The organism is Actinoplanes hulinensis (assembly GCF_019429605.1).
In the GTDB taxonomy this organism is placed as follows: domain Bacteria; phylum Actinomycetota; class Actinomycetes; order Mycobacteriales; family Micromonosporaceae; genus Actinoplanes; species Actinoplanes campanulatus.
The window spans coordinates 114,216-204,061 of record NZ_JAHXZI010000015.1; the positions used below are offsets into that span (position 1 = coordinate 114,216).

An 89,846-nucleotide genomic window follows, 5' to 3' on the forward strand; every position below is an offset into this window, starting at 1 on the left:
TCCTCGGTGTCGTCCAGCATCGTCGCGCCGAGCCGCTTCAGCTGGGCGTTCGTGCTCGGCGACTGTGGCAGCAGGTTCGCCTCGTCGTCCTGCAGCATCGGGAACAGCAGGTCGAACGGTTGGGTGCTGACCGGTGGCGCCAGCGCGAACGCCAATGGCGACCTGGCGGCGAACTCGGCGAGTTCGGTCTTGGCCTGGTCGATGTCCCCGTCGGTGATAGGTTGCCCGTGTCCGAGACGCGGCATGGTGGGTCCTCTTTTCCGCGGTGGCGAAGATGGCCGCGCGATGACGTGGACCGGCGCGGCCTCGACCGGTCTCTATCGGCCGGTGTCTCTCAGCGGCCACGATAGGCAGCGGCACCCGGCAGTGAAGACAAGTTGGTGACACAGTGCGACGCTGTTGTTGGCAAATAGTGTCAAGCGCGGCTTCCCGCGCCGTGTCAGCGGTGCCGCAGACCGTCGAACGCCAGATCGGCGACAGTGTCGGCAATGGACTCGGGAGCGCCCCGGTCCGGTCTGTACCACTCGATCAGCGAGTTCACCATGCCGAACAGCAGACGGGCCGCGGTCGCCGCGTCCACATCGGCCCGCACCCCACCCTCGGCCTGCGCCTGTTTCACCAGGTCGGTGACGATCCGGTCCAACTCCCGGCGGCGCGACAGGGCGTGCTGCTCGGCCGCCGTGTTACCCCGGACCCGCAACAACAGGGTGACGAACTCCAGGCGGTCGGCCAGGACCAGCACGCTGCGCCGGATCAGATCCTTCAGACGTACGGTGGCCGCGCTCTCCTCCCGCAGAGCCGCCTCGGCCGCCTCGAACAGCCCGTCCAGCGCCCGGTCGACGGCCATCGTGAGCAACTGCTCCTTGCCGCTGACATGGTGGTAGAGCGTCGATTTGGTGATGCCCAGCGACTCGGCGACGTCGAACATGCTGGTGGCGTCGTAACCACGGGTGTTGAACAGCCGCACGGCGGCGGCCAGCACCGCGTCCTGATCATGCCCCGGACGGCCGCGGCGCCGGCTCTTCTCCACGGGATGAATCTAGCCCCTTGATTTACCGACCGATCGGGCGGTTAATGGAGGCATGACGAGTCCCGCCGAGCTCTACACCACCCACCGCGAGCTGCTGGACCGCGCGGTCACCGCGACCGTGGCCCGTGACTACTGGTCGGCCTATCCCGAGTCGCCCAGTAAGTCGGTCTACGGCGAGGAGGCCGCGCCCACCGGCGACCGGGCCTTCACCAGCCTGCTCGGCCAGCCCTTCGCCCTCGACGTGCCGGGCGCCGTGGGCAGCGTGTCCACCGAGCGCTCTCCCTACGGCATCGAGCTGGGGATCAGCTATCCGAAAGCCGACCCGCTCGCCCTGATCGCCGCCGCCCGGGCCGCCACCCCCGGCTGGCGCGCCGCCGGACCCACCGGCCGGGCCGGCGTCGCCGCCGAGATCCTCAGCCGCCTGCACGCCCGCGTCTTCGAGCTGGCCCACGCCGTGCAGCACACCACCGGCCAGGCGTTCGTGATGGCCTTCCAGGCCGGCGGCACCCACGCCCTCGACCGCGGGCTGGAGGCCGTGGCGTGCGCGCTCGCCGCCACCACCCGGCTGCCGTCCGAGTCCCGCTGGACCAAGGGGCCACTCGAGCTGACCAAGACCGCCACCGTCACCGGTCGCGGCGTCGGCCTGGTCATCGGCTGCACCACCTTCCCGACGTGGAACGGTTTCCCCGGCCTCTTCGCCAGCCTCGTCACCGGCAACCCGGTGATCGTCAAGCCACACCCGGGCGCGGTGCTGCCGCTCGCCATCACCGTCCAGGTCTGCCGCGAGGTCCTCGCCGAGGCCGGGCTCAACCCCGACGTGGTGACACTCGCCGCCGAGGAGCCGGGTGACGGCGTCGCCGCGACCCTGGCCACCCACCCCGATGTGCGGGTCGTCGACTTCACCGGCTCCAGCGAGTTCGGCGACTGGCTGGAGGCCAACGCCCGGCAGGCCGTCGTCTACACCGAGAAGGCCGGGCTCAACACCGTCGTCCTCGACTCCACCGCCGACTACCAGGGCCTGCTGCGCAACCTGGCGTTCTCCCTCTCGCTGTACAGCGGCCAGATGTGCACCACCCCGCAGAACCTGCTGATCCCCCGCGACGGCATCGACACCGACGCCGGCCACCGCGACGTCGAGCAGTTCGCCGCCGACCTGGGCGCGGCCATCGACAAGCTGCTCGGCGACCCGCGCCGGGCCGCCGGCACGCTCGGGGCCATCGTCAACGACGGCGTGTTCGCGCGCCTCACCGAGGCGGGCACCGCCCCGGGCGTCGTGCACCCGTCCACCACGATCGCCGACGAGCAGTTCCCCGGCGCGACCATCCGGACGCCACTGGTGTCCCGCATCGACGCGGCCGACGAGAAGACCTACACCCGGGAGTGGTTCGGGCCGGTCTCGTTCCTGATCACCACCGACTCGACCGACCACAGCCTGCGGATCTTCACCGAGACCGTCCGGGCCCACGGCGCCCTCAGCGCGCTCGTGCACTCCACCTCGCCCGCCGTGCTGGAGTCGGCCCGGGAGGCCGCGCTCGACGCCGGGGTGCACCTGTCGGAAAACTTGACCGGCGGCGTGTTCGTCAACCAGACGGCCGCGTTCAGCGACCTGCACGGCACGGGAGCGAACCCGGCGGCCACCGCGTCCCTGACCGACGACTGGTTCGTGGCCGGCCGGTTCTTCACCCTCCAGTCGCGGCGGCCGGTGTGACCTCCTTCGACTCGGCTGCCGCGCGTTCTGATACGGGCGCCGCCCGCATCGACTCGGTCGGCACGCGCTCCGATGCGGGTGTTGCCCGCTTCGACGAGGCCATCGCGCGTGATCAGCGGATCGAGCCGGCCGACGACATGCCGGAGGGCTACCGGCGCACGATGGTGCGGCAGATCGCCCAGCACGCGCATTCCGAGATCATCGGGATGCAGCCCGAAGGCGATTGGATCACCCGTGCGCCCACGCTGCGGCGTAAGGCGATCCTGCTGGCCAAGGTGCAGGACGAGGCGGGCCACGGGCTCTACCTCTACTCGGCGGCGGAGACCCTCGGCGCCGACCGTGGCGACCTGACCCGGCGGCTCATCGAGGGCCGCCAGAAATACTCGTCGATCTTCAACTATCCGACCCGGTCGTTCGCCGACGTCGGGGTGATCGGCTGGCTCGTCGACGGGGCGGCCATCTGCAACCAGGTGCCGCTCTGCCGCAGCTCCTACGGTCCCTACGCCCGCGCCATGATCCGCATCTGCAAGGAGGAGTCGTTCCATCAGCGGCAGGGATACGAGCTGCTCATGACGATGATGCGGGGCATCCCGGCCCAGCGGGAGATGGTGCAGGACGCCGTCGACCGCTGGTGGTGGCCGTCGCTGATGATGTTCGGCCCGCCGGACGCCGACTCACCCAACACGGCCCAGTCGATGGCCTGGAAGATCAAGCGGCACACCAACGACGAGCTGCGGCAACGGTTCGTCGACATGACCGTGCCACAGGCTGAGGCGCTCGGGGTCACGCTGCCCGACCCCGACCTGCGGTGGAACGCGGAGCGCGGCCACCACGACTTCGGCCAGCCGGACTGGGACGAGTTGCGGCGCGTCATCTCCGGTGACGGGCCCATGAACGCGCAACGGCTGCGGCGGCGGCGCGAGGCCGACGAGGACGGCGCGTGGGTGCGTGAGGCGGCGGCCGCACACGCGGCTGCCTCCTCGCCTGCCGTTTCTTCCACGAGCGGTTCCTCGCCGGCGGCTGCTTCCACGGCTTCGATCTTGGAGGGGGAGCGATGACCAGGCACGAGTGGCCGCTGTTCGAGGTGTTCGTGCGGGCCAAGCGCGGGCTCAACCACGTGCACGTGGGTTCGCTGCGGGCGGCCGATCACGAGATGGCACTGCACCACGCCCGCGATCTCTACACCCGGCGCAACGAGGGCGTCAGCATCTGGGTCGTGCGGTCGGACGCGGTCGTCGCCAGCGACCCGGCCGACAAGGAGGCGTTCTTCACGCCGAGCTCCGACAAGGTGTACAGGCATCCCACCCACTACGCCATCCCCGACAACGTTCCGCACATCTGAGAGCCCGGACATGGCCTTCGACGACGCTTACCACGCGCTCACCGACCACGACGACGATGCCCGATGGGCGTACGGGACCGGTTTCACCGACCCGCTCGCCGGGGTGCCCGGCGACCTACCGGACGGGGTGGACCGGGCCGAGCTCGCCACGTACTGCCTGATGCTCGGCGACGACGCGCTCATCCTGTCGCACCGCCTCCAGCAATGGGTGACCCGCGCCCCCGAACTGGAGGACGAACTGGCGCTCGCCAACATCGGCCTCGACCTGCTCGGCCAGGCCCGGCTGCTGCTCACCCGGGCCGGTGCGGCCGAGGGCTGGGGCCGCGACGAGGACGACCTGGCGATGCGGCGCGACCCCTCCGGCTTCCGCAACCTCTGCCTCGCCGAACGCGCCGACGCCGACTTCGCCCACCTGGTGGCCCGGCTGCTCGCCCTGTCCACGTGGCGGCTCGCGATGCTCGACCGGCTGACCGCCTCCCGCGACCCGATGCTCGCGGCGATCGCCGCCAAGGGGGTCAAGGAGGTCACCTACCACCGCGACTACGCGGCCCAGTGGGTGGTCCGGCTGGGCGACGGCACCCCTCTCTCCCACGACCGGATGCTCGCCGCGGTCGAAACCCTGACCCCGCAACTGGCCGAGTTGTTCCACCCACACCCCACCGAAATCGGCCTCGCTTCGGTGGGGGTCGCCGTGGACCCGGCCACTCTGGAGGCCGAGTTCACCCAGGTCTGGACCCGTGTCCTCCAGGCCGCGACCCTCCTTCCACCCGAGGCCTCCGCTCCTTCCCACGCCGCCGCGTCTGCCGGCGCGGGTTCGGGTGCCGAGCGGGGCGACGCACGGCCGTGGGGCCGGGCCGGGGAGCACACACCCGCGCTCGCCGAGATCCTGGACGAGATGCAAGGGGTGGCGCGATCGGTGCCCGGAGGTGTGTGGTGACCGGCACCGCGGCCGAGGTGGTCGGGGCCGTCACCGATCCGGAACTGCCGATGATCACGCTCGCCGAGCTCGGAGTGATCCGTGAGGTGCGGCAGGACGAGAGCGGCGTCCAGGTGACGATCACGCCCACCTATTCGGGATGCCCGGCCATGGAGAGCATCCGGGCGGACATCCGAACCGCTCTGCGGCGGGCCGGATTCGGGCGGGCGGAGGTGCGTACCGTGATCGCTCCTCCATGGACCACCGACTGGATCAGCGAATCCGGGCGGCGCAAGCTCGCCGAGGCGGGCATCGCCCCGCCCGGAGCGGCGCCCGTCCGAGCGATCGGACCGATTCCGATCAGCCTGAGCCCGCGGCCGACCGCGGTCGCCTGCCCACGCTGCGGGCACACCGACACCGAGACGCTCGCCGCGTTCGGCGCCACCGCCTGCCGTGAGCTGCGGCGATGCCCGGCTTGCCGGGAACCCTTCGAGCACATGCGGGAGATCTGAGATGGGCGCCCTCGGATTTCACCCGTTGCGGGTCGCGGCCGTCGACCGGCTCTGCGACGATGCGGTCGCCGTCACCTTCGACGTGCCCGGCGGGCTGGGGGAGCGGTTCCGGTTCCGGCCGGGGCAGTCCCTCACCGTTCATCACGGGGGTGAGCGGCGGACGTACTCGATCTGTGCGCCCGCGGGCGCCGCACCGCGCATCGGGGTGCGTGAGGTGCCCGGCGGCTGCGTCTCGGCGTGGATCGTCCACCAGTTGCGGCCCGGTGACCTGGTCGAGGTCGCGCCACCGTCCGGCACCTTCACCCCGGACCTGGAGGCCGGTGGGCGGCACGTGCTGATCGGCGCCGGATCCGGCATCACCCCGCTGCTGTCGATCGCGGCGTCGCTGCTGCGGCGGCCGGACACCGAGGTCACGCTGTTCTACGGCAATCGGCGTGCGGACACGGTGATGTTCGCCGAAGAGCTCGCCGACCTGAAAGACCTTCACCCCGACCGCCTGGAGCTCGTGCACGTCCTCTCCCGGGAGCCACGGGAGACCGAGCTGTTCAGCGGCCGCCTCGACGCCGACCGGCTCCGGGCGCTGCTGCCCGAGCTGATCGACGTGCCGGCGGTCGGGCACTGGTGGCTGTGCGGGCCGTTCGGCATGGTCACCGACGCGACCGAGGTGCTCAGCGAGTCCGGGGTGCCCGCCTCCCGGATCCACCGGGAACTGTTCTGGGTCGATGAGGCGCCACCCGCGCCGGTCCGCTCCGAGGACGCCGCCCGAGGGCCGAGCCGCGAGGTCACCGTGATTCTGGACGGGCGGTCCACGACGGTCGCCGTGCCCGAGGGCGTCACGCTGCTCGAAGGGGCGCAGGCGACCCGCCCGGACCTGCCGTTCGCCTGCAAGGGCGGGGTGTGCGGCACCTGCCGGGCCCGGGTCACCGACGGCGAGGTGACGATGCGGCGCAACTTCGCGCTGGAGGAGGCGGAGGTCGCGGCCGGGTTCGTGCTCACCTGCCAGAGCCTCGCCGAGTCACCGAAAGTGGTGATCGACTTCGATCAGTGAAATCGATTTCGGCAGGTGCACCGGGCCGTGCAGAATCACCGGATGCGAATCAGGGCGGCCCGGACCGGCGATCTCACCCGGTTGCAGGACATCGAGCGGGCGGCCGGGGAACCGTTCCGCGCCATCGGCATGACGGAGATCGCCGACGACGAACCGCCGTCGCTCGACCTGCTCACGGAGTTTGTCGAGGCCGGCCGCGCCTGGGTGGCCACCGGTGCCGGTGCCGATGACGTGCCGGTCGCCTACCTGATCGCCGACCTGATCGACGGCAACCTGCACATCGAGCAGGTGTCGGTGGATCCCGCCCACGCCCGGCAGGGCATCGGGCGGCGGCTGATCGAGCACGCCGCCGACTACGCGCGGGATGCCGGCATGCCGGCGCTGACGCTGACCACGTTCGTGGATGTTCCATGGAACGCGCCCTACTACCGCCGTTGCGGCTTCGTCGACCTGGACGGCGGCATGCTCACCGAAGGCCTCCGCGCGGTCCGCGACCACGAGACGGCCATCGGCCTGGACCGCTGGCCCCGAGTCTGCATGCGCCGCGACCTCACCCACTGAACGCGGCGCTGCGGCTCGCCGTGCCCGCGCGCTCCTGCGGTGACGGCTCAAACGCGGGACGCTGGCAGCAGCGTCCCGCGACCTTGGAACCGGAATCAGGCCGGCAACTGGGCGAGCACGAAGATCTGGCTCTCCGCCGGACCGCCGGGCGGGACGAACTCGACCGTCTCGATGCTGACCACGGTGAAACCGTGCGCCTCGACGACCGCGGCCAGGTCGTCCTGCAGGTAGCCGGAGACGGTGACCGGCACGCCCAGGAACTCGAACGGAAGACTGTCACCGTCGAAGTTGACCATGCCGATGGCCAGGTAACCGCCCGGTTTCAGCCAGCCCGCGATGCGGTCGAGGGTCTTCTCGATCCGCTCCTTGGAGAGCATGAGCAGCGAGAAGAACGCGGTCACCGCCTCGAACCGGCCGAAGTCGGCGGGCAGTTCGGCGAAGTCGGCGTGCACGAACTCGGCGGCCGGCACCTGCTCACGGGCCAGCCGCAGCATGCCCTCGGAGATGTCCACCCCGACCACCCTGTGATCGGATTCGGTCAGCAATTTGGCGGTGGGCACACCCGTGCCGCAGCCCAGATCGAGCACCGCGGCACCGGCCGGCAGCAGACCGCCGAGCCGCTGGACGAGCGCGTTCTGGACGGGATTATGGCTGTGCTCGCCCTGGTACTTCTCAGCGAGTTGATCGAAAACCTCCATGCGCGGACCGTACGGCAGCCGCATCCAATGTGGAAGCCGATCATCACAGGAAACGGGTGATTCCTTCGGACGTGATCCGGTCATCCCATCGGGACCGGTCCATGTTGCTGCACAGCACGATCGACGCCCCGGCGGTCAACGGCGCCATCAGCCAGATCAGCGGCTCCTCGCAGGCCGCCGTGTCGACAAGGACCCGATCCCCGGCCGCGATCCCGCGCGCTCCGGCAACGGCGGCCGCGGCTGCCCCGTACTCCCCGAAGGTCGTGCCGTCGACCGTCGCCGCCTCACCCACCGCGACCCCGTCCGACGGTGGCGGCGTGCCCAGATGGGCCCGGGCCGCGGGCGGGAAGTCGCGATAACCGTGCGGGACATCCGGGCTCGGCGCGCCGCCGGGCGCCAGGCCCAGCACGAACTGGTACGGCGCGGGCGGCACGTCCTCCAGCCAACTGCCGACCCGGCGCCGCTCCACGAACGTCACGTCCAGAGCCGGGCCGGTGTCCGGATCCAGCCCGGCCGCTCCCCACCCGCGGAACGACACCTCGATCCCGGCGGCCCACGCCCCGAGCAGCACGGCCGCGGTCTGCCAGTGCGGCGGCAGCAGCACTCCGGCCCGGCTGCCGCGGCGCAGCCCGCACTCCCCGCTGAGCAGCGCGGCCGTCGCCGCGACCCAGACGCCCAGCTCGGCGGCGGTCAGCCCGGTACGCTCGCCGGTCGCGTCGTCGTAGTAGGTGATCAACTGGTCGTTCATCGCGCCCACCCTAGCCACGCCAGAACCGCACCGGCATCACCCGATAGCGGCCTACAGCCGGGTCAGGCGGCGCGGATCCTGGAGAGTTCGCGCGCCTCCGCGGCGTACCGGCTGAGGAGATGAACCGTCCGCGGGCCCGCCTCGCCGTCGGCCGGAAGGCCGGTCCGGATCTGGAAGTATCGGACCGCCTCGGCCAACTGGGCGTCGTCCGGCGTGATCCGGACGCCCAGGTCGGCGAAGAGGGCGCGCAGCACCTCCGGATCGGCCGGCGGGACCGGCTCGTTCCAGCCGATCAGCCCGCCGACCGCGCTGCCGACCACGCTGAGCATTCCTCGTGCTGACATCGTGACCTCCCGATGCGTCGTGATGAACCCAGCATCTCGGCGGGACCTGTGCCGAACATCTGCCCGCCGTCTCCAGAAGCTGTGCGCGGCTACGACTTTCGGCCGATCCACCCGTGAGAGGTAACGCGTCGTGCGCTGATCGGAAGCGGGGCCCGGATCCGGCGATCCTAAGGCTGGCAGAGCTTCTTTCGGGCCAGCGTCACGAGACGGCGGGCGTCCGCTGTTTCCAGACCGAATTCGGTCAGCTCGGCGGCCACCTCAGCGCGAGGATTGCCGGCCGCCAGGGAGGAACACGCCTGCCCGCCCAATTCGGTGATCTCCTCGGCGCGCCGGTCCATCGCCACCGCGGGCAGTTCGCCGCGCACCGCGTCGAGAAACTCGCCGCCGGTCGCCGCCTGGACCCCGCCGTCCGACTGCGGCGCCAGACCGGTCACGACGCCCGGGCTGCCCGGCGCGGCCACCGCGCCGGTCGGGCCGACTCCGGTCCCCGCGCTGCCCACCGCGGCCACCGGGCCGGTCACGCTGGGCGCCGCGCCGATCGGTTGCGGATCTTTCCATTCCGGTACGGGTGACGCGCCCACACAACCCGAAAGCAACGGCACGACCGCCAGCACCACGAGCCCGGCCCTGCCCAGCGTGCCCCGCCCCGCTCCGCCCCGTCTCCGCGACGGGCCGGTCGGCTTGTTCGTGAGTTCGCTCGGTGCGCCGTGTTCCGTCGCGCCTCGGTGTCGTGATGGGCTGATCGGCTCGTTCGTGAGGTTGCTCATCGGGCCTCCTGGGGGCCGGCCGGCCGGGGACCGCGCAGTGCCGCCACGGGCTCGCTGATGGTCGGCCCGAAGGGCCGTCGCTCCACCGTCGGGTGCGGGCGCCCGATCCGGCCGCCTGTGAATTCCTTGAGAGAAAGCTCGGAACTGTGCGAAACCGCAACGCCGTCGCCCGACGATTCCGGCCGGTCCGCCGGGGTGTCGCTGAGCTGCGCCACCGAGGCCGGCCAGACGCCCACGGCGACGGCGACGGGCGGTGTGGCCATCGGTTCCGAGGTCGATCCGCCCGGCCGGACCGCGACGGCCGAGCTCTCCGGGACCACCGTTGGGGGAGCGGGTGGGGCGCTCGGGGGAAGGTTGGGGAGCAGCATCCGGCCGACCCTAGACATCCGCGGCGCACATGCGAGCCGCCGCGCCGGGGCTACCCGGAAGGGCTACCGGGCGTACAGCGAAGTCACAGACGGCTCACCGGCTCGAAACAAGATCGGAGCGCAACCTCGAGGGCATGACCGACCTGCTGAGCCGCCCCGCCCTGGACGACCGGACCCGCGACGCCGGCGAGCGTGTCGCCGGCGTCCTTCCGCCGACGGGTTTCCCGCCGGTGATGTGGGACGCGCCCAAGGACCCCCGCTGGAAGCGCCGGATCGCGGGCGGCGCGGCGATTTTGGTCCTGATCGCCGGTGGGGGCGGCGGTGGCGCGTTCCTCGCCGAGCACTACCTGATCGGTGACTCCACGCCGGCTTCCGCCGCGGCGACCACGATCGCCGAGACCGGGGATCTGGCGCCGATCGTGGCGAAGGTGCAGCCGAGCGTCGTGACCGTGCTCGTCGACGGCCGCTCGTCGTCGCTGGGCTCGGGCGTGATACTCAGCGCGGACGGTCTGGTCCTGACCAACAACCACGTGGTCGCGGCGGACGGCACGGTCAGCGTGCGCCTGTCCACCGGGCAGACCGCTCCGGCGCGGGTGATCGCCACCGACGCCACCCACGACCTGGCCCTGGTCCAGGCGACCGGCCTGTCCGGTCTCACCCCGGTCACCTTCGCCACCGACGGCAGCGTGGCGGTCGGCGACACGGTGCTGGCCTTCGGCGCCCCGCTCGGCCTGGAGGGAACCGTCACCTCGGGCATCGTCTCCGCCCTCGACCGCAGCGTCGACACCGGCGGCGAGAAGCTCACCGGCCTGCTGCAGACCGACGCCGCGATCAACCAGGGCAACTCCGGCGGCGCGCTGGTCGACACCTCCGGCCGGGTGGTCGGCATCAACGTCGCGATCGCCACCGCCGGCGACAGCACCGGCAGCGTGGGTCTCGGCTTCGCCATCCCTGCCGACACCGTCACCGCCGTGGTGGCCCAGCTCCAGGCCCGGGCCCGCTGACCCCTCCCGAACCGATCACCCGCCCGGGGCCGCGCTTCGGTCCATGCCCGCCCCGGGTGATCCATCCGCCGTTGTCGATCTTTCCCGGCTGGTCGTGAGCGCTGTCTCAGAGCGTCCGGGACAGCCAGGGTGGTGGGGGTGGGCTGGTCAGAAGTCGCGCCACTTGTCGAACCAGTCGTCCGCGGTCGGGGTGGGGACGCCCGCCCGGGTGGCCAGGGTGACGAAAGCGTCTCCGGCCTCCTCGCGGCGCAGCGTGTCGACGATCCCCCACTTCTCGTCGATCTGGTTGATCGCCTCCACCAGGGTGCGCAGGATCGGCTCGGCGTCGGCGGGAGTCCGGGTGGCGGGCAGGCGGTCGACGGCCCGCAACGCGGCGGCGAACGCCTTGCAGGCGGCCGCGCCGGCCTTCGGGTCGTCGTCGGCCCAGTCGCGGAACGGGTTGTCCATGTTGGCGGCCAGCCAGCGGTCCGATTTGGCGCCGGCCAGCGACAACCCCACCTCCGTACGCCGGAGGCGCGCCCGCAGCTCCTTGGCCACCGACCCGCGCAGGCCGTGGATGTCGAGGTGCCGCAGACCCGGCAGGTGGGCCGGCAGGTCGGCGTCCATCCCGTACGCGTCGACCATCTCCAGCAGCCGTACGCCGGGCAGGCCGGCTAGCGCCGCGGGGTCGTCGAGGCGGCCCGGTGGCCCGGTCCATTGCAGCCGCAACGTGTGCATCTCGTGCAGACCGGCCACGGTGGCGGCGGACAGCACGCCCGCGCCGGTCAGCGACACCTGCCGCACCCCGTCGAGCCCGGACGGCGCCAGCGTCGACGGGGTGACCAGGAAGAGCGCCAGTCGCAGCCAGCGGCCCCTGTCCGCGGCCCGGACCGTGCACCGTGACCCGGTCGGCCCCAGGTTCAGGTGGTGTGCGCCGTCGGGCAGCCGGATCTCCCGCAGCTCGTCACCGGCGGCCCGCAGGGACAGCACCGACGTCTCGCTCAGGTCGACCAGGGGCGGGGCGTCGAGCCAGTTGACCCCACTGACCAGCGGATGCCGGGCCAGCGCCGCGGTGAGCCCGCGATCGGGCCCGGACCAGGTGATCTCCGTGCATCGGGGCAGCCGGTCGAGGACGCTCCAGTCCACCGGACCGGACGCCGGCGGCGCGATGTCACCGGAGCGCAGGTCGAGATGCCCGAGGGAGGTCGTCAGCGTGACCGGCCCGGCGCCCAGATCGGCGGTGACCGGCTCGGGCGGGCGCAAGGCCCGGTAGGCCGCCCGAACCGGCTCGGGAAGCCGCTCCCAGCGCCGCTGACGGGCCATGTCGCCGACCGGGGACTGCCACCCGGAGAAGCTGGTGCCGCCCGCCGGGACACCGGGTGGCACCGGCAGATTGCCGATCCACTCGAGATCCGGCGGCATCGGATGGTTCTGCGGAAAGACCGAGATCTGCGCGATCCGATCGGTCCAGGAGTGGTGGTCGAGCTGCACGAGACCGGCGTCGTGCAGCTCCGCCAGCTCCGGTGGCCGTGGCCCGGACCAGTCCAGCGCGTGCAGCGTCACGTGCTCACCGGTGATCTCGCTGATCTGGCAGGCGCCGTAGCCCCCGCCGGGCAGCGGGGTGACCGCCACGTCCCCGACCCGAAGCTGATCCGTCATGCCCGGCACGGTACCGGGCACCTCTGACAAATCACGATCAGTAACCGTCGTCGATGCGCCCCGCGAGCGGTCGGGACACGGTCGTCAGAGGACCGCGCGGAACTCCGGCCAGTGGCCCCAGAACCGCTCGACCTCCTCGATGACGTTTTGCATTCCGGCTACGATGTCGCGCGGTACCGGTGTGCCGTCGTCCCAGGTGGGAGTGCTTGGCAGGTAGTAGAGGCCGCCGCGCACACCCGGTTCCACGCCCAGCGTCAGCACATGCCCGTCCACCTCGAACTGCGTCGCGAAACGGCGGCTGCGCACGATCGCTCCGGAGTGGTGCAGGGCCTCCCGATGCTGCAGTTCCTGGACTGTCATGGTCTCTCCCCACCGATGTCGGCCGTGAGCCTGGTAACAGTGAGTACGCATCGATGGGGTACGGCGTTCAGCGCCGGACGGAAAAACTTACGCCCGGAAGTGGGCGACGGCCGGGACGGGCCGCCCAGCCGTAGCCGATTCGGCGGAACTGCTCGCACCGCGTACCGAAGAAAGGGTCAAAGAGCGAGATGCGCGTTGGCCGCACGTGCCGCCGCGGCGAACTCGGGCAGCTCGACCACCTCGATGCCGGCGGCGATCAGCAGCGCGACACCCTCGCAGGTCACGAAGAGATCGGGCTCACGCCAGGCGATGACCACCCGGGGGATCCCGGCCGCGATGATCAGATCGGCGCAGGTGGCGTCCGGGCGGCTGGCGCGTTTCGAGCAGGGTTCCAATGTGCTGTACATGGTCGCGCCCCGCAGCCGGGCCCGGTCAGCGACCCGGACCAGCGCCGACTCCTCGGCGTGCACCCGCGGATCGGAGTCGCGGGACCAGCCGCCGGCCAGCTCCCGGCCCTCCGGATCGACGATCACCGCCCCGACCGAGAACGCGGACGTCGACGCGGGGCAGCGATGCGCCAGCCCGATCGCGTGGCTCATCCACCGGTGGTCGTCCATCCTGCTCCCCGTCACTCGGCTCCGACCAGCACCTTAGCGCCGTGACGTGGGCCTCTACGCGGCGGCGGTCACCCGCTGGGCAAGCGGCGCGGTCACGGGCCGGACAGGCGGCGGCGGTCACCGGCCGGACAGGTCGCGGAGCGCGGAGACGTAGCGGTTGGTGACGTAGGCCTGGATCAGGCCGGTCACCGGACCACCCAGACGGGCGAGCAGCGTGGCCGGCCGGGAGAACGCGGTGATCCGGAACCGGACCCGGCCACTTCCGGTCAGATGCACGAGAAACGCCTCCTCGCCGCGCTCGGGATGCCCGGGCAGCGTGCCGTAGGCGAACCCCTGCCGGTCCGGCTGGTCCACGCGGTAGACCACCTGAACCGGCGCGGCCACCCCGAACCGCAGCAGAACCGGCTGACCGGGGGTCGCCGGACCGGACACCGTGACGTCGATCCCGGCGGCCCGGTGCATCCGCCAATGCAGCATTGCGGTGGCGGCCCGGTCGAAGGTCTCCGATCCGGCGCCGATGTCGACGTCGCGGCGCACGTGTTTGTACCCGGACGGCAGGACCGCTTCCCGGGTGGCGCCGACCTCGGCGTACGTGAGCTTGGTGTTTATCAACATCATTGTTGTCCACATTGATCGGCATCATGTGCGCGTGCGAAGAAGATTGCGATGACCGCACGGCCCCTAGAACAATGTCATGAATTGATGGGCGACGCCGTGAACCGGGAAAAGATCAACGTGGTTATGACAATCGGTGGCGCATAGCCGATCCGAATGGCAAGGGGTAACGGGATGGCCGGTCAGGAACCACTCGGCAGGGAATACCTGTTGCACGAGGAGATCGGCCGCGGCGCGATGGCGGTCGTGCGCCGGGCGACGAGCCGGCACGGCGGCGTGCCGTTGGCCGCGAAGCTCCTGCGCCCCGAGCTCGCCGGCGACCGCCGGGTCCGGGAACTGTTCCTCCGTGAGGAGGCGGCCCTGCGCGCCCTCGACCATCCGTCGATCGTGCGGCTGCGGGACCTGATCGTGGAGGGCGGCACCCTGGCCCTCGTCATGGAGTTCGTCGACGGTCCCAACCTGCGGCGCTACCTGTCGATGCGCGGCGGGCGGCTCACCCCCGGCGAGGTCGTCACGGTCGCCGCTCAGGCCGCCTCCGCGCTGGCCGCCGCACACGAGCACGGTGTCGTGCATCTCGACCTCAAACCGGAGAACGTCCTGGTCCGCCGTGGATCCACACCGCCGGAGATCCGGATCACCGACTTCGGGGTGGCGGTGCTGCTCAACGACGCCGATCGGGGCGCGGCCGGCGGGACGCCCGGGTACACCGCCCCGGAGATCTTCCAGGGGGCGCCGCCGACGCCGGCGGCCGACGTGTGGTCGCTCGGCGTGCTGCTGCTGGAGATGACCACCGGGCGGGCCACCGGGGATCCGTCGGCGCTGCCGGGGCCGCTCGGGCCGGTGGCGCGGGACTGTCTGGCCGCCGATCCCCGGCGACGGCCGCCGGCCCGGCGGGTGGCGGCCTATCTGCGGCAGTTCGCGGTGGGTGCGTCTTTCGGGGGTACGGGCACGCCCGCGCCGGTTCCCGGGTTCTCCGCGCCGCCGGGGCCCGTCATGCCGGCCGCCGACCACGATCCCGAGCCGGCCACGCTGCCGCTCGGGTTCCCGCCGCCGCAGCTGCCGCAGCCGCAGTTCCCGCCGCCCGCCCCGCCGCAGCCGCCGCGTCCCGCCTTCCGCGACCCGGGGCCGGGTCCGCACGCGGCGTTCGGCGACCCGGGTACCGGAGCCGCGCAGCCGCCGCGGGCCGCGTTCGTGACGTCGGGGCCACCGACCGGGCCGGGAGCGCCGGGGCAGCGGGACACCATCGGCGGCTGGGCGGGTCAGCTGCCCAACAGCGGGCAGTACGGTCCGGCGCCGGCCCCGCCGCGTGAGCCGTCCCGCTGGCGCCGGGGCCCGCTGATCACGCTGGCCGCCGCCGTGGTGGCCGCCGCGGTGCTGGCCGGCATCAACATGACCGCCAACGCCGGCGAACGCTCCAACCGCCTGGTCACCCAGGTCAGCGTGCCGCCGAAGGTGTCACCGGTGGAGGCCACCGGCTCGGCCGCCCCGGCCGCGACCCTGCCGCCGACCACCGAGGTGGCCCTGCCGCCGCTGAACACGCCGAGCGCCGAGCGGCTGCGGGTCACCCTGGCCGGCAAGGTCGAGGACGACGCCGGCACGCTGGCCATCTCGATCCGGGACGGGGTGGCGATCGCCTACGTCTGCGACGGCGACCGGCTGGAGGTGTGGCTCAAGGGCACCGCCCAGAACGGCCTGCTCAACCTGACGGGCAAGAAGGAAAGCCGGATCACCGGCCTGTTCGACGCCCGCCGCGCGGCCGGTGAGCTGACCGTCCAGGGCGCCAGCCACCGGTTCGAGATCGGCGTGGTGCGCAAGCCGTCCGGGTTGTACCGGCTGGCCGGCCGGGTCGGCGGCGCCGACGTCAACGGCGGCTGGATCGTGCTGGCCGACGGCACTCAGGTCGGCGTGCTGAGCCGTGCCGAGGTGCCCGGCCCGGCGCCGCGGCTGGACGTCGCCACCCGTACCACCACGATCGACGGCGCGACGGTCACCGGGACCAGCGTGGACGCCGAGACCGGAGAGGGCTTCTGACCGTGCCGACCGCGACCCCGCTCCGGCCCCGGGTGTGGCTCCCGCTGGTCGCCGGAGTCGGCGTCGCGGTCGTGCTGGGCGTCTACGGCCGCCTGCACGAGCCGGTCGGCACCACCGACGTCGTGGGTTTCCTGCGCCTGCAGACCGCGAAGGTGTGGCTGGCCACCGGGGTCGGGATCCTCGCTTTCGTGCAGGTGGTCAGCGCCGTGGTGATCTACCGGACCCGGCCGGCGCCCGGGTGGGTGGCCGGCCTGCACCGATGGAACGGACGGCTCGCCCTGCTGCTGTCGGTGCCGGTCGCGGTGCACTGCCTCTACCGCTTCGGGTTGCGCTTCGACACGCCCCGGGTGCTGGCCCATTCACTGTTCGGGTGCCTGTTCTACGGCGCGTTCGCGACGAAGATGCTGCTGCTCAGCCGCCCCGGCCGGGGCAGCGGGTGGGCGTTGCCGGTGGCCGGCGGGGTGGTGCTCACGGCGGTGGCTGGGTTGTGGCTGACGTCCGCCCTGTGGTTCTTCGCCACCATCGGCGTCAGTTGGTGAGCGCCGGTCCCGCGTGGCAATCGGTCGCCCCTTCGGAATCGGGTTCGGGTAGGCGTACCCCGAATGGTGTTCTTCCGGGATCGGAGCGTGATGTCCGGCGATGAGAGTGGCGACCATGAATGCCGTTCGGGGGAAGGCGCTCGCCTGGTCAGGGCATCCGGTCACGTTGGCCGCACTGCTGCTCATGGCCGTTAATGACCATATTTTGAAGGCTGCGTGTCCGGGCTGGGCGACCGGGAAGCTCAGCGACGCGGCCGGGATGGTGCTGGCGCCGCCGCTGCTCGCGGCCGTGACCGGCCTCATCGCGCCACGCGCGCCGTTCCGGTGGGTCGCGCCGGGTGCGATCCTCACCGTGGGCGTCGGGTTTCTGCTGGTCAAGACGACGGGGTACGGTGCCGAGCTCGCGTCCTCAGCATGGAGCCTGGTGACGCCGACACTGATCCGGGCCGATCCCACCGATCTGCTGGCGCTGCCGTTCCTCGGGGTGGCGTGGTGGGTCGCGCGGCGGCCCGTTCGGCCGGCCCCGCGCTGGTTGCGGGCGTTTCGGCTGGCCGTGTTCCTGCCGCTGGCACTGGCCGGGGTGGCCGCGACGAGCCCGGCGCCGCACCCGATGGCGCAGACTGTGGCGGTCGCCGACGGCGCCCTGTACCTCGGCTATGAGGAGGGCTACGGCACCGACTGGTCGGTCAGCGTCGACGGTGGCCTGACCTGGACGGACTCGGCCGAGGGCCCCGGTCCGATCCGGACTACCGACTGCTCGCAGGCCGCCCCGGTGGCCTGCTACCAGGCGGTGCCGGGTGAGATCGGCGTACAGAGCAGCACGGCCGGCGGCCCCTGGACCGTAGACTGGCGACTGTCTGACAAGGATCAGGCTCTGCTGGCTGAGACCTACGCGGACACCGAGATCGACGAGTTGCAGACCGTGTCGGTCGGGGTGCTCGAGGTCGACGGCGGGCACGTGGTGGCCGCGGCGAACGGCCGGGACGGGTTCGCCGTCCGCGACGTGTCGGGGCAGTGGCAGCGGATCGGATTCCCGAGCCTGACCCCGTGGGACGAGGCGCCCGCCGAGCTGGCCGCCGCCGAGTCCGAGTCGACGTCGGCCCAGGTCCGGATCCTGGCGCTGTTCGGCGTGTTCGCCGCCGGCCTGATCACTACCGTGATCGGCGTGGTGGTCATCCAGCGTGCCGGCGGCAGCGGCCACTGGTGGTGGATGCTGGCCCCGCACCTGCTGGTCGGCGTGGTGGTGCTGCCCTCGGCGCTGCTCGGCTACCACGACCGGGACTCGATCATGGCCCTCGCGACATGGGTGGCGCCGTTCCCGGTCGCTCTGGTGGCGGTGGTCTGCACGATCGTCGTCGTGGTCAACGCGGGGACGCAGCGCCGTGAGGCCCGGGCCGCCGCGGCGCGGGACCGATGGTACTGACCGCGCTGCCGGTCCTCGAAAGACCTCGTCACTCCGGCCACGGCATGACCTCGTCCAGGTCGGCCCACAGGCCGCGCCCGTTCTCCTCCGGCGGCAGCCACAGCGCCGGCTGGTCGGCGTGGCAGTTGTCGCCGCACCCCCCTTCTGGTTGTCGGGGCTGTTCCGCCGAGCCGGAAACAGCTCTGGGAGCCGGCCCGTTGGGTTGACCTTGCCCCTGGGGGAGGGTTGAGGCTCGCTCCTGCCGGGTTCGGGTGGGAGGGCGTCGTGCGGTTGGGTGTGTATCTCGTTGATCGGCGGCCGTTGCGGGTGGCGGCCTTCCGGCGGCTCTGGCTGGCTTCGGCGGTCACCGCGGTCGGGGGGTCGTTCAGTCTCGTCGCGGTGCCTGCGCAGCTGTTCACGCTCACCGGGTCGTCGGCAACGGTCGGGATGGCGGCGGCGGTCTCGTTGTGCGCGCTCGCCGGGTCGGCGCTGTGGTCGGGGGTGCTCGCCGACGCGATGGACCGGCGGCGGCTGCTGATCGCCGGGAACGCCGGGCTCGGGCTGTCCTATCTGGGGCTGTGGCTGAACTCGCTTCTCCGGCTCGATTCGGTGGCGGTGCTGCTCATGCTCGTGGCGTTGCAGGGTCTGAGCTTCGGCGTCACCCTGACCACGACGGGCGCCGCGGTGCCCCGGGTGGTGCCTCGCGAACTGCTCGTCGCGGCCAACAGTCTCAGCTCACTGACCCGATACAGCGGCGCGGTCGCCGGTCCGCTGCTCGCCGGGGTACTGATTCCGGTGGTCGGGCTCGGCACGCTCTACCTGTTCGACACGCTGGCGCTCGGGCTCGTGCTGTGGGCGGTGGCCCGGCTGCCGGCGATGCCGCCACCGGTGGTCGCCGCCGGGGGTGTGCTGCGGCGGCTCGGCGACGGCTTCCGCTATCTCGCCGGGCACCGGCTGCTGGTCGCGATCCTCGCGGTGGACCTGGCCGCTATGGTCTTCGCGATGCCGCACGCGCTGTTGCCGGAGCTGGCCGAGCGGACCTACGGCGGTGCGGCGGGCGGCGGCACCGAGCTGGGGGTGCTGTACGCCGCGTACCCGGCCGGTGTGCTGCTCGCCGGCCTGCTGTCGGGGACGTTCGGCCGGGCCCGGCGGCACGGCGCGCTGATGGCGTCGGCCGCGATGGCCTGGGGCGGGTGTGTGATCCTGCTCGGCCTGGCTCCCAACCTGCTCGTCGCCGTGGTGGCTCTGGGCGCGGGCGGGGCCGTCAACCTCGTGCTGAGCACGTTCCGCAACGCGATCTCCCAGGCGTACACCGATGACGCCCTGCGCGGCCGGCTCCAGGGATCGCTCACCGTCGTCCTGATGGGTGGCCCGCAGCTGGCGAACATGCTGCACGGGCTCGGCGGCGCGGCGGCCGGCGCCCGCACGGCGATCGTCGCCGGTGGCACGCTCACCGTGCTGACGGTCGCGCTGCTGATCCGGACGGTCCCCGACCTGTGGCGTCACGACGCCGGAGAAACGACCTAATCTGGTACGGCGATGAGTGAGCGCAAACCGGCGGGCATGAGTTACGAGTCGTGGGTCGAGCAACGGATCGGTGAGGCCGTCGACCGGGGCGACTTCGACGGGCTGCCCGGCACGGGCCGTCCGCTGCCGCAGGGTGAGGCCGACGAGGACTGGTGGGTGCGTGGCTACCTGCGGCGCGAGGACGTGTCCACCGACCTGTCGCTGCCGGCCCCGCTGCTGCTGCGCCGGGAGGCCGACGACATCGACCACACGGTGGGGCGGCTCCTCGACGAGGCGGCGGTCCGGCGGGTGGTGGGCGAGCTGAATCAGCGGGTCGAGGAGTCCTGGCGGCGGCCGGCCGACCACGGTCCGGTCGCCCGCCGGGTGGACGCCGAGGAGGTCGTGGCCCGCTGGCGGGAGAACCGGACCGAACCGACGCCGGTGGCCGTGACCGCGCCGCGGACATCCTGGTGGCGGCGTTTCCGCCCCCGGTTGAGGAGATCAACCACATCCGGCACATGATCAGTGCGGTACTGAAGGGACCACCGCATCCTCACCCGACCGCGGGGAGACCCCTGTGCACGAGATCTGGAAGCGACTGCTGGACGGTAACGAGCAGTGGGCGACCGGTGGCCGGGACGCCGTGCGGCGGGCCGAGACGGTGGGCGGCCAGCATCCGATGGCCGTGGTGCTGGGCTGCTCGGACTCCCGGGTGCCGGTGGAGACCGTGTTCGGGCAGGGGATCGGCGATCTGTTCGTGATCCGTACGGCGGGCCACACGCTGGACACCACGGTGCTCGGGTCGGTCGAGTACGCGGTCGGGCACCTGCAAACGTCGCTGATCGTGGTGCTCGGGCACGACCGGTGCGGAGCGGTGGCGGCGGCGATCCGGCTGGTCGACGAGGGGGTGGCGCCGCCCGGGCACATCCGGGGGATCGCCGAGCGGATCGCGTTGAGCGTGCGGCGGGCCCGGCACGAGGGCGCCGTCACCGCCGAGGAGATCATCGCCCGGCACACGGTCTACACGGTCGAGGAGTTGCGGTTGTGGTCGGCGGTCCCGCTGCAGGCGGTGGACATCGTCGCGGCCCGGTACGACCTGGCCCGCGGAACAGTCACCCAGGTTTACCAGCCGGTCGATCGCAAGCCTGGGTGAGTCGTCAGCCCGGGCAGGGCACCGGGCGGGCCGTGCCGTTACCGCGCTATGCGGCGTGCCCGGTCGCGGCGACGTGGGCGATGGCGCGCCGGAGCACTGCCAGGGAAACGGTCTTGTCGGTGGCCATCTCCGCAAGACCGAGTTCGATCCATTCGCGGATGAGCTGGGAGTAGGGCACTCCGGCCTGGCTGGCGGCGGCACGGATCTGCTGTGCCAGTGGGGCTGGGACGCGCAGGCCGAGCGGCACCATCGGTTCCGTCTCCGGTGCCGGTGGCAGCGGGGCGGCGGCGGTTTCGTCGTACCGGACGTCGCCGGCGGCGAATGCCGTGGCCGCTGCGGTGATCTGTTGGTCGCTGTACTGGCTCACTGCGCCTCCCATGCCTGGAACCGGGCGAGTTCGTCGGGGGTCATCTCCCGGGCGCCGATGATTTGTTGCTCGTGGTCACCGAGTAGCCGGACGGCGACGATCAGTGGTCGTCCGGCGTGGGTGCGGGCGCTGATCGTGAGGAACCGGACTCCCGCGCTTTCGGCTGCCATCGGTCGGCGCTGTCCGGCCGACAGTACCTGGGTGACCTCGTGCGGGTCGACGTTGCGGAGGGCGGCCAGCGCCTCTGCCAGCCACTCGTATCCCACGCCGCCAGCGTAAAACGTTTGTTAAACGCTGTCGAGCCGGGTGCGCCGATGTGGCATCTCAGGGCCGGGCTCATCACCCGTGGCGGGCATCGCTCAGCCGTTCGTCGTTCGTTGCCACCGAATCAGCCCATCGCTACCCGCCCTCGTATGAGCCGCAGACCGGCCCCGGCTATCCGATGCCCCCACAGCCCGGGTTCCCGCCGCCGGGCCCGGTCAGGGCACGCCTCCGGGGGGCGTCGTGCGGCAGCCGGGTCCTGGTCGCGCCCGACCGGATCGGTGACCCGGCCGCAGGCGCCGCTGCACCAGTGGGGCTATGCGGCGCCGACGCGCGACGCGAAGGCGCGGATTCCGGAGAGGCCGTGGCTGGCCGGGGCGGCGAGCAGGTCGCGGGTGAGCTGCTGGGCCCAGGGCCGGTAGCGGACTTCTTCCGGCACGTCGTGTTCCGCCGTGAGCAGGGCCTCGAACGCTGCTTCGGGCCAGCCCGGAACCGGGCTGGCGATCTTCAATCAGCACTTCGCCGGGTTCCGGCCGCTGGTCACCGAGCCTTTGGTCGCGGCGCCCGCGCACGTCGCCACGCGGATCAGGCGACGAAGAAGCCGTTCTCCAGGTAGACCGCGGTGTTCTCGGCCCGCGCCCGCAGCGCAGCGAAGATCCTGCGGGCCAGCAGTTCGGAAAGCCGCTGCCCGGCATCCTGCTCGGTGCACCAAGCCCAGCTGCGCAGCTCCGCGGCCGGGAGCTGGATCCGTGCTGTCTGCTCCGGGGTGAGGGTCCCGCCGTCGAACACCATCATCAGGCCCTCGGTGCGGCCCAGGCGCGGCGGCACCCAGTCGGTCACCAGCAGCCGGCCCGGCTGCACCGGCAGCCCCAGCTCCTCCTTGAGCTCACGCCCCACCGCGGTGTACGGCGACTCATCCGCATCGACCGCGCCGCCCGGGATCTCCCAGTAGTCCTTGTAGGTCGGCTCTACCAGCAGCACCCGGCTGCGATCGTCGGACAGCAGCACCCCGGCCCCCATCCGCTTACGCGGCAACGTGGCGGTGAAGTCGTCATTGGTCACCGCGCCAGGCTATCCACCAGCCGCACCCGCGAAGGCCTCGCTCAACGGAAGGCGACCACAAGAACCTGCCGATCCTGGTGCTGCCGCCGCGCGGACCGGCGAGCACGCCGTGGGTGACGATGTTCGTCGACGACACCTCCCGGGTCATCGTCGCGCTCGGCGTCGAGTCGCACGTTCTGCCCGGCTTCCACGCCAACCAGAAGGGCAAGATCGAGGAGCGCAACACCGCGCGTGGCCATCGAACCGTTGATTCCTGTGAGAACTACGGGCGGCTGCCGCTGTCGTGTGCCAGTCTCGACCCGGTCGATATGCCGCCGACGTGCTGCGCGCACGGCGCAGGCGCGTAAAGGCGCGGGCCAGCGGCACAGGCTGATTACAAACCTTCGGGGGCACGGTGGACGAGGTAGCAGCACAGCAGCCCACGTCGCCATCGCTCGGACCAGGCTCGGCCGCAATTCCAGCGGTCACAGCAATCAGCGTGCTCGGTGTGTTGCTGACCGGACTGTGCTTGGTCACGGCCGACCGGCTCGCTCGATCGACGCCGGCACAGGTCCTGGCCGTGCTCGCGGTGGGTGCTGCGCTGATCGGCGTCATCGCGGCGGTCGCCGGTCAGCTCTGGGTAACGCTGCCTTCCCGCAGCCTGGACGGCGCCGGATCGCAGCGGACCCGTCGAGGTGCCCGCCTGATCATGGCCGCTGGAACACTCAGCATGGTGGCGGTCGTCCTGGCTGCCGTGGCAACCCTGCTCGTGGTGCTCCGCACCGAGCAGAAGACGATGGCAGCCCCGGCCGCCCCGACAGTGGCTCTCCAGCTGACCCGCGCCGCCGGGCCAATGGCCCTGTCCGTGCAGTTGTCCGTGCCGGGCCTGCCCGCCGGCAGCGTGGTCGACACCAAGCTATTCGCTGAGGGACAGGAAGATCCGGATGAATACGGTCAGCCTCAAACCAGCCGCGTCCTGCTGGCACGCTCGGTTGTCCCCGCCGATCGCGACGGCCTCTCCGTAGCGCAGCTCGCCGCGACGGTCGAGAACTACCACAACGTGGTCATCGAGGCGGAGACGCCAGACCGCCGTTGTGAGCAGACCCTGTCACTGGACGACGTCGACGCCGCAGCGCCCCCACTGACCTGCACCCCCACCTGACGACCTGCACCCCGCGCGGTCCGGCTGGATGCCGATGATGAGCGGCCCAACGATGAAGGGGCGTAGAGGCCGCAAGGCTCACGCGGCAGCGGATTGCCGGGACGCAAAGCCCACGGCCGCGGTCACGTAGCGCACCCAGCTGCGTCTCCACCGCGCTCAAGTCGGCCTCCGTGACGACCTGGTGCACCCGAGTAGGTGACAGACCAGCCGCCGCGGCGGTCTCCCGAACCGAGACTCCCATCCGGCGGGCGGACACCAGCGACCACGCCCGCTCCCGCTCAGCCTGCTCCAGCCGCCACGCAGCACGCGTTACCCGCATCAGCACCCGCCGCCGAGGCTGCCACTCCGCCATCCGCTCTCGGGCATTCGCCACGTGACCACCCTGGCGGAGCCGTTCAGCAAATTGAACACCTACTGAGCTTCTGGAGTCGAGGTCACTCTCGCGTCACATCGCCGCTTTGAGTGATTCCGGACGGTTTGACTCTGCTGTCTAGTTAGGGCATGAGATACGGGGACGGCGGTGGGGTTGGCCCGCAGCAACGCGCCCGCCGGGAACAGGTGCGGCGGCAGGCGGCGCGGATGTTCGCGGCCGGTCAGAGCGCGCCGCAGGTCGCCGCCGAGCTGGAAATTTCGACCAAGTCGGCCTACGCGTGGCGGCGGGCCTGGCAGGCCGGCGGCGAACATGCCCTAACCTCAAAAGGCCCGCCAGGCCCGGACCGCAAGCTGTCCGAGGCACAGGTGCAGAAGCTGATCCAGAAACTGGACGAGGGCCCGGCCGCGGCCGGCTGGGACGAGGACCAGCGGTGGACGCTGGCCCGGGTCCGCACGATGATCGGCCGGATGTTGCACCTCACCGTCAGCATCGCCACCGTGTGGGAGACGCTGCACCGCGCCGGCTACACCCCGCAGCAGCCGATCCTGCGGGCCGCCGAACGCGACGAGCAGGCCATCGAACACTTCAAGCGGCATCAGTGGCCCGCGGTAAAAGAGTCGCGCGCAGGCTGGGCGCGTGGATCTGCTTCGCCGACGAGTCCGGCATCTCGCTGAGACCAGCCCGGGCCCGGACCTGGGCCCGGCGAGGCAACACCCCGATCGTGACAGTCGCCGGCCGCGGCGGCCGCAAACTCTCTTTGGCCGGGATCGTCGCCTACCGCACCGGGCACCGGCCGCGCATCATCTACCGCACCATGCTCCACCGAGGACGTAAAGGCGAGCCGAAAGGCTTCCGCGAAGACCACTTCGCCGACCTGCTGGACGCCGCCCATCAGCAACTACGCGGCCCGATCGTGCTGATCTGGGACGGCTTGCCCCAGCACAGATCCGCCAAGATGCGCGCCTTGATCACCGCTCGGCCCTGGCTACGTGTCTACCGACTGCCCGGCTACGCGCCCGAACTGAACCCGGTCGAGAACCTGTGGTCCAGCCTCAAACGCGGCCTGGCCAACCTCGCCCCGGGCGGCATCAACGACCTCCTCGACGTCGTCAAGAACCGTCTCAAGCGGATGCAATACCAGCCCACGCTTGCCTACGGATTCCTCGCCACCAGCGGCCTGGCACCGCCCTGACCCCGACCCCGAAAACTCAGTAAACGCTGTTCGTCGGTCCGTTGTTACCGACGGGCCGTCTCCCGCACTGGCCCGGCATGATTGTCATGGTCCTTCCACACCAGGAGTGATCTTGTAGCGCGGTGTCCGAGCATCGATCGGTTCGGCACGAAAGCCTCGGCGGGACAGGCCTGAGCCGAGACCCGGGTTGATGCCCACGTACGACTTCGCAGCCCAGGTTGGATCCGTGCTCGTTCGGCGACGGTGTGATCGAGGTATACGTGTCGCGGCTGTTGACCATGGCGATTAGGGTGTCGGCGTCTCATGGAGTAGATCAGCGGTAGATCACCCGGCTTGGGACCGGGAGGGCGCGGGTTCGAGTCCCGCCTCCATGTCGAAGGGTAGAGGTCATCTTGGAGTAGATCAGCGGTAGATCACCCGGCTCTTAACCGGGAGGGCGCGGGTTCGAGTCCCGCCTCCAAGTCCATCTGTAGTCAGGGAGGTCGTGTGTCGTCCGAGGATCGGTTCACGGCTTCCCCGGGCTACGCGTTCGGGCTGCTACAGCGTGCCCTCGACACGGCGGTCCACTCGGCCGACCCGCAGGTGCGAGCCCGCGCCCGGGACAAGGTCGCCCGGTGGGAGCAGGTAATCGCGGGACTCGCTTCCGGGCATCTGACGGTCGGTTCGCGTACGCCGGTGGCGGACACTCCGACGTGGGTGACTCTGGAGGTGGCGCACGGCGGCTTCGCGACGGGCCGCTATCTGGCCGAGTCGCCGCTGCGCGACGACGAGATGGAACGGTTACGGTCGCTGCCGGCCGGCGCGCCGGGCAGCACCGACCGGGAACGGCTGAACCTGTGGTACCTCGGCGATGAGGGCCAGACGGTGCTGCTGCACGCCCTGCGCACCGAGCAGTATCGGATCGGGGTGCCCGAGGAGTCGGCCCTGCTGGTGGTCGCCTGGCTGCTCGATCAGGGGCAGGGGGTGCAGGCCCTCGACCTGGTGGCCGAACTGCGGCCGCTGATGCACCGGCTGCGGTTCACACCGCGTCTGACGGCGAACGCGGCACCGTCCGGCGCGGCGGTGCGGCTGGAGTCGGTCGGCACCGTCGCCGCCGCCATCCGCCGCACCAGGGTTCCCGCACAGCTTGCTGCCATGCGGGAGACGGTGCAGGTGTGGCACCCACTGTACGACCGGCTTGTCGCCCTGTGGTGCGACACCGTCAACGGTGACCTGCCGTCGTTGGCCGACGTCGCGGGCAAGGCTGACGCTCGGGTGGTCGGCGGCTGGCCGTGCCAGATGTGGCCGGCTGACTGGGCCGAGCGCCGCGGCGCCTGGCTTGCCGACGTCGAGGCGGCGGCCCGTGAGCACCGGGACACCACCGCGCACCGGCACGCCAAGGGCAACTTCGCCCGCCTGCACCAGGCACTGGAACGTTGTCCCGTGGACAGCCGAGCGCTGTCCGGGCGTGAGGTCGGCTGGATTCGCCGGGCGCTGGCCAACACCATCACCAGGCACGGCGCACCGGGGTCGGAGACCCGCGCCGCGCTGCGCTCGACCCAGGCCGCGATCGTCGCGCACCCGACCTACGCCACCCTCGCCCAGGTATTGGCCGGGCGTCTGGACCGCTACGCGCCCGACGGCGGACTACCGGCCATCGACCCGATCGCCGGGGACGTCGCCGACGGTGAGGCGCCGGATGTGCCGGCCGGCTCGCCGATCCCGCACCACCTGATCGCCAAGACGATGCGAGCGCTGGAGGCACCGATCTCGGACTTGGTCACCCGAGGCGTGATCACCTCGGGTGAGGTCCTCGCCCGGGTGCTGCCGCAGATCACCTCCCAGCTGCTCGCCGCGAACCTTGCCGACCCCGCCCTGGCCGCCGTCTACGCCCACACGTACGCGGCTTTCCGCCGCCGCCGCAGCCTGCTGCTGCTGAACCTGCAGCACCAGGTCCAGTTCGACGAGCTGCCCTGGACGGGAGTCCTCACGCCCTTGCGCATCGACCGGGACCAGGCGACACGCGCTGCCCGGCAGACGCTGCGGCAGGTCACCCTGCTGGCCTTCACCGCGTTTCCCCACGCGATCCTGCCCAACCCGCTGGTACGGGAGATCGGCGCACTGACCACCCAGGCGGGTCTACGCATCCCGCTGGTCGAAGAAGTCGCCGCCGACATCTTCATGGGCACCTTCACCACCAAGTGGCGCGACGCCGCCGAGATCGCCAGCCGCGCCCTCGCCGGAACCCTGTACGCCCGCTACTACGACCTCCCCGAGGCCGCGTTCTGGTCCCAGCAGCGCCCCGGCGCCACCCTGGTCCGCCGCTGGGGCAAGCAGACCGCCGCGGACTTCGCCGCACTGTGCACCGAACGCGCCAAGGAAGCCCAGACCGCCGGTGGCGGAAACTGGGTCGCCGGCAACGGCACCGTACTCGAGCAGAGCCAGATCCTCACCACGCACAACCTGACAACCCTGATCGAGGCGCTCGACCTCGGCGAACAGGCCCGCCAACTCGCGCCCGACCTCGCCGAACGCATCCTCGACTGGGTGGTACGCCGTCAGGCCCGGCCCTGCCCTGACCACCACGCCGCCCTACAGGTGATCAAAAATACTGCGTACGCGTGGCGTCAGGCGATGTTCTTCCTGAGCCTGTGCGATGAGCAGACGCAGCGCGCCGCCGTGACACGCCTGCAGGAACACGTCACCCGCGCCGGTATTCGGGACCGCTTTGCCCCCGCCGTGGACGGGCTGGCGCACGTCGTCGTCGGCGGCCGGTTCACCAGCCACGGCACCGTCGACGGCCACGACGCACGCCGGTTCCTCGGCTGGACCGTCGGCCCCCACTGGTGCATGCCGAGCCAGGCCGAGCGGCCCGCCGCGCCCGAGGGCACTGTCTGAGAATCGATCGTTTCCCGGACAAGATCAACACTCTGCGAGATCCTTAAGAATCCGACGCGGATCCCGATGACCAGCCCCGCTGGTCCCGCGAGCGCTGAGTGGACCGCGGTCCTTGAAGGGCCGCTCGGTGTCGACGTGTTCGTCGTGGTGGGGCGGCGTAGTCGCTTACTGCCGAGGAGTGGGGACGACGGGTATCGATCCCGCGCCGCCGCTTATGATCTCGCCTCATGTCCGAACGTAGTACCGCCCCCGCCGTGCCGAGCGCCGACAGCCCCGACCCGTCCGGAGCCGCGCCGAACAATACCGACGACTCCCCCTCGGCCACGGCTGACCATGAGGCGTCGTCTCCGACCGCGGAAGCGCCCGACGACGAGGCGGCCACGGTGGATTCGCCGGGCACCAGTGGGAGTGACCGGGATGCGGGCGACACCACCGATTCCGTCGGAGATGGAGAGACCGTCTCCGACACAGCATCAGCCGCAGACAGCCGGGCGGTGGTGGAGCCTGTTACGGACTCGGACGCCACCGCTGTCCAATCCGGCGCGTCACCCGCGGCAGACCCGGAGATCGACTCCATAGTGGCGCGGGCGGCTACCGCCGCGGCGGCTGCCGCACTCGCCGCGAACGCCGCTGCAACTGCCGCCGACGCCGCTGCCGATGCGGCGGCCGCCGCGGCCGATGCGGCTGAGGCCGCCGCCGTCGCAGCGGATCTCGCCGTCACAGCGGTCAGAGGCTGCCTGGCCGGGACCGGTGCCGACGACGAGACCAAGACCGATGACGACGTGCCGGAGGACGCCGGCGGCGAGGCCGCGGCCTGCAGCGACACGCCGGGCGACGAGACGTTCGCCGAGGCCCAGGCCGAGCCGCGGGCCCGTGGGATCGTGGCGTGGGGGGCAGACCGGCGGCGAGACCTGCTTGCCTACATCTGCGTACCGCTGGTGACGCTATTCGCCGCGCCGGCACTGGTGCTGTTCTTAGGCATCGTGATCCTCGGCAGCAGCACCGGCTCCCCTGCCATCTGCGACGAAGTCCGCGCCGTCAACGGTTGCGAAGAGGCCACCTGGGACGTAATCGGCGCGCACGTGCTCGGGTTCCTCGTCCTGTGGGCGCTGCTGTGGGCACTGCCCTGGCGGCGTGGCCTGCGCACGCCCCGGGTGCTGCTCGCTCTGGCGGCCAGCGTCTTCCTTTTCGCCGGCCTGCTGCGCCTGGCCGCCTGACCGGTGCCGCGAGCAGGGCAGACGGGGCCGGCCAGAGCCTGTGCCGCGGCAGGAGGTGCGATTCTTCTTGAGAGACCTGAGCTTAGACACCTGAATGATCAACCGAAGGCAGCGCTCTTCTGCGTACCGCCCGGTCGGGCGTGATGGTTCCGGCGGTCAGTCATGAGTCGATGCGGCCGCCTTTCGCGGGCGGCCCCATCGGCTCTGGGCATTCGTGCCCATTCCATGTCTTTTACAGGTTTTTGATCATGTCTTCGAAGTTCTCGGTGAGCGCGAACGGATCGGTGACCGTGGCCGGTTCGCGGCGTTCGATCTCGCGGGCGAGTTCTGTGGCGGCGCGCTCGATCCGGTCGCGCAGCGGGCCCTCGACCGAGTTGGTGCCCCAGTCGTCGCTGGCGGCGAAGACGGAGGTGGGGAGGATCGCGGCCCGCAGGTAGGCGAAGAGCGGGCGCAGCGCGTGCTCCAGTACCAGCGAGTGGCGGGCGGTTCCGGCCGTGGCGGCCATCATGACCGGTTTGTCGGTCAGGACGTCCTTCTCCAGGACGTCGAAGAACGACTTGAACAGGCCGCTGTAGCTGGCGCTGAACACCGGGGTGACCACGATCAGCGCGTCCGCGGCGGCCACCGCGTCCTGGGCCTGCTTGAGCGCCGGCTTGGCGAACCCGGTCAGCATGTTGTCGGTGATCTCGTGGGCCAGGTCGCGCAGCTCGACGACCTGGACGTCGAGGGTGACGCCGAGCCGTGCGGCGGCGCCGACCGCGCTCGCTGCCAGTTGGTCCGCGAGCAGGCGGGTCGACGACGGCTGGCTCAGGCCGGAGCTGATGACGACGAGCGTGCGCTGCTTCATGCCTGGACCTCTTCCTTCTTCTCCGAGCGAGCGGCGAGCTTCTCCGAGCGAGCGGCGAGCAGGGAGGCGTGGGTGGGCGCGTCCGGCACGTGGGCCGGCTTGAGGGCGGCGAACTCCTTGCGCAGCACCGGGACGACCTCCGCGCCGAGGATGTCGAGCTGCTCGAGGACGGTCTTGAGCGGCAGGCCGGCGTGGTCCAGCAGCCACAGTTGGCGCTGGTAGTCGCCGACGTACTCGCGGAACCCGAGGGTCCGGTCGATGACCTGCTGCGGGCTGCCGACGGTCAGCGGCGTCTCGCGGGTGAAGTCCTCCAGCGACGGGCCGTGGCCGTAGACCGGCGCGTTGTCGAAGTACGGCCGGAACTCCTTGACCGCGTCCTGGCTGTTCTTCCGCATGAACACCTGACCGCCGAGGCCGACGATCGCCTGGTCCGCCGAGCCGTGGCCGTAGTGCTCGAACCGCTGCCGGTACAGCCCCACCATCCGCTCGGTGTGCGACGCCGGCCAGAAGATGTGGTTCGCGAAGAAGCCGTCGCCGTAATAGGCGGCCTGCTCGGCGATCTGCGGCGAGCGGATCGAGCCGTGCCAGACGAACGGGGGCACGTCGTCGAGCGGGCGCGGCGTGGAGGTGAAGCTCTGCAGCGGGGTGCGGAACTTGCCCTCCCAGTCGACCACGTGCTCGCGCCACAGCTTGTGCAGCAGCCCGTAGTTCTCCAGGGCGAGCGGGATGCCGGCGCGGATGTCCTTGCCGAACCACGGGTAGACCGGGCCGGTGTTGCCGCGGCCGAGCATCAGGTCGACCCGGCCGTCCGCGAGGTGCTGGAGCATCGCGAAGTCCTCGGCGATCTTGACCGGGTCGTTCGTGGTGATCAGCGTGGTCGCGGTGGACAGCTGGAGCGTCGTGGTCCGCGCGGCGATGTACGCCAGCGTGGTGGTCGGCGACGACGAGAAGAACGGCTCGTTGTGGTGCTCGCCGAGCGCGAAGACGTCGAGGCCGGCCTGCTCCGCGTGCTTGGCGATGGTGACGATGTCCTTGATGCGCTGCGCCTCGGTGGGGGTCCGGCCGGTGGTCGGGTCGGTGGTGATATCCGAGACGCTGAAGATTCCGAACTGCATGACCCGCTCCTGGACTGTCCTGCCGGGGCTCTGTCGTCCCGGACTGTCCCGCACAACGCGTTTGACTCGGCAACTATTTCAGATTCAAACAACCTTGGCTGCGGCGGGGGTCACAAGGGCGGCCGCGGCGCCCAGAAGCAGCGCGAGGTGGCCCACGTGGCCGGTCCCGAGCCCGATCCAGACGGCGTAGGCGGTGCCGAGCGCGCACGTCACGAGCAGGGCCGCTCCCAATCCCCCTGCCAGCGACAGCCGCCCAGCCTTCAACGCCACGACCGGGCAGATCACCACCACCGCGACGAGGGGGATCCAGGTGACGGCGCTGACGCCCTGGAGGGGCGAATCCCCGGTCGTCGCGATCAGCCCGACCGGCACCGCGCAGCAGGAAGCGGTCGCCAGCGGGGCCATCAGCCAGTAGAGGCCTGCTCTGGCACCCGCGCGCCGGGCCCGCCGCACGGCCACGAGGGTGAGCACCAGCCCGCCCAGGAACAGGGAGAACGCGAGGGCGAACGGTGCGTTCTCCTCGGCGTCACCCGTGGCACGCGCCTCGTCGAGCCCGACCGGAGCGATGTCCCTGGTCGCTGTCGGAAAGCCGATGCGCTGCCAGGATCCGGACACATCCCGCACCGCGAACCCGTCCCGTCCGTTCGCCACCGCCACCACGTGCCCGCCCGGCACGTCCAGGACCGCCAGCTCCACCGAGGAGAGGCGGTACGAGTCCCGATGCGGGTAGGCGTCGCTCAAATGCGCGACATCCTCCGCACTGATCTCCCAGGACATCTGCCACGGCCCGCCCTCGACGCGGCTCTCCACCGCGATCCGCCGGTGCACCGGCTGGTAGCAGACCACCGGCTCGGACCGGGAGCACTGCGGGGCCTGCGCGGCACGTGGCCCGGCGCTCGCCACGAACGTCCGGCCGCCGTCCCGGCTCACCACCCACGGCTCCCCGTCACGGAGAGTGTCGGCGCCGAGGTAGAGGGCGCCGTCCGGGTCGACGACCACGCTGTGCGCGTCCGGCGTCGGGGTGGCGCTGGTCGCCGCCACTCCGGCCAGCGCCAGCGGCAGGAACACGGCCAGTCGTAGCGCTTTCAGCCACTGCGGCGCCGACCTCGGTTCTCGCCGTGCCACCCACCACGCCACGCCCAGGAACGGCAGCGCCAGCAGATCCGACGGATCCACCCGGACCAGCGACGGCGTGACGAGGCTCCATGCGCCTGAGGCGAGCGCGGCGGCGTACCCCATCGTCTTGACCATGGCGAAACCCACGCCCACCGTGAGAATCGCGCCGGGCGCCACCCACCGGAATCCCGCCCGCGGCGCGATGAGGCCGGCCACGGCCGCGAGCAGCGGCGGCGCCACCACCATCCCGGCGACATCGCTCAGCTTCCCGGTCACCCACCCGGGATGCGCGGCCTTCCACACATGATCGTTGACAGCCAGCAGCACCAGCGCGGCCATCGACACCGGATGCCCGAGCCAGGCCAGCGATCTCCCCCGAGAATCGTTCACGAGGGTCACCATCGCTGCCCAAGATCACGCTTCAATCCCATTTCGGTACGGGTACGCGAACCGATCTTCCTGGGCTGCCGCGAGAGCGCTCGATGGCTAGGGTGAGCCCATGGGAGCGCTGAGACCGTGGCACGTGCTGTGCCTGCTGTTCTGCATGCTGAGTGTCACCGGGATCGTCGCCGCGGTCCTCCTCGTCACCAGCAGGCGGCGGCCACCCTCCTAAGATCGACCTCGATCACGAACCCATGGACGGCGGCGACCCTCGTCGGCGGCGACCGTCCCGTGTGAGAGGTGCACGCCCATGCATGCCATCGAAGCCGCCCAGATCCTCGCGGCAGGAGTGGCGGCCGGCGCGATCAACGCGCTCGTCGGCTCCGGAACCCTGGTGACCTTCCCCGTTCTGCTGGCCCTCGGCTACCCGCCGGTCGTCGCGAACGCGTCCAACACGGTCGGCCTCGTGCCCGGCTCGTTCGCGGCCGCCTACGGATATCGGGCCGAGGTCGCCACCCATCGCCGCCTGCTGCTACCCCTCGGCGCCGCGGCCGTGGCCGGCGCGATCGGCGGGGCGCTGCTGCTGCTCGCCCTGCCCGACGCCACGTTCGGCGCCGTCGTCCCGGTCCTGATCAGCCTGGCGCTGGTGCTGATCGTCCTCCAGCCCTGGCTCGTCCGTGCGCTGCGCCGCCGCACCGCCGCCGGCCCCCGCCCGGTCGGGCCGGTCCTCATCGGCGCGGTGTTCGCGGCGGGCGTCTACGGCGGCTACTTCGGCGCGGCGCTCGGCGTCCTGCTGCTGGGCGTGCTCGGCATCCTCGTCTCCCCGAACCTGCAACAGGTCAACGGCCTCAAGAACATCATCGCCGGGCTGGCCAACACGGTCGCGGCCCTGGTCTTCGTCGCGGCCGGGATCGTCGCCTGGCTGCCGGCCCTGCTGATCGCGGTCGGATCGGTGGCGGGCGGGGTGCTCGGCGCCCGCTACGGCCGCCGCCTGCCGGACGCGGTCCTCCGCACGGTGATCGTCGCCGTCGGCCTGACGGCCGTCATCCGCATGGTCGCCTGACCGCCTCTCGGGCGGGGCCTTTCGTGGTCCGCGTTTCGCTCCTTTTCGGTACGCGTGTCCTCGTCCTCGCCTTATCAGGGTCGTCCCGTCCGGTCGGCGCGAGCCCGGTGCCTGCTCCGGCCTGTGCCGCGCCCGCCGGGCGTAGATCGGTGCCCGGACTGGCCGAGCCCGGCCGCCACTTCCTCACATGCCGCCGGTCACGGCGGCTCGCCTTTCGGTCCCGCTGGGTGGGTGGTCGCGGTTTTGCCGGCCAGGCTCCGGGGTTGCCCGCCCGCCGGTCCCGCTGGGTGGATGGTCGCGCTCACCTGAGGGTGGGTGGGCTCACACGGTGGCAGTGTCGTGGGTGCCTTCATGGCCTATCGCCGCGATGGCCGCCCACGTGGCCGCTTCCGTGTGCGTTCACCTCCGAATCCCGGCCGGCCGGAACTCCGCGTGAGCGAGGAACCCCGTTCACCGGCCCGTGTGGAAATCGAGGTAGCCGGAGAGCCTGTTTCTCGGTTGTGGGTGGCCGCGATGGCAGGTCGCGCATTCGGATGGCTGCGGCGTCGCCCCGACCCACCGACGATCTTGGGTGACGGTGGCCGTCGGGACGATCTTGATTCCTGGTTGCCGCCCGGCGGTCGACCATCGCCCATGATCTATTCTCCCTTGAAGACCTTGGGTAATCGGATGCATCCGGATGGCCACGAACGCACAAGATCGCACCGTCCGGCGACGATTGCTCAAGATCTACATCGGTGTTTGCGGATGGCTCAAGCGGCGGGCGGTGGTCGGCCGAATCTCGCGGCGAGGCGGGGAGGCACGCGAACAAGCGACTTGACATCGACGCCCGGCAATAACCGAGAAAGAGACTCCAGGAAAGCCCAAATTTTCCACGCGCCTTCGTGCACTTACCGCCACGGTTACGGTGAGTGACTCCCGGCAGGTTCCCGTGGCATGACCGGTATCAAGCGCCCCCACCCGCCAGGCGCGACCGGCGTGACGGCCGGGAGCAGCAACCCCGGTCGCCTGGCGAGCACCACCGCGACGACCCACTCGGCGTGAGCGGCAGCGCGTGCGGGAGTGTCCGACCGATCTCAGCCCGGCGGAGGCGGCAAAGGCTGGAGTGGGCAGCGAGATCGCGTCGAGCGGACGGGACGGCCCTGATCGGGCGGGGGCGACGACTCGCGTACCGGAAAAGGAGCTGGAAGCGAAGCGCGGACCTTGACCATGAAAGATCTGCGCTTCGGGGCGGGCGGATTCGGTCGGTGCGGGTGGGATCAGACGGGTGGGCCCGCGATGATCAGTGCCGACACCGCCAGCCAGCCGATGTGCCAGGCCTGGTCGAGTTCGAACAGGCCGGTGCCCGGGCCGCTGTTGGTGTGGCCGGCTGGTCGGACCACGCCGACCTGATCGATGTAGCCGCCCCGCCCGAGCAGCCGGCCGAGCCGGATCAGCGGTGTCCGGAGGTCGGCGACGAAATGCGTGACCGCGTTGAGCGTCACGCCGGCCGCGAGCCATCCCGGCTCCAGTGGGAGTTTGAGCCACCAGGCCGCGACCAGCAGGAACACGGTCGTGGTCAGCGTCCATGACGCCACATGGCCGGCGCAGTGCCGGATCGCCGTCGACCGGACGCAGCCGGCCGCGTCCAGGCCCTTGCCGTAGGCCTGGCCGCTGGTCTGTGCCCAGTGATCCCCGATGTAATGCCCGGCAAGCATCACGCCGAAGGCCACCGCGGCGACAACCGCCCTGACCAGATCCTCATGCTGCATACCGCGGCCCGCCTTCGCCGAGAGTGCCGTCTCGTCTCCACTCCAGCACCCTCCGGCGCCGAAGACCCCGAAACGTGTCCGCGCACACGCGTAGTGTCCATCACCCTGCCGTAGCTGATCTTGCCAGGCCGGGTGTGTCCGTCGAATGTGGGCGGCGGCAGAGGAGTTGATCGTAGGGTGGGGGTGCACGGGACGGGAGGTTCAGGTGAGCGGGACGACGGTGACCGAGGTGATGGCCGAACTGGCCGCGATCGAGGACCCGAAGGCGCGGGCCGTCAACGAGCGGCACGGTGACGATCACGGGGTCAACCTCGGCAAGCTGCGGGCGATCGCCAAGCGGCTCAGGACCCAGCAGGACCTCGCGCTGGAGCTCTGGGCCACCGGGGACAGCGCGGCACGGCTGCTGGCGCTGCTGATCTGCCGTCCCCGGGCGTTCGGGGCGGGGCAACTGGACGTGATGGCGCGCGAGTCCCGTACCCCGAAGGTTCATGACTGGTTTGTCAACTATGTCGTCAAGAAGAGCCCACACGCGGAGGAGCTGCGTGTCGCCTGGCTCCAGGATCCGGATCCGGTGGTGGCGAGCGGCGGGTGGGCGCTGACCACCGAGCGGGTGGCCCGGAAACCGGACGGGCTCGACCTCGCGGGCCTGCTCGACACGATCGAGGCGGAGATGAAGGACGCCCCGGACCGCCTCCAGTGGGCCATGAACCACTGCCTCGCCCAGATCGGCATCGAGCACCCCGGGCTTCGGGCCCGGGCCATCGAGATCGGCGAGCGGCTCGAGGTGCTGAAGGACTATCCGACCCCACCGAACTGTACGTCTCCGTACGCGCCCGTCTGGATCAGCGAGATGGTGCGCCGCCAAGCCGTCGGCTGAGATCTCGATTACTGAGCGCAACGGTACGCAGAGTAAGGGATTCGCGTCACATCCCGGACCTGCGTTGAGCGTGTGCGCATACCCGCCGGGTAGCCTTCCGATCATGCGAGGAACCACCACCGCAGCCGTCTTCGCCTCGACCCTGCTGGCGATTTCCGGCTGCGCCACCCCCGGAGAACCTGTCGGATCCGCCGCCACCGCGGCGCCGACGGTGTCCATCAGCGGCCTGGACAACGCCACCGCGTCCGCCTGCACCGTGGCCAATCAGGCGACTCTCGGTCAGGACGGCTACGATTTCGACATCGCCACCGCTAACCAAATCGTGACGCTCAGTAAGCAGTCGAAGAGCACGCTGATCACCGCGGCCGCGAACGTCGTCGAGCAGCCCCTCCGGAAGGCCGAGGCCGCCGCCGGCGAGTTCGAGCAGGCCACCCACCTCGCCGAGCTGCGGACCGTCATGCTGAAGTTCCAGACCGTGTGCCAGGACGTCGACGCTCTCACGGTCAGCATCCAGGAGAGCCAGCGCTCCCTCGACGCGGACGCCGGAGAGACCACCCGCTGACCCTTGACCCGGCGGGACCACTACCGCTCCCGGAGACCCCGGACCAGGGGTTCCGCCAGGAGCCATCGGCCGACAGGGCCACGCTCCACGAAGAACCCCGGACCGCACAGGTCCGGGGTTCTTCGTTTACGGACTCGTTTGTTCGGCTTTGATGATCGGCTGACCGGCCCATGTGACGACGGGCACTTGTGGAGTTACCGTCACCGTCCACATGTCAACGGCCCTTGGGGGAGAGCCATGCACGTGGAGGAAACGGTTCGGGACGCCTTGCAGCAGGTCGAGGGGGCCGCCCGCCTTTACGGTGCGGGGGAGGAGAGCATCGCCGGATTCCGGGAGATCCTGGCCCGGCAGCATCCGAACGACCGGGGGACGTACGCGTCCGCCGCGCTGGGCCGTGTCATCACCGACATCGCGTACAACCATCGCACCGAATGCGACGGTGGCGACTGCCGGACGTGTGAAGGGCTCCAGGAGGCCATGACCGTCGTGGTCGCCAGTGTGCGCTCGATGATCGCCGACGAGATGACCTGGAAGCGCCGGCGAGGAGGCCGGCGCTGGTTCTGGTCCCGATGAGCCTGCAGGACGACTTCCTGTGGTACACGCGCCGTGCCGTCGACTACTACCAGGTCCCGGATTCGGCTATCGCGGCCTATCGGGAGGCGCTGGAGGTGGCGGGCGGGCCGGTCCAGCCGGGGGAGATCCGCGCGTTGCACGCGTCGATCGTGAACATCGCCGCGGCCCACCAGAACTGTGCGGTGTCGTCGTGCCCCACGTGCGAGCAGATCCGGCATGGGCTGGCCGTCGCGATGGCCGTCCTCCGGGCCGAAGTGGACGCCCACTTCCGCCACCTGACCTCCGACGGCTCCGCTGTCGGCCGAGCCGGCATGCGGGCCGGTCGTGACCGCGTGACCCGCATCTATCACGCTGGTGAGCTGAACCCTCCCTCGGAGTTCGTGGGCGACAACGAGCCCACCCGTTGACGCGGAGCTCCCTACGCCGAATCCTCCGCATCGTCGAGGTTCTTCCTGATCCTTGCGATGATGTCGGAAGCTTCGATCTTCTCCGCCGCCGCAAGGCTCACCCGGAGGACGGCGATCGCCTCCTCCCGTCGGCCCATGGACAGGAGAAGCCGTCCCCAGGTCGATCCGCCTATCGCGATCGCGTCGGCTCGCCGAAGCTTGAGTGCGCCCTCGAATGCCTCGGCCACCAGCGGGATAGCGGCTTCGGAGTCGCCCTGCCGTAACCGGATCAAGGCAAGTGACCACTTGGCGGCCGCGATGCCGTCAAGGTCCCCCAGTCGTTCGTTTGCGGCTAGTCGATCGGCCTGCAACCGTGCCGCCTCGTCATAGTCGCGCCGCTGGAGGTGAATGTCAGCGATGTCCCCCCAGGTGACGGCGATGGATCGGGCGTCACCGAGTCGCTCGTAGACGGGTAGTTCGACTTCCTGGCGGATGCGGAGTGCCTCGTCGTAGTCACCGAGTTGGTATTTGATGTCGGCGACGCTTCCCCAGGTGACGGCGGTGGATCGGACGTCACCGAGTCGTTCGTAGACGGGTAGCTGAACCTCTTGGCGGATGCGGAGTACCTCGTCGTAGTCGCCCTGCAGATAGCGGATCTCGGCAAGGTCGCCCTGAGAGGCTGCCGCCTCCGCCTCGGCACCGGCGGCGGCGAACCATTGGTGAGCCTGCTCGACCAGCTCCTCCGCCTGCTTCATCCGGCCGAGTCTGATGAGGAACGAGCCCTGGTCTGCGATGGCGCGGGCACGATCCAACAGCGGGATCGTGCCGGCTTCGTCGGATTGCACGAGCCGCGCCGCGCGGTCGAAGAGCTGTTCCGCGGCGGCACCGTTGCCGCTGAGGCGGGCCGCGGCGGCAACTGCTCGTAACAGCCTGATCGGCACGGCAACGGCGTTGTCGTCGAGGAGCGCGACCGCGTCATTGCCTACTTCGAAGCCGATTGCCGCTGGTCCTCTGTCCAGACTTAGTAGCGCATCCGCCGCGCAGCAGGCGATGACCTCCGCGTTGTTCGCGGCCAGGGCGAGGCGGACCAACTGCAGGTCGAGATAGGCAGGGCGACTGGAGTGCCCTACCACCGAGCCCCAGGCGAGGAACAGCGAGTCGATGGTGGCAATGGCCAGAGCTTCGGACTCGTCGTCAGTGAGTGCCCTCAGGCGGCCCACGACCAGGGTATTTGCGGTTAGGGCTGTCGTCTCGGGACGGTAGGCGTCGGGGAAGGCGTCCACCAGACCGAGGGCGAGGAGTCTGGCTGTCGAGCCGCCGGTGCGGTCGGCGAGCAGGGCGGCCACCGATTCGGGGATGGGGATGTCGAAGAGGGTGAGGTCTCGCAGGAGGGCTTCATGTTCGGGGCCGGCCTCGGTCAGCAGGGTGTCCAGCGCCAGGCCTTCGAGGAAAGCGCGGACCTCCGTCTCGGCGGGGAGTTCGCCCTGGTGGAGGTAGGACTCCATCTCGGAGACCGCTGCCTCGGCCCGGGCCAGGTCGACGTGGTCGCTGAAGACGAGGCGCTGGCCGATCAGGTCCTGTAGGCCGGGGTTGCCGCGGCTCACCGCGACTGCTCGAACGGCGAGGGTGGCGCGTTCGGTTCGGCGTTCGGGGGTGACCTTCTCCTGCTGGCGGTTCAGCAGTTTCTGCTGGGCGGTTGCGGAGAGCGGGCGGAGCGGGATCTGTTCCAGGCGACTCTGGAGGTTGTCGAGGGTGAACTGGAAACGGCTGGTCAGCAGCAACCGGCTGTCGGTGATCGCGGGGTCGAAGGCCCGGAGGACCGCGGCCAGCACCGGGGCGGAGGCGGCGACGACCTTCGGTAGGCCTTGCGGCTCGATCTCCAGGATCTGTTCCAGGTCGTCGATGATCAGCAGGAGCGGGCGCTGGCTCGTGTCGGTCTGGGCGCACGGACCGGACAGCAGGTCGGTGAGCAGCGGCTCAAGGGCTTCGGGACGTTCGCGGACATCCTCGCGACGGTGCTCGATCAGGTCGCGGGCCGCGGGGTTGGTCTTCACCGCCTCGGCTACGGCGTCGAGGATGGCGGTGGGGCTGTAGTCGCCGAAGACCACGGCCGGCGTCAGATCGGGGCGGCGGTCGGCGATCCGCGCGGCCAGGCTGGACTTGCCGAGGCGGCCCTGACCGTGGAGCAGGACTCCGGCGCGACCGTCGGAGCGCAGGGCCCGGAGTGCCCGCTGTAGTTCGGGGCGGCGGCCCACGAACATGTTCGGGGCGGCCACCGGGACCTCGCTCTTGCGGTCCAGGAAGATCTTCGTGGCGTGGACCGCGGTCACCCGGGAGCGGGCCCTGTTCCCGGAGACCAGCGGGCCGCCGCCGGCCGGGCCCAGCCACAGGCGGGCCAGGTGCCAGTCGGCGCGGATGGGTGGTTCGGCCGAGTTGAGCAGGGCGCGGCGGGCGTTTCCGACGGCTACCGCGACGTCGGCCTGGGTGCTCAGCTGGCTGTAGAGCTCGCGGGCGAAGGCGGTGGCGGCACGGTCGCCCACCGAGCCGTCCCAGCCCAGGACGGCGGGGATGCCCGCGGAGATCAGCGAGGTGGCCATCGAGTGGGCGACCATCGCCTGCTGCTCGGTGGGGGACATGGTGGTGGTCCGGCGGCCGGCGCCGGGTGGCAGGTGGCTCTCCTCGTTGGCGGGGGTCGCGGTCAGGCACGCCGAGATGAACAGGAACCGTGGCGGCTTCGTCATCGCGTCGACCAGGTGGGCGGCGGTGGTGGGCAGGTCGTCGCCGACCTCGTCCTCCATCATCAGGGCCGGGGCCGGTGGGGTGTCCGCGTCCGGGCGCCAGCGGTTGATGCCGTGGCAGGAGAGGTGGACGGCGGGGAGCCCGCCCAGGTCGGCGAGGCGGCGGCCGAGTTGGGTGGGGTTGCCGGTGTCCTCGACGATCAGGTCTACCCGGGTGGCGTCGACCGCCTCGAGGATGGCGGCCTCCTCGGCCTCGAAGTCCAGCTCGTGCTGGCGGCTGGGGGAGGAGGCCATGAAGGCCAGGCCCAGGCGGAAGCCGTCCGGGGCCGGTGGGGTGACCGCGTCGCCGAGGCGGCGGACCACGCAGAAGCGGGACAGGGCGTTCTCGGCCAGGAAGCCGCCGTCCGGTGGGGCCAGCAACTCGAAGGGGGCGCGCAGCAGCGGCCACGCGCGGTCGGACGGGTTCTTCGGTCCGCGGATCTCGAAGACGAACGGGGACGGCGCCGAGGCGACCAGGGCGGCCAGTTGGCGGGCGTCGCCGTCCAGCCATGACCACAGGTCGCGGCCCAGGGTGAGGAAGACGTCGTCGGTGGCGTTCGACTGGACGGCGCGTATGTAGCGGTCGCCGAAGTCGGCGAGCAGCGCCTCGTCGTCGGCGGACAGCGGACGGCGCGGGCCGATCCGCCCGGTGCCCAGCAGCACCTCGAAACCGGTGTCGTCCAGCGCGAGACCCATCACACCTGTTACTGGCGGACCGCGCCCCGCTGGGTTTCGGCGGTGTCAGGATGGGAATGAGCCCGGCAAAGGAGGCGTCATGCCCGAAACCCTGACGGGGCAGACCACCAGCCAGGTGACGGCACCGGCATTGCCCGTCGGACCGCTGGCCTGGCAGCGCACCAGCGTGATCGGCACCGAGCTGGTCGTCGCCCGGGAGCAGTGCGCGCAGGGCACAGCGGTCGTCACCGGCGCGGTGCCGTTCTCGCTGGGCTGGCACGCCGAGCTGGACGAGGAGACCAGGGTTCGGGAGCTGAGCGTCTCCTGCCGGGGCGACGGGTGGAGCCGCAGCCTCCAGATGAACCACACCGGCGGTGAGTGGGTGATCCGGGGCGACGAGTCCGAGCCGGCCCCACCGGAGATCGACCCGGAGGCGGTGCCGCGGCTCACCGACTCGCCGATCTTCGTGTCCTGGGCGATCCGGCGGCTCGGGCTGCACGCCGAGCCGGGGCCGGTGAGCGTGCCGTCGGTGCGGGTCCTGGTGCCGTCGCTGGAGCTGGTCGCGGGCACGGCGACCTACCACATGGTCAGCCCGAACCGGTTGCGGATCACCGGGGAGGGGCCGGCCGCGACGTACGAGATCGACAACACCGGCCTGGTCTCCTACCAACCGGGAAATCTGCGCCTCGCGCGCTGATCAGAGCATGCGGAAGTCGGCGAAGTCGAAACCGGGCGCCACCACGCAGCTGACCAGGACGGGCTCGTCGCCGGCGGGTTCCGCGGCCTGCCACACCCCGGCCGGGATCAGCACCTGCGGCCGGGCGCCGTCCAGGATCTCCGTGCGTGTTTCGGACGGACGGTCCGCGCTGCCGCCGAAACGCAGCAGCAGCGGGCCGCCGGAATGGTGCAACCACAACTCGTCGGAGCGCACCACGTGCCAGGCCGATTCCTCGCCGGGGTGCAGCAGGAAGTAGATGGCGGTGGCGGCGTGACGCGGGCCGTCGTACCCCTCGGGCCGGAATGTCACCGGGGACCGCCAGGTCTCCCGGTACCACCCACCCTCCGGATGTGGTTTCAGGCCCAGCTCTTCGACGAGTTCCGATCTGTCCATGAGTCAAGATCGTAGTTTCCGGAAGTGGTGGCCGGTGATGTACGCGCTGACCGACTCGCCCAGCTTCTGGCCCTGTAGGTCGGCGTTGCGGAAGTGGATGCCGCCCCAGACCCGGGCGTTGTTCACCTCCTCGACCCCCTGGGAGAAGCTGCGGAAGTAGCGGGTCGTGCCGGAGGCCTCGCTGTAGGCGCTGTAGGCGATCCGGTCCCGGCCGAAGTAGGTGCGGTAGGTCGCCATCCGGGCCGCCGTCGCGCAGGCGTGGCCGGACGGGTGGTCCGGGAACGGCGGGGTGATCAGCAGGGGCGTCCACTCCGGGTCGCCGGTGGTCCGCGGGTTGCCGTCGGTGTCGGCGGCCCGGATCGCGGTGACCGGCCGCCAGAAGCTCCACGCCCGCTTGTCGTCGAAGCAGGAGATCCCGGTGTCGGCCACGGTCGTGTCGACCATCGCGAACAGCCGCGCGGTCTGGAGCACGCCCAGTCGCTGCGTCTCGGCCAGCTGCCGCTTGATCTGCCACTCGGTGACGTTGCGGTCGTGCCACCAGATCGCCGCTTCGGTCTGGTCGGCGGTACGGGTCGTGCTGTCCACCGCCCCGACCGACTTGATCTCGTTGAAGTCGCGTGCGTAGGCGGCGCTGACCAGCGGATACGGTCCGTCGCTGCGGTACCGTGACGGGTCGGCGATCAGGAACGGCTTCTGGTCGGCGACCCAGGCCCCGTCCGCGGCGTAGGCCGGTGGGGTCGGCCGCCACTCGTCCGGCCCGGTGCCGATCACCCACTCGGCGTCCCCGGTCGATCCGTCGTTCACCCGGAACGCGATCATGGCGGCGGCCGTCCGGTCCCCGACGGCGATCCCCGCGGTCTCCGCCGGCCCGTCCGGTATCGCGGCGAGCGCCTGGTCGTACTGTTCGCGGAGCCGGTCGGCCTGGGCCGGCAGCGCCGACGCCAGCACCCGGTAGGCCGCGGTGGCCACGGCCGCGTCGATCGACTCCCGTCCGGTGGCCGGTGGCGCCGTCAGCAGCGGCTGGTACCGCTTGCCGGTGATCGCGTTCACCGCGTCGTAGACCGCGCCGCTCACCATGGCGAACGAGCGCCCCTGCTCCCACGGAAGCTGCCGGCCGACATCCCAGATGGCGGTCTGCGCGTTCCTGTCCCAGATGATCACGGGATTGGCCGCCGGTTCGCCGGCTCTCGCGGCCGGTGCCACGCCGGCTCCTGTCAGGCCGATGACCAGCGCGGTCACGGCTCCACCCACTCGACGTCGCATGGGTTCTCCTCCCCGAGAACAGCCATATTGATCGTTACGAATGTGCCTCGCGCACTATACGTCGCCGCGATCGGCCGGCGGCCGGCCGAAGCGGTGCGGTCGGCTGGTGGGGACGACGTCCGGCAGGTCCGCGCCGAGGGCGCGGACCTGAACGCCCCATTGGGCAGATTTCGCGGAACGGAGCCGGGCACTCGATGAGCCAGTAGCTCTCTTCGCCGAGGGCGATCATCCGCAGCACCTGGCAGGCGCCGAAGCGGTCGGGCGCCGCTGGGCCGGCCACCACGTCGATCAGGAACGGCACCGCGGCGATGCTCGCCGGAGAGCGACCATTGCCGCGTACGCGAGTGTCGGGGTCTCTCGGCACTGGCCGAGACCGCTCGTCACAGCGGGTAGGCGGCCTTGAACAGACGGCCCGGATCCACCGAGGCCTGGACGCGGCGGAGCCGGCCGAGATCAGGGCCGTGATAGTCGGCCGGATCGATCGGCCCCGGCTCCAAGTAGTTGACGTACCGCCCGGCCGACCAGCGGGCCAGCGCCCGATGCCCGGCGTCGATCCACGTGTAGCCGTCGGCCACCGAAGCGGTGTCCACCTTGCCCGGCACGACCAGCCACTGAAGCATCGTCAGCGCGCCGTGCCACGGGAACGCGGTCGCCCCCGGCGCGATCCGGGCCGGCGCGCCGCTCATCCGTTTCAGCTTCGCCAGGCCCGGCCGCTTCGACGCGGCCCGCCGCTGCACCGCCGCCACCAGCGCGGCGATCCCCTCCGCCGGCAGTGCGGTCCGGAAGATCTCACTGCCGATCAGGTGGGTGTTACGGGCCGGGCCACCCGCCCGGTCCTTCATCAGCCTGACGTGCGGCTCCCGCCCCACCGCCTCCGACGCGGGCTCCCTGCCGATCGCCCTGGCCAGCGCGGCCACCTCGCCGTGCGCGTCACCGTCCAGGACGAAACCGTTAACTCGTACGGACAGCGCACCGCCCGCCTCCGCTGTGAACTGGCACGACGACCAGACGTCGTCCGGCGCCCTGGCGATCCGGGCCTGCCAGCCGGTGGCCGCCCGGGCCGCGTCCGCCCACCGGTACGTCAGCGTGAACGTGCCGATCGTCGTCGCCGGATGGGTACGCATCCGCCAGCCGGTGACCACCCCGAACCGGCCGCCCCCGCCGCCGCGCAGCGCCCAGAACAGGTCCGGCTCGCGGGCCGCGTCCACCGTCCGGAGCCTGCCGTCGGCCGTCACCACCTCCGCTGCGGTCACGTTGTCGCAGGCCAGTCCGTACGCGGAGGCGGCCGGGCCGATCCCGCCGCCACAGGTCAGTCCACTGATCCCGACACTGCCGCAGGTGCCCGCCGGGATCGAGACATTGTGCCGCCCGAGAGCCGTGTAGGCCCCGATCACGGTGGCGCCACCGCCGATCGTGGCGATCCGGGACGCGGCGTCGTACCTCACCCGGTTGATCGGCCGGACGTCCAGGACCAGGCCGGCACTGATCGTGGACGCCCCGATGTAGGAGTGGCCGCCACCGCGGGCCACCACCGGCAGCCGCATCCGGGCGGCGAACCGGATCGCCTCGGAGACGTCGGCCGGGGTGGCGCAGTGGACCACCGCGGCCGGGCGGATGTCGTCGAACCTGGGGGAGTGGAGCCGCCGGCCGCTGTCGTAGGCGGCCGTGCCCGGACGGTCCAGCCCGCCGTCCAGGCCGGCGGCCAGCGCCTTCCAGTCGGCGTCCGTGGGTGCGCCGGACGAAGGTGGGGCGATACCGATCAGACCGGCACTGAGCAGAGCACGGCGGGACAATCGCATACAAATATCCTGACATATGCGTTGTTATGCCTATATATCACTCCGCCGCTGCGACCCAATAGAGCTGCTTGTGCCCGCGCGACTCCATCTCGGCGGCCAGCTCCTCCGCCTCCGCCCGCGAGGCGAATCGCGCCACCACGAACCGGTTCCCGTTGTCGTCCTGCCGCCAGACCACCCATCGAACGTCACCCATCGGCCCATCCTGCCGGTACTACGATCATAGTAATCTCGGAGGTATGGCACACATCGTGATCGTCGGGATCGGAACCAGGGGCGACGTCGTCCCGCTCGCCGCCCTCGGCGCGGCACTGGCCGCCGGCGGCGACCGGGTGACCGTCGTGACCCACGCCTCGCTGCGGGCGCACGTCGACGAGGCCGGGCTGGGGTTCGCCGTCCTGCCGGTGGAGTTCGGCGCCGGGCGGCCACTGAGCTCGGCGCGTTTCGCCCGCCTGCTGGCCGCCCGCTGGCCGGATGTCGGCGAAGCCGTGCTTGCCGCCTCGCAAGATGCCGACCTGCTGTTGCTCTCGCCGATGGGCTGGCTCGGCTATCACGTGGCACAGGCGACCGGGGCGCGGAGCATGGGCGTCTTCCTCCAGCCGTTGGAGCCGACCGTCGCGTTCCCGCCCCCGCTGCTCACCACCCGGTCACTCGGCGGGTGGGGCAACCGGGCGGCGGCACACGCCTTCCGGATGCTGGGCCAGGCGCCGTTCGCGCGGGCGAACGCCGCCTTCCGCCGCAGGCTCGGGCTGCCGCCGCTGGGTTCGGCGGCGATGTTCCGGCAGGCCGACGAGGAGCACTGGCCCGTGCTCTACGGGTTCAGCCCCTCGATGGTTCCACCGCCACCGGACTGGCCGCCGTACCGGCCGATCACCGGCTACTGGTGGCCGCGCGTCACCGGCGGACTCTCCCCGGGGCTGCGGCGATTCCTCGACGACGGCGACCCGCCGGTGTTCATCGGGTTCGGCAGCCTGGACGCTCCCCGGCTGCGTGCCGTCGTCGAGGAGACGGTGACCCGGCTCGGCCGGCGGGTGGTCGTGCAGGCCGGAGCAGCCGGGCTGACGGCCGGTCACCGGGACGTGCTGGTGGTCGGGGACGAGCCGCACGAACTGCTGTTTCCCCGTACCGCGATGGTCGTCCACCACGGCGGCGCCGGAACCACCGCGGCGGCCCTGCGTGCCGGCGTGCCGTCGGTGATCGTGCCGTTCACCGCCGACCAGCCGTTCTGGGCGCACCGGGCCGCCGCGCTCGGCGCGGCGCCCGCGCCGATCCCGCTGCGCCGGGCGACTCCGCGCAAGCTCCGCGATGCCATCGCCGTGGCAGATTCATATCGTACGGGCGCCGCGGCGCTCTCCCGGAGTCTCGCCGCCGAGGACGGGATCGCCGCGGCCGTCGCCGAGATCCGCCGTGAAATGCTGCCGGTACAGTGACGCGGTGCCGTCCACCACCGCCGTCCGTGCCACCGACGCGGCGCTGGAGGTGCTCGGCACCGGCGGCCTCCACGCGCTGAGCCACGCCCGAGTCGACGCCGCCGCGGGCCTGCCGCCCGGATCCAGCTCAAACCACTTTCGCACCCGGGCCGCGCTGGTCGCCGGGGCGGTCGACCGTCTTCGCGAGCTGGACGCCGCCGACTGGCAGGCGTTCCTGGCGGCCGGGCCACCGACCACACCGGCCGGGCTGATCGCCGCGTTCACCGCTTTCGTCGACGACGCCACCGGCCGCGCCCGGGTGCGGACCACCGCCCGGTACGTGATCTTCGTACAGGGGGTGGTCGAGCCCGCCCTGCTGGACCGCCTGAACGCCGACCGCCGCCTGATCACGGACTGGACCGCGGGCGTCCTGACCGGCCTGGGCGTGCCCGATCCGCAAGCCACCGCGACCACCCTGCTGGCCGCGGTCGAAGGCCTGATCATGCACCGCCTCACCGGCTTCGACACCGGCGCGGCGGGCCCGCGGATCGACCGTCTGATCACCGGCCTCTGCCGGACGACCGCCGACGAGCCGTGACGAGCGGCCTGATCAGCGGCCGGCCGGCTCCACGGTGAGCGTTCCGGCGCCGGCGTCGAGCACCGCCGGCACACCGAGGCCGACCGCCGTCTGCTGATCGCCGTGCCCGATCGGCAGCCCGCCGAGCACCGGGATCCCCAGGTCGAGCAGATGGCCGGCGAGGACCTGCTCCACCGTGAACTCGGGATACTTCCTCGGCTCGCAGTCGGTGAACTGGCCGACCGCAACCCCCGCCAGCCCGTCGAACCAGCCGGCCCGTTTCAGCTGGGTGATCGACCGGTCCACCCGGTACGGCTCCTCGCTCACCTCCTCGATCAGCAGGATCGCGCCGGACAGGTCCGGCCGGTGCCGGGTCCCGGCCGTGGACGCGAGCAGCGTGAGATTGCCGCCGAGCAGCACACCCTCCGCCCGCCCGGCCCGCACCACCGGATCACTCCCGGCCACCGCCACGACCGGTTCGGTGGTCATCACGGCATGCCGTGCCGCCGCCGTGGTCGGGCAGTCGAGGATCTCCCGCAGCGTCCCGCCGGTCGGCCCGTGCACGCTGGCCAGCCCCGTCTCACACCACAGGGCCACGTGCAGCGCCGTGATGTCGGAGAACCCGATCACCATCTTCGGATCGGCGCGGACGGCCCCGAAATCGACCAGGTCGACGATCCGCTGAGTGCCGTAGCCGCCGCGCAGGCACAGCACGCCACGCACCTCCGGGTCACGCAGCGCCTCGTTGAGGTCGCTGAGGCGCTCGTCGTCCGTACCGGAAAGGTAGGTGTGCCGTCCGAGCGCATGCCGCCCCACCCGCGTCCGTAGCCCCCAGCCCGCGAGGATCCGCTCCGCGCTCGCCGCCTGCTCCGGCGGCACCGCCCCGGCCGGCGCCACCAGCGCCACCAGATCCCCGCCCCGCAGCCGCCCCGCCTTGATCATCCCCGCACCCTATTCCCCCCGGCGTGGTCCGGCTCGCGTTCCACTTCCGCCTTTCCCGGTACGCCTACGTGTACCGCCCGGAGCAGACGGCGATCTCGCTGCCTGGTCGCGCCTTTGCCGCACCCGCCGGGCTGAGGTCGGTGCCCACCCGGGCCGGCCCGCGGCGCACGATGGTGCTGCGTGGGCGCTGGCTGAGGGCGTGGGAAGGCCGGGGCGCACGAAGGGTGCTGCGTGAGTGGTGGCTGAGGGCGTGGGACGGGTGGCGCGCGGTCGGGCGACTGTGGGCGGTGGGCCGCCGTGACGGTCAGCCGAGGGCCAGGACCAGGAACTCGTCCGCGCCTTCGCGGATCACCTCGAACTCCTCGAAACCGCACCGCTTGAGCAGGCGGATCGAGGCCGCGTTGCGGACGTCGGCCTCGCCGTAGAGCGGGCGGGTCGTCTCCTGTTCGAGGAAGAGGGTGAGCGCCCGCGTGCCGATGCCGCGCGCCCACAGCTCGCGGTCCAGCCAGAACCCGACCATCCGCCGGCCGTCCTGCCACCAGGCGACGATGCTGCCGGCCAGTTCGCCGTCGGCGGTGATGGCGCGGGCACGCACGGACGGGTCGCCGAGGACCCGCCGGTTCCAGTGCTCGACGAAGGCGGCGTGCGACCGCCGCGGGAAGTTGGCCCGCCGTAGCGCTTCGGGGTCACTTTCGTGCCGGTAGAGGACCTCGATGTCCTCCACCTCGACCGCCCGCAGGCCGACCTCGATCATCTGTCCACATTATTCACTCCGCAATGTTCTCACGGTGGCGCCGCCGAGGCGTTCGCCCGGACGCGGGACGGGCCGGCACGCCTCGGGGTGGGGGTGTGCGGTCTCGCGGCGCCGTCGCGGAGGCGTGCGCCCGGGTGCGGGACCAGTCGGCACGCCTCGCGACGTATGTCCGTCGAGGACGCCCGGCGGGTGCCGGTCGGCTTCAGGAGGCGTTCACCGTTGGCCGAAACCTGGATGGAAAATACTTGCCCAATCGGAAAGTGAAGCGCTACTTTCCTGGTAGGCAAGTATGTGCCGGAGGAGGAAGTAATGGATATTCCACCGATCGACGCCGAGCTCGCCCTCGCCGAGGTGCGGGCCCGCCGGGAGCAGGTCATCGACACCAATCTCGTGCCGGGCTGGTTCTGGCGGGCCGTCGCGGTGCTGATGGTGCTGTTCGTGGCGGCCGTGGATACCGGGATCACCTGGGTGGTCGCGGTCGGTGCGGTCGTCTACGCCCTAGGATTGGGCGCTGTGATCCTCGCCGTCGTGCGCAAGGCCCGCGTCCAGGTGCGGCCGGCCCTGATCGGCATACGCGGTGGGCTGACCATCGCCGCCTTCACGATCGTCCTGGTCGCGGCCGGGATCGGCCTCGGGTTCGCGCTGGAGGCGCTCGGCGTGCCGTTCCCGGCGACGCTCGCGACCCTGCCGGTCGCCGCCGGCCTCGCCTTCGGTGGGCCGGGGCTGATGGGCCACCTGCGGAAGCTGATGATGTCGCGGCCGCTGGCGGGCGCCCGGTGAGCACCGAGCCGCGATTCGACGAGCTGATCCACGCGCCCACCCGGCTGTCGCTGGTCAGCCTGCTCGCCGCGACCGAGTGGGCCGAGTTCAGGTTTGTCCGCGACAGTCTGGGGCTGTCCGACTCGGCCCTGTCCAAGCAGCTCACCACCCTCGAGGAGGCAGGCTACGTGGAGATCCGCAAGGCGTTCGTGGGCAAGCGGCCGCGGACGTCGGCGCGGCTCACCCCGCAGGGGCACGGCGCGTTCGCCGGGCACGTCGCGGCCCTTCAGGACATCGTCGCCCGCGCCGGCCTGGCGGTGCTCCCCGACCAGGTCGGCCGCTGATCGCAGTCGGTCAGCCGGCCGCCCGCCGCTCAGGGCCGGGTGGTGAGACCTGGGCCGGGTCCAGGACGACGCCGGCCCACATGAAGGCCGGGCACGCGGATCAGCCCGGCGGCCGCGCGGCGGCCTTGACCGGCAGGCGGCCGCGCGGCTCGGCGGGACGGGGTGGATTCGGCGGAGGCGGCGTAGGCCGTACGAATCAGTCGGTTGTCGGGGGTTGATTCTGAGCGGCGCGGAGGGCAGCGGCGGCGACCGAGTAGGGGTTGTGGGTGTAGGCGCGCGAAAGCGTGCCGGTCGCGCTGAAGTAGGAGGCCGCGAGCTTGGCCGGGTCGGTGGCGATCTCGCCCCGGGCGACCGCGTCGTTGCCGTCGTCCCAGCCCCAGGGCGCGTTGGCGGAGTTGGTGCCGCAGGCGTAGGTGTCGGTGCCGCAGCCGCCGGTGTTGTCGCCCGCGAAGGTGCCGAGGGAGGCGAACAGGCTCGTGGTGTTGCGCTGGGCCCACAGGCCGCCGTCGGCGAAGACGTCGATCAGCCGGTAGCGGACGTCCCGGTCGTTGGTGCTGCTCGGCGCCTCGGATACGGACAGTGACGGGTAGTAGACGATGCCGTCGCCGTTGATGTTGTACTGCGGATAGGCCTTGAGCCCGTGTCCGCCGCGCTCCTGGGCGGTGACCGGATGCTGGTGGGAGTCGTGCGGCGAGGACTGGAGCTGGAGTGTCCCGTCGATCGTCTCGGAGCCGTTGGCCCAGTCGCTGCCGGCCGGCTTGTAGGAGAAGAAGTCACTGTGCGCGACTGTCACGGCCGCTTTGAGGCTGCCGTAGTCGGAACCGTCCTTGGCGACGATCTCCAGCACGCCCTCGCCGTCGTTCTCGTGCTCGGTCTCGAAGAACGGGTGGTCGATCCAGTCGCGCGGGTGGAAGAGGAAGTAGGTCAGGTAGTAGTGGGTGCTGGTCTCCAGGACCGAGTAGTAGACCGCGGCGTCAGTGTTCGTCCCGGTGTTGTCCCAGTTGTCCCGGCCGTTCAGGTTTCCGTCGAAGTCGTATCGCGTGATGTAATCGCTCTTGCCGCTGAGCGCGTGGCTGCCGGTGGCGTCGACGTCCTGGTAGTGGATGGGCGCCCAGCGCAGGGCGATCTCCGCCCGGCTCGGGGCGGCGTGTGCCGGGGTGGCGAGACCGGCCGCGATCAGCGCGCCGGCCACGACGGGGACGAGTCGTCTCACGAGTTTCTCCTTATATCGGTGATCATCAATATAAGGCCCGGGGTTAGGCTGAGATGGTGACGGATCAACGGCTGCGTGAACTCGCGTCGATGCGCCGTGTCCGGGACCGGATAGATCGCTACTACGCGGAGCCGCTCGACGTCGAGCAACTGGCCCGGTCCGTGCACATGTCGGCCGGGCATCTGAGCCGGCGGTTCCGGTCGGCGTTCGGCGAATCGCCCTACAGCTATCTGATGACCCGGCGCATCGAGCGGGCCATGACCCTGCTGCGGCGCGGCGACCTGAGCGTCACCGAGGTCTGCTTCGCGGTCGGCTGCTCCTCGCTCGGCACGTTCAGCACCCGGTTCTCCGAGCTGGTCGGGGTGTCGCCGAGCGTCTACCGCAAGCAGGCGGCCGACCAGCTCGCCGGATTGCCCGGCTGTGTCACCAAACAGGTGACCCGGCCGATTCGGTCCTAGCATCGAGGCATGAGCCTCGTCATTCAGTCGGCCTTCCTGCCGGCCGACGATCCGGAGCGATCACTCGCCTTCTACCGCGACGGCCTCGGCTTCGAGGTGCGTCTCGACGTGGGGTACGGCGACATGCGCTGGATCACCGTCGGCCCGCCCGGCCAGCCGCAGACCTCGATCGTCCTGCACCCGCCCGGCGTCGACCCGGGCCTGAACGACCAGGAACGGCGCACCATCGCCGAGATGATGGCGAAGGGCTGCTACGCCGGCATCATCCTGGGCGCCACCGACCTCCAGGAGACGTACGAGAAGTTGGCGGCCGGCGGCGCCGAGGTGGTGCAGGAGCCGTTCGACCAGCCGTTCGGGGTGCGCGACTGCGCCTTCCGGGACCCGGCCGGCAACCTGATCCGGATCAACCAGCTGACCTGATCAGGAATCGAGAAGCGCGGCCCACCGGTGACGACCTAGCGTGACTGGCATGACCACACAAGGCATCAAGACAGTGCTGCACCCCGTCACCGACCTGGAGAAGGCCAAGGCCGTCTACACCGCCCTGCTCGGCGCCGAGCCGACGGCGGACAGTCCCTACTACGTCGGCTACGACGTGGCCGGTCAGCACATCGGCCTGGTCCCGGGCGGCGGACCGCAGGGGCTGAAGGCGCCGCTGGCCTACTGGCACGTGGCCGACATCGATGCGAAGCTGGCCGAGCTGACCGCGGCCGGCGCGACGGTGACCGAGCCCGCGAAGGAGGTCGGACCGGGCCGCCGGGTCGCCAGCGTGACCGATTCCGACGGTAACGTTCTCGGAATCCTGCAGGACAGCTGAAAGACTCACAGGGGGAGAGAAATGAGCGTCCACCGCTCGATCCGCGTGCACGGCGCCCGGGTCAACAACCTGAAGGACGTCCGTGTCGAGATCCCGAAACACCAGCTCACGGTGTTCACCGGGGTCTCCGGGTCGGGTAAGAGCTCGCTGGTGTTCGGCACCATCGCCGCGGAGTCGCAGCGTCTGATCAACGAGACGTACAGCGCCTTCGTGCAGGGCTTCATGCCGACGCTGGCCCGCCCGGACGTGGACGTGCTGGAGGGCCTGACCACGGCGATCATCGTGGACCAGGAGCGGATGGGCTCCGACCCGCGCTCGACGGTGGGCACCGCGACCGACGCCAACGCGATGCTGCGGATCCTGTTCAGCCGGCTCGGGGATCCGCACATCGGGTCGCCGCAGGCCTACTCCTTCAACGTCGCCTCGATCTCCGGCGCCGGCGCGGTGACCATCGAGAAGGCCGGCACCACGACCAAGGAGCGGCGCAGCTTCAGCATCACCGGCGGCATGTGCCCGCGCTGCGAGGGCCGTGGCAACGTCAACGACTTCGACCTCACCGAGCTGTACGACGCGACGAAGTCGATCAACGAGGGCGCGATCTCGATCCCCGGCTACAGCATCGACGGCTGGTACGGGCGGATCTTCCGGGGCTGCGGCTTCTTCGACGTGGACAAGCCGATCGGGAAGTTCAACAAGCGTGAGCTGAACGATCTGCTCTACAAGGAGCCCACCAAGATCAAGGTGGATGGCATCAACCTGACCTATTCCGGTCTCATCCCCGCGATCCAGAAGTCGTTCCTGACCAAGGACGTCGACGCGATGCAGCCGCACATCCGCGCCTTCGTGGAACGGGTGATCACCTTCACGGTCTGCCCCGAGTGCGACGGCACCCGGCTCAGCGAGCTGGCCCGGTCGTCCAAGATCAAGGGCGTCAGCATCGCCGACGCGTGCGCCATGCAGATCAGCGACCTGGCCGAGTGGATCCGCGGCCTGGACGAGCCGTCGGTCGCCCCGTTGCTGGAGAAGCTGCGGCACACGCTGGAATCGTTCGTCGAGATCGGCCTGGGCTACCTGTCGCTGGACCGGCCGGCCGGCACCCTGTCCGGCGGTGAGGCCCAGCGCACCAAGATGATCCGGCACCTCGGCTCGGCGCTCACCGACGTCACCTACGTCTTCGACGAACCCACCATCGGCCTGCACCCGCACGACATCCAGCGGATGAACGAGCTGCTGCTGCGCCTGCGTGACAAGGGCAACACGGTCCTGGTCGTCGAGCACAAGCCGGAGGCCATCGCGATCGCCGACCGGGTCGTCGACCTCGGGCCGGGCGCCGGCACCGCGGGCGGCGAGATCTGCTTCGAGGGTACGGTCGAGGGCCTGCGCGCCAGCGGCACCATCACCGGCCGTCACCTGGACGACCGGTCCAAGGTCAAGGACTCGGTCCGCGTCTCTTCCGGAAAACTGGAGATCCGTGGCGCATCCACCCACAACCTCCAGGAGGTGGACGTCGACATCCCGCTCGGCGTGCTGGTCGTGGTGACCGGGGTGGCCGGGTCCGGCAAGAGTTCGCTGATCCACGGCTCGGTGGCCAAGCGGGACGGGGTGGTGGCGATCGACCAGACGGCGATCCGCGGGTCCCGCCGATCGAATCCGGCCACGTACACCGGCCTGCTCGAACCGATCCGCAAAGCCTTCGCCAAGGTCAACGGGGTGAAGCCGGCCCTGTTCAGCGCCAACTCCGAGGGCGCCTGCCCGACCTGCAAGGGCGCCGGGGTCATCTACATGGACCTGGGCATCATGGCCGGGGTGTCGACGCCGTGCGAGGAGTGCGAGGGCAAGCGGTTCGAGGCCTCGGTGCTGGAGTACAAGCTGGGCGGCAAGGACATCTCCGAGGTCCTCGCGATGCCGGTGACCGAGGCGGAGGCGTTCTTCGCCTCCGGTGACGCGAAGCTGCCGGCCGCGCACACGATCCTCAAGCGGCTCGCCGACGTCGGGCTCGGCTACCTCACCCTCGGCCAGCCGCTGACCACGCTGTCCGGCGGGGAGCGGCAGCGGATCAAACTGGCCACCCGGATGGGCGACAAGGGTGGCGTCTACATCCTCGACGAGCCGACCACCGGCCTGCACCTGGCCGACGTCGAGCAGTTGCTGGGCCTGCTGGACCGGCTGGTCGACGCGGGCAAGTCGGTGATCGTCATCGAGCACCACCAGGCCGTCATGGCGCACGCCGACTGGATCATCGATCTCGGTCCGGGCGCCGGTCACGACGGTGGCCGGATCGTCTTCGAGGGCACCCCGGAGGCGCTGGTCAAGGACGGTTCGACGCTGACCGGGCAGCATCTCGCGGAGTACGTCTTCTGATATCGAGCGGGTTAATTGGCACGCAGGGGATTGAAGGGTCCCCCTACACTGCCAGTTCGCGGCACGGGGGAGTGCCGCTACCCCTCGAATGGAGATTTCTGCGCATGAAGCGCTTCCTGGCCGGCGCTGTCGCCGGTGTGACAGCCCTGACCCTCACGGTCGGGTGCGCGAACCAGTTCCAGCAGCTCGAGCCGAAACTGGAGCTGAAAAAGGCCGCGGAGAACCTGGGCGCGGAGGGCAAGGCCGGCTTCACCCTCAAGGCGGGCGGCAACGTCGACGACGTGATCGCGCTCGCCAAGAAGGAGTCGACCGACTTCACCGCCGAGGACGAGGAGATCTTCCGCAAGATCTACAACTCGTCGGTCTCGCTGGCCTGGGACAAGGCCGGCGAGAGCGTCACCGACGACCGCGTCCAGATGACCGCGAACGTCGACGGCCTCACCGGCTTCGACGTGCGGACCGTCGACGAGGTGCTCTACATCAAGGCGCCGATCACCGAGCTGGCGAGCAAGTTCGGCGCCACCAGTGCCGACATCGCGGAGATGCGTTCCGGGATGTCGGCCGAGGTGCCCAGCCTGGCCCCGCTCTTCGACGGTGAGTGGGTCTCGGTGGCCGCCGCCGATCTGAAGAAGCTGGGCGAGCAGTTCGGCGGGGCCACCGCTGCCGCCGCCAACCAGCAGGAGCAGAGCGAGAAGCTGGCCGCCGAGTTCAAGACCAGCGCGGAGAACCTGCTGGAGAACGCCGACGTGGTGCGCGACGAGCAGGACAAGAAGCACCTGATCGTCACCACCTCCACCGCCAAGGCCACCGCCGAGGCGAAGCGGCTCGCTGAGGCCGCCATCAAGATCATCTCCCCGGAGGCCGCCGCCGAGGCCACGGAGTCGCTCCAGAAGGAGATCGACAAGAACGCCCCGGCGGACAAGCCGATCGTCCTGGACATCTGGGTCGACAACGGCAAGTTCACCGCCTTCGAGATCAACTACCTCCAGTTCGTCGAGGGCGCCACCGGCCGCGGCACGGTCCGCATCGAGATCGCCGACAGCGTCGACATCACCGCGCCGACCGGCGCCAAGAAGCTCGACGTGGCCCCGCTGTTCGAGGCGCTCGCCGGCGCGGCGGCCGGTGGTGGCACGTCCGGTGCCGGCGGCGCGGAGAACTGGGCGGAGCTGGTCGGCCAGCAAGCCGTCCTGTTCGCTCTCACCGAGCAGGGCAAACCGGCCGACTACCTGAAGAAGGCCGCGAAGCAGATGGCCATGCCCGGCGTCAAGGTGCAGATCGTCCGCAAGGGCGTGGCCCAGGTGACCTCGGGCACCAGCGTCGCCTGCGTGACCGTTCCGGCCACCACCCGCGGCGAGCCCAAGGTGAAGGCCGGCGCCTGCTAGACCTGCTCCAGCCGTCAGCCCGCGCAGACACCTGCGCGGGCTGACGCCTTTTTGTATCGCCAGGAATTCTAAAAAGTACGTCCGGCCGTTCCGACAAAAGCATGACTAGGAAGGGCTCGGCCATGCGACATCGCCGAGAGCGCGTCGCACGCCGCCACCGTCGCCGCCGAGGCGGTGACCGCCGCCGGGACCGCGAACACCACCGTCGCCGGCCTCGGAGCCTCCTCGGCGCGCATCATCGACGTGGTCCAGCTGATCAACTCGATCGCGGAGCAGACCAACCCGCTGGCGCTGAACGCCACCATCGAGGCGGCTCGCGCCGGCGAGGGCTTCGCGGTCGTGGCAGGCGAGGTCAAGGAACTGGCCCAGGAGACCGCCAAGGCCACCGGCGTCGTCCACTTCCTGGCGGGCGACGCCGGCCGCTGGACCATCGCCAACGTCATCGACGCCACCGGCGGCACCTACCTCGGGCCCGAGCGCCTCGGGTGAGCGGCGGCCGCCCGCAGCAGCTCCGGGTCGTGCGCGTTGACGATCGTCAGGGCCGGGTCGCCGGCCGCCCACAGCTCGGCGAGGCGGGCATGGTTGGCGCGGACCAGGCGACGATCGTGGGCGATGGCCGCCTCCATGGTGGCCAGGGCCCGATTGCCGCGGGTCACGCCGTCGATCTGCGCGCGGTGGTAGAAGGCGTCGCCGGCGTGCAGGATCCAGCCGTCGCCGGTGTCGACCGCCACGGCGGCGTGGCCCCGGGTGTGGCCGGGCATCGCGATCAGGACCACACCCGGGACGATCTCGGTGGCGGCGGCGAAACCACGCCAGCCGTCGCCCTCCGCCGGATCGTGTTCCACCAGCCGCGGGCCGTGCTCACGCTGGGCCGGCACATAGCGGGAGCGCTCGTTCCAGGTCCGCGGGTGCTGTGCGGCCTCCGACTCGGTGGCGGTCAGGTGCACCCGGGCCTGCGGGAAGTCGGCGGTGCCACCGGAATGGTCCGCGTCGTAGTGGGTGAGCACGATGTCCCGTACGTCATCGGGGTCCAGATCAAGGCGTTGCAGCTGCCGGAAGGCGGACTCCTCCGGATCGAGCACCGGTTTGATCAGATGGCGCGCGGCGCCGATGCGGTGCGCCGGCTCGGCGGCGTCCCGCAGACCGAAACCCGAGTCGACCAGCAGCAGCCCCTCGGTGGTCTCGACCGCGAGCACGTGGCAGACCAGGCTCGGGGTGAGGGCCGGGCGCATGGTCCCGCAGTTGAGATGGTGGACCTTCACAGGGGCTCTCCCAGGGTCGGCAGCGTCAACTCCACGTCGTCGATGGCGGCCTGCTCGCCGAGGAACCGCATCGTGGTCCGGAAGTCGTCGGCGAAGCGTGGCATAGGACGCAGCGGCCGGTCGAGAGGGCGGGTGAAATCGTCCCAGTGGATCGGGATGACCCGGCGGGCGCCGGTGCGCCGGACGAGCCGATCCCAGTAGGTCGCTCGAAACTCGGCGGACTGTTTCCCGAGCCCGCCGACACCGAGGAAGACGGTGCCGGCGGGGTGCTCGTCGAGGTCGGCGTGGTTGGCGCTGGCGTGGATGAGCAGCCTCTCGTCGCCGTGTTCCACGTGCAGGGTGTAGCACTCGCCGGTCCGGTAGTCGCGGGCCCGGGAGTCGAGCCCGATCGGCCGGTCGATGGTGCCGGGGGAGAGGTCGCCAGGGCTGTGCCGCGCCGGCAACACCCTTATCCGGAAATTTCCGATTTCAAGCTGGTCTGTCGTGGTGAAACGGTCTAAAGGGAAGCCGTGCCCGAGAGCGATGTTCCGGGTCGACGCCGAGCCGAACAGTCGCGCCCCGGTCATCATCGCGACCGTGGGCGCGTCCAGCGCGTGATCGTAGTGCGAGTGCACCACGAACAGCCCGTCCACTCGTTCGATCCCGAACCGCCGCAGCGCCGCGGCGATCCGCTCCCGATCCGGCCGCACCCGCCCGGCCAGCACCCGGAGCAGCCCCGGACGCGAGAAGAACCCGTCGGTGAGCAGGGTGGTCCGCCCGTCACTGAGCAGGATCGTGGAGACCCCGAGAAAGACCATCCGCATTCGTGACGCCTTTCAAGATCATCTATAGTTCGGTGCTTGTGGGTGACGACACCGTACTGACTTTCCAGGCTCGCACCGAGGCGGCGCTCGCGCGCCCGTTCATCCGCCGTCAAATGCGGAGATACCTGCTGCCCGTCGCGGCCGGTGGTCTCGTCGTCGCCTGGCTCATCGCTCTGGCGGGCGGCCGGCAATTCGCGTTCTACCTGGCGGTGAGCAGCGCCCTGCTGCCGATCTACGGCCCGTGGATGGTGTCCGCCGAGGCGCTGAAGCGGAACGCGGACAAGTTCGGTCGCATGATCGCCTTCCGGATCGACCGGACCGGGGTGCAGACGTTCACCGGCTTCTCCGAGGGCCGCTGGAACTGGTCCGACGTGCGCCGGGTGGAACAACGCCGCGATCAGGTCCTCGTCCACATCGGCGGGCCGGAGTTCCTGTGCATCCCCACCGGCGGCCTCACCGAAGACCAGCGCGCCCAGCTCAAGGCCCTACTGCCAGGCTGAAGCCCTTCTCCGGTACGCGTTCCGCCGTCCCCTAATGCCAGGGCCGTCCCGCCCAGCCGCCCGGCCTGCTGCCACTCGGGCCTGTGCCGCACCCGCCGGGCTCAGATCGGTGGTCCGGCGGGCCCGGCCGGTCGTTGCCGCGGCCATCTGCCGCCGGTCCCGGCCGTAGCATCCCGCTCCGACAGTCGGTCGCGCTTTGCGCAACCTTCGCCAGGCACCCGGCGAGCCCCTACGCCCGACGGCGCCGGTAACGGCGGGCGTCACCCACCTTCCGCGAATGTGGCGGGTCCACACGGCCGGATGTGCCGGGTGCCGGTGCAGGCGCGACCTACCGCTCGTCGGCGGCGACGTGCCAGCGGTCGCGGAGCAGCACGCGGGCGCTCGTGTGCCACCACTCGCCGCTCACCATGCCGTCGGACATGCCGCTGCCGATCCGGTACTCCGGCATCCGCACGACTCCGGTCCCGTCGCCCATGCGCGCGCCGGTGATCTCCTCGAACGCCGTCTCCACGGCCTTCTCGAGGGCCTGCTTGTCGGCGGGGAGGTCGTCGTCGGCGAAACGCCGGCGCATGGCCTGCCACAGGTGGGGGTCGCCGCGGAGGCCCCAGCGCAGTGGGGGCGGATCGAAGAGGTCGCCGAGACTCATGTTGCCATCATGTCAGACGGTAACGTAATGTATCCAGAAACACAGTGTTACCGAAAAGGGGCGGCATGCGGCTGACACGCGCCGAACAGCAGCGGCTCACCAGGCAGCGGTTGCTGGAGGCCGCGAGCGCCGCCTTTCTGGAGCGGGGCTATCTCGCCGCGACCGTCGAGGAGATCGCCGCCGCGGGCGGATACACGCGCGGCGCCGTCTACAAGCAGTTCGGCGGTAAGGAAGGGCTCTGGCAGGCCATCGTCGACACTCGGGCCGAGGATCTGATGCGAGGGCTCGCCATGGCGCTCGACCAGGCCGGCAGCCGCGAGGGCCTGCTCGCCGTCCTCACCCCGGGCGGCGGTGACCAGGCCCGCTGGGCGCTGGTGTCCGCAGAGGCGGTGGCGGCGATGTCCGGCAACCCGCGGCACGCGGCCACCATGGCGGCACTTCAGGACCGCTTCGACACCGAGGTCACGGCGCTGCTGGAGCGGCACTGCGCCCGTATCGGCCTCACCCCGGCGATGCCGCTGCCACACCTGGTCGTCGCGTGGGGCGCGATGGGCGCCGGGCTCGCGCTGCGGCAGGCGATCCACCCCGGCACCGACGCGGCCGCCGTCACCGCGAGCCTGCTCGGCGCGCTCTTCCTCAAGGAGTGAAGGATGAATCTGCTGTCCCGGATCCTCCGGCGGTTCGCTGACGCCGTCTCGCACGCCGACACGGGGCCCTATGCGGGCGTGCCCCGCAACCCCGAGCTGCGTGTCGGGGACGAGCAGGGCTACTCCACGGTGCGGTATGCGACCGGCCACATCGCGCACATCGCCACCGCGGTCCGCGAGGACGCGTGTCCCCGCTGCGGCTCGCCGATGGCCGAGACCCACGAGATCCAGCAGCGGGAGGGCTCGGCGGTGCGCCTGCGCACGGGCTCGGCCCGCGCCTGCCCGGCGTGCGAGCCGGACTCCTGGCTGCTGCGGTCGCAGACGAGCGCGGCGATGCGCGCCCGGGAGGCGGCCCGCCGCAACGTGGTCTGACTCAGGGCCGGTTCTGTCGCACGAAGTCCCGGCTCTGCCGGAAGCCCTCGACCGGGTCGCCGAGATAGCCCCACGGGAACTCGGTCACGTGGTCGCCGAGCAGGTCGTGGGCGCGGCCGGAGGCGTCGAGCTCGTCGGCCACTTCGAGGGTCATCGCGAAGACGGCCACCCGCCGCGCCCAGCCGGGCCCCCGCTGGAATCCGGGGTGGAAGATCGACCGGTCGGCCGCGGCCAGCAGATCCTTCCGTACCTCGGCGGAGCGCATGTAGGCCAGGCACTCCTCGCCCCACGTGCCGATGCCGGTTTCGAAGTGCGCGATGGCCACCAGGGCCGGCAGCAGTCCACCGTCCGGAGCGCCGGCCACGGTCTTCCGGGCGAAGGCGAGCATCCGCTCGTCGTCGCCGGACCACTTGCCGCACAGCCCCTGGAGCCGCTGTTCGTGCGCGATCAGGTGGTACGGGTGCAGGGCCACCACCCGGTCGAACCGGGCGGTGGCCTCGGCCGGGTCGAGCTGGAGCCCGCGTGCGGTGGTGATCATCCAGGTCAGGGCGGTCACGTCGGCCGGATCCCGGGCGGTCACCTCCTGGAGCCATGTCTCGGCGCGCCGCAGCCGCCGGAAGAACTCCTCGAAACTCTCCCGCCCGGTGTACGCCGCCGCCCGCCGGCCCCGGGCCTGCCACGCCCATTCGACGGCGTGGCAGCCCCGGATCAGCAGCGGCAGGGTGGAGTCCGGCTCGGCGTGCACCCACGCGCCGATCCAGTCCTGTACGCCGTCGACCGTGACCGCGGTCTCCATGAGCAGGGCGCGCTGGTCCGGGTCGGTGGCCGCGTCGAAGATGTCCCGCACGGTGTCCCGGTCGCGGGCGGTCAGCGCCGCGGCGAGGGCTCGCGCCCGCGGCACCCCGCAGGTGGGATCCACCGCGAGCGCGGGCTTCCTGCGAAACGGCCACATGACGGTTCCCCCCTGACTCCGGAGCGATGATCATAAGCGGTCAGGTGGCGGGCGCCGGCGCGGGTGCGGTGGTGCCGGCCGGGCGACGGAGCACGAGCACGGCGACCAGGAAAGCCGTGGCCAGGAGGCCGGCCGAGGTGGCGAAGGCGAGCCGGTAGCCGCCGGTCAGCGCGGTCGCCTGGTCGGCGCCGGCGGTCAGCAGGTGGTCGGTGCGGGTGGCGGCCAGTGTGGAGAGCACCGCCACGCCGAGCGCCATGCCGACCTGCTGGGTGGTGTTGAACAGGCCGGAGGCGAGGCCCGCGTCGCCGTCCTCGGCGCCGGACATGCCCAGGGTGGCCAGCGCCGGCAGGACCAGGCCGCCGCCGGAGATCAGCAGCATCACCGGCAGCAGGTCGGTGACGTACGACGCCTGCACCGGGATGCGGGTGAGCAGCGCCATGGCCGCGATCAGCAGCAGGAGCCCGGCGCGCAGCACGGTGCGGGCGCCGAACCGGGCACTGAGCGGGGCGGACACGAACAGCGAGACCACCCCGATGCCGACGGCGGCGGGGAGCATGGCGAGGCCGGTCTCCAGGGCGCCGTACCCGAGCACTTTCTGCATGTGGAGCGCGACCAGCACCTGGAAGGCGAACATCCCGGACAGTGACAGCATCTGGGCCAGGTTGGCGCCGGTGACGTCCCGGGACCGGAAGATCCGCAGTGGCATGAGGGGCTCGCGGGCGGTGACCTGCCGCCCGACGAACCCGGCGAGCAGGGCGGCCGCGACGGTTCCGGTGAGCCAGGCGTACGGGCCGTTGGTGACGATCGTGTAGATGCCCAGCATCAGGCCGGAGGTGACCAGCGCGGCGCCGAGGACGTCGGTGTCGCGCGACCATCCCGCGCCCCGGTCGGACGGCAGGGCGGCCAGCGCCAGCGCGATGGCGGCGACCCCGATCGGCACGTTGATGAAGAAGATCCACGGCCAGCTCAGTACGTCGGTGAGCACCCCGCCGAGCACCTGCCCGATGGATGCTCCGGCCGCCCCGGTGAAGCTGAAGATCGCGATCGCCTTCCCGCGCTCGACCGGATCGGTGAAGAGCGTGACCAGGATGCCGAGCACCACCGCCGAGGCCAGCGCGCTGCCGACGCCCTGGAGGAACCGGGCGGCGATCAGCAGGCCGGGCCCGGTGGCGAGGCCGGCGAGCAGGGACGCCCCGGTGAAGACGGCGTTCCCGGCGAGGAACATCCGGCGGCGGCCGAGCAGGTCGCCGAGCCGGCCGGCGAGCAGCAGCAGCCCGCCGAACGGGATCAGGTAGGCGTTGACCATCCAGCTGAGCCCGGCCGCGGTGAAGCCGACGTCCGCCTGGATCGCGGGCATCGCCACGGTGACGATGCTGCCGTCGAGGACGGTCATCAGGCCGGTGGCGGAGAGAACGGCGAGCGCCGTCCAGCGTTTCGGGTACGACATTGGGGTTCCTTCCGTCGAGGTCGACGGAAGGAACGCTAGCAGATAGTTTGGTTGCGGACTATCTCTATCTTCCCTACTTCGCGCGCTCCCGGGCACGGCGGGCCGCGTGCGGCCCCTCGGCGGGGGCGGCCAGATGCTCGGTGGCCAGCCGGTTCAGGGCACGGACCAGCACCGCACGCTCGTCGTCGGGCAGCGAGCCCAGCGCGTCGCGGTGCACGCCGTCGACGATCCTCTGGCTGCGCTCGGCGATATCCGCGCCGGCGGCGGTGACCGCGATGATCCGGGCCCGGCGGTCGGTGCTGGACGGGCGGCGTTCCGCGTACCCCGCCTTCTCCAGCGCGTCGACCGTGGCCACCATCGTGGTCTTGTCCATGTCACCCAGCTCGGCCAGCTGGATCTGGGTGCGCTCCTGCTCCAGCGCGTGCACCAGCACACAGTGCATCCGCGCGGTCAGACCGATCTCGCCGAGCCCGGCCGCCATCCGGGTACGCAGCACGTGGCTGGTGTGGTCGAGCAGGAACGACAGGTCGGACTCGGTGCGGGTGGGCGCCATCGCGGTCATGCGACAAGCGTAGCCCGAGATAGTTTCGCGCTGGACGATCCGCGACCGATCGGAATGTGCTGAGCGCCTGACGAGTCCGTCGCCACGAGCGTGCGGATGGCAGGCTTCTTGATGTGGCGCACCGGCTGATTCTGATCAACGGGCTTCCCGGCTCGGGCAAGAGCACCCTGGCCGGGCGGCTGGCGCCCGCGCTGCGCGTACCGCTGATCGGAAAGGACCTGGTGAAAGAGGCTTTGGCCGGCGCCGCGCCGGGTGTTCCGCCGAAGGCGGTGGGCTGGGTCGCCGCGCAGGTGATGTGGGAGCTGGCGGCCGCCACACCCGGTGTGGTGATCCTGGAGAGCTGGTGGTTCCGGCCGCGCGACCTCGGTTTCGTGACCGAGGGCATCGCCCGTTCGGGTGCCCGAGCGACCGTGGAGGTCTGGTGCGATGTGCCCGCCGAGGTGGCTTTGGAGCGCTACCGCGAGCGGCGGCGCGACGCCCTGTACGAGGACGACGAGCGGCTGCGTGACGACTGGCCGCGGTGGGCCGTGGAGGCGTCGCCGCTCGCCGTCGGGCCGGTCGTCACCGTCGAGACCGACCGTCCGGTGATCGCCACCCGGCTGATCCGGGCGATCAGCGAGGCCATCGGCGGGGTCTAGCCGATGGCAGGAAAGGTGGGATCCGCGTCGTTGCGGCCATGACGGCCGGCGTCCAGGGTAGAGGGCGTGGACGTGCTGATCCTGCTCTTCGACGGCGTGCAGAGTCTCGACGTGACCGGGCCCATGGAGGTGTTCGCGGGCGCCGGCTACCGGGTCACCACCGCGAGCACGGGCGGCGCCCCGGTCCGTACGTCCAGCGGCCTCACCCTGCTGCCGGACGGTGAGCCGGGCGACCGGCGGCCGGACATCCTGGTCGTCCCCGGTGGACCCGGCACCCGTGCCGCCCAGCAGGGGATCGTCGACTGGATCCGGGACAACGCCGGTCACGTGCCCCGAGTCATGTCGGTCTGCTCCGGCGCGTTCCTGCTGGCCGAGGCCGGTCTGCTGAGCGGGCGCCGGGTCACCACCCACTGGAGCTTCGCCGGCACCCTGGCCCGCCGGCACCCGGACGTGTGCGTGGACCCGGAGCCGATCTTCATCCGGGACGGCCGGATCTCCACCTCGGCCGGGGTCACCGCCGGCATCGACCTGGCGCTCGCCCTGGTCGAGGACGACCTGGGCCGCGACACCGCACTGACGATCGCCCGGCACCTGGTGATGTTCCTGCGCCGGCCGGCCAACCAGACACAGTTCTCGGCGCAGTTGTCCGCGCAGGTGGCGGCCCGGCCCGGGCTGCGTGAGGTGCAGCGGTGGATCGCCGACAACCCGGCCGCCGACCTCAGCGTCGAGGAACTGGCCCGGCGCGCCAGCCTGTCACCGCGCCAGTTCGCCCGCGCGTTCACCGCCGAGGTCGGGCAGACCCCCGGCCGGTACGTGGACGCCACCCGCCTGGAGACCGCCCGCCGTCTGCTGGAGGACGGCGCCGACGGCGTCGAGCAGGTCGCCCGCGGCAGCGGTTACGGCACCCCGGAGGCGATGCGCCGCGCCTTCCTGCGGGTGCTCGGGGTCTGCCCGTCCGAGTATCAACGGCGCTTCCGCCCCGTACCGATGGAGGTTTGAGAAATGCAGTTGGCGATCGTTCTCTTCGAGCGTCTCACCGCACTGGACGCGATCGGGCCCTACGAGGTGCTGAGCCGGGTGCCCGGCCTGGAGGTGGTCTTCGTGGGGGAGCGGGCCGGCTCGGTGCGCACCGAGGTCGGCAGTCTCGGGTTGAGTGTGGACGCCACCTACGCCGAGGTGCCGCGCCCGGACGTGATCCTGGTGCCGGGCGGCCCCGGCCAGAACGACCACATGACCGACGGCCCGATGCGCCGCTGGCTGCGCGACGCCGACGCGACCAGCACCTGGACCACGTCGGTGTGCACCGGTTCGCTGATCCTGGCGGCGGCCGGGTTGCTCGACGGCCGGCGGGCCACGTCGCACTGGCTGTCCCTGGACGGTCTGGCCGCCTTCGGCGCGATCCCGGCGGAGGAACGCGTGGTCAGGGACGGGAAGTACGTGACGGCGGCGGGGGTGTCGGCCGGCATCGACATGGCGCTGACGATGGTCGGTGAGATGGCGGGCGCAACCGTGGCCCAGGCGGTGCAGTTGGGCATCGAGTACGACCCGCACCCGCCGTATCGGGCCGGTTCGCCGCGCACGGCCCCGCCGGAGGTGGTGGCGGTGGTGCGGGGAGTGCGTGACTCCATCCTGAACTAGGTTCACCGAGAGGCGTGCTGTCCGTGTACGAGCTGCTCACGAAGATCATTCGCCTACGTGTGGAGGGCGCCGAGCACGTGCCGCCGAGCGGTCCGCTGCTGCTGGCGTCGAATCATCTGTCGGTCACCGACTCGACGTTCCTGCCGATGGCGCTGGCCCGCAAGGTGATCTTCATGGCGAAGGCGGAGTACTTCACCGGGCAGGGGCCGGGCGGGCGGCTGGTCTCCTGGTTCATGTCGCGGGACGGGCAGGTCGCGGTGGACCGCGACGACACCCGGGCGGCGGTCCGGTCGCTCGACGCGTGCCTCGACGTGCTGCTGCGCGGTGAGGCGTTCGGGATCTACCCGGAGGGGACCCGCTCGCCGGACGGGCGGCTCTACCGCGGCCGTACCGGGGTGGCGTGGCTGGCGCTCAGGTCGGGGGCGCCGGTGGTGCCGGTGGCGATGTCCGGCACCGACCGGGTGCTGCCGCCGGGCCGGATCGTCCCGCGGCCGGGCCGGGTCTCGGTGGTCTTCGGCAAGCCGGTCCAGTTGTCCGCGATCGCCTCCGACCCGGAGAGCGCCCAGGAGCGGCGGGCCGCCACCGACATGATCATGGCGGCGATCGCGGAACTGTCCGGTCAGGACTACGTGCCCCGCTACGCCCGGTAGTCGAGCATGGCCTTCGCGTAGGCAGCCACGTCCACCGGGGCGCGGGACGGGCCGAGCAGGGCGCCGGTGAGCGGTTGCAGGTCGTCGACCGTGAGACCGGCGTCCCGCTGGCCCCGGTACGGGTCCTGGGAGCCGCCGCCGGGCACGGTCGTCGCCGGAACCCAGTGCCGCAGCACCCGGTCGACGAGCGCCTGTGCCGAGGCGTCCGCGAGCTCCGCCGGGTCGGCGAAGGTGAACCCGCTACCGCAGCGGCGCTGCTGCTCCAGGTAGCGGTCCTCCCAGAAGCGCAGGGTCCAGCCGGGCCAGCGGTCGGCGAACCGTTCGGTCAGCCCGTACAGCGGTTCGGTCGACCACACCCCGGCGGTCCGGGCCGCCGGGTCGAGGTGCAACCCGCTGCGCGGCACCCGGGGCAGGGTGGTCACCCGGGGCAGTTCGAAGAGCTGGTCGAGCAGGGCCGGGCCGATCGACCACGGGGCCTCGGCGTTGTAGTCCAGGCCGTACGCCGTGGTGCCGACCGTGATCACGTGGTGCAGGACCAATTCCTCCTCGGGACCGGGCTTGTGCCACTTGAACAGCGCGGTGTTGTCCCACGGCTGCCGTCCGAGCACCGCCCGGTCCACCCCGAGCGCGTCGGTCACGTCGGCGATCCCGTTGTACGCCCACCGGATCGTCCAGCCCGGCCACGTCCGCCGGCAACCGTCCAGCAACGCGAGCCGCTGGTGGTAGTCGACGTCCAGGAAGAACAGCAGCTCCTGAGCGTCCAGATCGATCAGGGCGCCGGCCTCGCAGACGCTCTCGGTCTGCCACTGCGCGGGATCCTCCCACGCGGGCAGGGCGCCGAAGACGGCCAGCGCCGGCTCCGGGCCCAGCGCCAGGTACGCGTCGAGGCTGTAGCCGATATTGTCGCTGCCGCAATGCGTCCACGCGCCGTCCATGCGGATCGCCACGTTCGCCCGTGATCCCATGCGCGGATCATATTAATGATCATCCAGGTGCGTGGCGGGGGTGTCACCCGCGGTGGTGATCAACCGTCAGAATTCATAATCCTCCCGGAGGAAGTGACGATTTTGCATCCCGTGTTAGCGTGCGACTCCGGTCAGTGAGACCGGGATTCCGGCGGGGGGAATCGGTGGCGGATCGTCGTGGATTCATCCGGGCCGGTGGGCTCTTCGCCACCGGTTTCGCGGTCGCGGGCGTCGCGGCCGAACCGGTGCTGGCCTCCACATCCGATCCGGTTCTTCCGCTGCTCGGCTGGCATGCCGCCCTGGCGAACCGGCACTACGAACCCGCGGTGGTCGCGGTGATCGGCTCGTCCAGCTCGGAGGGCGTCGGCTCCTCGCGGTACGGGCGGGGCTACGTGCCGATGCTCGCCGGCAACCTGTGCGCCCGGTTCCCGGTCGCCGGCGCGGCCGGTGGGGACGTCTACACAGCCGCGTGGGGCCGGCCGTCCGGGCTGTGGCCGGTGATCCTGTCCGATGGCGCCACCACGCCGACCACCGGATGGGGGCTGAAATCCGCCGGCCTGAAAGCCGCGGGGCAGACCGTGACCTACCCGTTCACCGGAACGAGCGTCCGGGTGTGGCACTCCGTCTTCCCTGGTGGTGGCACGTTCACCGTGACGATCGACGGCGCCACCGTGGCGACGGTCGGCACCCACGGCCCGACGACGGACCGCGACGCCACCTGGATCGCGCCCCGTCTCGAACCCGGCCACCACACGATCGTGGTGACATGCGTCACGCCGGACGTGTACGTGCACGGCTTCGCCGTCCTCCACGGCGACGAGAACCGGGGCATCCACGTCTACAACGGCGGCCACGGTGGGCTGACCAGCGGCGACTTCGCCAGGAGCGCCGCCGGGTGGGCGCCGCGGCTGCGCACCATCCGGCCACACCTGGTGATCCTCCAATTAGGGGTCAACGACTGGCGGACCCGGGTGCCGGCCGCCACCATCGGACGCAACCTGAAAACGATCATCGCGACGGTCCGGGCGCACACCGACACCTCTCCATCGTTCGTGGTCTACGGCTCGCCGCGGGTCTCCGCCGGCCGGTCCGTACAGGACTTCGCCAAGGTGAGCCGGGCCTGGCGGGACGTCGCCGCCGACGACGACGGCGGGCCGGGCGGGGGCAGCGCGGTCGCCTACTTCGACCTGGCGGCCCGGCAGCCGGCGCCGTCGGCCGACAACAGTCTCGGCCTCTACTGCGAGGACCTGGTCCACATGACCGACAGGGGCGCCGCCTTCACCGCCGACGCGCTCGCCTCGTTCCTGGCCCCCTAGTCGTTCCCGGCCCTGCGGGCCCGGAAGGCGATCATGTTGACCCGGTTGCCGCAGCGCACCGAGCAGAACCGTTTGGAGCCGTTGCGGGACAGGTCGAGGAACAGACCGGTGCAGTCGGGGGCCTCGCAGACCCGTAGACGGCCGGTCTCGTTCATCCGGATCACGTCGATCAGGGCGAGGGCCGCCTCGACGCGGATCCGCTCGGCCAGCGGGGCGTCCGGCTCGGTGGCGTGGATGTGCCAGTCCGAGCCGTCGTGCCGGGTCAGGAACGGCAGCGCCCGGGCCTCACGCAGCATCCGGTTCACCGCCTCGACCGCGGCGTCCCGGTCCAGCGTCCACACCGAACGCAGCGACTCCCGCGCGGCGCGCACCGCCTCCAGCTCGGCCTGATCGTGGTCGATGCGCCCGGAGTAGACGTAGTGCCGGAGCATCTCGCGCAACTGGCCGACGGTGGCGAGCTCGTCCTCGCCGGAGCGGGACGCGCCGGGCGCGGTGTTGGCGAGCGCCACGACGAAATCCAGCGCCTCCGCGGTGTCAGGGGCGAAAAGCAATTTGACTCCTTATCAGGCCCGGCCTAGCGTCAGGGTCGTATGCACCATAGCCCATGACAAGGGGATCGCCGTGAAGCTGCCGTCGCAGACCATCGGGCTGGCCGCCGCGGTGACCTCGGCCGCCACCTTCAGCACCTCCGGCGCGTTCATCAAGCCGCTGCTGGAGGCGGGGTGGTCACCGGCCGCCGCGGTCACCGCCCGGGCGCTCACCGCTGGTCTGATGCTGCTGCCGTTCGTGCTGCTCTCGCTGCGCGGGCGCTGGGACGCGCTGTGGCGGGGCCGCTGGCGGGTGCTCGGCATGGGTGTCATCGCGGTCGCGTTCACCCAGCTCACGTACTTTGCGGCGATCCACCGCATCCCGGTCTCCGCGGCGCTGCTCATCGAATACCAGGCGCCGCTGCTGCTGGTCATCTGGGTCGCGCTGACCACCCGCCGCCTGCCCCGCCCGGCCGTGCTGCTCGGCTCGGTGCTCGCGATCGGCGGCCTCGTCCTGGTCATCGGCCCCGGCGCGCTCGAGGCCGTCGACCCGCTCGGCGTCCTGCTGGCATTCGTGGCCGCCGGCGGATGCGCGGTCTACTTCGTGGTCGCCGCCCGGCCCGCCGACGGTCTGCCGCCGGTCGCGCTCGCCGGCGCCGGGCTCCTGCTGGGCGGCCTCACCCTGGCCCTGGCCGGTCTGGCCGGCCTCGTTCCGATGACCGCCACCACCGGCGACGTACCGCTGCTGGGCTCGCCGGTCCCGTGGTGGGTGCCGCTCATGGTGGTCGCGCTCTTCGGCACGGCCATCGCGTACGCCTCGGGGATCTTCGGCTCCAGCCGGCTCGGGTCCCGCCTGGCCTCGTTCGTCGGCCTCCTCGAGGTGGTCTTCGCCTCGATCCTGGCGTGGATCGTGGTGGGGGAGCAGCTCACCCCGCTGCAGATGACCGGTGGCGTCCTGATTCTGGCCGGCATCGCCGCGATCCCGGCCGAGCCCCCGGTCGCCGCCGTCGAATCCAGCCCTATGGTGTCCGCGCGAACCGCGTGACCAGGAAGCCGACGCGTTCCTCCTGCCAGGCCGCGGGGATGCGGCCGCTGTCGGAGAGGACCGTGATGCCGTGCAGGGCGCTCCAGACGACCTCGGCGGCCAGTTCGCGTCGCTCGTCGCCCGGGTCGAAGCAGGCGACGAACTCATCGAAGCACGCCCGTAGCGGCGCCGCGGTCTCGGCGCTCGCGAACCTCAGGTCCGTGGGCAGGACGAACATGGCCTGGTAGAGGGCGGGTCGCTCGGTCGCGAACCGCAGGTAGGCGTCGCAGACGGCCCGCAGCGCCCGCCCGGGTTCGGGGGCGGCCTCGCGTGCGCCGCGCAGCTCGGCGGCGAGGTCGGCGAAGCCGTCCAGGGCGACGGCCGCCACGATGGCGTTCTTGCCGTTGAAGTGGCTGTAGAGCACCGGCTGGCTGTACTCCACCCGCTCCGCCAGCCGTCGGGTCGTCACGGCTTCCCAGCCTTCGGTCTCGGCCAGTTCACGTGCGGATCTGATGATCATCTGATGACGGTGGGCGCGTTCGCGTTCACGGCGCTCGCTGATCGGCGGCATGACCGGATCCTAGCAGTGCTAGACATTCTTGCATCGACAGATTATCTTCGCTACATGTTCTAGCAGCGCTAGATTTCCTTCGGAGGTATCCGTGCTCATCACCGTCGCCGAGGTGCTCGCCGCACTGGTCGGCCTGTCCGCCGCACTCATGGGCGCGAACTCCTTCCGGGCGCCGCGGGCCGCGGCCGGCTTCGGTATCCCCGGCACGCCCGTCGACGACCCCACCTTCCGGGCGTGGCTGTCCGTCAAGGCCGTCCGCGACATCGCCGCCGGGCTCCTCATCCTCATCGCCGCGGCGGCGGCGGAACCCCACCTGCTCGGCTGGCTCATGCTGGCCGCCACCGGCATCCCCGTCGGCGACACGCTGATCGTGTTGCGCAGCGGCGGGCCCAAGGCGACCGCCTACGGCGTCCACGCCGCCACCGCCGCGGTGATGGCGGCGATCAGCGTGCTGCTCCTCCTGGGGTGAGAGGATGGCGACCTTCGATATCACCCCGGACGGCTTCCAGAAGGACTTTCGATCATGGGCTCTGCCGTGGGCAACGGAACGCCCCCATTACTGCCGATCCTCCTGGGACTCTGTGTCCTGCTGACCGCGTGTGATTCGCCGGGCGGCGGTGCCGCGAACGCGACGGCTTCCTCCCCGGCGGTCATCACCCCTACGACGTCTCCGGCCGCGTCGCCCACGCCCTCGGCCACTCCGTCGCCCGCTCCGGTCAAGCCGCGGATCAGCAAGGCCGGTCTCGCCCACTTCCTCGCCGTCGCCTTCGACACCGAGTACGGGGACGACGCCGGCGTCATCACCATGTGGGAGAAGCCCGAGGTCACCGTCCGGGTCCACGGTGGCGCCGCGAAGAGCAGGAGCTGCGTCAACAAGGTCATCGCCGACTTCAACGCCCTCTCCGCGACGACCGACCTGAGGTTGACCCAAAGCACGGCGGACATCGAACTTCACTTCGCGCCCGTCTCCAAATTTCGTTCCATCGAGCCGAAGTACGTGTCCGGCAACGACGGGTTCCTCTACTACCACTGGTCGGATCGCGGTGTCCTCACCGACGCCAACGTCATGATCCGCTCAACGGGGATCAGCGAGACCATCCGCTGCCATCTGATCCGCGAGGAGTTGACCAGGGCGATGGGGATGGCGAAGGACTCCGGCAAATACCCGAACAGCATCTTCTATGACGAATACTATCCAGCCCCCACACGGTATTCGTCGCTGGACAAGGAGGTCATCCGGCTCCTCTACAGCGGAGCGGTGCACCCTGGCGACGACAAGAAGACGATCAAGCGGATGGTCACCGTCAAGTAGACGCGGAGAGCACCGCACGCTGGAACCATGGCCGCCTCGCGCTCGGGTGATCCACCGGATCGGCCTTGGCTAGAGTGGCGGCGTGAACCGGGCGTGGACGGGCCGTGGGCCGTGGATGATCGCGGCCACCTCGGCCGGCGCCGACTGGCGGATCGCGCTGGCCGGGCTGGCGGCGGCTACCGAAGCGCCGGTGGCGGCCGTCGTGATCGGCACCACCGTGCCGGACGACGATCCGGCGCGGGCGTTCCTCGCCGGGGTGCTGGAGGTCGCCGGGACCGCCCGGCTGCCCCTGGACCGGGTCCGTGACCTGGCCGACGGGATGAGCCGGTCCTACGAGCTGGTGCTGGTGGCCGCCGACGCGGGCCTGTTGCTGCCGGTGGGCGAGGGCGGGTGGACACTCGTCGACCTGGCCGTGGCGATGGGCGCGCCCGTCGTGGTGGTGACCGGCCCGGGCCCGGACGCGGCACACCACACCAGCCTCGTCGTCGATGCCCTGCACGGGCGCAACCTCTCCGCGGCGGTCGTCACCGTCGGGGATGTCGACGAGAGCGCGTTGCCCCTTCCACCGGCCGGCCGGATCCCGGCGGCCGCACTTTCCGCGACTCCGGGGTCCGCGGCCACCGATGATCCGGATTCGCCTCCCGAGACGATTCCGGGGGTGGCCGAGACGCCGAGCGAGGGCGGCCGTTTCGCCGGGGCCGCCGAATGGTTCGAGCCGATGCTGCGAGTGGAGCCCCATCCCGCCACGCCGGTGCTCGACGTCACCGAGGGCGCACGCAAGCCGGTCAACGGCAAGCGATTCGTCCTCGGCCTGCTCGGCGTCTTCGTGATCACCGTTCTGATGGCGTGCGGCCTGGGCTGGTGCAGCAGCGAGCCCATCTACTCGGCGCACATCGACTACACCGGCCCGGTCGAGCCCACGGTCAGGCCCTACACGCCACACCCGTCGACCTACGTCCCGCCGTCGCGCCCCCGGCCGCCGTCGACCGCCGCCTGCCCGGAGAACACCGGCGCGATCACCCCCACCCGCCCGGATACCGCCACCACCCAGCGGGTGAACCGGGCCTGGCAGCGCATCGAGAAGTGGCTCGCCGCAAAGGCCCCGGCCAGCGCCCGCGGACTGCGGCAACCGGCCGGCGCGAAGCGGATCGACGAGTTGCAGCGCCGCATGTCGGTGGCGTTCCCGGCTGACCTGGTCGCCTCGCTGCGCCGCCACGACGGCGTGGCCCCGGAGGCCCGTTTCGACCTGCCGCCGTTCTTCTCGCCGACGTCCCTCGACGAGATCCTCGGCGACTGGCGGTCGACCTGCACCGTCCTGGCCGGCGACGCCGGTTCCTGGCCGGGGGAAGACTGGTGGCACCGGCAGTTCGTGCCGTTCGCGTCGGCCGGTGACGGCGGCTGCCTGCTCGTCGACCAGCGGCCCGGCGGCCACGGCCGGGTCGGCGAGTTCTACCCGGAGGACGGCACCGACTTCGCCCGCTGGCCCGCCTCGGTCACCGAACTGCTGGAGGGCACCGCCACCGCGCTGGAGACCGGCCGCCCCTACGACGGCCGCTACCGCCCCACCGTGGACGGCGACGGCCTGCTGGACTGGGAGATCATCTGACCTACGCCGGCGAGATCTGGGCGGCCACGATCCGCCAGCCAGAACCCTCCTGGTACGCCCACGTCCGCGCGTAACGCAGCCGGGCCGTCAACGGGACGCCGCCGAAGGTCCCCGCCACCGTGCACAGGGCGAACGTCGCGCCGGTCCGGTCGACGACCAGCACCTCCAGGTCCTCCTCGGTCAGCGAGTCGACGACCGAGGAACCGGACCGGTACGCGTCCAGGTCGTCGGACTTGCGGTAGCGGGCGCCGTCCGGCCCGATCGCGATCAGCCGGTCGTCGAGCAGCTTCTCCAGCACCGCCACGTCGCCGTCGCGTTGTGCCTGCTGGAGGCGCCGTTCCGCGTCGAGCAGCTCAGCCTCGGTCACGTTCGCTCCTTCTCGTCGTACTCAACGGAGGTTCAGGCCGCCGTCGAGCAGAATCACCTCGCCCGTCAGATAAGGGTGCCCGATCAGCATGGCGATCAGATCCGCCACGTCGGCGGGCTGCGCGGCCCGGCCCATCGGGCTCGACGACTTCCACAGTTCCCGCGCGGCCGTCCAGTCGGCGGTGAGCGGCGTGTCGACCAGCCCCGGCGCCACGGCGTTCACCCGGACCCGCGGGCCGAGGGCGGCGGCCAGCAGCTTCGTCACGTGGTTGAGGGCGGCCTTGCTCGCGGCGTACGCGATCGAACTGCCCTTGGGCCGCACCCCCGCGTGGCTGGTCACGTTGACGATGCAACCGTCGGCGGCCCGCAGGTGCGGCAGCGCCGCGGTGCACAGCACCCACGGGGCGATCAGGTTGACGTCCAGCAGCTTGCGCCAGTCGGCGGGGCTCAGCCCGGCCAGGTCCCCGTGCGGCACCGGCCAGGAGATCCCGGCGTTGTTGACCAGCACGTCGAGCCGCCCGTGCCGCTCCACGACCGCCGGCACCAGCCCGGCGGCCGCGTCATCGTTCCCGAGATCGGCCTGGTGATACGTCCCGCCCAGCTCCGCGGCCAGCGCCAGCCCGGCCTCCCGGCTGGCCCGCGAGTGCACCGCCACCACGAACCCGTCCGCCGCGAGCCGTCGCGCCGTCGCCTCCCCGATTCCCGAAACCGACCCGGTAACCAGTGCCACCCCACGCATCGCCTCAGCCTAGGCGGTGGCACCGCTCCGAACGGTGGGGTGGGCGGCCCGCCTCCCATATGTCGGCACCGTCCGGCCGGTCGATGTCCGGGACCGTGGCGGGAGCCCTAAGCTGTCCGCCGTGTCGGCTGACGTGTTGCAGGCTGGGGTCCGGCTGAGCGATCGCTACCGTCTGCACCGGCGGCTCGGCGCCGGCGGGATGGGCGAGGTGTGGCTCGCCGTCGACGAGGTGCTTCAGCGCTACGTGGCGGTGAAGGCGATGCTGCCCGGCCTGGACGCCGACCCGGATTTCGGGCGGCGCTTCACGGCCGAGGCCACCTCGATGGCCCGGATCAACCATCCGGCGGTCGCCTCGGTCCACGACTTCGGCCACAGTCTCGGTGTCGCGTTCCTGGTGATGGAGTTCGTCGACGGCGAGTCGCTGGCCCAGCGGCTGACGCGCGGCCGCCTCGGGCCGGAGGAGACGATGCGCCTGATCGCGCAGGTCGCCGACGGGCTCCAGGCCGTCCACGGCCAGGGCCTGGTGCATCGCGACATCAAACCCGCAAACCTGCTGGTACGCGCGGACGGCACCGCGGTCATCACGGACTTCGGCATCGCGCGCCACGAGGACGCCGGCCGGCTGACGGTGTCGGGGGCGATCCTCGGCACCCCCACCTACCTTTCGCCGGAGCAGGTCCGGGGCGAGCCGGCCGGACCGCGCAGCGACCTGTACTCGCTGGGCCTGGTCGCCTACGAGTGCCTGGCGGGGGAGAAGCCCTTCGTCGGCGACAACCCGTACGCCGTGGCGCTCCAGCGACTCCAGTCCGGTCCCCGCACGATGAAGGTGCGACTGCCGCTGCCCGTCCAGGCCGTGGTCGAGCGGGCGCTGGCCGTCGACCCGAAGGAGCGCTGGCAGTCGGCGGCCGAACTGGCGTCCGCGGCCCGCGCCTCGGTGACCGGCGTGGCGCCGGTGGCCGCCCCCGCCGTACGCCGCTCGATGTTGCCGTTGGTGTTGGCGGGTTTTGCCGTGATGGCGATGGTCGTCGCCGGTCTGGTCGTCTGGGGCAGTCGGCCGGACTCGACCCCGGTCGTCACCACGACCACCCTCGAGGAGGGCACCACCCAGGACCAACTGCCGGTGCGGTTCACCACCTGCGCCGGCGGTTTCTGCCCGGTGGAGCCGATGTGCTGGGCCGGGCTGAACGTCAGCGCCGGGGTACCCGAGTCGCCCCGGCGGCTGGACTGCTCGGAGGAGCACGTCTGGGAGACGTACGCCGCGGTCGACGTCCCGCCCGGTGGCGTCGTCATCGACGACGACGATCCGCTGATCGAGAAGTCGGAGATCGCCGTGGCCTGCGGCGAGGAGTTCATGGCGACCCGCAGCCGCCGACCGGACCGGACCAGCGGCTGGTTGCGCGAGGCCTGGCCGATCAAGGTCGGCGAGGACACCCTGCTGCACTGCATCGCCCGTCCGGTCGGCGGCGAGGCGACCGGCACGTTCTTCAAGAGCGCCTGAGAACTCCATCGACGGGCACCTTTATGCTGCGGCCCATGAAACCGATCGAGGAACGAGTCAGGCGGCGCGCCGTCGCGGTAGCGATGACCGCGGCCATGACCGCCGCGGGGGTCCTGGGCGTCGCCGGCCCGGCGCGGGCCGCCGTCACCTGCAATCCGAACTGGACGATGGTGAACGGCCAGGGCGCCGTCACGGCCGCCGTGGACTACAACGTCAAGAACGGCCCGTACGGCGCGTGCGGTCAGGTCGGCCGGATCACCAAGGGCACCACGTTCTACCTGTGGTGCATGACCACGAACGACTACGGCAACAACTGGTGGTACGGCCGTATCGCCGGCACCGACATCAAGGGCTGGGTGCACCAGGACACCATCGGCAACGGGGTCTTCCGGATCAGGGACGACAGCCCCGACGACGGCAAGCTGGTCCTCGAGGGTTGCGGCCCGAAGGTCGTCTGGCCCTGACCCGGCCGAGAGCGCCGGCACCGGATCCCAGGGTCCGGTGCTGGGCTTTCCCTTCACATGGTCCCGCCGACATCCGGACACGCCTGATCCCCGGAGCTTCCGGCGTGGCGCGGAATCTGCCGCCGCTCTTTACTCGGGAGGCTGCAGCGTCCGTGCCTCACATTTGTCTAGTTCGGTGCCGCTGAGGTTCGAAGACGCGGTGGAGCACCAGTCGAGAACGGCTTTCCTGTCACGGAAGTCAGCGGCCACGAACACGACCCACAACGGCTTTCCTTTGACGAGGCGCCGCGTGCCGAAATCGGTGCTTTTGAGGAGAAGCACCCGGTGCGTGCCACTGCCGTGTGCGAAGTACAGCGACCAGTACTCGCCCAGGATGTCGGGGGCCTCGAAGGTGCCGTTCTTGGATTGTGGATCCTTCATCCCGGTATACCTGGAAGAGAGCTGAGCGACGAATTGTCCGCTCAAGGTGATGTTGGCGCGGTCCCGGGCGGCGATCGTCTCGAGAGTGGCGAGAGCCTGGGATCGTGGATCGACCGGCGTTTGCACGATCGGTTCGGGCGTGGTCGGTCCCACTGTCGCCCCGATCGGATCGAGTCGCCGCTTGTCGCTGGGCAACGTAGCGACGATGACGGCGGCGACGTTCGTGACCAGAATCGCGCTGATCACAGCGAAGGCGGTCAAGAACAGGTGGCCGCTGCGCTTGCTGGGCGCCGCGACCCACGTCTCCGTCGCCGACCCGCGTGCGGCTGAAAGCCGGTGTCCGCCACGCCACCACAGGCGGGATGCGAGCGCGGAACCGAGCAGCGCCACCACGGCTCCTCCGGCCACCCATGCCGCTCCGCGATGTCCGCCGTTGGCCAGGGCCGTGAGCCAACCACCCAATCCCATGACGACGGCGAAGCCGCCGAATCCGCACAGAAGTAATGCGACCCGGCGGGCGAAGATCCGTGCCGCTTCGGCCGGACCCATCTGGACTGGAAGGCGTCCGCGGCTGCCGAAGAATTCGTCGAGTCTCGTCATGTCAGTCGAGCCTCCTGGCCCACGTCTGCCGCACCGACTTGACCACATCGACGGCGACGTACGAGGAAACGATGGCGAGAGTGGAGACGTCCGCGACGATCCCGAGGGCGTCGATCCAGACGGGTGCGTTGAAGTAGTCCAGCACCCGCTTCTGCCCGGCCGCCATAGCGGCCCATATGGCGAGGAACAGCAGGTCCAGGGTGGCGTTGAGGAGCTGCTGTCCTAGCAACGCCAGCCGCTCGCCGGTGTCCTTCCGTAACGCCTGGGCTGGCTGTGTGTTCGGTAGTAGCGCGGCAGCCTCTGCCACGGAATCGGCCTGCGGACTCACCGAGCGTCCTCCCCGGCGCGCCCGTGGCGCGCGACGACTCGGTCAGACGTTACTCATCGCGGCCGCCGAAAGGCCGCGTGTGCTCGGCTTTTCCACCGTCCGAGTGCCTCCGCAGCCCTGCTGCGGCCTGGGTGACAAGCGGGTGTGCTTGACGTGGCCGGTGGGCCGGATCGACCACAATCGAACGACCGTTCCGTTCGTCTCCGGGGCCTGGGCCTCATCGACAGCGCCCTGATCCTCGGCCTGGTCACCGGTGGCGTAGTCACCGGTCACGGCCAGGACCCGAGTAGCTTCGATCTCGTCCAGCTGGCTCTGGGAGCTGACTCGACGGCGTTGAGCAGGAGCGTGGTGATCGGGGCATGGTTCTCGATGCTCTGACCGGCCGACCAGTCGGCGTCGGTCGCGACGAGCCGCCGTCCGCGCAGCCGGCACGCGCCGGCTGTGTCGAGCGGGCGCCGGACCCCACCGACGCCCGCGCCTGGCTGATCCGGGTCGCCGAGCAGGGCGCCGCCGCGAGCCCGGTGGCCGCCGCCGTCGTCGCCGACGTGGAGGTCGAATAGGCCGCCCACCTCGAATCCGAGCGGATGGAACGGCTCCGGGAGGCGCTCACCGCGTTGCGCGAGATGATCGGCCCCTGCCAGGGGTGATGATCAAGGCATGACCTCCACCTGGGCGCCGCTGCGGATCGGCGTGTTCCGGATGCTCTGGCTCGCCGTCCTCGGCAGTCAGATCGGCACCTGGATGCAGACGGTCGGCGCCCAGTGGCTGCTGCTCGGCGAACCGAACGCGGGCACCCTGGTCTCGCTCGTACAGACCGCCGCCACCCTGCCCGTACTGCTGCTGGCCCTGCCGTCCGGTGTGCTCGCCGACTCGTTCGACCGGCGGCGCCTGCTGATCAACGTGCAGATCTTCCAGCTCGCGACCGGGGTGATGCTGACCGGGCTCACCGTGACCGGGCAGATGACACCGCCACTGCTGCTGCTCCTGACGTTCGTGCTGGGCTGCGGCACGGCGATGACGGGTCCGGCGTACCAGGCGGTGATCCCGGAACTGGTGCCCCGCTCACTGATCCCGTCGGCCGCGGGGCTCGGCGCGATCAGCATCAACCTGGCCCGCGCCATCGGCCCGGCCGTCGCCGGGGTCCTGGTCGCCCGGGCCGGGCCGGCCACCGTCTTCGCGCTCAACGCGGTCTCGTTCCTGGTCTTCGCGATCGCCCTGCTGCTCTGGCGCCGGGACCCGCAGGACAACGTCGCCGAACCGTTCGTCGCCGCCCTGCGAACCGGTGGCCGCTACGTGCGCTATGCGCCGATCATGCGCCGGCTGCTGCTGCGCAGCGTCATCTTCGTCGTCCCGGCGATGGCCCTCTGGGCGCTGCTTCCGCTGGTCGCCAGCCGCCGGCTCGGTCTCGACGCGAGCGGGTACGGCCTCCTGCTCGCCGCCCTGGGCGCAGGCGCCGTGCTCGGGGCGCTGACCCTTCCCCGGATGCGGGCCGTCCTGTCCGGCACCGGCATGCTGGCCGTCGCGAGCCTCACCTACGCCGCCGTCCTGGCCGTCCTGGCACTCGCCCGCGAGCCGGTGATCGCCGTGATCGTCCTGGTCCCGGCCGGCGCCGCCTGGATGACCGTGCTCACCAGCCTGAACGCCGAGGTGCAACTCTTCCTGCCCGGCTGGGTCCGCGCCCGGGGGCTGGCCGGCTACCAGACCGCGTTCTTCGGCGCCCAGGCCGTCGGCTCGCTGGTGTGGGGCGTGACCGCCGACCGGATCGGCCTGGTGGGAACGTTCCTGATCGCCGCCGGCCTGACCGCCGCCGGCGCGGCCACCCTGGCGTGGGCGCCGCTCATCCCGTCCGGCCACCTGAACCGCGACCCGGCCACCCCATGGCCCGAGCCCCGCCTCACCCACGAGCCGGACCCCGGCACCGGGCCGGTGGTGGTCGAGGTCGCGTACACGATCCCACCGGACCGGGAGGCCGAGTTCCTGGAGGCGATGAGCGAGGTCCGCCGCTCCCGGCTGCGCACCGGCGCGGTCCAGTGGGGCGTCTTCCGCGCCGGCGAGACCTCCGGCCGGATGGTCGAGCTCTACGTCCTCCCCACCTGGGACGAACACCTGCGCCAGCACGACGGCCGCCTCACCGGCGCCGACGCCGAATACGACGAACGCGCCCGCGCCCTCTCGACCACCCCACCCGAGGTGGTCCACATGCTGTCCGCGCAGGTGTGAGATCAACACCCTTTCCGGTACGGGTGACCCCGTCCCGTTCCTTTCCGGACCGTTCCGCCCTACCCGCCCGTCCGCTGCCACTGCGGCCTGTGCCGCGCCTGCCGGGCTGAGATCGGTGGCCGGGCGGGCCGTCCGGCTGCCCACTCCCGCTCCTGCCGCCGCTCGCCGGGCACCCGGCGGGGCGTTCGAGGGGCGGGCACCCGCACACGGTGGGCACCCCCTGTAGCGCTGCCAAGCGTATCGGCGGCATGGGCCGGCACGGTGCTGCGCTGGTGTGCGCCACCCGCTTCGCTCGGCCGCCGCCGTGGCCGGCCGAGCGGTTCCGGTTTGGTTGTCAATGCTTGTCTCAGCGGCTTCGAGACAGCACCCACAGCCAGCCGGACGAGATCGGCCGCAACGCATCGGCGGCCCGGAGAGCGAGGTGGGGGAGTGGCGGCCGGGCGGGGTCGCAGTGCGTCGGGGACCTGGAGAGCGGGGTGGGGGAGTGGTGGCCGGGCCGGCGGCTGGTGGGTCAGCGGGTCTCGGTGGCCGGGACCCGCGGAGCGGCGGGCCGGGGCGCGGTCGGCCGGGTGCGGAGGTCGAGGGCCGCGCACGCCGCCGAGGCGGTCATCATGGTGAGGCAGATGGTCAGGGCCGCGGTGACGTTCTGGCCGGTCACCATGATGCCGGTGACCGCGGCCATCGCCAGAGTCGCCGAGATCCGTTGGGAGACCTGGAGGAAGGCGCCCGCCAGACCGGCCGCCCCGGCCGGAGCGTGGGCGAGGGTGAGGGCCTGGTTGGGGGAGAGGACCAGACCGCCGCAGACTCCGGCCGCGAACTGGGTGCACATCAGCGCGACGCCCAACCCGGACTCGGGAACCGTGTGCAGCACGGTGATCGTCGCCCCGATCGCCGTCACCGCGCCGGCCAGCGCGCCGACCACCGCGGAGCGGCCGAAGCGGGCCACCAGCCGCCAGCTCTGCGAGGATGCCGCCGCGAAGCCGATCGCGCCAGGGATCAGTGGCAGTGCCGCGTCGAGCGCCGGCCAGCCGAGGCTCTCCTGGAGGTGCAGGACCAGCACCAGGTTCGCCGACAGGGACGCCCCGAACTGGAACATCGCCGTCAACGTGCCCAGGCTGAACCCGCGGGAGCGGACCAGTTCGGGCATCAGCACCGGGGTCCGGCCGGACCGCGCGTAGCGGCGCTCCCACCAGGACAGTGCCGCGAGCGCCGCCACCGCGGCCAGCGGCCACACCGCCACCGGCAGCCCCTGCCCGCCGGGCAGCACGAACGGCAGCAGCAGGCAGAGCGTCACCGCGCCGAGCAGCGCGAGCCCCGGCAGGTCGAGTGTGGTCCGGTGGGCGCGGTCCGGCCGGCCGGCGGGCAGGCACCTGATCGCCAGCGGCACGGTGAGCAGCCCGAACGGCACCCCCATCAGCAGCACGACCCGCCACCCGAGATCGTCGCCGAACGCGCCGAGCGCCAGCCCGCCGGTGAGCGGCCCGAGCACCGCCGCGATCCCGCCGACGGTGGAGTAGGCACCCAGCGCCCAGGCCCGGTCGCGGCCGGTGAAGAGGTCCTGGATGATCCCGTACACCTGGGGGTTGACGATGCCCGCGCCGACGCCCTGGGTGAGCCGCGCGACGGCCACCACCCAGGCCTCGCTCGCGGTCCCGGCGACGACGCCGGCCATCGCGAACAGCGCCATCCCGCCGACGAAGAACCACTTCCGGCCGTGCGCGTCGCCGAGCCGCCCGGCCGGGACCATGGCCAGCCCGAAGGCCAGCGAATACCCCGCGATGATCCATTGCAGGGTGGCCGGGCCGGCGCCGAGCGACTCCCGCAGCGCCGGAACCGCCGTGTTCAGACTGGCCTGGTCGACCAGGGTGGTGAACGCGGCGGCGAGACAGACGGCGAGGGCGAGGGCATTGCGGCGCGGCACCCACCGAATCTATCGAGTACGGGCCGGACCCGAGTTGTGGCCGTTACCACTCAGCGCCGGCCGCTGGTCGGCGCTGATCCGCAGCGCCTGGACGAGGCGACGGTACAGGTCGTCGGTCGTGTACAGGGAGGTGTGATCGCCCTGGGCGCGGACCCGGCCGTCCTCCAGGACCACGATCCGGTCGGCGTCGAGGACGGTGGAGAGGCGGTGCGCGATGGTGACGACCGCCCCGTGGGCCGCCCGCTCCCGAACGCAGTCCTGGACGGCGGCCTCGGTCAGGCCGTCGACCTGGGCGGTGGCCTCGTCGAGGAGCAGTACGTCGGGGGTGCGCAGCAGGGCCCGGGCCAGGGCGATCCGCTGGCGCTGGCCGCCGGAGACCTCGGTCGCGGCCAGCATGGTGTCCAGGTCGCCGAGGCGGACCGCGTGCAGCACCGCCCGTACCTCGTCGTCGGTGGCGTCGGGATGGGTGAACCGCACGTTGTCGGCGATCGTGCCGGGCAGCACCGGGGTCTCCTGCTCGACGTAGGCGAGCCGCCCCCGCAGGTCGTGGTGACTCCACTGCCGGTAGGGCCGGTCGTCCAGGGTGAGCTGCCCGTCCTCCGGTTCGAGGAAACGCAGCAGCAGCGAGAACAGGGTGGTCTTGCCGGCGCCGGAGGGACCGACGATCGCGGTGTGCCCGACCCGGGGGATGTCCAGGTCGATGCCGTGCAGCACGGTCGGCGCGTCCGGACCGTACCGGGCGGTGACCGACCGCAGCGTCAGGATCGGATCGGTGCCGGCGGTCGCCGGTGATGTCGCCGTCGCGTCGTGCGCGGACTCCGGGTGCAGGGACCGCAGCTCGTTGATGCGGCCGGCGGCGGCGATCCCGGCCTGGAGGGCGGTCAGGTTCTGGGTGAGCTCGCTGATCGGGCCCATCAGCTGGAAGACGTAGAGCAGGAAGGCCACCAGTGTGGACACCTCCAGGATCCCGGCGTGGGCGCGCCAGGCGCCGATCGCGAGGATCAGGATCACCGCGAGGTTGATGCCGGACCAGGCGATGGTCCAGACCGTGGCCGCGACCCGGGCGGCGCGGATGCTGTGGGTGGCGGCGTCCCGCGCGTCGCCGATGATCCGGCCGCTCTGGCGGGTCTCCGCCCGGCTGGCCTTCACGGTGCGGATGGCGCGTAGGGCGCCCTCCAGGTTGGCGCCCAGCCGGCCGACCGCCTCCTGCGCGGCCGTCTGGGCGACGCCGATCCGTGGCAGCAGCACGATCATCAGCGCCGCGACGACGGCGACCGCCGCGAGGGTGCAGGCGAGCAGGACGAGGTCGAGCACCGCCATCAGGATCAGCGTGCCGATCAGCCCGACACCTGCGTTGATCAGTCCGATGATGCTGCCGGACGCCTGGTGCAGCAGGCCGGTGTCGGAGGTGACCCGGGTGACGAGCTCACCGGTGGGGCGGGCCTGCAGGTCGCCGATCCGGGCCCGGAAGTAGCGGTGGATGATCGAGGTGCGGGCGTCGAGGACGATCCGTTCGGCGAGCGTGCCGAGCAGGATCCACTGCCAGAGGGTGATGGCGGCGCCGACGACGACCAGGCCGGCCAGGACGGTGATCGGCCCGGCCAGTTCGACACCGCCGCTGAAGCTGTCGAGGACCCACTTGGTGACCAGCGGGGTGGCCAGGCCCGCGGCGTTGCCGATCAGGCCGAGGACGAGCCCGAGCGCCATGGTGCGGCGGTGTGGCTGGAGTATGGCGAGCAGGGTTCCCAGTCTCGTGGTATCCGGCATTCCCGTAGTGGAACACTCATGTTCCATTCTGGGCAAGTGCTATTCTGCCGCGGTGAGTGCCATTCGCGGCGGGAGCAGGGCCCGCACCCGGCAGGCGATCCTCGACGCCGCCATCCAGGTCCTGGCCCGCAACCCGGCCGCCCCGCTCGGCGACGTGGCCACCGCCGCCGACGTGGGCCGCACCACGCTGCACCGCTACTTCGCCGAGCGCGACGACCTGCTCCACGCACTGCGTGAGGAGGTGGGGCGGCGGCTCGGCGAGGCGCGCGACCGGGCCCGGCTCGGCGACGACTCGGGGGCGTCCGCGCTGCACCGGCTCTGCCAGGAGTATTTCGACCTCGGTGACGTGCTGTCCCTGCTGTTCCGGGAGCAGGTCGTCTTCGACGACGAGGGCGCCTTCGACGACCACTTCCAGGCGATGGTCCGGCGGGGGTACGCGGACGGCTCCATCGACCCGCAGCTACCGCCGATCTGGTTGCAGAGCCTCATGTGGTCGCAGCTCTACGCCGGCTGGCGTTACACCGGCGAGTGCCAGGTCTCCCCCCACGAGGCCCTGCGCCTCATCCTCCGCTGCGTCGACGGCGCCGTCACGCCCCGCTGAAGAGGCCGCTGCCCCAGAAGTCGCCGGCGTCCCTGATGCCCGGTGGACAGGCGAACAGGCCGCTGGACACGTGCCGGATGTACTCGTTCATCTCGTCCTGGGCGGCCAGGCTGCGCTGCACCGGGATGAACGCCTTCGCCGGATCCCGCTGGTACGAGATGAAGAACAGCCCCGCGTTGAGCCGCCCCAGCCCGTCCGACCCGTCGACGAAGTTGTAGCCGCGCCGCAGCATCCGCGCCCCGTTGTTGGTGGCCGGGTGGGCCAGCCGCACGTGCGCGATCTTCGGCATGATCGGCTCGTCGTCGTCGCCGACCGAGGTGAGGTCGGGTTCGTCGAACTCGCCGGCCAGCCCGATCGGCGCCCCGCTGCCCTTGTGCCGCCCGACGATGGCCTCCTGCTCGACCAGCGGTGACCGGTCCCACGTCTCGACCAGCATCCGGATCTTGCGGGTGACCAGGTAGGACCCGCCGTCCATCCACGCCGGCCCGTCACCGGGCTGCACCCACAGGTGCTCGCGCAGCAGCTCGTCCTGCTCGGCCTTGAGGTTGCGGGTGCCGTCCTTGAACCCGAACAGGTTCCGGGGGGTGGCCTGCCCGGTGGAGGTGGACGACGTACGCCCGAAGCCCAGCTGCGACCACCGCACACTGACCACGCCCATGCCGATGCGGGCCAGGTTGCGGATGGCGTGCACCGCCACCTGCGGGTCGTTGGCGCACGCCTGGATGCCGATGTCGCCGTCGGACAGGGCCGCGTCGAGAGTGTCCCCGGTGAACTTGGGGAGCGGGGCGAGCGCCCCGGGCTGCCTGCCCGCCAGCCCGAAGCGGTCGCGCCCGTCCGCGGTCCGGAACAGGGTCGGCCCGAACCCGATGGTGAGCGTCAGCGCGGACGCCGGCAGCCCGATGGCCTCGCCGGTGTCGTCCGGCGGCGCCTCCGGAAGGCCGGCCACCGCCCCGACCTCGCCGGCGTCCTTTCCGGCGGTCATCCGGGTGGCCGCGACCGTCCAGTCCTTCAGCAGCTGGATCAGCCGGTCGCGGTCCTTGGTGACGACGTCGAAGGCGACGAAGTGCAGCCGGTCCTGGGCCGGCGTGACGATCCCGGCCTGGTGCGTGCCGTGGAAGGCGACCGCGTCGGAGAACGAGACCGCGGGTTCCTCGCCGGTCAGCAACGCCGCCCCCGCGCCGACGGCACCGGCGGCGCCCAGGCCGCCGATGACCAGCGCCCGTCGGGAAACCTTGCTCACGACTGCTTGGCGACCACGGCCGCCACCCGGCTGATCGGCTCGGCCAGCGCGTTGATCGCGTCGGTCAGTTCCTTGAGGTCGGCCTGTGACAGCTCGTTGTGCAGCTTCCAGCCGTCCCCGGAGCGGTGCTTGGCGAGCGTCGCGTCCACGTTGGCGAACTCCGCGTCCAGCGTCTTGACCAGGGCGGCGTCCCGCTCCTCGAGGACCGGCCGCAGCGAGGCGACGGCCGCCTTGGACCCGTCGATGTTGGCGTTGAAGTCCCACAGGTCGGTGTGCGAGTAGCGGTCCTCCTCACCGGTGATCTTGCCGGAGGCGACCTCGTCGAGCAGAGCCTTGGCGCCGTTGGCGAGCTGGAGCGGGGACAGCTTCTCGGCGTTGGCCTTCTGCACGATCTCCTTGACGTCGGTCATCAGCTGGTCGGCGATCGGGCCGGACTGGGAGATGTCGTTCTTCTGCCACAGGTCCTGCTCGATCTTGTGGAAGCCGCCGAACTTCATGCCCTCCTCGGTGACCTCCTCGCGGCCGTCGATGCGCGGGTCGAGGTCACCGAAGATCTCGGCCACCGGCTCGATGCGCTCCCAGTACGTGCGGGACACCGGGAACAGCTCCTTGGCCTTGGCGGCGTCGCCGTCCTTGACCGCCTTCACGAACTCGGCGGTCTTCACCTCCAGGGCGGTGGTCTGCGACTTCACGTACCGCGAGTAGCTCTCGGTGGCGGCGAGCAGGGCGGCGTCGTCGGTCAGCGGCGCGGCCGAGCCGGAGACGGTGAGCTGTCCGCGGATGCCCTTGCCGATCATGCCGGGCTTGCAGGCCGTCTCGTAGCTGCCGGCGGGCAGTTCGACGTGCAGGTCGCGGGAGAGCCCGGGGGCGATGTTCTCGACCTCGGCCATCACCCGGTCGCCCGCGGCGTACACGTAGAACTCGGTGACCTTCTGCCCGCCGTTGGTGATGGTGAAGACGCTGGTCCCGGCATCGACCTGGGTGCGGGCGACCTCGCAGCCGCTGTCGGTGGCCTTGACCGCGATCGGCCCGCCCGCGGCGGCGGTGGCGGTGTCGCCGCCGGAGGAGGAGCACCCGGCCAGGACGACGACGGCCGCCGTGAAGGCGAGGGGGCTATAGAGGTGGCGCACGATATCTCCTAGTGCTGGGGGGCGGGAACCGCGGTCGTCGCGGGACGGAGGAAGAGCACGAGCACGGGTACGGCGTACGCGATCCAGGCGACGGCTTCCACGACACTGGCCGTGGGCGTCACGTTGAACATGCCGGTGAGCAGGGCCGTGTACCACGCGGAGGGGTCGAGGGCGGCGCTCACGTCGTACGCCAGGGTGTTCAGTCCCGGGAGGACGCCGGATTCCTGGAGGTCGTGGACGCCGTATTTGAGGATGCCGGCGGCGACCAGGATGAGCAGGACCCCGGTGACGGTGAAGAAGACCGTCAGGTTGATCCGGACGGCGGTCGCGTACATCAGCCAGCCGATCGCGACGGCCGTGAGGATGCCGCCGGTGAGCGCGTAGAGCGGCTTGCCGTCGAGGTCGGCGCCCTGCACGGCGGAGTAGAAGATCAGCGACGTCTCCAGGCCCTCGCGGACCACGGCGAGGAACGCCATCACGGCGACCGCGATCGACCCGAGGGCGAGCGCGTCGGTGAGTTTCCCGCGCAGCTCACCGCTGATCGACCGGGCGGCCCGGCGCATCCAGAAGATCATCCAGGTGACGAAGCAGACCGCCAGGATCGACGTGACCGCCTCGAACAGCTCCCGCTGGTCGTAGTCGCGCAGCAGGGTGGTGGAGGTGTAGCTGAGCAGCGCTCCGAACCCGATGGACAGCGCCACGGCGGCGGCGACGCCGGCCCACACCTGGGGGAGCCGGTCGGTGCGGCCGGACTTGACCAGGAACGCGATCAGGATGCTGACCACCAGGGTGGCCTCGAGCCCTTCGCGCAGGCCGATGAGGTAGGTGGCGAGCATGTTCCTCTTCTCCGATAAGGATTGCCTTACCTTGGTTCTACAGACTGTAGATTAGGTTTGCCTGGCCTCACTGTCCAGGGTCACCGCCACCACGTGCGACACTGCGAACCGAATCGGTGAGGGAGTCGCGGTGTTCGATCATTTCGTCTGGGAGATCCTGATCTGCCCGGTTCTGGTGGTGGTCGCGATCCGCTACCTGGCCGACCGGCTGCGCCCCGAGGCCGCCGCATTCCTGCTGGTCACCTCACTGACGGCGGCCGCCGCCGGCTGCCTGGTCACGCTGGGCGCCTTCGCCCTCAAGGCCGTCGCCGAGCTTCCGCTCACCGCGTCCCTGCTGCATCTTTCCGACGCGTACGTGAGAGCCGACACCGACAGCGAACCCTGGGTGTCCTGGCTCTCGCTGGCGCTGCTGGTGGCCGCGCTCACCGGCGTCGCCCGGGTCTGGCGCACCCACCGCCGCGACACCCGCTACGCCCGCCGCTACACCGGCCTGCCCACCGTGGACGGCCAGGTGGTCGTCCTCGACGACGACCGCGCCGAGGCGTTCGCGGTCCCCGGCGGCGACGGCCGGATCGTCGTCACCACCGGCATGCGCGACGCCCTCGACGACGTCCAGTACGCCGCCCTGCTCGCCCACGAACGCGCCCACCTGCGCTCCCGGCACCACCGGCTGGTCCTGCTCGCCCACCTGTCGGCCGCCGTGCACCCGGTGTTCCGGCTGCTCACCCGGCACATCGACCATCTGGTGGAACGGGCCGCCGACGAGCGGGCCGCCGCCGAACTGGGCGACCGCCGCGGGGTGGCCCGGGCCATCGCCACGGCCGCCCTGGTCAGCGACAGCACCCATCGCGTCGGCAGTCTCCGGATGGCGCCGCCCTCGCCCGACCTGAGCCGCGCGGGCGCCGTACCCCGACGGGTCGCCTCGCTGATCACCCCGCGCCGCAACCGGCCGCTCCTGGCTCTCGCCCTGCCGGCGGCGATAGCCGTCTTCTCCCTGGCCTGGACCGTCGAGTGCGTCGTCGACCTGGGCGAGCTACTGATCGCCGCCCGGCTCTAGCAGCCGGCGCAGCAGCTCCTCGTCGCCCGGCGCCAGACCGGCCACGAACCGGCGCAGCACGGTCGCCCGGTCGGTGCCGGCGCCGAGGGCCGCGCTCATCCGCTCGGCCGCGACCGACGCCTCGTCGGTGAGCGGCGCGTACCGGAACGACCGCCCCTCCCGGTAGCGGGCCGCCCTGCCCTTCTCGTGCATCCGGGTCAGGATCGTCACCACGGTGCTGTACGACAACGGCGCGGTCAGCCGCTCCTGCACGTCACGCGGCGTCAACGGTTCGCTCGCGGCGACCAGGACACGCAGGATCTCGGACTCCAGGGCGCCGGCGGGGCGGCGTGCTTCGGGCGGCACGCACGCAGCTTAGTGTTGACGGGCCTCGCCCGGGTCCCGAGACTGCTGCCATGACGACCGTCCGCGCAGCCGGGATCCGGGGCTTCGCCGGGGTCGTGGGCGGGCTCGGCGCCGCCCCCCCGCCGCAGGGGCGCGCCGCCCGCCAGGAACCCCCCGTACACCACCACCAC

Annotated in this window: 99 protein-coding genes, 2 tRNA genes and 1 pseudogene (1 of these 102 only partly in view); 56 read left to right on the forward strand and 46 right to left on the reverse strand. The window is 71.2% G+C overall.

Going from position 1 to position 89,846, the window contains the following annotated elements; translation table 11 throughout:
- Both KZ829_RS27045 and KZ829_RS27050 read right to left on the reverse strand, forming a co-directional pair.
- Positions 1–245, reverse strand: partial view of a LysM peptidoglycan-binding domain-containing protein gene (locus tag KZ829_RS27045; RefSeq protein WP_220146728.1) — the 5' end (the start) only. 1,768 nt of this gene lie to the left of the window's left edge; only the first 245 of its 2,013 coding nucleotides appear in the window; it begins with the start codon at positions 243–245; its stop codon lies off the left edge, out of view.
- A gap of 194 nt (positions 246–439) precedes the next feature.
- Positions 440–1,030 carry a TetR/AcrR family transcriptional regulator gene (locus KZ829_RS27050; RefSeq protein ID WP_220146729.1) on the reverse strand — a complete coding sequence of 197 codons (591 nt, stop codon included), beginning with the start codon at positions 1,028–1,030 and terminating at the stop codon, positions 440–442.
- A 52-nt stretch (positions 1,031–1,082) separates the two neighbouring features.
- Between KZ829_RS27050 and paaN the strand changes: the two genes are divergently transcribed.
- From paaN to KZ829_RS27085, 7 genes are read left to right on the forward strand one after another with little or no spacing between them, the layout of a single operon-like run.
- The gene (paaN, locus tag KZ829_RS27055) at positions 1,083–2,738 is read left to right on the forward strand and encodes a phenylacetic acid degradation protein PaaN (protein ID WP_220146730.1); all 1,656 of its coding nucleotides are present in this window, start codon (positions 1,083–1,085) and stop codon (positions 2,736–2,738) included.
- Positions 2,687–3,796: a 1,2-phenylacetyl-CoA epoxidase subunit PaaA gene (gene paaA / locus KZ829_RS27060; protein WP_372453904.1), complete on the forward strand. Its 1,110-nt coding sequence runs from the start codon at positions 2,687–2,689 to the stop codon at positions 3,794–3,796. Before paaN ends, paaA begins: the two co-directional genes overlap by 52 nt.
- Complete coding sequence (gene paaB / locus KZ829_RS27065; protein WP_220146732.1) at positions 3,793–4,080, forward strand: 1,2-phenylacetyl-CoA epoxidase subunit PaaB; 288 nt, start codon at positions 3,793–3,795, stop codon at positions 4,078–4,080. The genes paaA and paaB overlap by 4 nt, the downstream gene beginning before the upstream one ends.
- A 10-nt stretch (positions 4,081–4,090) precedes the next feature.
- Positions 4,091–5,017 carry a 1,2-phenylacetyl-CoA epoxidase subunit PaaC gene (gene paaC, locus KZ829_RS27070; protein ID WP_220146733.1) on the forward strand — a complete coding sequence of 309 codons (927 nt, stop codon included), beginning with the start codon at positions 4,091–4,093 and terminating at the stop codon, positions 5,015–5,017.
- On the forward strand, positions 5,014–5,508 hold the full coding sequence (paaD, locus tag KZ829_RS27075; RefSeq protein ID WP_308285676.1) for a 1,2-phenylacetyl-CoA epoxidase subunit PaaD: 495 nt from the start codon (positions 5,014–5,016) through the stop codon (positions 5,506–5,508). The genes paaC and paaD overlap by 4 nt, the downstream gene beginning before the upstream one ends.
- Before the next feature lies 1 nt (position 5,509).
- The gene (gene paaE, locus KZ829_RS27080) at positions 5,510–6,556 is read left to right on the forward strand and encodes a 1,2-phenylacetyl-CoA epoxidase subunit PaaE (RefSeq protein WP_220146734.1); all 1,047 of its coding nucleotides are present in this window, start codon (positions 5,510–5,512) and stop codon (positions 6,554–6,556) included.
- Between the two features lie 42 nt (positions 6,557–6,598).
- Complete coding sequence (locus KZ829_RS27085) at positions 6,599–7,117, forward strand: GNAT family N-acetyltransferase (protein ID WP_220146735.1); 519 nt, start codon at positions 6,599–6,601, stop codon at positions 7,115–7,117.
- A gap of 95 nt (positions 7,118–7,212) precedes the next feature.
- On the opposite strand, the gene KZ829_RS27090 is transcribed toward KZ829_RS27085, so the two are convergent.
- The 4 genes from KZ829_RS27090 to KZ829_RS27105 form a co-directional block, all read right to left on the reverse strand.
- Entirely contained in the window at positions 7,213–7,815 is a 603-nt protein-coding gene (locus KZ829_RS27090; RefSeq protein WP_246636329.1) for a class I SAM-dependent methyltransferase, read from the reverse strand.
- 43 nt (positions 7,816–7,858) lie between these two features.
- Positions 7,859–8,563 carry a TIGR03089 family protein gene (locus tag KZ829_RS27095; RefSeq protein WP_220146737.1) on the reverse strand — a complete coding sequence of 235 codons (705 nt, stop codon included), beginning with the start codon at positions 8,561–8,563 and terminating at the stop codon, positions 7,859–7,861.
- Positions 8,564–8,625: 62 nt separating this feature from the next.
- Positions 8,626–8,907, reverse strand: coding sequence for a peptidoglycan-binding protein (locus KZ829_RS27100; protein ID WP_220146738.1), 282 nt, complete (start codon positions 8,905–8,907; stop codon positions 8,626–8,628).
- A 167-nt stretch (positions 8,908–9,074) separates the two neighbouring features.
- The gene (locus KZ829_RS27105; RefSeq protein WP_220146739.1) at positions 9,075–9,674 is read right to left on the reverse strand and encodes a DUF732 domain-containing protein; all 600 of its coding nucleotides are present in this window, start codon (positions 9,672–9,674) and stop codon (positions 9,075–9,077) included.
- 502 nt (positions 9,675–10,176) lie between these two features.
- Here KZ829_RS27105 and KZ829_RS27110 point away from each other — a divergent pair.
- Entirely contained in the window at positions 10,177–11,046 is an 870-nt protein-coding gene (locus KZ829_RS27110) for a S1C family serine protease (RefSeq protein ID WP_220146740.1), read from the forward strand.
- Between the two features lie 147 nt (positions 11,047–11,193).
- Here KZ829_RS27110 and KZ829_RS27115 read toward each other — a convergent pair whose 3' ends face one another.
- The 4 genes from KZ829_RS27115 to KZ829_RS27130 all read right to left on the reverse strand — a co-directional run bounded on the left by KZ829_RS27115 (position 11,194) and on the right by KZ829_RS27130 (position 14,279).
- Positions 11,194–12,684, reverse strand: coding sequence for an ACT domain-containing protein (locus KZ829_RS27115; RefSeq protein ID WP_220146741.1), 1,491 nt, complete (start codon positions 12,682–12,684; stop codon positions 11,194–11,196).
- Positions 12,685–12,768: 84 nt separating this feature from the next.
- A complete protein-coding gene (locus KZ829_RS27120; RefSeq protein WP_220146742.1) occupies positions 12,769–13,044 on the reverse strand; it encodes a hypothetical protein in 276 nt (91 codons plus the stop codon).
- Positions 13,045–13,220: 176 nt separating this feature from the next.
- Complete coding sequence (locus KZ829_RS27125; protein WP_220146743.1) at positions 13,221–13,661, reverse strand: deaminase; 441 nt, start codon at positions 13,659–13,661, stop codon at positions 13,221–13,223.
- 117 nt (positions 13,662–13,778) lie between these two features.
- On the reverse strand, positions 13,779–14,279 hold the full coding sequence (locus tag KZ829_RS27130; protein ID WP_220146744.1) for a DUF1990 domain-containing protein: 501 nt from the start codon (positions 14,277–14,279) through the stop codon (positions 13,779–13,781).
- Between the two features lie 171 nt (positions 14,280–14,450).
- Here KZ829_RS27130 and KZ829_RS27135 point away from each other — a divergent pair, with 171 nt between their 5' ends.
- From KZ829_RS27135 to KZ829_RS27160, 6 genes are all read left to right on the forward strand, one after another.
- Positions 14,451–16,307: a protein kinase domain-containing protein gene (locus KZ829_RS27135; protein ID WP_220146745.1), complete on the forward strand. Its 1,857-nt coding sequence runs from the start codon at positions 14,451–14,453 to the stop codon at positions 16,305–16,307.
- A 2-nt stretch (positions 16,308–16,309) separates the two neighbouring features.
- Positions 16,310–16,846 (forward strand): DUF6529 family protein, encoded by a 537-nt coding sequence (locus tag KZ829_RS27140; RefSeq protein ID WP_220146746.1) that lies wholly within the window; start codon positions 16,310–16,312, stop codon positions 16,844–16,846.
- A gap of 115 nt (positions 16,847–16,961) precedes the next feature.
- The gene (locus KZ829_RS27145) at positions 16,962–18,269 is read left to right on the forward strand and encodes a hypothetical protein (RefSeq protein WP_220146747.1); all 1,308 of its coding nucleotides are present in this window, start codon (positions 16,962–16,964) and stop codon (positions 18,267–18,269) included.
- A gap of 264 nt (positions 18,270–18,533) precedes the next feature.
- On the forward strand, positions 18,534–19,775 hold the full coding sequence (locus KZ829_RS27150) for an MFS transporter (RefSeq protein WP_220146748.1): 1,242 nt from the start codon (positions 18,534–18,536) through the stop codon (positions 19,773–19,775).
- Positions 19,776–19,787: 12 nt separating this feature from the next.
- Complete coding sequence (locus tag KZ829_RS27155; protein WP_220146749.1) at positions 19,788–20,276, forward strand: DnaJ family domain-containing protein; 489 nt, start codon at positions 19,788–19,790, stop codon at positions 20,274–20,276.
- 55 nt (positions 20,277–20,331) lie between these two features.
- Positions 20,332–20,907 carry a carbonic anhydrase gene (locus KZ829_RS27160; RefSeq protein WP_308285677.1) on the forward strand — a complete coding sequence of 192 codons (576 nt, stop codon included), beginning with the start codon at positions 20,332–20,334 and terminating at the stop codon, positions 20,905–20,907.
- A 46-nt stretch (positions 20,908–20,953) separates the two neighbouring features.
- On the opposite strand, the gene KZ829_RS27165 is transcribed toward KZ829_RS27160, so the two are convergent.
- The 4 genes from KZ829_RS27165 to KZ829_RS27180 form a co-directional block, all read right to left on the reverse strand.
- Positions 20,954–21,274, reverse strand: a complete 321-nt coding sequence (locus KZ829_RS27165) for a BrnA antitoxin family protein (RefSeq protein ID WP_246636330.1) — start codon at positions 21,272–21,274, stop codon at positions 20,954–20,956.
- The gene (locus tag KZ829_RS27170; RefSeq protein WP_220146751.1) at positions 21,271–21,540 is read right to left on the reverse strand and encodes a hypothetical protein; all 270 of its coding nucleotides are present in this window, start codon (positions 21,538–21,540) and stop codon (positions 21,271–21,273) included. Before KZ829_RS27170 ends, KZ829_RS27165 begins: the two co-directional genes overlap by 4 nt.
- Positions 21,541–21,851: 311 nt before the next feature.
- Positions 21,852–22,046 (reverse strand): hypothetical protein, encoded by a 195-nt coding sequence (locus KZ829_RS27175; protein WP_220146752.1) that lies wholly within the window; start codon positions 22,044–22,046, stop codon positions 21,852–21,854.
- Positions 22,047–22,120: 74 nt separating this feature from the next.
- Complete coding sequence (locus KZ829_RS27180; RefSeq protein WP_308285678.1) at positions 22,121–22,597, reverse strand: NUDIX domain-containing protein; 477 nt, start codon at positions 22,595–22,597, stop codon at positions 22,121–22,123.
- A 113-nt stretch (positions 22,598–22,710) separates the two neighbouring features.
- Between KZ829_RS27180 and KZ829_RS27185 the strand changes: the two genes are divergently transcribed.
- From KZ829_RS27185 to KZ829_RS27220, 8 genes are all read left to right on the forward strand, one after another.
- Positions 22,711–22,944 (forward strand): hypothetical protein, encoded by a 234-nt coding sequence (locus KZ829_RS27185; RefSeq protein ID WP_220146753.1) that lies wholly within the window; start codon positions 22,711–22,713, stop codon positions 22,942–22,944.
- A 140-nt stretch (positions 22,945–23,084) separates the two neighbouring features.
- Positions 23,085–23,738, forward strand: coding sequence for a hypothetical protein (locus KZ829_RS27190; RefSeq protein ID WP_220146754.1), 654 nt, complete (start codon positions 23,085–23,087; stop codon positions 23,736–23,738).
- Positions 23,739–24,239: 501 nt separating this feature from the next.
- Positions 24,240–24,785 carry a helix-turn-helix domain-containing protein gene (locus KZ829_RS27195; protein WP_220146755.1) on the forward strand — a complete coding sequence of 182 codons (546 nt, stop codon included), beginning with the start codon at positions 24,240–24,242 and terminating at the stop codon, positions 24,783–24,785.
- Positions 24,710–25,303, forward strand: coding sequence for a transposase (locus tag KZ829_RS27200; RefSeq protein WP_308285679.1), 594 nt, complete (start codon positions 24,710–24,712; stop codon positions 25,301–25,303). Before KZ829_RS27195 ends, KZ829_RS27200 begins: the two co-directional genes overlap by 76 nt.
- A 302-nt stretch (positions 25,304–25,605) precedes the next feature.
- Positions 25,606–25,677: transfer RNA gene (locus KZ829_RS27205), tRNA-Pro, on the forward strand.
- A 17-nt stretch (positions 25,678–25,694) separates the two neighbouring features.
- A tRNA-Lys gene (locus KZ829_RS27210) sits at positions 25,695–25,769 on the forward strand.
- Positions 25,770–25,789: 20 nt separating this feature from the next.
- On the forward strand, positions 25,790–28,180 hold the full coding sequence (locus KZ829_RS27215; protein WP_220146756.1) for a hypothetical protein: 2,391 nt from the start codon (positions 25,790–25,792) through the stop codon (positions 28,178–28,180).
- Between the two features lie 227 nt (positions 28,181–28,407).
- Positions 28,408–29,397, forward strand: a complete 990-nt coding sequence (locus KZ829_RS27220; protein ID WP_220146757.1) for a hypothetical protein — start codon at positions 28,408–28,410, stop codon at positions 29,395–29,397.
- A gap of 232 nt (positions 29,398–29,629) precedes the next feature.
- On the opposite strand, the gene KZ829_RS27225 is transcribed toward KZ829_RS27220, so the two are convergent.
- The 3 genes from KZ829_RS27225 to KZ829_RS27235 all read right to left on the reverse strand — a co-directional run bounded on the left by KZ829_RS27225 (position 29,630) and on the right by KZ829_RS27235 (position 32,865).
- The gene (locus tag KZ829_RS27225; RefSeq protein ID WP_220146758.1) at positions 29,630–30,244 is read right to left on the reverse strand and encodes an FMN reductase; all 615 of its coding nucleotides are present in this window, start codon (positions 30,242–30,244) and stop codon (positions 29,630–29,632) included.
- Entirely contained in the window at positions 30,241–31,359 is a 1,119-nt protein-coding gene (locus KZ829_RS27230; RefSeq protein ID WP_220146759.1) for an LLM class flavin-dependent oxidoreductase, read from the reverse strand. Before KZ829_RS27230 ends, KZ829_RS27225 begins: the two co-directional genes overlap by 4 nt.
- Positions 31,360–31,443: 84 nt before the next feature.
- Positions 31,444–32,865 carry a hypothetical protein gene (locus KZ829_RS27235; protein WP_220146760.1) on the reverse strand — a complete coding sequence of 474 codons (1,422 nt, stop codon included), beginning with the start codon at positions 32,863–32,865 and terminating at the stop codon, positions 31,444–31,446.
- 301 nt (positions 32,866–33,166) lie between these two features.
- Here KZ829_RS27235 and KZ829_RS27240 point away from each other — a divergent pair, with 301 nt between their 5' ends.
- Positions 33,167–33,919, forward strand: a complete 753-nt coding sequence (locus KZ829_RS27240; RefSeq protein WP_220146761.1) for a sulfite exporter TauE/SafE family protein — start codon at positions 33,167–33,169, stop codon at positions 33,917–33,919.
- A 1,259-nt stretch (positions 33,920–35,178) separates the two neighbouring features.
- Here the strand turns inward: KZ829_RS27240 and KZ829_RS27245 are convergent.
- Positions 35,179–35,670: a transcriptional regulator gene (locus KZ829_RS27245; protein ID WP_220146762.1), complete on the reverse strand. Its 492-nt coding sequence runs from the start codon at positions 35,668–35,670 to the stop codon at positions 35,179–35,181.
- Positions 35,671–35,902: 232 nt separating this feature from the next.
- Here KZ829_RS27245 and KZ829_RS27250 point away from each other — a divergent pair, with 232 nt between their 5' ends.
- The 4 genes from KZ829_RS27250 (at position 35,903) to KZ829_RS27265 (ending at position 38,089) form a co-directional block, all read left to right on the forward strand.
- Positions 35,903–36,547 carry a DNA alkylation repair protein gene (locus KZ829_RS27250; protein ID WP_246636360.1) on the forward strand — a complete coding sequence of 215 codons (645 nt, stop codon included), beginning with the start codon at positions 35,903–35,905 and terminating at the stop codon, positions 36,545–36,547.
- A gap of 103 nt (positions 36,548–36,650) precedes the next feature.
- Positions 36,651–37,109, forward strand: coding sequence for a hypothetical protein (locus KZ829_RS27255; protein ID WP_220146764.1), 459 nt, complete (start codon positions 36,651–36,653; stop codon positions 37,107–37,109).
- A gap of 237 nt (positions 37,110–37,346) precedes the next feature.
- Entirely contained in the window at positions 37,347–37,682 is a 336-nt protein-coding gene (locus KZ829_RS27260) for a hypothetical protein (RefSeq protein ID WP_220146765.1), read from the forward strand.
- Positions 37,679–38,089, forward strand: a complete 411-nt coding sequence (locus KZ829_RS27265) for a hypothetical protein (RefSeq protein WP_220146766.1) — start codon at positions 37,679–37,681, stop codon at positions 38,087–38,089. The genes KZ829_RS27260 and KZ829_RS27265 overlap by 4 nt, the downstream gene beginning before the upstream one ends.
- Before the next feature lie 11 nt (positions 38,090–38,100).
- On the opposite strand, the gene KZ829_RS27270 is transcribed toward KZ829_RS27265, so the two are convergent.
- Positions 38,101–41,541: a CHAT domain-containing protein gene (locus KZ829_RS27270; RefSeq protein WP_220146767.1), complete on the reverse strand. Its 3,441-nt coding sequence runs from the start codon at positions 41,539–41,541 to the stop codon at positions 38,101–38,103.
- Between the two features lie 79 nt (positions 41,542–41,620).
- On the opposite strand from KZ829_RS27270, the gene KZ829_RS27275 reads away from it, so the two are divergent.
- Positions 41,621–42,217, forward strand: coding sequence for a putative glycolipid-binding domain-containing protein (locus KZ829_RS27275; RefSeq protein WP_220146768.1), 597 nt, complete (start codon positions 41,621–41,623; stop codon positions 42,215–42,217).
- Here KZ829_RS27275 and KZ829_RS27280 read toward each other — a convergent pair whose 3' ends face one another.
- From KZ829_RS27280 to KZ829_RS27295, 4 genes are all read right to left on the reverse strand, one after another.
- Positions 42,218–42,631: a cupin domain-containing protein gene (locus KZ829_RS27280; protein WP_220146769.1), complete on the reverse strand. Its 414-nt coding sequence runs from the start codon at positions 42,629–42,631 to the stop codon at positions 42,218–42,220. It lies immediately after the preceding gene.
- 3 nt (positions 42,632–42,634) lie between these two features.
- Positions 42,635–43,894, reverse strand: coding sequence for a vanadium-dependent haloperoxidase (locus tag KZ829_RS27285; protein WP_220146770.1), 1,260 nt, complete (start codon positions 43,892–43,894; stop codon positions 42,635–42,637).
- A gap of 380 nt (positions 43,895–44,274) precedes the next feature.
- Positions 44,275–45,693, reverse strand: a complete 1,419-nt coding sequence (locus KZ829_RS27290) for an FAD-binding oxidoreductase (RefSeq protein ID WP_220146771.1) — start codon at positions 45,691–45,693, stop codon at positions 44,275–44,277.
- A gap of 37 nt (positions 45,694–45,730) precedes the next feature.
- On the reverse strand, positions 45,731–45,886 hold the full coding sequence (locus tag KZ829_RS27295; protein WP_220146772.1) for a hypothetical protein: 156 nt from the start codon (positions 45,884–45,886) through the stop codon (positions 45,731–45,733).
- A 43-nt stretch (positions 45,887–45,929) separates the two neighbouring features.
- Between KZ829_RS27295 and KZ829_RS27300 the strand changes: the two genes are divergently transcribed.
- Positions 45,930–47,120 (forward strand): glycosyltransferase, encoded by a 1,191-nt coding sequence (locus KZ829_RS27300; RefSeq protein WP_220146773.1) that lies wholly within the window; start codon positions 45,930–45,932, stop codon positions 47,118–47,120.
- Positions 47,121–47,124: 4 nt separating this feature from the next.
- Entirely contained in the window at positions 47,125–47,697 is a 573-nt protein-coding gene (locus KZ829_RS27305; protein WP_220146774.1) for a TetR/AcrR family transcriptional regulator, read from the forward strand.
- A 12-nt stretch (positions 47,698–47,709) separates the two neighbouring features.
- Here the strand turns inward: KZ829_RS27305 and KZ829_RS27310 are convergent, their stop codons facing one another.
- The gene (locus tag KZ829_RS27310; protein ID WP_220146775.1) at positions 47,710–48,618 is read right to left on the reverse strand and encodes a S66 peptidase family protein; all 909 of its coding nucleotides are present in this window, start codon (positions 48,616–48,618) and stop codon (positions 47,710–47,712) included.
- Between the two features lie 304 nt (positions 48,619–48,922).
- Entirely contained in the window at positions 48,923–49,372 is a 450-nt protein-coding gene (locus KZ829_RS27315; protein WP_220146776.1) for a GNAT family N-acetyltransferase, read from the reverse strand.
- A 309-nt stretch (positions 49,373–49,681) separates the two neighbouring features.
- Here KZ829_RS27315 and KZ829_RS27320 point away from each other — a divergent pair, with 309 nt between their 5' ends.
- Positions 49,682–50,152 (forward strand): hypothetical protein, encoded by a 471-nt coding sequence (locus KZ829_RS27320; RefSeq protein ID WP_246636331.1) that lies wholly within the window; start codon positions 49,682–49,684, stop codon positions 50,150–50,152.
- Entirely contained in the window at positions 50,149–50,475 is a 327-nt protein-coding gene (locus tag KZ829_RS27325; RefSeq protein ID WP_220146778.1) for a winged helix-turn-helix domain-containing protein, read from the forward strand. Before KZ829_RS27320 ends, KZ829_RS27325 begins: the two co-directional genes overlap by 4 nt.
- A 196-nt stretch (positions 50,476–50,671) precedes the next feature.
- On the opposite strand, the gene KZ829_RS27330 is transcribed toward KZ829_RS27325, so the two are convergent.
- Complete coding sequence (locus KZ829_RS27330) at positions 50,672–51,688, reverse strand: hypothetical protein (protein ID WP_220146779.1); 1,017 nt, start codon at positions 51,686–51,688, stop codon at positions 50,672–50,674.
- 89 nt (positions 51,689–51,777) lie between these two features.
- Between KZ829_RS27330 and KZ829_RS27335 the strand changes: the two genes are divergently transcribed.
- From KZ829_RS27335 to KZ829_RS43325, 6 genes and pseudogenes are all read left to right on the forward strand, one after another.
- Positions 51,778–52,146 (forward strand): helix-turn-helix transcriptional regulator, encoded by a 369-nt coding sequence (locus KZ829_RS27335; RefSeq protein WP_246636364.1) that lies wholly within the window; start codon positions 51,778–51,780, stop codon positions 52,144–52,146.
- A gap of 9 nt (positions 52,147–52,155) precedes the next feature.
- Positions 52,156–52,566, forward strand: coding sequence for a VOC family protein (locus KZ829_RS27340; protein ID WP_220146781.1), 411 nt, complete (start codon positions 52,156–52,158; stop codon positions 52,564–52,566).
- A gap of 49 nt (positions 52,567–52,615) precedes the next feature.
- Positions 52,616–52,963: a VOC family protein gene (locus KZ829_RS27345; RefSeq protein WP_220146782.1), complete on the forward strand. Its 348-nt coding sequence runs from the start codon at positions 52,616–52,618 to the stop codon at positions 52,961–52,963.
- A gap of 21 nt (positions 52,964–52,984) precedes the next feature.
- Entirely contained in the window at positions 52,985–55,324 is a 2,340-nt protein-coding gene (locus KZ829_RS27350; RefSeq protein WP_220146783.1) for an ATP-binding cassette domain-containing protein, read from the forward strand.
- Positions 55,325–55,428: 104 nt separating this feature from the next.
- Positions 55,429–56,706, forward strand: a complete 1,278-nt coding sequence (locus KZ829_RS27355) for a hypothetical protein (RefSeq protein ID WP_220146784.1) — start codon at positions 55,429–55,431, stop codon at positions 56,704–56,706.
- 126 nt (positions 56,707–56,832) lie between these two features.
- Positions 56,833–57,093, forward strand: a pseudogene (locus KZ829_RS43325) (methyl-accepting chemotaxis protein); the annotation flags it as partial.
- 74 nt (positions 57,094–57,167) lie between these two features.
- Here KZ829_RS43325 and KZ829_RS27365 read toward each other — a convergent pair.
- Both KZ829_RS27365 and KZ829_RS27370 read right to left on the reverse strand, forming a co-directional pair.
- Positions 57,168–57,968: an MBL fold metallo-hydrolase gene (locus KZ829_RS27365; protein ID WP_220146785.1), complete on the reverse strand. Its 801-nt coding sequence runs from the start codon at positions 57,966–57,968 to the stop codon at positions 57,168–57,170.
- A complete protein-coding gene (locus KZ829_RS27370) occupies positions 57,965–58,771 on the reverse strand; it encodes an MBL fold metallo-hydrolase (protein WP_220146786.1) in 807 nt (268 codons plus the stop codon). The genes KZ829_RS27365 and KZ829_RS27370 overlap by 4 nt, the downstream gene beginning before the upstream one ends.
- Before the next feature lie 2 nt (positions 58,772–58,773).
- On the opposite strand from KZ829_RS27370, the gene KZ829_RS44650 reads away from it, so the two are divergent.
- Positions 58,774–59,271 carry a YcxB family protein gene (locus KZ829_RS44650; protein ID WP_220146787.1) on the forward strand — a complete coding sequence of 166 codons (498 nt, stop codon included), beginning with the start codon at positions 58,774–58,776 and terminating at the stop codon, positions 59,269–59,271.
- A 328-nt stretch (positions 59,272–59,599) separates the two neighbouring features.
- On the opposite strand, the gene KZ829_RS27380 is transcribed toward KZ829_RS44650, so the two are convergent.
- Entirely contained in the window at positions 59,600–59,917 is a 318-nt protein-coding gene (locus KZ829_RS27380; protein ID WP_220146788.1) for a hypothetical protein, read from the reverse strand.
- A 65-nt stretch (positions 59,918–59,982) separates the two neighbouring features.
- Here KZ829_RS27380 and KZ829_RS27385 point away from each other — a divergent pair, with 65 nt between their 5' ends.
- Together KZ829_RS27385 and KZ829_RS27390 are read left to right on the forward strand one after the other, a co-directional pair.
- Entirely contained in the window at positions 59,983–60,564 is a 582-nt protein-coding gene (locus KZ829_RS27385; protein WP_220146789.1) for a TetR/AcrR family transcriptional regulator, read from the forward strand.
- Positions 60,565–60,567: 3 nt separating this feature from the next.
- Positions 60,568–60,936: a hypothetical protein gene (locus KZ829_RS27390; RefSeq protein WP_220146790.1), complete on the forward strand. Its 369-nt coding sequence runs from the start codon at positions 60,568–60,570 to the stop codon at positions 60,934–60,936.
- Position 60,937: 1 nt separating this feature from the next.
- Here KZ829_RS27390 and KZ829_RS27395 read toward each other — a convergent pair whose 3' ends face one another.
- The 3 genes from KZ829_RS27395 to KZ829_RS27405 form a co-directional block, all read right to left on the reverse strand.
- Positions 60,938–61,888 (reverse strand): DUF4034 domain-containing protein, encoded by a 951-nt coding sequence (locus KZ829_RS27395; protein ID WP_220146791.1) that lies wholly within the window; start codon positions 61,886–61,888, stop codon positions 60,938–60,940.
- A gap of 40 nt (positions 61,889–61,928) precedes the next feature.
- Complete coding sequence (locus KZ829_RS27400) at positions 61,929–63,335, reverse strand: MFS transporter (protein WP_220146792.1); 1,407 nt, start codon at positions 63,333–63,335, stop codon at positions 61,929–61,931.
- A gap of 73 nt (positions 63,336–63,408) precedes the next feature.
- Positions 63,409–63,897 carry a MarR family winged helix-turn-helix transcriptional regulator gene (locus tag KZ829_RS27405; RefSeq protein ID WP_220146793.1) on the reverse strand — a complete coding sequence of 163 codons (489 nt, stop codon included), beginning with the start codon at positions 63,895–63,897 and terminating at the stop codon, positions 63,409–63,411.
- Between the two features lie 113 nt (positions 63,898–64,010).
- Here KZ829_RS27405 and KZ829_RS27410 point away from each other — a divergent pair, with 113 nt between their 5' ends.
- From KZ829_RS27410 to KZ829_RS27425, 4 genes are all read left to right on the forward strand, one after another.
- Positions 64,011–64,535, forward strand: coding sequence for a P-loop nucleotide/nucleoside kinase family protein (locus tag KZ829_RS27410; protein WP_220146794.1), 525 nt, complete (start codon positions 64,011–64,013; stop codon positions 64,533–64,535).
- 66 nt (positions 64,536–64,601) lie between these two features.
- The gene (locus KZ829_RS27415; protein ID WP_308285680.1) at positions 64,602–65,534 is read left to right on the forward strand and encodes a GlxA family transcriptional regulator; all 933 of its coding nucleotides are present in this window, start codon (positions 64,602–64,604) and stop codon (positions 65,532–65,534) included.
- Positions 65,535–65,537: 3 nt separating this feature from the next.
- Positions 65,538–66,173: a DJ-1/PfpI family protein gene (locus KZ829_RS27420; RefSeq protein WP_220146795.1), complete on the forward strand. Its 636-nt coding sequence runs from the start codon at positions 65,538–65,540 to the stop codon at positions 66,171–66,173.
- A gap of 14 nt (positions 66,174–66,187) precedes the next feature.
- Positions 66,188–66,823 (forward strand): lysophospholipid acyltransferase family protein, encoded by a 636-nt coding sequence (locus tag KZ829_RS27425; RefSeq protein ID WP_308285681.1) that lies wholly within the window; start codon positions 66,188–66,190, stop codon positions 66,821–66,823.
- Here the strand turns inward: KZ829_RS27425 and KZ829_RS27430 are convergent.
- Positions 66,811–67,788 (reverse strand): hypothetical protein, encoded by a 978-nt coding sequence (locus KZ829_RS27430; RefSeq protein ID WP_220146796.1) that lies wholly within the window; start codon positions 67,786–67,788, stop codon positions 66,811–66,813. The genes KZ829_RS27425 and KZ829_RS27430 overlap by 13 nt on opposite strands.
- Positions 67,789–67,952: 164 nt before the next feature.
- Here KZ829_RS27430 and KZ829_RS27435 point away from each other — a divergent pair, with 164 nt between their 5' ends.
- Positions 67,953–69,104 carry an SGNH/GDSL hydrolase family protein gene (locus tag KZ829_RS27435; RefSeq protein ID WP_220146797.1) on the forward strand — a complete coding sequence of 384 codons (1,152 nt, stop codon included), beginning with the start codon at positions 67,953–67,955 and terminating at the stop codon, positions 69,102–69,104.
- Here the strand turns inward: KZ829_RS27435 and KZ829_RS27440 are convergent.
- Positions 69,101–69,655: a CGNR zinc finger domain-containing protein gene (locus KZ829_RS27440; RefSeq protein ID WP_220146798.1), complete on the reverse strand. Its 555-nt coding sequence runs from the start codon at positions 69,653–69,655 to the stop codon at positions 69,101–69,103. The two genes, KZ829_RS27435 and KZ829_RS27440, sit on opposite strands and share 4 nt — an antisense overlap.
- A gap of 70 nt (positions 69,656–69,725) precedes the next feature.
- Between KZ829_RS27440 and KZ829_RS27445 the strand changes: the two genes are divergently transcribed.
- Positions 69,726–70,676 (forward strand): EamA family transporter, encoded by a 951-nt coding sequence (locus KZ829_RS27445; protein ID WP_220146799.1) that lies wholly within the window; start codon positions 69,726–69,728, stop codon positions 70,674–70,676.
- Here the strand turns inward: KZ829_RS27445 and KZ829_RS27450 are convergent.
- Positions 70,651–71,175 (reverse strand): TetR/AcrR family transcriptional regulator, encoded by a 525-nt coding sequence (locus KZ829_RS27450; RefSeq protein WP_246636332.1) that lies wholly within the window; start codon positions 71,173–71,175, stop codon positions 70,651–70,653. The two genes, KZ829_RS27445 and KZ829_RS27450, sit on opposite strands and share 26 nt — an antisense overlap.
- Positions 71,176–71,317: 142 nt before the next feature.
- Here KZ829_RS27450 and KZ829_RS27455 point away from each other — a divergent pair, with 142 nt between their 5' ends.
- From KZ829_RS27455 to KZ829_RS44655, 3 genes are all read left to right on the forward strand, one after another.
- On the forward strand, positions 71,318–71,695 hold the full coding sequence (locus tag KZ829_RS27455) for a DUF4267 domain-containing protein (protein WP_220146801.1): 378 nt from the start codon (positions 71,318–71,320) through the stop codon (positions 71,693–71,695).
- Between the two features lie 54 nt (positions 71,696–71,749).
- Complete coding sequence (locus KZ829_RS27460; RefSeq protein WP_220146802.1) at positions 71,750–72,538, forward strand: DUF2927 domain-containing protein; 789 nt, start codon at positions 71,750–71,752, stop codon at positions 72,536–72,538.
- Positions 72,539–72,620: 82 nt separating this feature from the next.
- On the forward strand, positions 72,621–74,144 hold the full coding sequence (locus KZ829_RS44655) for an SMI1/KNR4 family protein (RefSeq protein WP_220146803.1): 1,524 nt from the start codon (positions 72,621–72,623) through the stop codon (positions 74,142–74,144).
- A 1-nt stretch (position 74,145) separates the two neighbouring features.
- Here the strand turns inward: KZ829_RS44655 and KZ829_RS27470 are convergent, their stop codons facing one another.
- A complete protein-coding gene (locus KZ829_RS27470; RefSeq protein WP_308285682.1) occupies positions 74,146–74,511 on the reverse strand; it encodes a nuclear transport factor 2 family protein in 366 nt (121 codons plus the stop codon).
- Positions 74,512–74,532: 21 nt separating this feature from the next.
- On the reverse strand, positions 74,533–75,249 hold the full coding sequence (locus tag KZ829_RS27475; RefSeq protein ID WP_220146804.1) for an SDR family NAD(P)-dependent oxidoreductase: 717 nt from the start codon (positions 75,247–75,249) through the stop codon (positions 74,533–74,535).
- A 121-nt stretch (positions 75,250–75,370) separates the two neighbouring features.
- Here KZ829_RS27475 and KZ829_RS27480 point away from each other — a divergent pair, with 121 nt between their 5' ends.
- Both KZ829_RS27480 and KZ829_RS27485 read left to right on the forward strand, forming a co-directional pair.
- Positions 75,371–76,747 (forward strand): serine/threonine-protein kinase, encoded by a 1,377-nt coding sequence (locus KZ829_RS27480; protein WP_220146805.1) that lies wholly within the window; start codon positions 75,371–75,373, stop codon positions 76,745–76,747.
- A 35-nt stretch (positions 76,748–76,782) separates the two neighbouring features.
- Complete coding sequence (locus tag KZ829_RS27485; RefSeq protein WP_220146806.1) at positions 76,783–77,211, forward strand: hypothetical protein; 429 nt, start codon at positions 76,783–76,785, stop codon at positions 77,209–77,211.
- A gap of 129 nt (positions 77,212–77,340) precedes the next feature.
- Here the strand turns inward: KZ829_RS27485 and KZ829_RS27490 are convergent, their stop codons facing one another.
- The 3 genes from KZ829_RS27490 to KZ829_RS27500 form a co-directional block, all read right to left on the reverse strand.
- On the reverse strand, positions 77,341–78,231 hold the full coding sequence (locus tag KZ829_RS27490; protein WP_220146807.1) for a hypothetical protein: 891 nt from the start codon (positions 78,229–78,231) through the stop codon (positions 77,341–77,343).
- A gap of 1 nt (position 78,232) precedes the next feature.
- Complete coding sequence (locus tag KZ829_RS27495) at positions 78,233–78,538, reverse strand: hypothetical protein (RefSeq protein ID WP_220146808.1); 306 nt, start codon at positions 78,536–78,538, stop codon at positions 78,233–78,235.
- A 63-nt stretch (positions 78,539–78,601) separates the two neighbouring features.
- Positions 78,602–78,832, reverse strand: a complete 231-nt coding sequence (locus KZ829_RS27500; RefSeq protein ID WP_220146809.1) for a hypothetical protein — start codon at positions 78,830–78,832, stop codon at positions 78,602–78,604.
- 86 nt (positions 78,833–78,918) lie between these two features.
- On the opposite strand from KZ829_RS27500, the gene KZ829_RS27505 reads away from it, so the two are divergent.
- Together KZ829_RS27505 and KZ829_RS27510 are read left to right on the forward strand one after the other, a co-directional pair.
- On the forward strand, positions 78,919–79,119 hold the full coding sequence (locus KZ829_RS27505) for a hypothetical protein (RefSeq protein WP_220146810.1): 201 nt from the start codon (positions 78,919–78,921) through the stop codon (positions 79,117–79,119).
- A 97-nt stretch (positions 79,120–79,216) separates the two neighbouring features.
- Positions 79,217–80,779 (forward strand): MFS transporter, encoded by a 1,563-nt coding sequence (locus KZ829_RS27510; protein WP_220146811.1) that lies wholly within the window; start codon positions 79,217–79,219, stop codon positions 80,777–80,779.
- Between the two features lie 511 nt (positions 80,780–81,290).
- Here the strand turns inward: KZ829_RS27510 and KZ829_RS27515 are convergent.
- Entirely contained in the window at positions 81,291–82,700 is a 1,410-nt protein-coding gene (locus KZ829_RS27515; protein ID WP_220146812.1) for an MFS transporter, read from the reverse strand.
- Between the two features lie 9 nt (positions 82,701–82,709).
- Positions 82,710–84,467, reverse strand: coding sequence for an ABC transporter ATP-binding protein (locus KZ829_RS27520; RefSeq protein WP_246636333.1), 1,758 nt, complete (start codon positions 84,465–84,467; stop codon positions 82,710–82,712).
- Between the two features lie 52 nt (positions 84,468–84,519).
- Between KZ829_RS27520 and KZ829_RS27525 the strand changes: the two genes are divergently transcribed.
- Entirely contained in the window at positions 84,520–85,068 is a 549-nt protein-coding gene (locus tag KZ829_RS27525) for a TetR/AcrR family transcriptional regulator (protein ID WP_308285683.1), read from the forward strand.
- On the opposite strand, the gene efeB is transcribed toward KZ829_RS27525, so the two are convergent.
- From efeB to efeU, 3 genes are read right to left on the reverse strand one after another with little or no spacing between them, the layout of a single operon-like run.
- Positions 85,055–86,308 carry an iron uptake transporter deferrochelatase/peroxidase subunit gene (efeB, locus tag KZ829_RS27530; RefSeq protein ID WP_220146815.1) on the reverse strand — a complete coding sequence of 418 codons (1,254 nt, stop codon included), beginning with the start codon at positions 86,306–86,308 and terminating at the stop codon, positions 85,055–85,057. The genes KZ829_RS27525 and efeB overlap by 14 nt on opposite strands.
- Complete coding sequence (efeO, locus tag KZ829_RS27535; protein ID WP_220146816.1) at positions 86,305–87,438, reverse strand: iron uptake system protein EfeO; 1,134 nt, start codon at positions 87,436–87,438, stop codon at positions 86,305–86,307. The genes efeB and efeO overlap by 4 nt, the downstream gene beginning before the upstream one ends.
- An 8-nt stretch (positions 87,439–87,446) precedes the next feature.
- Positions 87,447–88,274: an iron uptake transporter permease EfeU gene (efeU, locus tag KZ829_RS27540; RefSeq protein ID WP_220146817.1), complete on the reverse strand. Its 828-nt coding sequence runs from the start codon at positions 88,272–88,274 to the stop codon at positions 87,447–87,449.
- 130 nt (positions 88,275–88,404) lie between these two features.
- On the opposite strand from efeU, the gene KZ829_RS27545 reads away from it, so the two are divergent.
- Entirely contained in the window at positions 88,405–89,331 is a 927-nt protein-coding gene (locus KZ829_RS27545) for a M56 family metallopeptidase (protein WP_220146818.1), read from the forward strand.
- Here the strand turns inward: KZ829_RS27545 and KZ829_RS27550 are convergent.
- Positions 89,308–89,676, reverse strand: coding sequence for a BlaI/MecI/CopY family transcriptional regulator (locus KZ829_RS27550; RefSeq protein ID WP_220146819.1), 369 nt, complete (start codon positions 89,674–89,676; stop codon positions 89,308–89,310). The genes KZ829_RS27545 and KZ829_RS27550 overlap by 24 nt on opposite strands.
- Between the last annotated feature and the right edge of the window lie 170 nt (positions 89,677–89,846).

What these genes read in the sequence shown, in the direction of transcription:
- paaN (WP_220146730.1), top strand. Translation starts at nt 1,083, where the DNA reads ATGACGAGTCCCGCCGAGCTCTACACCACCCACCGCGAGCTGCTGGAC.
- paaB (WP_220146732.1), top strand. Translation starts at nt 3,793, where the DNA reads ATGACCAGGCACGAGTGGCCGCTGTTCGAGGTGTTCGTGCGGGCCAAG.
- paaC (WP_220146733.1), top strand. Translation starts at nt 4,091, where the DNA reads ATGGCCTTCGACGACGCTTACCACGCGCTCACCGACCACGACGACGAT.
- paaE (WP_220146734.1), top strand. Translation starts at nt 5,510, where the DNA reads ATGGGCGCCCTCGGATTTCACCCGTTGCGGGTCGCGGCCGTCGACCGG.
- KZ829_RS27085 (WP_220146735.1), top strand. Translation starts at nt 6,599, where the DNA reads ATGCGAATCAGGGCGGCCCGGACCGGCGATCTCACCCGGTTGCAGGAC.
- KZ829_RS27090 (WP_246636329.1), bottom strand. Translation starts at nt 7,815, where the DNA reads ATGGAGGTTTTCGATCAACTCGCTGAGAAGTACCAGGGCGAGCACAGC.
- KZ829_RS27095 (WP_220146737.1), bottom strand. Translation starts at nt 8,563, where the DNA reads ATGAACGACCAGTTGATCACCTACTACGACGACGCGACCGGCGAGCGT.
- KZ829_RS27100 (WP_220146738.1), bottom strand. Translation starts at nt 8,907, where the DNA reads ATGTCAGCACGAGGAATGCTCAGCGTGGTCGGCAGCGCGGTCGGCGGG.
- KZ829_RS27105 (WP_220146739.1), bottom strand. Translation starts at nt 9,674, where the DNA reads ATGAGCAACCTCACGAACGAGCCGATCAGCCCATCACGACACCGAGGC.
- KZ829_RS27110 (WP_220146740.1), top strand. Translation starts at nt 10,177, where the DNA reads ATGACCGACCTGCTGAGCCGCCCCGCCCTGGACGACCGGACCCGCGAC.
- KZ829_RS27115 (WP_220146741.1), bottom strand. Translation starts at nt 12,684, where the DNA reads ATGACGGATCAGCTTCGGGTCGGGGACGTGGCGGTCACCCCGCTGCCC.
- KZ829_RS27120 (WP_220146742.1), bottom strand. Translation starts at nt 13,044, where the DNA reads ATGACAGTCCAGGAACTGCAGCATCGGGAGGCCCTGCACCACTCCGGA.
- KZ829_RS27125 (WP_220146743.1), bottom strand. Translation starts at nt 13,661, where the DNA reads ATGGACGACCACCGGTGGATGAGCCACGCGATCGGGCTGGCGCATCGC.
- KZ829_RS27130 (WP_220146744.1), bottom strand. Translation starts at nt 14,279, where the DNA reads ATGATGTTGATAAACACCAAGCTCACGTACGCCGAGGTCGGCGCCACC.
- KZ829_RS27135 (WP_220146745.1), top strand. Translation starts at nt 14,451, where the DNA reads ATGGCCGGTCAGGAACCACTCGGCAGGGAATACCTGTTGCACGAGGAG.
- KZ829_RS27145 (WP_220146747.1), top strand. Translation starts at nt 16,962, where the DNA reads ATGAATGCCGTTCGGGGGAAGGCGCTCGCCTGGTCAGGGCATCCGGTC.
- KZ829_RS27155 (WP_220146749.1), top strand. Translation starts at nt 19,788, where the DNA reads ATGAGTGAGCGCAAACCGGCGGGCATGAGTTACGAGTCGTGGGTCGAG.
- KZ829_RS27195 (WP_220146755.1), top strand. Translation starts at nt 24,240, where the DNA reads ATGAGATACGGGGACGGCGGTGGGGTTGGCCCGCAGCAACGCGCCCGC.
- KZ829_RS27220 (WP_220146757.1), top strand. Translation starts at nt 28,408, where the DNA reads ATGTCCGAACGTAGTACCGCCCCCGCCGTGCCGAGCGCCGACAGCCCC.
- KZ829_RS27225 (WP_220146758.1), bottom strand. Translation starts at nt 30,244, where the DNA reads ATGAAGCAGCGCACGCTCGTCGTCATCAGCTCCGGCCTGAGCCAGCCG.
- KZ829_RS27230 (WP_220146759.1), bottom strand. Translation starts at nt 31,359, where the DNA reads ATGCAGTTCGGAATCTTCAGCGTCTCGGATATCACCACCGACCCGACC.
- KZ829_RS27240 (WP_220146761.1), top strand. Translation starts at nt 33,167, where the DNA reads ATGCATGCCATCGAAGCCGCCCAGATCCTCGCGGCAGGAGTGGCGGCC.
- KZ829_RS27245 (WP_220146762.1), bottom strand. Translation starts at nt 35,670, where the DNA reads ATGCAGCATGAGGATCTGGTCAGGGCGGTTGTCGCCGCGGTGGCCTTC.
- KZ829_RS27250 (WP_246636360.1), top strand. Translation starts at nt 35,903, where the DNA reads ATGGCCGAACTGGCCGCGATCGAGGACCCGAAGGCGCGGGCCGTCAAC.
- KZ829_RS27255 (WP_220146764.1), top strand. Translation starts at nt 36,651, where the DNA reads ATGCGAGGAACCACCACCGCAGCCGTCTTCGCCTCGACCCTGCTGGCG.
- KZ829_RS27260 (WP_220146765.1), top strand. Translation starts at nt 37,347, where the DNA reads ATGCACGTGGAGGAAACGGTTCGGGACGCCTTGCAGCAGGTCGAGGGG.
- KZ829_RS27265 (WP_220146766.1), top strand. Translation starts at nt 37,679, where the DNA reads ATGAGCCTGCAGGACGACTTCCTGTGGTACACGCGCCGTGCCGTCGAC.
- KZ829_RS27270 (WP_220146767.1), bottom strand. Translation starts at nt 41,541, where the DNA reads ATGGGTCTCGCGCTGGACGACACCGGTTTCGAGGTGCTGCTGGGCACC.
- KZ829_RS27275 (WP_220146768.1), top strand. Translation starts at nt 41,621, where the DNA reads ATGCCCGAAACCCTGACGGGGCAGACCACCAGCCAGGTGACGGCACCG.
- KZ829_RS27280 (WP_220146769.1), bottom strand. Translation starts at nt 42,631, where the DNA reads ATGGACAGATCGGAACTCGTCGAAGAGCTGGGCCTGAAACCACATCCG.
- KZ829_RS27285 (WP_220146770.1), bottom strand. Translation starts at nt 43,894, where the DNA reads ATGCGACGTCGAGTGGGTGGAGCCGTGACCGCGCTGGTCATCGGCCTG.
- KZ829_RS27290 (WP_220146771.1), bottom strand. Translation starts at nt 45,693, where the DNA reads ATGCGATTGTCCCGCCGTGCTCTGCTCAGTGCCGGTCTGATCGGTATC.
- KZ829_RS27295 (WP_220146772.1), bottom strand. Translation starts at nt 45,886, where the DNA reads ATGGGTGACGTTCGATGGGTGGTCTGGCGGCAGGACGACAACGGGAAC.
- KZ829_RS27300 (WP_220146773.1), top strand. Translation starts at nt 45,930, where the DNA reads ATGGCACACATCGTGATCGTCGGGATCGGAACCAGGGGCGACGTCGTC.
- KZ829_RS27310 (WP_220146775.1), bottom strand. Translation starts at nt 48,618, where the DNA reads ATGATCAAGGCGGGGCGGCTGCGGGGCGGGGATCTGGTGGCGCTGGTG.
- KZ829_RS27315 (WP_220146776.1), bottom strand. Translation starts at nt 49,372, where the DNA reads ATGATCGAGGTCGGCCTGCGGGCGGTCGAGGTGGAGGACATCGAGGTC.
- KZ829_RS27320 (WP_246636331.1), top strand. Translation starts at nt 49,682, where the DNA reads ATGGATATTCCACCGATCGACGCCGAGCTCGCCCTCGCCGAGGTGCGG.
- KZ829_RS27335 (WP_246636364.1), top strand. Translation starts at nt 51,778, where the DNA reads ATGCGCCGTGTCCGGGACCGGATAGATCGCTACTACGCGGAGCCGCTC.
- KZ829_RS27340 (WP_220146781.1), top strand. Translation starts at nt 52,156, where the DNA reads ATGAGCCTCGTCATTCAGTCGGCCTTCCTGCCGGCCGACGATCCGGAG.
- KZ829_RS27345 (WP_220146782.1), top strand. Translation starts at nt 52,616, where the DNA reads ATGACCACACAAGGCATCAAGACAGTGCTGCACCCCGTCACCGACCTG.
- KZ829_RS27350 (WP_220146783.1), top strand. Translation starts at nt 52,985, where the DNA reads ATGAGCGTCCACCGCTCGATCCGCGTGCACGGCGCCCGGGTCAACAAC.
- KZ829_RS27355 (WP_220146784.1), top strand. Translation starts at nt 55,429, where the DNA reads ATGAAGCGCTTCCTGGCCGGCGCTGTCGCCGGTGTGACAGCCCTGACC.
- KZ829_RS27370 (WP_220146786.1), bottom strand. Translation starts at nt 58,771, where the DNA reads ATGCGGATGGTCTTTCTCGGGGTCTCCACGATCCTGCTCAGTGACGGG.
- KZ829_RS27380 (WP_220146788.1), bottom strand. Translation starts at nt 59,917, where the DNA reads ATGAGTCTCGGCGACCTCTTCGATCCGCCCCCACTGCGCTGGGGCCTC.
- KZ829_RS27385 (WP_220146789.1), top strand. Translation starts at nt 59,983, where the DNA reads ATGCGGCTGACACGCGCCGAACAGCAGCGGCTCACCAGGCAGCGGTTG.
- KZ829_RS27390 (WP_220146790.1), top strand. Translation starts at nt 60,568, where the DNA reads ATGAATCTGCTGTCCCGGATCCTCCGGCGGTTCGCTGACGCCGTCTCG.
- KZ829_RS27395 (WP_220146791.1), bottom strand. Translation starts at nt 61,888, where the DNA reads ATGTGGCCGTTTCGCAGGAAGCCCGCGCTCGCGGTGGATCCCACCTGC.
- KZ829_RS27400 (WP_220146792.1), bottom strand. Translation starts at nt 63,335, where the DNA reads ATGTCGTACCCGAAACGCTGGACGGCGCTCGCCGTTCTCTCCGCCACC.
- KZ829_RS27405 (WP_220146793.1), bottom strand. Translation starts at nt 63,897, where the DNA reads ATGACCGCGATGGCGCCCACCCGCACCGAGTCCGACCTGTCGTTCCTG.
- KZ829_RS27420 (WP_220146795.1), top strand. Translation starts at nt 65,538, where the DNA reads ATGCAGTTGGCGATCGTTCTCTTCGAGCGTCTCACCGCACTGGACGCG.
- KZ829_RS27430 (WP_220146796.1), bottom strand. Translation starts at nt 67,788, where the DNA reads ATGGGATCACGGGCGAACGTGGCGATCCGCATGGACGGCGCGTGGACG.
- KZ829_RS27450 (WP_246636332.1), bottom strand. Translation starts at nt 71,175, where the DNA reads ATGATCATCAGATCCGCACGTGAACTGGCCGAGACCGAAGGCTGGGAA.
- KZ829_RS27460 (WP_220146802.1), top strand. Translation starts at nt 71,750, where the DNA reads ATGGGCTCTGCCGTGGGCAACGGAACGCCCCCATTACTGCCGATCCTC.
- KZ829_RS27475 (WP_220146804.1), bottom strand. Translation starts at nt 75,249, where the DNA reads ATGCGTGGGGTGGCACTGGTTACCGGGTCGGTTTCGGGAATCGGGGAG.
- KZ829_RS27485 (WP_220146806.1), top strand. Translation starts at nt 76,783, where the DNA reads ATGAAACCGATCGAGGAACGAGTCAGGCGGCGCGCCGTCGCGGTAGCG.
- KZ829_RS27490 (WP_220146807.1), bottom strand. Translation starts at nt 78,231, where the DNA reads ATGACGAGACTCGACGAATTCTTCGGCAGCCGCGGACGCCTTCCAGTC.
- KZ829_RS27505 (WP_220146810.1), top strand. Translation starts at nt 78,919, where the DNA reads ATGGTTCTCGATGCTCTGACCGGCCGACCAGTCGGCGTCGGTCGCGAC.
- KZ829_RS27510 (WP_220146811.1), top strand. Translation starts at nt 79,217, where the DNA reads ATGACCTCCACCTGGGCGCCGCTGCGGATCGGCGTGTTCCGGATGCTC.
- KZ829_RS27520 (WP_246636333.1), bottom strand. Translation starts at nt 84,467, where the DNA reads ATGCCGGATACCACGAGACTGGGAACCCTGCTCGCCATACTCCAGCCA.
- efeU (WP_220146817.1), bottom strand. Translation starts at nt 88,274, where the DNA reads ATGCTCGCCACCTACCTCATCGGCCTGCGCGAAGGGCTCGAGGCCACC.